We start from the raw sequence: 85,203 nt of genomic DNA on the forward strand, positions 1-85,203 counted from the left end.
GGCGATGAGGGCGGCAACAAGAGCGATCAGCAGGCTCGCGCCCGCGGTCGCGAGCGCCGCGAGCGGCGGCAGGAGGTGAAGCGCCATCCAGCTGTAGAAGGCGAGCGCCAGGAAAAACAGCGCGATAAATGACAGCACGCCGATCACTGCTGCGAGGGCCATGCAAATTGCACTCCGCCGCACGATCTCGGTTGTTCGTGGCAGCAGGTTATCGGAGACGACCTGTTGCAAAATCTGCAGGATGGAATTCACCGCTTAGCCTCTGTGGTTGCGAAGCAGCAAACTCGCAAGGAACCCGGCGGCGAACGCAATCGCGACGCTCTGACCCGGCTTCTGGCGGATGTGATCCTCGATGTGGTAAAGCCCTTCCTGACCGCGGCCTTTCAGCTCGTCCAGCTTCTCGCGCGCCTTCGCGCTCAACCGGTCCGCCTCGTCGATGCTGTCGCGTTTGAGCATGGCCGCAAGTTCCGAGACATGAGTTTTCAAAGACGCGAGGTCTTCCTTCAGCTCATTAATTTCGGGGTAGGATTCAGAAAATTTGCTCATTTTATAAAACTCCGTGTTGGTCGTCCGCATACACCAACAAACAAAGCCAAAAAGAGTTCCAAGATTATTTGTAAAGAAGACGCGTGACGGTTTCTTTTCTTGTTCTCGCCTTAAGAACGCCATGATGCGCGCCTTTAATATCTTCCGTAACGACAGTTCAGTCAGATCATCTATCCGCGCCCTTGCAAGGCATCTGACGTATCCGGATCGCACCTTTCGCGCCGATGCCAATCACCGGCGGCGATGGGATCCGGCATATAACCCGAGCCGGCCCGCAACAAGACCGGCGGCTAATAGAACTGTCTCGCCATGCCGATTTTCATGGCCGCGTCGCTTATTTCCAATCCGCTGCCGGCACCCCGGCCCGCACGTCGCAAGTTCAGTTACGCAACAGCAACAAGGGAGACAGAAATGTTCAATAATCAGGAACTGACAACTGAAATGCCCGGCTTGAGGAGTTTTGCGCGACGGCTGACGAGAAATTACCACGAGGCGGACGATCTTCTGCAATACACGCTGCTCCGCGCGATTGAAAAGAAGCATCTGTTCAAGGAAAATACGGATCTTTTCAAATGGACGGCGAAGATCATGTATAACCGCTTCGCCTCCGACCATCGCCGAAAAATACGGTTCGAGACGAAATTCGATCCCGACAGCTATCTGGAAGAAGGCGCCATCGACGCCTCGCAGGAAAGCCAGCTTGAACTCAGCGCCGTCAACGAGGCGATGCGGAAGCTGTCCTTCTCCCATCAGGAGGTGCTGATAATGACCTGTGTTTTCGGCATGAGTTACCAGGAAGTCGCCGACTGCCTGGAGATTGCCGTCGGCACCGTCCGCTCCCGCCTGTCGCGGGCGCGCGAGCAGTTGCAGGAGCTTATCGAACCCGCATAATTATGCGATCTCATCCTCCGCGACAAAGGCGAGACGGACCTTGCCGATGCTGCGCTTTTCAAGGGACAGAACCTTGCAGGTGAGCCCATCGACAGTCATGCTCTCGCCCACCGACGGGAGATGGCCGAGATAGGTCAGGATATATCCGCCGAGCGTCGAGTAGCGGTTCGTATCATCGACAAGATTGCGCCCGATCGCGCCGCTCAGCTGCCAGATGTCGATAAAGCCGTCCACGAGCCACGAGCCGTCCTCCTGCCGTTCGAGCTTTGCCGCCTCCTCATTCATGTCCGGAAATTCGCCGGCGATCGCCTCCAGCACGTCGGTCGGCGTCGCGATCCCTTCGAGCGCGCCATATTCATCGACGATCATCGCCATCTGGACCGGCGACTTGCGCAGCCTTTCGATGATGCTGAGCACATCGGTATTCTCATGCACTACGACGGGCTGGCGCGTCACGCGCGGCCAGTCGATCGGCTTACCCTCGATGATCAGGTTGAGGAGCTCTTTGGTGACGGCAACGCCGACGAAATCATCAATCCGATCGCGCGCCAGAATGACGCGCGTATGCGTCAGCTTGCGAAGCGCATCGCGGAGCTTTTCGGGCGGGTCGTTAAGGTCCAGCCACTCCACCTCGTTGCGCGGCGACATGATCGAACTGACCCGCCGCTCGCCAAGATCGAGCACGCCGCGGATCATCTCTTTCTCCTCCGACTTGAAGAGATCGGTCTGCGCCGCATGCTCGGCGATCACGTCCGCCGCTTCGCCAAGCGGCTCCTCGCCAACCTTGCCGCCGAGGAGGCGCAGCACCGCATTTGATGTCCGCTCGCGCAGATCGCCCGTGGTGATGCGCTTCTCCCGGTTGTGGCGGCCGAGCTGGTTGGCCGCCTCGATAAGGATGGAAAAGCCGATCGCGGCATAGAGATAGCCTTTGGGAACATGGAAGCCAAATCCCTCAACGATCAGGCTGAAACCGATCATCAGGAGGAAGCCGAGGCAGAGGATAACCACGGTCGGATGCTTGGAGACAAAGGTCATCAGGGGCTTTGACGCCGCAAGCATGATCGCCATGGCGACACACACCGCAGCGATCATCACCCAGAGTTCATTCACCATGCCAACGGCGGTGATAACACTGTCGAGAGAGAAAACGGCATCCAGCACGAGGATCTGGACAATCACCTGCCAGAACACCGCATGCACGATCTTGCGCCCCTTGGGCTTGTCCGCGCCTTCCAGCCGCTCATGCAGCTCCATCGTGCCCTTGGCGAGCAGGAAGATACCGCCGCCAACCAGGATCAGATCACGGCCCGAGAAGGCGAACTCACTGATGCTGAACAACGGCTGGGTGAGCGAGACAACCCACGAGATCGAGAAAAGCAGCCCGATCCGCATCACCAGCGCGAGCGAAAGACCGACCACGCGCGCCTTGTTGCGCTCATGCGGTGGCAGCTTGTCCGCGAGGATCGCAATAAAGACGAGGTTGTCGATGCCGAGAACGACCTCAAGGACGATAAGGGTCCCAAGACCGACCCAGATATTCGGATCCGCAAGAAATTCCATGACGATTCCTATAAATTCAGCAGGGCGGCGGAACGCAAAAGACCCCGGGCGGAAAGCCCGAGGCCATCAAGATGCGCACTCGTTATCGGGAGGGGGCTTCGCTGACACCGAAAGACAGATGCCAGCCCGCGTTGGTATCGATCATCGTCAGGACTGTCGCCCTCGTCGGGCATGGAATTTCCGTCTTTCCGGGAGCTCACTATCATCAACCGTTATTACCATATGGCGCCGCGCCGGAAAAGCATATACCGCGCCCGAAGCGGGAAGACGCCTGCTAGCTTATCTCAGTGTTCCCAATACGGACGGCCGTTTCGGGGTCGAGAAAGCAGTCGACCGTGGCATCGGTTTCCAGCTTCATCGCGTCCGCGAGTGATAACTGAAAGCTGCGGTTCAGCACTTTCTTGACATTCCGCCGCGCCAGTTTCGGCAGCCCGGCAATCCTCGCTGCCGTTGCAACCGCTTCCTCATAGACCCTGTCGTCAGGCGCCACCCGATAGACCAGCCCCATGTCAAGCGCCTCTTTGGCCGTAATCTGCTCGCCGAACAGGATCATCGCTTTCGCCTTTTGAAGGCCGACCGCATTGGGGAGGAGGGCGCTTATGCCACCGGTAACAAAAAGGCCAAGGTTGATTTCCGGAAGAAAGCAGCGGCAGCCCTCGGCCATGATCGCGAGATCACAATTCAGAACCCATTCGAACCCGCCGCCAACCGCCCAGCCGTGAATGGCGCCGACAACAATTTTCTCACCGTTCACGATAAGCTCGGTAATTCGCTGGATGTCTTCGATAAATCGCCGGGTTTCCGCTTTTCCCGACGATTGCTGATGGAATTCCTTGAGATCATCCCCGGCGCAGAAGGCGCGCCCTTCCCCGCAGATGAGAATAACCTCAACGCCGGGATCTTTTTCCGCCCTTTCAAGCGCCGCCGCAAAGCCGGAAAGGAGATCCGGATTTATCGCGTTCAGTCGCTCGGGCCTGTTCAGACGGATCTCGGCGATTCCGTCCGAGACGGTCATTTTCACTGCGTCGCTAATTTTACTTCTCCTTAATAACGCGCCTGGATTTCCCCGACGTCCGCGGCAAACTACCCGGGGCCACGAGAGTGACCTCCGCCGTCACGCCCAGCGCTTCCTTGATGGATTTCGCCACCTCCGCCGCCAAATGGTCCGAGAGCGGTATGCCCGGCACCGGCTCAACCTCGATTGGCAAAGACGCATAGGGCCCCTCTCCCCGCAGCCGGATCCGATACTCGCCGCCGAGCTGGTCGTTGCCGTTGATGAGAGCGGCAACCATCGTCGGAAAGACATTAATGCCGCGCACCACCACCATATCGTCACTGCGTCCGACGACCTGAAAGCGAAACCCGGTTCGGCCGCAGACACAAGGCCCGGTCCCCGTAATGCGAATGACGTCGCCCGTGCGAAACCTCACCAGCGGCTGGCACAGCTTGTCGAGGTGGGTCAGCACAAGCTCGCCCGTGACGTCCGACGATATGGGAAGAGGCTCCGCCGTATCGGGATCGATCAGTTCCGGATAGAGAACATCATTCGCCATGAAATGAAGGTCGGTGTTGTGAACGCACTGGCCCGCGAAATTGCAGAAAACATCCGAGACGCCATAGTTCGAATTCCGGGGCTCCAGCCCCCAGACAGATTTCAGCCGCCGCCTGAGATCCGGGCTGTCGAGTCCCGCCTCACCGCCGAACAAGCCGAGCTTCAGGCCAAGATCGGCAGGACGTACCCCCGGGAAATGCTCGGCAATGACGCCCTCCAGAACCGCGGGATAGGACGGCGTGCAGGAGATTGCCGTCACGTTGAGATCCATGATCGTCTTGATGAGAAGTTTCGTGCTGCCAACGCCAAACGGAATGACGAGCGCCCCTGTCGCTTCAAGCGTCATGTGATCGCTGAGGCCGCCCATCCACATCTGGTAGTTGAGGCAATGGATCACGCGGTGGCCGGGACCAAGCCCCGCAGCGCGCTGACTGCGCCCGCCAACGACCGCCGTAATGTGGCTGTCCCGCTGTGACAGGGCGAGATTCATGGCCTGTCCGGTCGTGCCGGACGTCCGGTGCAGCCGGCTTACCGCTGTATCTTCGGTCGCGAGATAATTTCCAAACGGCGGGTTGGCGGCCTGGCTCTCGCGCAGCATGCTCTTGTCGCAGAGCGGCAGTTCGGCAAGATCCTCCAACCGTTCCGGCACCTCTCTCGCACCCCACAATGCCTTGAAAAATGGGGAATTTTTCGCGACGTGAAGGCGCTGCCGCTCCCATCCTTCCTGCTGGAGAGCCGCGACCTCATGCTCGTTTCGATACTCCGCATCCTCGACTAACGGCATCTTCCCCCTGCGCATTGACATTTATAAAACATGACGTCACATTCAGTTATAATACAGCCACGGCTTGGGACGCAAGTCCTGTTACAACGGCTTTTCATTTTCAGAATCTGCGACATAGACTACTTGTCGAGAGGTATCGAGACGACGAGAGCATGAAAAAAGATATTCCGTTCAACAAGGTTCTGGAACAGCAGGCAAAGAACGATCCCACCCTCAAAAAAGGGGATCGCACGCGCTATCGGCTTATGGTGGCCACCGCCAAACTGCTGCAGGATACCTTTTTTCATGACCTTCGCATCGTCGATATCTGCAAGCATTCCGGTGTATCGCAGGGCACCTTCTATCTCTATTTCGACGACAAGATGAGTGTCACGACGACCACGCTGTCGCAATTTGTGCACCATATATTCCAGTCATTGAAAGACGCGGGAACCGATCAGAAAAATCTCGCCGACGCGATCCATGCGACAACCCTTGCCTATGTCAAACAGTTTTACCTGAACAGAGGGCTGCTCCGCTGCCTGATGCAGATGACGGAAGAATCCGCCGAGTTCGAGAAGCTGTATCACTCGCTGAACAGCTCCTGGAACAAGCGGACTGCGCAGGCGATTGCGCTCCGGCTTGGCAAACGCCCGGCGGACGACCCGGAGGCGATCCTCACGGTCTATGCCGCGGGCGGGATGGTGGATGAATATCTCGCCAATCTCTATGTCAGAAAAGATCCGGTCCTGACCGAACAATCCGGATCGCCCGAGGATGTCGCCCGCCTCCTTTCGACACTCTGGATGCGCGTCGTGCTTGGCGAGGCGGCGATTACTGATATGAAGGGCTAGCTGAACTTCGCCATGATCTCCCGGGTGAGCCGCTGCTGAAGCGCCGGGGGGTGATAGAGCTTCTTTTTCAGCTTGCGGGCGAGAACGTCCTTGATGGAAAACTGACGCGCCGATTGAAGGCCGTCCAGCTCCTCCCACGCGAGCGGCACCGCAACCGGAGCGCCGGGGCGGGCGCGGACGCAATAATCCATGACGGCGGTTGAAGCGAAATCATTGCGCAGGTAATCGATGAAAATCTTCCCCTGCCGCTTCTTTTTCGACATGTTGATCGTGTAGGCGTCCGGCACATCGTCGACCATGGCCTTGGCGAAACTCCGCGTGAATGTCTTAATATTGTCCCATTCATGATCACGCCGAAGCGGAATTGTCACATGCAGCCCCTTGCCGCCGGTGCATTTGAGAAACGACGCAAGGCCGAGATCCTCCATCCGCCTGCGAACATCCATCGCCGCGAGCTTGACGGCCTCAAAGGGAATATCCTCATCCGGATCCAGATCGAAAATGATCCGGTCCGGCTTTTCCGTCTGATCGATCCGCACTCCCCACGGGTGCAGCTCGATGCCGCCCATCTGCACCAGCTCGATCAGGCCGGCGAGATTTTTTACATAGAAATAATCATGCGTCTTGCCGCCATGGCTGATATCGATGCCGTGGATGTGACCGGGCAGGCTCTTGCCTTTCGAGCGCTGGAAAAAGCACTGGCTGTCAATGCCGGCGGGGCAGCGGACAACGCTGACCGGCCGCTTATCGAGCAGCGGCATGATCTCCTCCGCCATCTCCGCATAAAAGGCCGCAAGCTCGCCCTTGCTGATGTCGGCTTCGGGAAAGATGCGCCGCTCTGCATTGCTGATTTTAACGCCCGCAACCCGCATCTCCTCATCCCGGCGCGTTCGCGCGGCGCGCCTCGGTGTCCTCATCGGCGTTTCCTTTCCGATCGCCTCCGGCGGCTTGTCTTCACGCAGCCCCTGATAGGAGGCGTGGCGCACCTTGCCGGTCTCCGTCCACATGGCGAATTTCACTTCGCAAAGTAGTTTCGGCGCGACCCAAATCGTCCTGTCGAAACGCCCCTCCGGCTGCTCTGCAAAGGGCGCGCTCTTTCTCGCAAGCGGCGTCAGCTTTTTATAAAGATCCCGTGCCGTCTTCTGGTCAAACCCTGTGCCGACCTTGCCGGCGTAAGTGAGTTTCTTTCCCTTGTAGATGCCAAGATGCAGCGCGCCGACGGCGTTCGCCATATCGCTCGCCGGGACGAGGCCGCAGATAATGAACTCCTGGCGCTTGACGCATTTGCTTTTCAGCCAGCTTTTGCTGCGCCTCTGGGTATAGGCCGCGCTTTTCTTCTTGGAGATGATCCCTTCAAGGCCAAAATCGCAAGCCTTCTCAATAATGAGGCCTGCCTCCCCGTCCAGCGTCTCGCTCACGTACAGCGGGCCGTCCGGAAAAGCATCGAACAGCTTCTCAAGCGCCTGCCGCCTCTCCGAGAAGGGCTTTTTCGCATAGTCGCGCCCGTCCCAGTAAAGCAGATCGAAAAAATAGGCCTGCATGTCGCCCGCGCGCTCCGACAGCATATTCTGCAACGCCTTGAAGCTGCTAAGCCCCTTCTCATCGATCGCGACGGCCTCTCCGTCGATGACGAACGCGCCGGCGCCGGCGTGCCGCAGCGCATCCCGGAGGGTGGGGAATTTGTCGCTCCAGTCATGGCCGCCGCGCGTCTGGACACGCACCTCGCCGCCCGAGACATAGGCGAGGATACGATAGCCGTCATATTTCACCTCGTGAACCCAATCAGCGCCGCCCGGCGGCGCCTCGACAAGCGTCGCGAGCTGCGGCGATTTGTATTTTTTGCGAAGGTTGTCAATGGAAACGTCATTTTTCGTCGATTTTGCGCCCCGCCCCGTCCCCGCCTTTGCGATTTCCTCGAAGCGGCGGCCCGTCTTGACGCTGTAGTCGGTCTTTTCGAGAAAATTCTTCCCGGGCGCGTCCGCCGCCGCAGCATCGGCGCTTTTGACGAGCAGCCAGTTCTCGCGCCCCTTTTCCTTCGTTCTCATGCGGACAAGCGCCCATTCGCCGCGCAGCTTCTCGCCCTCAAGGCAAAAGGTCAGCTTGCCATCCTCCAGGGCTTTCGCGGGATCCGGGCCAAGCGGCATCCATGTTCCCGTATCCCACAGCATGACAGGCCCCGCGCCATACTGGTTCGCCGGGATGATGCCTTCATAGTCATGGTAGGAAATCGGATGGTCCTCCGTGCGAACGGCAAGACGCTTGTCCTCAGGCAAATAGCTCGGCCCCTTCGGCACGGCCCAGCTCCAGAGGACGCCGTCCCATTCAAGGCGGAAATCATAATGCAGCCGGGTTGCGTCATGCTTCTGGACGGTGAAGAGCAAATTCTTCTTGCGGCGGCGCGCCGCCTTGCCGCGCGGCTCCGAGGTCGCCTTGAAGTCGCGTTTTTCGTTATATTTTTCAAGCGTCGTACGGGGCATAACTCCTCCGGCCCACGGCTAGCCGGCCTTCTTTTCCTGCCGTTTCGATGTCTTCTTCGGGGACCGTTTGCCGCCACTCTGCTCGAGGCTTTTTTTGAGCGCATCGACAATGTTGATGACATTTTCCGGCCGCGCCCGCTTCCCCGTCCCCTTGATCTTCTTACCCTTGAGCTTCGCCTCGATAATTTCGAGAAGTCCTTCCTGATAATGATCCTTGAACGCTTTCGGATCAAACGCCTTGCTCTTCTGCTCAATCAGCTGCTTTGCAAGCTCAAGCTGATCCTTGTTGATGTCGGCCTTGGCGGGAATGTCTTCGAAATATTGTTCGGCTTCGCGCACTTCATAGGAATAGCGGAGCGTATCCATCACGAGCCCGTTGCCGCAGGGGCGAATGGAGACGATGCGCTCCTTGCGGCTTAAAATCACCTGCCCGATGGCGGCCTTTTTTGTGCTTTTCAGGGCCTCGCGAATGGTGAGAAACGCCTCTTCGGCGATCGCACCCTCCGGCGCGATGTAATAGGATTTATCGAAATAGATCGGATCGACGTCATCGATATCGACGAACTGCACGAGGTCGATGGTGTGCTTGCTCTCAAGGCGCAGCTTTTCCATATCCTCATCATCGATCGGGACATAGCTGCCCTTTTCATATTCATAGCCCTTGACGATGTCCTCATCAGGCACCTCGTCGCCTTCGTCATTGACCTTCTGATAGTGGATGCGATCGCCCGTTTCCTTGTCATACTGATGCAGCGAAATCGTCTCGCTCTGCGTCACGGCCGCGTAGAGCCGAACGGGGAACGAAACCAGCGACAGTCGGATATGACCCTTCCAGTATGCGCGCGGCGCCATGGGTTCTCTCCTTTGCGGCCCTTTGGCTGGCGCCGTGGCGCCTGAAGAAGGGCGGCATGTTGCGTGTGAACGGCCGATCGGCCCGGCTTGCGAAGACGCCGCATCCCCGCCCGCGAAGCGGGCCGGATGCGCCAAAGCGCCTCGTTCACCTCATGGAAGCTAGTCCACGCCCGCCGCTAATCAAGAATTTTCCGATATATCACGCATGGCCTGCCCTTTGCGAATTGAGGGGAGCGCAAAAAAATCGGCCCCGAACGCCACGCGTCGGGGCCGGGCCGGATCGTCAGGAAGATGCCCCTTTACGTGTCGTAGACACGCTGATCGTCGATCACCTTGCCATCGTTCGGCAGGGAGCCCGGCGGGGTGACGCTCACTGTCGCATTGAGTTTGAGGACGGCCGAAACGCTCTCCCGATAAGCGGAGATATTGTCGCCGGGCGCTTCCAGCAGCACGGATACGTCATCCTTTTCGCCCGCGCGCGTCACGACGACGCGAGCCTTTGTCACCTCCGGGTGTCGCTTGACGAGATCCGCCACCTGCTCGGGCCGGACGAACATGCCCTTGATCTTCGTTGCCTGATCGGCGCGGCCCATCCAGCCCTTGATGCGAATATTTGTCCGCCCGCACGGGCTCTGCCCGGGGAGGATTGCCGAGAGATCCCCAGTCGCGAAGCGGATCAGCGGATAGTCGGGGTTGAGGCAGGTCACGACAATCTCGCCGACCTCGCCGATGTCGACCGGATTTCCGGTGCCGGGCGTCACGATTTCCACGACCACGCCTTCATCGACGACCATGCCATCCAGCGCTTCGGTCTCAAAGGCGACATTGCCGAGATCTGCCGTGGCATAGTTTTGCAGGCAGAGAATACCGCGGTCGCTGTATTCCTGGCGGAGCGAGGCAAAGAGCGCGCCCGCGCCGACGACCGCGCGCTTGAAGTGGAGCCTGGCGCCCAGCTCATCGGCGCGGTCCAGGATAATCTTCAGATAATCCGGCGTTCCCGCATAGACGGAGCATTTTACATCGGCGGCGGCGCGAACCTGCAGGTCCGTCTGCCCGGTGCCCGCCGGAACGACCATCGCACCGAGCGCCCGTGCGGCGCTGTCGAACATGATGCCGGCCGGCGTCAGATGGTAGGAGAAGCAGTTCTGCACGATATCGCCCTTGCGAACGCCTGCGGCATGCAGAAAGCGGCCGACCCGCCCCCAGTCGCGGCCCGCGCTTCCCGGCTCGTAGATCGGCCCGGGCGATTGAAAGACATGCGTCGGGTTCGAGACCAGCATCCCGCCAAACGGCGGCGCCTTGGCCTGAAGACCGGTGAGGCTCGATTTGCGAAAGACCGGCAGCTTCGGAAGATCGTCGATGCTGCGCACCTCGTCCGCGCCCGGCAGCTCCGTTCCTTGCACCCGAAGCTGGGCCAGAATGTCAACCAGCGCGCGGGATTGAGCCGCGGCGCGCTCATCGGAACTGCGAACTTCCAGCTCATCATAAAAGGTCATCTTTCCATCCTCATATCTGCCGGCTGTGGCAGCGATAGCCGGCGTCACATAAATGCGGCAGGAGGGCAGGCTTCGCCGGTCCCTCCTGCACGTATCGCCTGCCCCTCCCGGGAGGCTGCATTCCTCCCGGGATAATCACAGGATTACTCTGACTTGAAGGACTTGGAGCTTTCCCTCACGACTTCCCAGACGCGGTCGTTATAGGCGCTGATCCAGTCTGTCTGCGGAACCCATTTCTCGCCGTCCCACATTTCGATACGGGTCTTGCCGCCGCCGCCATGATCCTGCGCGGTCACGGTCACCGGCGCGAAGAGGCCGTTGGCATCATAATCCTTGATGCTTTCGAGACCTTCTTTCATTGATGCCGCCGTCAGAGGCCAGCCGTTCTTTTCAATCGCAAGACGCGCTCCTTCAAACGCGACGGAGTATATCGCAACGCCGGTGTTGTAATACACGTCGTTCAGGGTCGCCCGATCACCATTGCCCTTGCCCTTGTCATACAGCTCAGCAATGATTTCCTTGATGATCGGAACTTCCTGACCGCCGGCGACGTTCGTGCCGCGCTTCAGGCCCTTGGCCTCCGCCGGGCCGATATTCGCGATATCGGTTTCGTTCAGCCAGTTGACGGCAATATATTTTTCCATCGGAATGCCGTTGCGCTTCATTTCACGGGACGCCACCACATGCATCTTGGAGAGCGACCAGCTGATGATCGCATCGGGCTGGAAGCGACGCAGCTGTGTCCAGGCGGACGACTGATCGCTACCCGGCAGCGGATAGGGGAAGAGGCCAAGCTCAAAGCCTTCCTTCTCGGCCAGCGATTGCAGAATTTCAATCGGTTCCTGCCCGAACGGATAATCGACATAAACGAACGCCACCTTCACACCCTTCAGCGAGCCGTTGTTCTGCTGACGGATATATTCGATATCGTTGACAGCCTGCCCCCAGTAGGTCGGCCCGATCGGGAAAATCTGCGTGAAGACATCGCCGTCAATCGCATCGCCGCGACCGACGAGAGACTGCAGAAGAATATTCTTGTCATTCATGACGCGCGGCAGCACGGCAAGCGATACCGGTGTCGAGAGCATATCAAAGATGAAGACGCCTTCGCGCTTCAGCTTCTCATAGCATTCGATCCCGCGCTGCGGCTCGTTGCCATGATCCTGAACGATCAGCTCGATCGGATGGCCGTCAATGCCGCCCTTCATGTTCATCAGGGTCGCGAGATCGCGGGCCCCCTGAACGACCTGCGGGGTGACGAATGTGTACGCTTTACTAAGGTCGTAGCAAACGCCGAATTTAATCGGGTCGGCGGCCTGCGCCGTACCGGTGGACAGCGTTGCAACCGCCAGTACAGCCCCCGCCGCCAATCCCTTTGCATATTTTGTTATCGAAACCATTATCTCCTCCATTGATTTAACTGCTAGGCGCGAGTGATCACGTCAACCAGCGTTTGCGCCTTCTGTAATGCTTGATGTCGTGGAAATTCTTTGCTTCACCTCCTCCCAGGTAAAACTCCTGAATATCTGAATTGGCCGTGAGCGCGGCCGCTGTGTCATGCATCACCACCCGACCGTTCTCGATCAGGTAGCCGTGGCTGACGATTTTTAGCGCCGCAACCGCATTCTGCTCGACCAGCAGAACCGAGAGGCCCTGCTCGCGGTTGATTTTCTGAATGATGTCGAAGATCTCGACCACCAGGAAGGGCGCAAGACCAAGGCTTGGCTCGTCCAGCATAAGCAAGCGCGGCTGCGTCATCAGCGCCCGGCCGATCGCGAGCATCTGCTGCTCGCCGCCCGAAAGATACCCCGCCTCCGATGATTTTCGTTCGGCAAGGCGCGGGAAATATTCATAGATCCGCTCCTTCTCCGATTTGACTTTCTGCCGCGACATCGACATTGGCGCCGCCGCTTCAAGATTTTCATCGGGCGTCAGATGCTCGAACACCCGCCGGCCCTCGATGACGTGACAGATACCGAGTGCAACGCGGTCCTGCGGTGGGCTGTCGCCGATTACCTTGCCGTCGAACCTGATCTCGCCGCGGCTGACCTTGCCGCGTTCCGATTTCAAAAGGCCGCTGATCGCTTTCAGCGTCGTGCTTTTCCCGGCGCCGTTGGAGCCCAGAAGCGCAACCATGCCGCCGCGCGGGACTTCCAGCGACACCCCCTTGATCGCCAGCAGGACCGAGTCATAGAGAACCTCAATATTGTTGAGGGTCAGGATCGGATCCGCGGCTGTCTCTCTTTCGTTTGTGCTGTTCATGGCAGACCCTATTTTTTCATCTGGTCAAACGGCCAGACCAGGAAATAATCACGGATATTGTTGTAAATCTTGCCGAGGCCCAGCGGTTCCACCAGCAGGAACAGGATGATCAGCGCGCCGTAAACCGCGGTCGGGATATGGGCAAGCGTTTCCGGATTGAGCTTCAGCCCGAGGAAGTCCGCAAACATCGCAAACAGGCTGTTGGTGATGCCCGGCATCAGCAGGATGAGCGCGACGCCCAGATAGCTGCCGATAACACTGGCAAGCCCGCCGACGATAACCATCGCGAGAACCTGGATGGAGACGTTGACGGAGAACTGCTCCGGTGTCGCCAGGAAGAAGAAGGTGGCGACCAGCAGCGCGCCGCTGATACCGGCGATAAAGGACGAGGCCGCGAAGGCGACAATCTTGTAATAGAAGCTGTTCACCCCGAGGATCGCCGCGGCGTAGTCTTTCTCGCGCACCGCCACCAGCGCCCGCCCGAGCCCGGTGCGGCGCATGTTGAGGATGAAAACCGTCACGATCACGCACCAGCCGAAAGCGACATAGTAAAGCCCGGCGTCGGACGTGATCGGCTGGCCAAGCAGCTTGAAGGTCGGTGACTGCAAGGAGGCGTGGGAGCCGCCCGTCACCGCCGGCACGTGCGAGAGCACCCAGTCCATGACGAACTGCATGGCGAGCGTGGTGAGCGCAAGATAAAGCCCTTTCACCCGCATCGCGGCAAAGGAGAAGACCGTGCCGATTGCCGTCGCGGCCAGCCCCGCGATCAGAAGGGCGATTTCCCACGGGATGCCAAAGCGCGCGGCATGAACGGCGGAGTAGGCGCCGACCGCCATGATGGCGGCATAGCCGAGATGGAGCTGCCCCGCCCACCCGGTCACAAGGTTGAGCCCGAGCGCCGCCGCCGTCCAGATCAGCCATGGCAGGATGTAGCTGTTCAGATACAGGCTGCTGACGATAAACGGGGCGATGACACCGAGGAAGAACAGAAACCAGACGAGGTTCCTGTCTGTCGGAATGGGGAAAAGCTTGCTGTCAGAAACATAACTGCGATGATGAATACCGGCCTGACGATAGAACATAGCCTTATACCCTCTCGATATCGTGACGGCCGAACAGGCCGTGCGGCCGCACCATCACGGTGAGAACCAGAACAATCGCCACCACCAGCTCGCGGCTGCCGCCGCCAACCAGCGGATCGAGATAGGCCGCGCCGACATTCTCGAGAATACCGAGAAGGATGCCGGCGAGAACGGCGCCGAACAGGCTGTCAAGCCCCCCCAGAACAGCGACCGCCAGCCCCTTCAGCAGCAGCAGCGCGAGCGACTGATCGACACTCTGGATCTCGCCCCAGATAACGCCGGTGATGACGGCAACGACGGAGGCGAGGGCCCAGGACAGGCCGACGCCGCGCTCGACCGAGATGCCGACGGACCAGGAGGCCATGTAATCATCGGAAATCGCGCGCAGGCGAATGCCGAGACGGCTGCGGAAGAAGAGAACGATGAGGACGAAAAGCGCAATCGAAACCGCCGCGCCGATCATATGAACCCGGCTGAGCAGCAACGGCCCGAGGAAGAAGGGATCGTAGCTGACGCCAAGTTCCACGGGCCGCGAGGTGCCGCCCCAGACGGCCATCGTCGTCCCGCGGATAAAAATGTCGAGCCCGAGCGTCATCATCAGGATCATCACGATCGGCCGCCCGGCGAGGCGGCGCAGCGCCACCTTTTCGATCCCGAGACCGACGAAGAACATGATGACGATTGAGAGCGGGATGGCGACCCAGAGCGGCAGGCCAAGGTTCAGCGAGAAAGCGAGCACGATATAGGCGCCAAGCATCGTCAGCGCCCCTTGCGCCAGATTCGGCACCGAGGAGGACTTGTAGACAAGCACAAGCCCGATCGCGAACAGGGAGTATAATAGCCCCGTCAGCGCGCCGTTGACTGCAAGTTCAGCCAGGAAAATCCAGTCCATTCAAACCTCCCATACCAGCAAGGTGCGTTCCACTTTGCTTGTCTCGCCTGTTTCGTAAGTCACAATCGCTGTCATATGCACTTCCCGCGATCCGTCATAGAGCGCGGTGATGACCGGCGCATAGCGTTCCTCAACCACCGAGCGCCGCAGCTTTCGGGTGCGGGTAATTTCCCCGTCATCGGGGTCGAACTCCTTGTGCAGGCTGACAAAGCGATGCAGTCTCAAAGTTTCCGGAAGCGCCGTATTGACACGCACAAACGCGTCTTTCAAAAGCGCAGCAACTTCATTGCGCTGCGAGAGATCCGCGTAAGAAACGTAGGGAACGCCGTTGACCTCCGCCCAGTGACCAACCGCCTCGAAATCGATACAGACCATCGCGGTCAGCTGATCGCGGCCCGCGCCGACCACCGCCGCATCCCGGATGTAGGGGCTGAATTTCAGCCGGTTTTCGATATAGTTGGGAACGAAGCGCTCGCCCGCCGCGGTGCGGACGACTTCGGAGACGCGGCCGAGCACAACCAGATGACCGTTATCCTCAATATAGCCCGCATCGCCCGAATGCAGCCAGCCATCGCGGATCGTCTCGGCTGTCGCCTCGGGGTTGTTGAAATAGCCATCGAAGACGCTGGCGGCCCGGATCAGGATTTCGCCATCTTCCTGGATCTTCACCTCTATCCCCGGCAACGGGCGTCCGACGGTGTGCAGGCGCACTTCGTCCGCCGCCTGGATCGCATTGAAGGCGCTGTTCTCGGTCTGGCCGTAAAGCTGGCGCAGTTTGATCCCGAGCGCACGGTAGAAGATGAAGGTATCCTCCCCCATCGCCTCGCCGCCGGTAAAGGCATGGGCAACGCGGGTCAGGCCGAACTGGTCCTTGATCGGCCCGAAGATGATCCATTCGCCGAGCCGGCGCCACAGCCATTCAAAGCTGCCGCCCTCGCCCTTGCCTTCGAGCTTGTTGCGCTCCGACGCGATCGCGCGGTCCATGAACATGTGGTAGAGGCGTTTTTTCAGCCAGGTGGAGTTTTCGATCCCGACCTGGATCGTCGTCAGCATATTGTCCCAGCTACGCGGCGCGGCGAGATAGAATGTCGGGGCAATCTCCCGCATGTCGCGAAGAACTGTTTCCTGCCGCTCCGGGATATTGACGCGGAAGCGATAGGTAACGGCCGCCGCGACCGTCAGCGCATAGTCGCCGACCCAGGCAAGCGGCAGATAGGCGAGCACCTCCTCCTCCTCGGCAAAGGCGCCGCCGTCATGTGCACTCCGCGCGGCCGCGATAACGTTTCGCTGGTTCAGCACAATGCCTTTCGGCTTGCCTGTCGTGCCGGAAGAATGCATGAAAACTGCCGGATCCTCGGGCGTCGACTGGTTGATCAGCTGATCCCGCAGGCCGGGGTTCGCCGCGAGATTTTCTTCGCCTCGTTGGCGAAGTTCTTCCCACGACATCAGGCCGGGCACCTGATAGTCGTTCAGCCCGCGCTCATCATCATAGATGATATACGGGATGTCGCTGCCCGCCGCCCGCAGGTCGAGCACCTTGTCGACATGCTCCTGATCCTCGGCGAGCGCCGCGGCCATCGTCGTTTCATTGGCGAAATGCTTGAGCTCATCGAGCGTCGCGCCGGAATAGGTCGGCATCGCATATCCGCGCAGCATCGACATGCTGAGCATGCCTGCATAAAGGCGGATCCGATTGTCGCCGAGGATCAGCATTGCTTTGCCAGGCCCGACCCCGAGAGCATGCAGCCCGGCGGCACATTTGATCACCTCATCGGCATATTCCGCCCAGCTCATTTCCTGCCAGATGCCGCGATCCTTTTCGCGCATGGCGACTTTCGATCCGAATTCGGTCGCGTTGCGCATCAGCAGTTGCGGCAGGGTCTTGCCCGCAAGCGGCGTCTGATCGAACGACAAAGCGGGAGAGGTCATGCTTTTATTCCCCATGGCCGTCTCCAATATAAGCGCGGATCACCCGCGGGTCCTTGATGACCTCTTTCGGAATGCCGCTTGCGATCATCTCCCCGTAGTTGAGTGCCAGCATCCGGTCGCATATCCCGACGATCACATCCATATGATGCTCGATCAGCAAAACGCTCACTCCCCGTTCGGCGCGCGCATCGAGAATGAAGCGCGCCATATATTCCTTCTCTTCCTGATTCATGCCCGCCATCGGCTCATCGAGAATGAGCAGATCGGGCTGCGCCACGAGCGCGCGCGCCAGCTCCACCCGCTTCTTCAAGCCGATCGGAATGCCGTCGACAAGCTCGTGACGGATGCTTTCAAGCTGCAGAAATTCGATGATTTCCTCGACGATCTCGCGATTGGCCATCTCCTCGGGCCGCGCCAGCCACCAGTACATAACCGTGCGGAAAACGCCGGAGTGCATATGGATGTGGCGGCCGAGCAGAATGTTATCGAGAACACTCATGCCGTTGAAAAGCGCAAGATTCTGGAACGTCCGCGCGATGCCAAGGCGGGCGACTTTATGCGGCGAGGTTCCCGTGATATCCTTGCCGTTCAGCTTGATGCTGCCGGTGTTCGGCGGGTAAAAGCCGGTGATTGCGTTGGTCAGCGTCGTCTTGCCGCTGCCGTTTGGCCCGACCAGGCCAAAGATTTCCCCCCGCCGTATTTCCAGATCCACACCTGTCACCGCAACCAGCCCGCCGAAACGGCGTTCGATCGCGCGGCACTCAAGTAACGGCTCCCTCTCCCTGTCAGAACTCATATTACTCATTTTCCCTGTCAAAAGTCATATTCGCTCCTCCCCTCGAACCGACTATTCCTCCGGCTTTGCGTCTCGTGGATTTGCGAGATCAAAATACGTCGGACGGCCTGTCGGCCAGGGGTCCCCCCATAATTGCTGACCGCCATCGACGGTCAGAACTTCACCGGTAATAAATTTGCCGGACGGCGCCGACATATAAACAACCGCTTCTGCGATATCCCATTCGTCGCCCGCGCGTCGCATCGGGTTTGATTCATGGAATGTCGCCGATCCCTCCGGCGGATAGTTGGCGAAACCGCTGCTCTCGCAGCAGCCCGGCGCAACGCAATTCACCCGGATCTCGTAGGGCGCCCATTCCACCGCGACCGTTTTGGAAAGATAAATCACCCCGGCGCGCGCCGCCGTGGTATGGGCAATTCCCGGCATGCCGCGCCAGATATCAGCGGTGATGTTGACGATGACGCCGGGATTTTTCTTCTCAACCCACTTGCGGGCCGCCGCCTGCATCATCCACCAGGTTCCGTTGAGGTTGGTATCGATCACAGCGTTCCACCCCTTCGGGGTGAAATCGAGAGCCGCCTGCGGAAACTGGCCGCCGGCGTTATTGACCAGCACATCAAGCCGCCCGAAACGCTCATGCACGCCGTCGATAAAGGCATTTACCTGATCGGTGTCGCGGATGCTGAGCTGCCGGGTCATGACCTCGCCGCCGAAGTCCGCGAAAAATGTCGCGGCAGCCTCAAGCTTCTCCGGATTTCGCCCGCAGATGGCGAGATTGGCGCCAAGGCGTGCGAACAACGTCGCGATGGCGCGGCCGAGACCGCTGCCTGCACCGGACACGATAACCGTTTTGCCCGCGAACAGATCCGATTTGTAAACTGTCGGAATTTCTTTAAGCCGCGCTTCCGAAAATCCGAACGCGCGGGTCGATGACTCTCCCATAGTTCTCCCTTCAGACGATGTTATCCCGCCTTTGGTAAAAAACTAACACATGTTAGATTCGTCTTCAAGCCATATATGTTGTTATTCTAATAAATTTAGATACAATCCCTGACAGCCTTGATGGCGCAACGTTTTCCTCCCTGAGCGCACCGAGCTTTTCATGATTCCTCCCAATCACTGAAGCTTCATATGACAACTAACTGATCCTTTTCCGTGGCAACTGTCAATAGAATCGTGGCAGGCAATCTTGTTATGATCAACTTCACTGCCATCGCAACTGCTGCTTAAACGTGGCGGGACCTATCCTCGCAGCCCTTGTTGTGCGGGCCGTTGCGCGGGCCGGCATGGTCGCGATGAGGCAGCGTTTCCGGCCGCCATACGCGCCCGTCCCGCTGCGGCATAAATCACATAATTAGGAAAAGACGATAATACCCACTTGTCATATTTTCTAACGCCTGTAAGATTTACAAAAGACGGATTCACCGTCTGCGGCAGGGAGGCCATAGATGAACTTTTTACCGACCGATGACCAGCTCGCATTCCGTGATGCGGCCGCGCGCTTTGCCCGCGAGCGACTTGCGCCGACCTATCTCGAGCGCGCCAGGGTCCATCGCCTCGACAGGCAACTGGTACGCGAAATGGGCGCGCTCGGCCTGATCGGGCCTGATCTGCCCGAAGAGTTTGGCGGCATGGGCCTCGAGCATACGACGGCCGGTCTGGTGACCGAGGAAATCGCCTATGGCGACTTCAACATGAGCTATATCCAGCTTCTCGCGTCCCTGATGGGCGGGATGGTCGCCGAGCATGCGGCGCGGGATATCGCGATGGAATGGCTGCCGCATGTGATCGCGGGCGAAAGGATCATCGGCCTTGGCCTTACCGAGCCGCGCGGCGGCTCCGATGCGGCAGGGCTGCAGCTGAAAGCCGAGAAAACGAGCCACGGCTGGCGGCTGAATGGCGAGAAAACCTCGATGAGCGCCGCCGATCAGGCGGATGCCGCCGTCATCTTCGCCCGCACCGGGGAGGGCACGACGGGTTCCAACGGCGTCAGCGCGTTTTTTGTCGACCTCAATGAAAAAGGCGTGAGCCGCACCCATTTCGACGATATCGGCACCAAGCCGGTCGGGCGCGGCTCGGTGTTCTTCGATGATGTCGTCATTCCGTCCGAATGCCTGATGGCGACGGAAGGTCGCGCGTTCGGGACGATCATGGCGGGATTCGATTTCAGCCGGGCGATGATCGGGCTGGAATGCATCGCCCCGGCGCAGGCCTCGGTGGATGAAACCTGGGCCTATATTCAGGAACGCGATGCCTTTGGCGCGCCTCTCGCCCAGTATCAGGGCGTCACCTTTCCGCTGGCGGAGGCCGAAACCCAGCTTACCATGATGCGCCAGCTTTGCTACTACACGCTCAGCCTTCGCGACAAAGGCAGGCCGCACACCGCCGAGGCGGCCATGTGCAAATGGTATGTGCCGAAAACCGCCTGCGAGATCATCCATCAGTGCCTGATCCTGCATGGCCATTATGGTTACACCACGGACCTGCCGTTTCATCAGCGCTACAACGATGTTCTCGGCCTGCAGATCGGCGATGGCACGGCGCAGATCCAGAAGCTGGTCATCGCCCGCGAGAAGGTCGGCCGCATTGCCCTGCAATATGACAAGCGCGGCAAAGGCGGCGCCAAATGATGGCCCCGGTCACCATCTCGACCGAGGGAGCCGTCGGCATCATCGAGCTCAGCCGCCCGGAAAAGCTCAACTGCCTGTCGCTCGAAGTGCATGAGCTGATCGACAGGGCACGGGAGGACTTTGAGAAAAACCCCGCGATCCGCGCCCTTCTCATCCGCTCGCGCGGCAAGCATTTCTGCACCGGCGCCGATCTTGGCGAAGTGAAAACCTGCCGCGCGGAAGAGGCGAAGCTCGATCATTTCGTGAGATTCGGGATGGACGTTCTGATGCGGCTCGAGGCGAGCCCGCTGCCCGTCATCGTCGCGGTGCAGGGCCTCTGCCTCGCCGGCGGGCTGGAGCTGGTGCTCGCTGCCGATGTCTGCTTCGCAGGCGAAGGGGCGAAGTTCGGCGATCAGCATGCGCAGTTCGGCCTCATTCCCGGCTGGGGCGGCAGTCAGCGGCTGACGCGGCTCTTGGGCGCGCGCCGGGCGCTCGATCTGATGTTCTCGGCGCGCTGGATAACCGCCGACGAGGCGCAAGCGATGGGTCTCGTCAATTACGTTGTCGCCGATGAGGCGTTGCAGGCGCACGCGCTTGAGTATGCCGCGAAGCTCGGGACGCGTTCGCGCGCCGGGCTTGCCGAGATGAAGCGGCTCGCACGCACCGGCATTGAAATGCCCCTCGAGGCCGCGATGGATCTTGAGCGCGCGGCCATCCTTGAGCACTTTCAAAGCGCCGATGTGGCGGAAGGGCTGGACGCCTTTGAGAGCCGCCGCACCCCCGATTTCACCTCATAAAATACCGCGACATCAGTTCGCAGAAGGACAAGAAAAATGGATTTTAGACTGAATGACGAGCAGCGGCAGATCTATGACTATGGCGGACAGCTTGCCCAGCAGTTCGATAACAATTATTGGCTGGAGCACGCCCGCCGCAAGGCGTTCCCGAAGGAGATGTTCGAAAAGATCGCCGAAGACGGCTTTCTCGGGCTGATGGTGCCTGAGGAATATGGCGGCGCGGGTCTTGGGCTCACGGAAATGGCGCTCTTTATGGAGGGAACCTCCGATCACGGTATTCCGCTTCTCAGCGTCGTCGTCGGGCCCTGCATGTCGCTTTCGCATCTTGCCAAATACGGCACGGAATTCCAGCGGCGCGAGCTCCTGCCCGCCGCCTGCCGCGGTGATATCAAATTCTGCTTCGCGATCACGGAAGCGGGCGCTGGCTCCAACTCAATGAAAATGACGACACTTGCCAAGCGCAAGGGCAATCGCTTCTCCCTCTCTGGCGAGAAGACATTCATCACCAGCGCCGATGTGTCCGACTATTGCCTTGTCGTCGCCCGCACCACGCCGCATGACCAGGTCGCGAAAAAGACCGACGGTTTCACACTTTTCGCCGTCGATCTCAAGAAGAAGGGCGTCGATATGCAGCGCGTCCGTATCTCTATTCCGCTGCCGGAAGAGCAGTGGACGCTGTTCTTTGATGAGGTTGATCTCGGGCCTGAGGATGTGGTCGGCGAGGTTGACGACGGCTTTTCCATCCTCTTTGACAGCCTCAACCCCGAGCGCGTTCTTGTCGCCGCCATCTGCTGCGGCATCGGCCGCTTCGCGCTTCAAAAGGCCGTCGGCTATGCGTCGGAGCGGAACGTGTTCGGCCAGCCGATCGGCGGCCATCAGGGCGTCCAGCACCCGCTCGCAAAGGCCTATGCGAATGTTGAGATGGCGAGCCTGATGGCGCGCCGGGCGGCGTGGGAGTTTGACAATGGCCTGCCCGCCGGCGGCTCCTCCAACATGGCGAAATATGCCGCGGCGGAAGCGGGCGTCGAAGCCGTGGATGCCGCCCTGCAGGCCCACGGCGGCTCCGGCTTTACGGAGGATACGGGCATTTACGAGATGTATCCGCTGGTCCGGCTGCTCAGAACCGCGCCCGTCAACCGCGAACTCTGCCTCAGCTTCATCGGCGAGAAGGTGATGGGCCTGCCGCGCTCCTACTAGACGAAAACCCGATTTTTCAAAGGTGTCGGCGCCTTCGGAAGAGGCGCTGCCCTCAATCACGAGACGTAAAACGTATCATGACGATTTTAAAAACGACCCTCAATACCGCGGCGGAAGAGTTCACTGAAAATGACGCCCATTATCGCCAGAGAATAGCGGAGCTTCACGCGCTCCGTCGCACGCAGCGCATCGGCGGGCCGGAGAAGGTCCGCGCCCGTCATACCGAGAAGGGCAAGATGCTGCCGCGCGAGCGGGTCGAGCAGCTGATCGATCCCGGCACTCCCTTTCTTGAACTTGGCGAGCTGGCCGGCCTTGGCAAATATAAGGATGTGCCGCCCGGCGCCGGGATCATCACCGGCATCGGCGTCGTCTCCGGCCGCCATGTCATGATCATCGCCAATGACGCGACCATCAAGGGCGGCACCTATTTCGGCATGACGACGAAAAAGCATGTCCGGGCGCAGCGCATCGCCTGGAACAATCGCCTGCCCGTCATCACGCTGGTCGACAGCGGCGGCGCGTTCCTGCCCGATCAGGCGAATATCTTCCCCGATGAGGGGCAGTTCGGCTCGATCTTTCACAATCAGGTCGGCATGTCGGGCGATGGCATCCCGCAAATCGCCGTCGTCATGGGGCCCTGCACGGCGGGCGGCGCCTATATCCCCGCCCTTTGCGATGAGGTGGTTATCGTGCGGGGGCAGGGCTTCATGTATCTCGGCGGGCCGGAGCTGACCTTCGCTGCAACCGGCGAGGTTGTCGATGCGGAAACCCTTGGCGGCGGGAAAATGCATTCCTCCATCTCGGGCGTAACCGATCATCTCGCGGAAAATGACGCCCATGCCCTCGCGATTACGCGGGAGATCGTCAAGCATCTTGGCGAGCCGCCGGCCCCTCGCAAGACGCCGGCGAAGCCCAGGCCACCCGCCTACCCGGTCGAGGAAATTTACGGCATCGTCAGCCGCGATGCGAAAGTGCCGACCGACAACCGCGAGGTTCTGGCGCGGCTGCTCGATGGCAGCGAGTTTCACGAGTTCAAGCCGCTTTACGGCGACACGCTGATGACCGGCTGGGGCTATATTCACGGCCATGAGGTCGGCGTGCTCGCAAATAACGGCGTTCTTTTCGTTGAATCGGCGCTGAAGGCGGCGCATTTCATCAATCTCTGCGTCCAGCGCGATATCCCGCTCCTCTTCCTCGCCGACGTCAATGGCTTCATGGTAGGGCGCGAGGCGGAACAGGCCGGCATCGCCAAGGCGGGCGCGAAGATGATCACCGCCATGTCCTCCGCGCGGGTGCCGAAATTCACCGTGATTACCGGCGGCTCCTACGGGGCGGGCTATCTCGCCATGCTCGGCCGGCCCTTTCAGCCGGACGCCATGTTCATCTGGCCAAGCGGCCGGGCGGCGATCATGGGCCCGGAACAGGCCGCGAGCGTCCTGGCCCAGGTGCGCGCCCAGATCAACGAGCGCGAAGGCAAAAGCTGGACACCGGAGGAGGAGGAGGCCTTTAAAGCGCCGATCCGGAAAGAATATGAAACCTTTCAGGACCCGTATAACTTCGCCGCCAACCTCTGGGCCGATTCCGTGATCGACCCGCGGGAGACCCGCGACGTTCTGGCCCTGATGCTCGATGTCGCCGCCCGCCGACCAAAGGCGGACACCAATTTCGGCGTCTTCCGTTTCTGAGGGGAAGAAAAATGAACATCAAAACCCTGCTCATTGCCAACCGCGGTGAAATCGCCTGCCGGATCGCGCGAACGGCGCGGAACTTGGGCATCACACCGGTCGGCGTTCACTCGGCGGCCGATGCGGCGGCCCGCCATGTCCGCGAGATCGGACGCTCCCTGCTGATCGGTGACGGGCCGGCAAGCGAGAGCTATCTCAATATCAACGCGGTCTTGAATGCCGCGAAGCGCTGCGGCGCCGATGCCATTCATCCGGGCTACGGGTTTCTCTCGGAAAATCCCGACTTCGCCCGCGCGGTCGAGGCGGCGGGCATGATTTTCGTCGGGCCGACCGCCGAGACGCTGGAGCGGTTTGGCGACAAGGCGCGCGCGAAAGCGGCGGCGGTGGCGGCAAACATCCCCGTTATAAAAGGGAGCGACGGCGCGCTGTCCGACCCCAGGGCTATCCGCACGGAAGTGCTGAAGATGGGCCTTCCCGTGCTGTTGAAGGCCGTTGGCGGCGGCGGCGGGCGGGGTCAACGGCTCGTGACGAGCGAGGCGACGCTTGCCGCCGATATCGAGGCGGCGCTCCGCGAAGCGCGCTCGACCTTCGGATCGGAAGGCGTGATTCTGGAGCGGTTCCTGAATAACGCCCGCCATGTCGAGATCCAGATCATCGGCGATGGCGCGGGCAAGGTCCTGCATCTTTTCGAGCGGGACTGCACGCTGCAGCGCCGCCACCAGAAAGTCATCGAGGAAGCACCGGCCCCCAGCCTGCCGCGAACCTTGGTCGAAAAAATGGCCGCCGATGCGGTGCGGCTTGGGGAGAGCCTTAGTTACCGCGGGCTCGGGACGGTCGAATTCCTCGTCGCGGGGGATGAGTATTTTTTCCTTGAAGTCAATCCCCGCCTGCAGGTCGAACATCCGGTGACCGAGGCGGTGACCGGCCTTGATCTCGTCGCGCTGCATCTCGAGATTGTCGCCGGCGGCGGCCTCCCCCTCACGCAAGGGGATATCACCTGCACCGGCCATGCGATCGAGGCGCGGCTCTATGCCGAGGACCCGGCGGAGAATTTCGCGCCGTCAACGGGGCGGGTCAGCCACCTCTCGCTTCCCGATGATATTCGCATCGACAGCGGCGTTGCGGCGGGTGACGAGATCAGCCCCTTTTATGATCCGATGATCGCCAAGCTGATCATCCATGCCCCGGACCGGGAAAGCGCGCTATCCGACCTCTCCCGCGCGCTTCGCCGATCGAGCGTGACGGGCGTCGAGACGAACCGCGCCTTTCTCGCAGCGCTCGTCACCCATGCGGATTTTGCTGCAATGGCGGTTCATACCCGCTGGATCGATGCCAATCTCGATCACCTCACCCGCCCCGCCATGGATCCCAACGCCGCGCTCTATGCCGCGATGGCGGCGGTCTTTTATGTGATGCAGGGCCGCGAGGACGAAAGTGGTGCCGTCTGGCAAAACCGTGATGTTTTCACCGGCTGGCGGCTTGGGCTTGGCGATGATCTCCTCGATGCTTGCCAGCGCGTCAGCCTTAAACAGCCGGGAGACGCCGAGCGTGAGTTCCGCGTGACGCCCATTCGCCCGGACGGCAGGTTCATTGTTTTCGATGCGGAGGAGCAGCCGCTCTCGCTCGCTATCGAGAAGATCGCAGACGGACGCGCGCGCGTTACCCATGCCGGGGAGAGCCTGATCGTGGAAAGCCATATCATTGACACGCTGATCGAGATCAGGACGGCGGATGCCACCCATCTTTTCGAGGCGGTCTCTCCCCTCGCTTTTGCGAGCGGGGACGCCGTGGCCGAGCGGGTTCTCACCTCGCCGCTCACTGGTCTTATTGTCAAACTGCTTGTCTCCGAGGGGGACGAGGTCCAGATTGGCGATACGGTCGCCATTCTTGAATCCATGAAGCTTGAAATTCCCATCAAGGCGGCGACAACGGGCGTTGCCCGGAACATCTCCGTGACCGAAGGCGCCATGATCGACCGCGGGGCGGCGATCGTTGAAATTGCAGAAAAAGAAGAGGCCAGGGTATGAGCGACTATCCGAAATTCGTCGAATTCCACGAGGAAGGCCCGCGCGAAGGCTTTCAGATCGAAAAGACCATCTACCCCATCGAGCAGCGCATCGAACTGATCGACTTGCTCAGCGAAACCGGCCTTAAATATATCCAGGTCGGCTCCTTCGTCAGCCCGCGCTATGTGCCCCAGATGCAGGACACGGGGGAGCTGTTCAAGCGCATCAAGCGCAAAGATGGCGTCAAATACACCGCGCTCTGGCTGAATGAGCAGGGCTTTCGCAAAGCCCAGAGCGCCCATAAGGTTGATATGAAGGCGCAGCTTCTTTTCTATGCCTCCGACAGCTTCAGCCGCAAAAACAACAACCTCTCCGCGCTTGAGATGCGCGAGAAGCAGCGCGAGTGGGCGCGGCTCTACAAGCAGGAGGGCCTGCCAATCGAGCGCGCCTATGTCATGGCGGCGTTCGGCTGCAATTTCGAGGGCAATATCCCGACGGAACGCGTTCTCGATGACTTCCGCTTCATTCTCGACCTTGCGAAGGAGGAGGAGATTCCCGTCCCCGACCTGATGCTCGCCGACACCATGGGCTGGGGCAACCCCGAAAGCGTGAAGCGGCTCGTCGGCGCGCTCCGCGATCTGGCGCCGGAGGCGCGCATCGGCATGCATATTCATGACACCCGCGGCCTTGGCATCGCCAATCTCCACGCCGCGCTTTCCATGGGGGTGGATCTTTTCGACAGCTCCGTCGCGGGGCTTGGCGGCTGCCCCTTCGCCGCCCATGGCAGCAGCCGCGCAGCCGGCAATGTCTGCACCGAGGATGCGGTCTTTCTCTGCCACGAGCTCGGCATCGAAACCGGCGTTGACCTTGACAAGCTGATAGCCGCCGCGCGCCATGCCGAGGCGATTATCGGCGCGCCGCTGATGGGCCGCGTCATGCATTCGGGCGGCCTCGACAAGTATCGCTAAAAGGAGTGAAGGACGAATGGCGCGCAAGTATTGGCATCTTGCATCATCCCCGGAACGGCGGAGCGGAACGCAACCCATGCATTGATATACTGTTGCAATTGGGTTGCATTATAGCGCGTTCTGTTAGAAAGTCCTCTGAATAGTCTGGGGGAGGGAACTGATGCGATTGATCGCAATCATTGTTGATATTATCAGTCTGATCAATCTGTGGGTCGGGCGTATTTTTTCGTGGCTTTCGCTGGCAATCGTCGTGGTTTGTTTCACCGTGGTGGTGCAACGTTATCTTTTTGCGACCAGCTACGTCTGGATGCAGGATCTCTATATCTGGCTGAACGGGGCGATGTTTACGGCGGTGGCGGGCTTTGCGCTGCTGCGCGATGACCATGTGCGTGTCGATATCTACTATCGTCCGGCCACGTTGCGTCGCAAGGCGCTGGTCGATCTGTTCGGCGTTATCTTTTTTCTATTACCTTTTACCGCGGTGGTCTACGCCTATTCGATGCCGTTCGTGCAGCGTGCATGGACCTACCACGAGGCTTCGGCGAATGTCGGCGGCATGCCCGGGCTTTTCATCCTTAAATCCTTTATCATCGGCTTTGTTACACTTCTCGCAATTCAGGGCATAGCAATGGCATTGCGATCCGTGCTGGTGCTCGCGGGAAGACCGGAGTTGGTTCCCATACGAATGCGATATCCCATACAGCCCGGAGCTCCCACCGGAGCAGTGAGCTGATGGAGACGATACTGATCGGGGAGATTCTCGCCGGCCTGATGTTCTTTGGCATCATCGGCTTTCTGCTCCTGGGATTTCCGGTCGCGTTCACGCTGGCCGGTGTCTCCCTCGCGTTCGGGCTCGTCGGGCTGAGTCTCGGCGTTTTCGACATCTCCAACTTCGGCGCGCTGCCGAACCGCTATATCGGCTTCATGACCAACGAGGTTCTGGTCGCGGTGCCACTCTTCATATTCATGGGCGTGATGCTGGAGCGATCGAATATCGCCGAACAGCTGCTGATGACCATGGGCAAGCTGTTTGGCACCCTGCGCGGCGGTCTTGGTATTTCCGTCATTGTCGTCGGCGCCCTGCTCGCTGCCTCGACCGGGGTTGTCGGCGCGACGGTCGTTACTATGGGACTAATCTCGCTACCTGCAATGTTGCGGGCGGGCTACAATCCCAAAGTGGCAACCGGCGTCATCTGCGCGAGCGGCACGCTCGGTCAGATCGTTCCGCCATCGACGGTCCTGATCTTTCTTGGCGACATGCTGTCGGGGATCAATGCTCAGGTGCAGATGACCAAGGGCAACTTCGCGCCGGTCCCCGTTTCCGTCGGCGATCTGTTCGCCGGCGCGCTTCTGCCTGGACTGCTGCTGGTCGGCCTTTATCTCTCCTTCATGATTTTCAAGGCGGTCACTGATCCTTCTTCGTGCCCGGCGGTGGAGGTCCCGGCTGACGAGAAAGGCAGCCTTCTGCGCGAGGTCTGCGTGGCGCTGTTGCCGCCTCTCATCCTGATTCTGCTTGTTCTCGGCTCGATTCTCGGCGGCGTCGCCACCCCGACCGAAGCGGCATCGGTGGGGGCAGTGGGAGCGACGATCCTTGCCGCGCTGAGATGGCGTCTGTCCCTGACCGTCTTGCGCGAGACGGCTATCGCGACCGCGACGATTACCAGCATGGTCTTTATCATCCTGCTGGGCGCATCCGTGTTTTCGATCGTTTTCCGGTTGATGGGCGGGGACAATCTCGTTCATGAATTCCTCGGCAATCTGCCCGGCGGGCCGCTTGCGGCAGTCGCCGTCGTCATGGCGATCATGTTCGTTCTTGGCTTTATCCTTGATACATTCGAGATCATTTTTATTGTCATCCCGATCACCGCGCCGATCCTTTTGGCGCTCGACATTGACCCGATCTGGCTCGGCGTGATCGTGGGCGTCAACCTGCAAACCTCGTTCCTGACGCCGCCGTTCGGCTTCTCGCTCTTTTATCTTCGCGGGGTGGCGCCGCCGGATCTGCCGACCTCGGCAATCTATCGCGGCATTATTCCGTTTGTCGGGTTGCAGGTTGCGGCGATCTCCACTCTTTTTATCTTTCCCGAAATCGTCACCTGGCTTCCGACGGTGCTGGGCGGCTGATCGGCGCAACGCACTGCCGCGTGAGACAAACAGAAAAGGCCCGGTCAATGACCGGGCCTTTCGCTTTCTCCCTCTAATCTATCAGATAGAGAAAAAGTTCTTCCGCGCCTGAATGAAGGAGCCGTCGGTTCCTTCGGTGCGGGTGCGGAGAATGTTGAGCGCTTCAATGAAGCTGTCCGCGGTCTTCTTGACGAGCGGATCGCTTGACTGATGCAGCTCGCTCATCACTTCCTTGGCAGCCTCTGCCCCGGCTTTCAGAATGTCGTCCGGGAACTGATGCACCTTCACGCCGTGATCATTGACCAGTGTTTGCAGCGCGCGCGGGTCATTGGCGTAGAAGTCCGAGGCGACCTGGTCGTATTCGGCCTGGGAGGCATCGCGGATCAAAGCCTGCAGATCGGCGGGAAGCGCCTGATACTTCTTCTTGTCAACCACGAGCTCGGTCGCGAGGCCGGGCTCGACGAAGCTCGGCAGATAGTAGTTCTTGGCCACCTGATAGAAGCCGAGCGCGAGATCGTTGTAGGGGCCGACAAATTCGGCGGCATCGAGCGTGCCCGACTGCAGCGCCTGGAAAATCTCGCCGGCCGCAAGGTTGGTGACGGTAACGCCGAGCTTCTCCCACACGCGCCCGCCGAGACCGGGGGTGCGGAAGCGGAGTCCCTTCACCGAGTCAAGGCCGGTCAGTTCATTCTTGAACCAGCCGCCCGCCTGCGTTCCCGTATCGCCGGAGAGGAAGCCCTGCACACCGAACTGGTCATAGATCTCGTCCCAGATTTCCTGACCGCCCATATAGCGGACCCATGCCGCCAGCTCACGCGAGGTCATGCCGTAGGGAACGCCAGTGAAGAAGGAAAGTGCGGGCGATTTATTCTGCCAGTAGTAGGCGGCGCCATGGCTCATCTCGGCCGTGCCGTCGATCACCGCGTCCAACGACTGCAGCGGCGGAACAAGCTCACCCGCCGAATATACCTGAATGGTCAGGCGTCCGCCCGACGCTGCGGTAATCCGGTCGGCAAGACGTTGCGCGCCGACACCGAGACCCGGAAAATTCTTAGGCCAGGTTGTGACCATACGCCATGTGATATTTCCCTGGGCAATTGCCGGCGCGGCAAATCCCGCGGCGGCGGCACCAACGCCAACAACACCCGCCTTGGTAATAAACGAACGTCTATCCATCTGATTTCTCCCCCTATTAGAGATTTACAATTATACCCTGTCATGCCCGATAATAGGATCGAGCATCATTACTCGATAAAACTCTACAACCATCTTTGGAAATTACCAGCCAAAAACGAGCAATTAAACGGATAGGATCATGTATTTGTTGAAGTGAGAAAGACACGCAATTCCCGCGCGTGAAGGTCAGTCCGCGCCCGCGGCCCGTCTAAAGCAGGGTCTGGGGGAGAGGGTCAATGCCCCGACCGCAGGCGAAACGGCGGCCGTAAACCGGCGGGCGGGATGAGGATTCCCGGCAACACCAGGGCGTTGACCGGGGGAGAAATACTAGATATCCAGCCAGGCTTCTTCGCGGGCCTGCTTCTGCTCAAACGCTTTGATATCGGCGTCATAGCCGAGTGTGAGACCGATCTCGTCGACGCCCTTCAACAGGCATTCCTTGCGGAACGGATCGATGTCAAAGCGGTCTTCCCGCCCGTCGGGGCTCCGCACGGACTGCGCTTCCAAATCAATGAAGAGTTCGGCGCCGGGCGAGGCATGAAGCTGGGCGCGGATTTCCGCCACACGCTCATCGGGGAGGCAGATCGGCAGGGCGCCATTCTGAAAGCAGTTATTAAAGAAGATGTCACCGAAGCTCGGCGCGATAAACGCCCTGAAGCCATTGTCGACAAGGCTCGAAACCGCTGTCTCGCGCGATGAGCCGCAGCCGAAATTCTTATTTCCGACAAGAATGCGCGCGCCGTTATAGGCGGGAATGTTCATCGGGAAGTCGGGGACCGGCTTTCCGTTCGCATCATAGCGCAGATCCCGAAAGACATTTTCCGCCTGAACCGGCCGGGGCTTCGCCAGAAACCGTGCCGGCGTGATCTGGTCCGTATCGACATTGACCTGATCAAACGGCATGGCGACAGCATGCAATGTGGTGAAAGCTTCCATTTCTCCCTCCTCAGGCCGTGAGTGTGCGAACGTCCGTGAAATGCCCCGAAACGGCCGCCGCGGCGGCCATCGCGGGACTGACTAGATGGGTACGGACGCCCGGGCCCTGCCGGCCTCTGAAGTTGCGGTTGGAGGTTGAGGCGATCCGCTCGCCCGGCTTGCCGGTATCGCCGTTCATGCCGACACACATTGAGCATCCGGGCTGGCGCCATTCAAACCCGGCCGCCTTGAAAATCTCATCGAGCCCTTCCGCCTCCGCCTGGCTTTTGACGAGACCGGAACCCGGTACAACCCATGACGGGACGACCGCCTTTCGCCCGCGAACAATGGCCGCCGCGGCGCGCAGATCTTCGATCCGGCTGTTGGTGCAGGAGCCGATAAAGACCCGATCGACGGGTATCTCGTCTACCCGCATCCCGGGGCGCAGGCCCATATAGTCGAGAATATTCAGGATCTTCTCCTTAACCATGCCGTCCCCGATATCGGCCGGATCGGGGATGCTCCCGGTGATGGGAAGCGCGTCTTCCGGGCTGTTGCCCCACGTCACCATCGGCACAATTTCGCTCGCATCAAGATGCACTTCCTTATCGAAATGCGCGCCGTCATCGCTGACAAGCTGCCGCCACGCGGCAACCGCCTGATCCCACGCCTCGTCTTTCGGCGCAAACGGCCGGCCCTTGAGATAGGCGAAGGTTGTCTCATCGGGGGCAATCATCCCGGCCCGGGCGCCCGCCTCGATCGACATGTTGCAGACGGTGAGCCGTCCTTCAATGGAAAGGCTGCGGATCGCGCTCCCGGCATATTCAACGACATGCCCGACAGCCCCGGCCGCCCCGATTTTTGCGATAATGGCGAGGATCACATCCTTCGCGGTGACGGAGGGATCGAGAGCGCCATCCACCGTCACGCGCATGGATTTCGGCTTTTTCTGCCACAGGCACTGCGTCGCCATGACATGCATCACTTCGGAATGGCCGATGCCGAAGGCGAGCGCGCCGAGTGCGCCGTGGGTGGAGGTGTGCGAATCCCCGCAAACCAGCGTCAGCCCGGGCTGGGTAATTCCCTGTTCCGGCCCGACGACATGCGCGATGCCCTGACGCTCATCGCCAAGTTCAAAGATTGTGATCCCTGCCTCGCGGGCATATTTATGCATATCGCTAATCCAGGGGAGATTCTGGACATCCTCGGATTTGTTCCAGAGGCTCGGAACGAAATGATCGGGCGTACCGAAGGAACGGTCGGGGCGGCGGAGTTTCAACCCCCGCTCCCGCAGACGGGCAAAGCAGGAAGCGGAGCCGTCATGCATGAGATGGCGGTCAATATAGAGAAGGGAGAAGCCGTCATCGCGCTCAAGGACGAGATGCTTCTTCCAGATTTTATCGAACATCGACTGCTTGTTTTGCATCACCTGCCTCACACCCTGCTGTCAAACCGCTTTATGAAACTTACCGGGGGCCCGATCTCAATCCCGGTAGGCCGTCCGGCGTTTATCCCATTCCTCCGCGCCAAAGCGGTTGAATGTCGCGGCGGGCGATCCGGCGGTGGCCGGCTGAATTCCCTTTTTCAGATCGGCGAGCAGGCGATCACAGGACTCGATGATCCCCCGGAGCAGGATGCCCGGAACGATGGCGATGGCATAACCCAGCCGCTCCGCATCGGCGATCTCCATGCGCGGCGATTTGCCGCCATTGACGACGTTCAGAAGGCACGGCCCGTTGATCAGCGTCGGGATCTTGGAGATTTCTTCCATCGTCTGCGGCGCTTCGAGGAAGATGACGTCCGCCCCGGCTTTCAGCGCGTCATTGCCCCGCGCGACCGCTTCATCAAATCCGGCGACGGCGCGCGAATCCGTGCGGGCGATGATGCAGAAGTCGGGCGACTTGCGGGCCGCGACCGCGGCGCGGATCTTGGCAAGATAATCTTCCCGGCTCAGGATTTCCTTGTTGTCGAGATGCCCGCATTTCTTCGGGAATACCTGGTCTTCGATATGGATGGCCGCAACGCCGGCGCGCTCGAACTCCTGAACCGTCCGATAGACGTTGAGCTCGTTGCCATAGCCGGTGTCCGCATCGCTGATCAGCGGAATATCGATGGAATTGGCGATACGGCCCGCATTGGCGACCATCTCCGTCATGGTGATCAGCCCATAGTCGGGATATCCATGCGTCATCGAGGTTCCGGCGCCGGTCATATAGGCAACCTTGAAGCCCGCATCGGCGATTGCGCGACCGGTAATCCCGTCAATCGCGCCCGGCGCGACGATCATCTCATTGCTATTGAGGAGAGAACGAAAAGTTGAGGCCTTCGTCATCGCACTATTCCTATTCCTTGTTGTTCTATGATTTTGAATTGCTTTTCTTTACGGGTTCGAGATCGTAGCGGAGGACGATCTTCTCGGGCGAGGCGAGAAACTCGATATACTCGACCGCCCGTCCCTGCCGGTCGACCATCAGACAGCGCAGATCAATCAGCGGCGAGCCGATCTTGATATTCAGCCGCGAGGCGACAAGCGGATCGGCAAGGGCCGCCGAGATGCGCTGGCGCGTGCCCACCACTTCGGCCCCGGCCCGCGCCAGCAATTCCTGAAGCGGAGAGCTGCTGAGCTCATCGGCGGTATAGGTCCGCGCAAGGGATTCCGGAACATAGCTTGTCAGGTGGGCGACCGGATACTCGTCCTTGTATCTCACCCTGACGGCCCGCTGAACGAGCCCGTTCTCCGCGTCCCAGAGCTTCTCCCGGACGAAGCCTTGCGCCTCGACATAGTCGAATTCCATGACCTTCGCGGTCGTGTTCGTCCCGAACACCATGATGTTGTTGACAATCGAGGCGGTCGAGGCGCGAATTGGCTCCATTACGGGACGGCGGACAACGCTTCTCCGCCCCGCCCCGCTTTCAATGAGCCCGGCATCGCGCAGACTTTCCATGGCGCGGCGTATGGTTATCCGCGACACGCCGAAGAGATGCGTCAGCTCCTCTTCGGTCGAGAGCTGCTCACCATCGCGATATCGTCCCGAGCGGATGGCGTCCGACAGCACCAGAAATATCTGGTGACTGAGCGGCAGCCCGCTTTTGCGATCAACGCTTATTTTAGTGATGCCCATCTGCCTTGTGACCCTTATGTCGTGCTGACAGCCGCCCCGCGCCGCAAATAGCGATCAATCGCGAGGAGCGCCCCGCTCGATAGTACAGCAAACACGGATACAAATACAGCTATGGACAGAATGGTTTTCACCTCATGCAATTCAATTGCGGTCATGAGGAGGAAGCCAAGCCCCCTTTGCGAGGCAAAGAGTTCACCAAGCATGGTCCCCAGCAGCGTCAGCGAAAAGCCGATGCGAAGGCCCGTAAAAATCTCCGGCAATGTCGCCGGAAGCAGGATATGGCGCACCTGCTGCCACGGGTTCAGGCGAAGCACCTGACCCGTCCGGATATAGGTCCGATTGACGTTCTTCACCGCGTTCATGGTGAAAAGCGCCACGGGAATAATGCCATGAAACGCGCCGAAGGCGACTTTGGCATCCATCCCCAGACCAAACAGCAGGAGGATGACCGGGTAGAGGGTGATTTTCGGGATCGAATAGAGGGCGACCAGAAGCGGTTCAGCTACCCTTCCGGCAAACTTGTAGCCCCCAAGCGTAATTCCGATAAGGAGACCCAGCCCCCAGGCAATCATAACGGCAAAGAGAAAGGCGAGTGATGTCTCGTAGAGGTTCGGCAGGAACCGCGGGTTGCTCACCATCTTGACCATATGCTCAAGCGTCGGGAGCGGAGCCGTGATCGCGACGTCGCCGGCGATGAGATGCAGGACCTGCCAAAGAGCCAGAAGCCCGACCGTAAACAGCAGCAGATCACGCGTGTGACGGAAAATGGTCATAGGCCCCTCCGGGAGAGCAGACGACGCTCGAACGCGAACACTGCCATATTGACCGACGTGACGAGAGCAAGGACGATCAGGATCAGGGAGTACATCCGCTGATTGTTGAAATTGTCATAGGAGAAGGCAATTTCGTGGCCAATGCCGCTGGTTGACATAATGAACTCTCCGGCAATAACGCCGATGAAGGAATAGGCGATCGCGAGCTTCAGACCGGACAGGATATGCGGCAGGGCCGCCGGCAGCCGGATATTCAAAATCTCGTCGACCTTCGACATCCGGTAGACTTTCGCCGTTTTCTGCAGCACCGACGAAATGCGGTCAAGCCCGGTCATCGTTGCCATGATCATCGCGACCATCGCAAACAGCGTGGCGAGAAAAATGAGCGGTGCCCGCCCAAGCCCGAAAATCACGATCAGCAACGGATAGAACGCGATATGCGGAATTGAATAATAGGCAGCCAGAAATGGCGCCGTCGCCCGGCGGAGAAACTGCACCTGGGTCAGGATGAAGCCAATGATAAAACCGATTGTGATCGACAATACCAGAGCAATCCCGACGGCGACGAGCGACTGCTTCAGATGAAACCAGAACCCTTCCCGCCCGAACTCCTGCACAACGCCAACGACCATATTGGACGGCGCCACCACCATCGTTGGCGGAATCACGCCCGTCCGGCAGGCCAGCTCCAGCCCGCCGACGGCGAGGACGATGACGGCGCTACGTACCCAGCCCTCCGGTTTCATTTGACCCACGCCTCCTGCCCCATCGCCTGCATGGATTCTTCGCGCAGGTAAGACCAGAGCCGCGACGTGACCGCGCCGAAGTCCGGATTACTCGCAAGGCTGGAATCGCGATCCTGCGGCCACCCCGTCTCGACGATATCGATAAACCGGCCGGGACGCATCGACATCACGCCAATGCGGTCGGACAAGAGGTTGGCCTCGTCAAGCGAATGGGTAATCAGCAGGATGGTTGCCGAAGTCTCCCGCCAAAGCCGCAGGAGTTCATCCGCCATCAGCAATCGCGTCTGCTGATCGAGCGCCCCGAAGGGCTCATCCAGCAGAATCAGCCGCGGCTGCATTACCAGTGTCCGCGCAATGCAGACGCGCTGGCGCATGCCGCCGGAAAGCTGGCTGGGATACGCCCGGCGGAAATCCCGAAGACCCATAAAGCCAAGCGCGAACTCCACCCGCCGCTTCTGCTCGGCGCCATCGACCCCCGTCCGCTTGAGACCGAAGGCGATGTTGTCCTCGACAGTCAGCCAGGGGAAGCTGGCGTCTTCCTGAAAGACGACGCCAATTCCGTCCGGCACCTTGCCATCGACAGGCTTTCCCTCAAACTCGATCGTTCCGGCGCTCGGCTTTGCAAGCCCTGCGAGGACGTCGAGAAAGGTGGATTTCCCGCAACCCGACGGACCAACGATGCTGAAAAACTCACCTTCCCGCAAATCGAGGGAAACCGGCCCCAGCGCATGGACCTCGCCACTCTCGCCACGCCCGGGATAAACGCGCGTGACATCCTTGAGGCTCGCATGGACAGGCCGCACGGCCTCCCTCGTAACGGCTTTCATAACACCAGTCACCAACTCAGTTCCCGGCCAGGAAGCGATCGTCGATGAAAGCTTTCCATTCAGGCATCTCGGCCAGAGTGCCGGTCGAAATCATAATGCCGGCCATCGCATCCATCTTGTCATACTGAAGCGGGCCCGGGTTCCACCAGGTCGGCGTCATTTTCTTGATGTTGCCGATTGCGCTCTTGGCGGTATCGACATCCATGTTGTACGCCTTGGCGACAATTTCAGCCGTTTCATCCGGATTGCTGTCCATGAACGCAATGGCTTTTGCGCGGGCGGCGATAACGGCCCGGATCTTGTCCTCATTTGCCGCGATTGCCTCGCTCGTCGCAACACCAACCGTTCCCGTGTAGAGCGGGAGTTTGCTGTCGAGCCAGCTGATCATCTGGTAGGCGGCGCCGGCCTTGACTTTCTTCGAGAAGATCGGCTCGGGCATGATTGCGATATCAACTTCGTTATGCTCAAGCGCAGTGAGGCCCGCCCCGAAGTCACCGATGGCGATCATCGTTACGTCGTCGCGCGTATAGCCATGCGATTCCAGAACAGCGAGGATCATCGCCTCACTCACTGACTTCGGACGGCTGTAGACGAAACGCTTGCCCTTCAGGTCTTCCGGCGTTTCGATTTTTTCACCGACGCGCGTTACCCAGACTGAAGAACGGCCATCCGTTCCACCATTGATGATCTTGATGTCAAAGCCCTCGTTGATCGCGGCGATAGCCGAGGTCAGCGCGACTTCCGCATAAAGCGTATCACCGGCGAGCATGTTGCGGATCGAGGTGCCGCCGCCCTTGGACGTCATGATGCCGTCAACGTCGAGACCCACCTCTTTAAAATACCCGTTTTCAAGCGCGATCGTGTACGGAACCCCGTACATAAGGCTGCCGTAATGGGTAACGACGATATCTTCAGCCGCTTTTGCCGGCGCAATGGCTGCGAGGCCCAAAAGCATAACACCAAAGGCACGGCTCAATAACTTAAGAGATTTCATTCTTCCTCCCCTTTCAGGCTCAAATTCCAGAGAATGTACCTGCATTGTTATATTGTTATAATAACATAACAATAGGCCATATAATTTGCCCCGTCAACGCGCTCAGAGTAAATTTTGTGACAGGGTGCGGACCGGCGCGGAAGCTGGCTGGACAACCTTATATATTCTATAGAATGCTGATGCCGGCGCCTTCGACATACCCGCAAAGGGGGAGGGTGCGCCGGGACTTTCGCAGCGGCTGGCCTGCGATGGAAAAATTCGTGAAGTTCATTGAAAGAAAATGGGGCGGCAAGACCCCGCCCCTTACAGAATTTTTGAACGGGTTCCGGCCCGTTGAGATTGCGGTGGAGTTCACTCACCGCCCGTAGGCGCTCAAGCGCGGCAGCTTTGTGTTTCGACGTAGTTTTTGAAGTTGTCGAGGATCGCCTGCCAGCCATTTCGCTGCATTTCGACCGGATTGACGCCTTCCGCATCGAAAACGGTCGTCACCTTGACGCCGCCTTGCAGCGGCTCGAATGTCGTGCGTGCCTTGCGGCCGTCGGCCAAAGCGAGCGTAACCGCGCTCTCGGGCGTCACCTCCTCATAAATGGCGGCAAAGTCAAAGCCGAAACTGCCATCTTTCGCTTCCATCCGCGCATTATAGATACCGCCCACCCTGAGATCGGCCTCGGCATGCGGACAGCACCAGTCGTCGGAAGCGTAGTTCCATTGGGTGATCGCGGCCGGTGTTGTAAAGGCCTCCCAGACATCCGCGAGAGGCGCGGCAACTGTGGCGTCGATTGCGATCTTTTGATTTGGCATCGTCAGTCTCCCTCTTCTCCGGCGTCGTGCCGGCTCAATTCCGTTAATGGGTTATTTCCGGCTCGACCAGCCTCAAAAGCTTGCGAAGAGATTCCTGCCAGCCGAGATAACAGGCCTCCCGCGGGATCTGGTCGGGTATCCCTTCCTGAACAATCGTCACTTCCGTGCCGACCGAGACAGTATCCAGCGTAACGGTGACCGTCATTTCGCCGGGCAGGCTCGGATCATCGAACGCATCGGTGTAGACGAGCGCCTTGTTCGGGACGAGCTTCAGATAGGTGCCGCCGAAGGAATGGCTCTCGCCGGTTGTGAAGTTGCGAAAGCTCATCCGGTGACGCCCGCCTTCGCGTGCGTCAAGCTCATGGACCGTGCAGGTAAAGCCGAACGGCGGCAGCCAGCTCGCCACGGCATCCGGCTCAAGAAAAGCGCGATAGACCTTTTCCGGTGCGGCCGCGAAGACGCGGTGCAGCTTTACCGTGCCCGGCATCGTTACCCGCCTTTCCGGCGCGTTCCGCCGAGTTCGACGAGTGGCTGGAAGCCACCATAGATCATCCGCTTTCCATCAAACGGCATGGGATTTTTTTCAGGGTCCATGCGCGGATCGGCTTTCTCCGGGTTTTCCATCCACTCGGTCATTTTTTGCATGGCCTTGTCCCGCGTCTCCCTGTCGGGCCATTCGACCCAGGAGAAAACGACGGCCTCATCGTCATTGGCCTGCACGGCGCGGCGAAAATCCGTGACCTTGCCGCTCGGCACATCGTCGCCCCAGCATTCAACGACACGCGTCGCGCCCAGATCCATAAAGACACTGTCGCCCATCTCCGCGTGGCTTTGGAACTTTTCCTTGTTCGCGGTCGGCACCGCGATAACGAACCCATCCATGTAAGTCATTCGCCTCTCCTCTCTCCTTCAGTTTTCCCTGATTGCGGCTTCGAGCGCGGCAATGTCGATTTTCGTCATTGTCATCATCGCATCGAAGGCGCGTTTTGCTTTTTCCCGGTCCGGACTGGTCGTCAGATCGAGCAGCAGTTGCGGCGTGATCTGCCATGAATATCCCCACCGATCCTTGCACCAGCCGCACGCGCTCTCCGTTCCGCCGTTCGCCAGAATTGCGTTCCAATAGCGATCGGTTTCCGCCTGGCTGTCCGTAATCATCATGAAGCTGACCGATTCATTGGGCGTAAAGGTCGGGCCGCCATTCAGCCCGATAAACTTGCGCCCCATCACGGTGAACTCGACCGTCAGCTCGGCGCCTTCCTTCCCGCCGGGGAAATCGCCAGGGGCCTTGTTTATCCGCCCGACGCGGCTGTCTGGAAATGTCGCCGCATAGAATTCCGCGGCCTTTCGCGCTTCGCCATGATCGAACCAGAGGCATGTGATAAAATCCGCCATATCGTCTCTCCGCTAGTTTTGCGCTTTATTCCCCTCGAAATTCAGCATCCAGGGGGTGCCGTATCTGTCGGTAAACATGGCGAAACGCTCGGCCCAAAAGGTCTCTTCCGGCGCCATTTCAACGACTTGCGCATTCTCCGCGAGCGCACCATAAATGCGGTCGAACTCGGCGCGCGAGGGCGGCGACAGAGTGATGCGAAAGCCTTGCGGCCTCTCATACATTTCCGTGCTGCTGTCCGATGCCATCAAGGTGGCGCCGCCAAGCTTCATGGCCATGTTCATGACCATATCATCGCCGCCTGGCATGCGGCTTTCCGGATCGGGCGCATCGCCATTGCGAAAGACGCCGCCTATTTCCCCGCCAAGGATATCGGCATAGCGGGTCATTGCCTCGAGACAGTTGCCTTTGAAGAACAGGTAGATCATCGGTTCCATATGCGCTTTCTCCCTGAAAGATTTGGTCTCCCGTACGCGCTGAACGCCGGGTGGCAATGGATGGCAAAAAGAATGCCGGAAAAAGAAGACAATTTTGCGGCCCTCTCACAGCTTCCAGCGCGCCGCGAAGCGAAGATGAACAGTTCCCGTGCGCAACGATTTTCTCCGGTCGGCTGTCGAGTTATTGCGCGGGTCATATGGGCGTCTCCGGCGGAAGGTCAGCTGGCTGATCGCACGGCGGGTGCCCGCGCAAACAGAAGTTCGATGTAGCGGCGCAGATGATCGACGCTCTCCTCGGCAATTTCGGGCCCGCCTTTTGCCTTGGCGAGGATAAAGGCGCCCTGAAGCACGGCCTGCGTATGAAGCGCGAGGCTTTTCGCGCTCCAGGATGCTTCGACGCCATAGAGCTCAATCGCCGCCGCGATATCGCCTTCCAGAGTTTCGGCATGCGAAGAGATGCTCGCCTCGCACGCGGCGCGGATCGCCGGCTCGGTCGCAAATGCCTCCTGGACCATGGTGCCGACGAGGCAGGTAAACTCCTCAATCTCGCCTTGCAGGAGCGATTTTCGAAAATCGACATAGGCGAGAATGCGATCGAGCGGATCGGCATGCGCGTGATAGGCCGCGCCCGCAAACAGCGCACCCGTCGTCACCGACCAATAGTCCGCCGCCGCAAGGGCAAGATCGTCCTTGCTCTTGAAATGATGGAAGAAGCTCCCCTTGGTCACGCCGGCCACCGCACAGACATCCTCGATCCGCGTCGCCGAATATCCCTTGGCGCGGATGACCCGCAACGCGGCGTCCAGCAGCTTTTTCTTGGATGGATGTAAAGTCTCGCTCATTTGCACCATACCTACTAGTTGGTTTTATATATACCGACCAGTTGGTATTGTGTCAAACGAAAATTTTTTCACGTCAGCTTCGCAGCGTATGTGGGGATACTACGCCGTTCCGTCGCTCCCCTTCGCACGCGCCGTCCCCCGTCTCTTACCAGCCGCCGAAAGAAAGGCCACCGTTCACGCTGATGGTCTGGCCGGTAATCTGTGCGGCGCGCGATGAGGCGAGGAATATGACGGCATCCGCAACTTCCGTCGCCGCCGGCGGGCGGCCATTCGGAAAGCGGGCGACGGCTTTCGAGAAAAGCTTGTTCTGAAAGCTCGCGGAGCCGAAGGCCCTCTCCCAGGACGGCGTATCAGAGGTGATCGTCATGGCAACGGAATTGACGCGGATCTTGCTTTTCGAGAGTTCCTTGGCGAGCGCCTTGGTGATGATGATGACCCCTGCCCCGACGGCGCCGACAATCGCTTCCCCCGGCGTCGGATGGCGCGCCGCGTCTGTCGTCAGCATCACGACCGATGCGCCGTTCGCTTTGCGAAGCGTCGGGATCGCCGCATGAATCGGGAAAATCCGCGGAAAGAGGCGCGTCATGACGCCCTGCTGAAGCTGCTCCGGCGTCATGTCGGCAAATGGCATGGGGCCCGGCGTTCCCGGCGCGCCCGCGCTGACGAGGATATCGATCCGCCCGAATTCCGCGTCAAGCTGATCGATCACGGCCTTGATGCTGCCATAGTCGGAAACATCGCCCGCCATGAACCGCACATCCGGCGAAATCGGCAGGAGCTGCTTGAGCGCGGCTTCGCCCCCCGCTTCCGTTCGGCCGTTCACGATGACGAAAGCGCCGGCCGCCGCCAGCTGCTCCGCCACGCGAAGCCCGACACCCGCCGTGCCTGCGGTGATAAGGGCAACTTTTCCAGCCAGTTCATCTTTTTGCATGATGCGCTCCTTTTCCCGCCGCGCGGTGACGCGGCGTCACGTCTTACTGGTGATTTCAATGGCGCCCTGATCGGCAAGGGCCTCAAGATCTTCACCTGAATAGCCCAACTCCCGCAAGACCTCGTCTGTATGTTCGCCAAGCAGGGGCGGCGGTCGCAGGGCGGATCGCGAGACACCCTTGAAGGTGACAGGATGCCCGACCGCACGCATCCGGCCGCCGATGGCATGATCGAAATCGATCACGAGCTCCCGGGCGGCAAGCTGCGGATGGGCAAGGACGGTTGGCAGGTCATTGACCGGCGCGAAGGGGATGCGGTGCTGGGTGAAGATTTCCGTCCATTCGGCAATCGTCTTTTCCGCGATGCGATCCTGCACCAGCTTGTTGACCTCACCGACGAGGGCGACGCGGCCGGCGTTATGAGCAAAACGCGGATCCTCTCCTGCAGCACCGAGCTCCGCCGCGATGCAGAATTTCCGCCAGAGATTGTCGCTGCCAACGGCGAGAAGAATGTCACCATCCCTGGCGCGGAAACTGCCGTAGGGAACAAGCGTCGCGTGACCCGAACCAGAGCGCTTCGGCGGCACGCCGTCTATCCAGTAGCCTTGCGCATGCCACCCGAGCAGCGCGACCGCCGTTTCGAACAGCGAAACCTCGACGAGCGTGCCGCGCCCCGTCAGATCCCGCTGGCGGAGGGCGGCAAGGACGCCGGTCAGCGCATGCAGGCCCGTTGTCTGGTCGAGCGGCGAGAAGGCAATGCGAAGCGGGGCTGAATCCGTCTCGCCCGTGACCGACATCAACCCGCCGAAAGCCTGCATCATGACCTCATAGCCCGGCTGGTCGCCAAGCGGCCCGTTGCGCCCGAAGCCGGAGATCGAGCAGTAGATGAGCCGCGGGTTGATCGCCATCAGGGCCTCGGGGCCGATGCCGAGGCGCTCGGCAGCGCCGGGCGCGAGGCTTTCGACGACGATATCCATTTCGGGCACCATCTTCAGAACGATATCGAGCGCGGCCTTTGATTTCAGGTTGAGCGCGACGCTGCGCTTGTTGGCGTTCATCGCGAGAAAGGTCGCGCCGTCGCTGCCGACAAAGGGCGGGATGGAGCGCGCGCCGTCGCCGCCCTCGGGATCCTCAACCTTGATGATATCGGCGCCCATCGCCCCGAGATACTGCGTGCAGATCGGCCCGGCGATGAATTTCGAGAAATCCAGCACCTTGATCCCGCTAAGAGGCCTCACCTCGTCCTGATCCATGGTATTAGCCCTCCTGAAAGATTACGTTATCTCTGACAATATATCGGTACCGTGTTCGCCAAGCTGCGGCGCCACCGCGGGGCGCTCGCGACGCCCAAGTCCGCCGGGAAGCGGCATGGACGGACCGTCAAACAGCCCGCGCGCCCTGAAATGCGGGTTTCGCGCGACCTCCCTGGGCCCATCCACCGCGGCGTAAGGGACATCAGCTTTGGCGAGGATCGCCTCCCACTCTTCAAGCGATCGCGTCCGAAAAAGTTCCTTGAGTTCCGCTTTCAGCGCCGCCGCAGCGGCGCGATCCGCCGTAATATGCTCGATGGACGGAAAGCGCGCGCGCAAGTCACCGCGCCCGATCGCCGCGCAGAAATTGCCGAAGAACTTGTCCTCGACGAGGGCGACGGATATCTCCCTTTCGCCCTTCGTCTCGAACACATCATTCGCGGGGTGAATATGATGCCAGTCCGGCGCATCGGGCGAGACACCCGCAAACCGCACTTCCGCCCAGTGGAGCGCCGCCTCGGCAATCGCAAGATCGATGCGGCTTCCCTTGCCGCTCCGGTCGCGCTTGCGAACGGCCGCCGCGATATTCAGCGCGGCGTAAAGGGACGCGGTGAGATCGGCAACCGGCAGGCCGCTTCTTCGCGGCTTCTCGTCCCACGATGCCGGGACCGAGAGCGCTCCCGCCATGGCGAGATAGTTGACATCATGGCCAGGGAGATCCTTAAAGGGGCCGCTCTGCCCGTAGCCCGAGATCGAGACATAGATGAGGCCGGGGCGGACAGCCGACAGGGCACCATAGCCGATGCCGATGCGATCGGCGACGCCGGGGCGAAACCCCTCAACCACGACATCCGCCGTTGCCACCAGCTTCAGGAGACTGGCGCGGTCGGCTTCCCTTTTCAGGTCAAGTGCGATGCTGCGCTTTCCCCGGTTGATATGCTCGAACATCTCGGGGTGAATGTCGCGCAGGTAGTCACCACTCCCGGGCCGTTCGATCTTGATGACGTCCGCCCCAAGATCGGCGAGGAGAAATGTCGCAAACGGCCCGGGAAGCAACCAGGTAAAGTCGAGTATCCTGAGCCCGGCGAGTGGCAGATCGGACGAATGATCGATCCCTTCATCCCTGTCAGCAGTCATGTCGTATACCCTCAATACCCTGCTCCTGTGATGAGTGCCGAAGGCGCATGGCGCCTTCAGCGGTGTTGCGTGCGGCGGTTATTTGCCGCGCTTCGGCCGCGGGAAGACGGGTGCGCGTTTCTCGCGATGCGAGGCGACGCCTTCGCGCGCTTCGGGACCGGTGAAGGCCAGCATCTCCAGCGCCGTTGAGGTGTCGTAGATGGGGCCTGCCATCCGCAGCCAGTTGTTGAGGGAGTATTTCGTCCAGCGGATCGCGTTGGTCGCGCCGCCCACGAGACGGGTCGCGATTTCGATCGACTTTTTCTCAAGCTCTTCTTCCGACACGCAGAGCGAGACCAGCCCCATGTCGGCGGCCTGCTGGCCGGTCATCGGCTCACAGAGGAGAAGATGATATTTCGCCCGCGCGATCCCGCAGAGCAGAGGCCAGATAATTGCCGCATGATCACCCGCCGCGACGCCAAGCCGCGTGTGTCCGTCGATGATCTTTGCGGTAGGCGTGACGATGGAGATGTCAGAGAGGAGCCCCGCCACGAGACCCGCGCCAACCGCCGGGCCATGCATCGCGGAGACGATGGGCTTGCTGCAGTTGATGATGTTATAGACAAGATCCTTGGCTTCCCGCCAGACACGAACGCGCGCATCGAAATCGGCGATGATTTCCTCGATCATCGAGAAATCACCGCCGGCGGAGAACGCCTTACCCGCGCCCCTCAGGATGACGGCGCTGACGTCGGGGTCGGCATCGACATCCCGCCAGACTTCCGTGATCTCCGCATGCCCCACGGCATCCAGCGAATTCAGGCTTTCCGGGCGATTGAGGGTAATCCGCAAAATGCCCTCGGCCGGCCGGTCAAACGAAAGCTGTGTGTACGCGCTGTAGTCTACTTTCATTGGTTGCTCCCTTATTAGACTGTTACCTCAAACCTATGACGCCTGTTTCGCTTCGCGGATCACCTCTTCGGCAAGGAGCGCGCTGATCTCCGCCTCACTCATGTCGATACAGACGGGCCCGGCGAGAACCTTCGAAACGTCGATCACCCTGACGCCCGCAAGGGGGCTGAACTGCCTGATCATCCGCCTTGCCCGCCGATCTCTTGCGTCAGCCCGGCGCGCCGGACCGCATCCCTTATCTCGTCCACCGCTTCCGGATTGATGAGCGAGGAGGTATCGCCCGGGCTCTCCCCAAGGCAGGCGGCCCGGACCATCCGGCGCATGACCTTCATGTTGCGCGTCTTCGGCAGATCCGAGACCGGCAGGATAAAGGTCGGACGATAGGGCGTGCCGAGCCCATCGACAACCGCACGCTCCAATGTACGATGAACCTCATCGTTCCACGGGCAGCCCGGCATGAGAACCACGACGCAGCCGACGCCCTGCCCCTTCACGGGGTGTGGGATGCCGATCACCGCCGCTTCGGCGACCTTGCCCGTCGCCGCGAGCAGCCCCTCGATTTCCGATGGCCCGGTTCGTTTGCCGGCGATTTTCAGCGTGTCGTCCGAACGGCCGAGAATGAACCAGAAGCCGTCGCCATCGCGCACCGCCCAGTCGCCCTGACGCCAGACGCCCGGAATATCCCGCCAGTAACTCTCGAGATAGCGCTGATCGTCATTCCAGAGGCTCCGGCTGAGACCGATGGATGCGCCGCGGAGAACGAGCTCACCGACAACGCCGTCGGGGACGGATTTACCGCTCTCATCGACAATATCGGCCTGCATCCCCGGAATCGCCGTGGTGAAAGAGCAGGGCTTCATCGGATGGAGAACGGTGCCGGTGAGGATCCCGCCGCCCACCTCGGTTCCGCCCGAATAGTTGAGAATGGGAATGCGGCGGCGGCAGACCTTCTCGAATACCCAGTTCCACGCATCCGGAGTCCAGGCCTCGCCAGTCGAGACGAGAAGCCGGAGGGACGAGAGCTTCCGCTCCTCAATGCCGGCGCCGCCGACTTTCATGAAGGAGCGGGCAATCGTCGGCGCGAGGCCGAGAAATGAGATCTGATGCTCATCTATCAGGCGCCACATGCGCCCGGCATCCGGATAGTCCGGCCCGCCTTCGACGACAAGCGCCGTCGCGCCGATAAAGGTGACGCCGACGGCAATCATCGGTCCGACCAGCCAGCCCATGTCGCTGATCCAGAGCAACCTGTCGGAAGGCTTGAGATCGAGCATCAGGCCGAAATCGAGATTGAGCTTGGCGAGCAGTCCGACGTGGCTGTGAACGGTCCCCTTCGGCTTTCCCGTGGTGCCGGAGGTATACATCAGCATCAGCGGATCGTCCGCATTCGTCATCTCGACGGGGCTGTCACTCTGCTTCCCTCGACTGATCAGCGCGTCATAGTCATGGTCACGGTCGAAACGCGCGTCATCCGCACATCCGGCCCGCCGGATGGCGATCACGCGCTCGAGTTTTGGCAAGTCCGGCGCCACGCTGTCGACGACGGATTTCATCTCGACAAGCCGCCCGCGCCGGCTCGTACCATCGACGGTGATGATGGCGCTCGCGCCCGCATCCTCGAGCCGCGCGGCAAGCGCTGTCGCGCCGAAACCGGAGAAGAGCGGCAGCACAATGGCGCCGATCTTTGCGATCGCGAGAAATGCCGCGAAGGCCTCTGGCATATTGGGAAGATAAAGGCCGATGACGTCGCCCCGCTTGCAGCCTATCGCGCGAAGGCCGTTTGCCAGCGCATCCACTTCCTCGGCGAGGCGCTGGTAGGTCCATGCCTGCGTGCTGCCGTCTTCCTTTTCATAGAGGATGGCGTTGGCGTGCCAGATGGGCGTACCCTTGTGCCGGTCGAGGCAGTTGCGGGCGATATTGACCTTTCCGCCGACGCACCAGGATGTAAACTCGACCCCTCGCGCAGCATCCCGGAGCCGGTCGTAGGGCGCCTCGAAACGGATGTTTTCGAGGATTGTCTCCCAGAACCAGTCCGGATTTCGCGCTGCCTTCTCTTCCAGCTCCGCGTAGCTGCCGATGCCGTGACGCTGCATATAGGCGACGAGATTACTCTTCGCGATAATGTCAGCGTCCGGACGCCAGACGACATCGGAGGTCATGCGGCATCCTTCGGCATCTTTTTCATGTAGGCCTTGCGGCGCGCAATGACGACGACCTCGTCCCGCTGGTTGTAGCCTCGGGTCTCAAACTCGACGATGCCGGCATCGGGGCGCGATTTCGATTCCCGCTTGTCAACGACGGTGGTCTCGGAGCGCAAGGTATCGCCGATGAAGACCGGTTTCGGAAAATCGATCTGCCCGAAGCCGAGATTGCCAAGCGTGGTGCCGAGCGTCAGTTCCGTCACGCCGACGCCGACCGCGAAGCCGAGCGTGTAGATGCTGTTGACAAGGCGCCTGCCGAACATTTCGCCCTTGGCGAATTCCTCATCCAGATGAAGCGGCTGGGTATTGTGGGTCAGCGTGCTGAAGAGCAAGTTGTCGGTTTCGGTTACCGTTCGATGGATCGCGTGCGGATAAACATCACCAATGTTGAGCTCTTCGAAATATCTGCCCCTCTGGTTCGTGTATGACATGGTCCCCTCCCTCACTTCTTGTTCATTTCCTGGTAGAGTGCGATGATGCTGCGGGCCGTTTCGACATGGGCCAGATCGACATGATCCCCCTCGAAGATCAGGGCGCCGCGCCCTTCTTTTTCCGCCTCTTCGAAGGCGGCGATCATTCTCGAGTAATAGGCATACTCTTCGTCCGAGGGCGTGTAGACTTTATTGATGACAGCGACATTCGAGGGATGCAGGGCGAGCTCGCCATGGAAGCCGAGCTGGCGGTTCCCTTTTGCCCATGTTTCGAGACCGGCTATGTCATGGACATCCTGCCACAGGCCGCCAATCGCCAGCTTGCCGGCCGCGCGCGCCGCGGCGACGGAGCTTGAGCGCATGTAAATCGTCTCAAGGCCCTCCTGCGTCCATTGAAAGCCGAGGGATCTTGCAACGTCGCCATTCTTCGCGCTTGCCGCGACGAGTGATGCGACGCGCGGGTGGGAGGCGATGTCATAGGCCTTGACGACACCCCCGGCTGTCTCGAGCACAGGCGCGAGCACGACGGAGCCCGGCGCGAGACCATGCCGGAACTCGGCTTCACCAACAAGCGCATCAGCGAGCTGGATATCTTCCAGGCTGCTGACTTTCGGCAGCATGATGCCTTCGGTTCCGGAGATTGTTACCGCGAGAATGTCGTCGAAGTCATAGATGTGCTTCAGGCGGTTGATGCGGATGTAGACGCGCTGGCCCGCATTGGCGAGCGAGGCGATCATCGAGGCGGCATTTTTACGCGCAACCTCCTTGTCATGTACCGGGACACTGTCTTCGAGATCGAGAATGATCGCATCCGCCCCGAAGGTCGGGGAGCGTTCAATCCAGCTCGCGCGGTTGGCCGGGATAAAAAGCATTGATCTGATCGGACGCATGTCGGGCACCTTCAGTAAGATTTCGGCAGACCGAGTTTCTTCTCGGCAATGCTGCAAAGGATCAGTTGCGGGCTTATGGGCGCGACGCGGAAAATCATAATCTCGCGCAGCAGCCGTTCGATGTGAAATTCCTTGGCATAGCCGAAGCCGCCATGGGTGAAGAAGGCGTTTTCGCAGGCCCGAAAAGCGGATTCAGAAGCGAAATATTTCGCCGCATTCGCTTCGGGGCCGCACGGGAGGCCGCTGTCATAGAGATGCGCCGCGCGAAACGCCATCAGGTTGGCCGCTTCAAGCTCGATCCATGATTTGGCGAGCGGATGCTGGACACCCTGATTCTGCCCGATCTGCCGATCAAAGACGATGCGCTCGCGGGCATATTTCGCGGCCCTTGCAAGGGCCGAGCGGCCGACACCGACGGCTTCGGCCGAGACGAGGATCCGCTCCGGGTTCATGCCGTGCAGGATGCACTCAAACCCCTTCCCCTCTTCGCCGATCATATCCTCCGCCGGCACGGGAAGCTCGTTTATGAACAGCTCGTTCGAATCGACCGCCTTGCGGCCCATCTTCGGAATTTCCCGGACATCGACGTACCGTCGGTCGAGCTTCGTGTAGAAGAGCGACAGCCCGTCGGTCGGCTTCTTCACATCCTCGATCGGCGTCGTGCGCGCAATGATCAGCATGTGATCGGCGACCTGCGCGGTCGAGATCCACACTTTCTGGCCCGAGATATAGTAGGTATCGCCGCGACGGATGGCCTTGGTCTTCAGCTTCGTCGTATTGAGGCCAGTCGTCGGCTCCGTCACCGCAAAGCAGGCCTTCGTCTCGCCCTTGATCAGCGGCGTCAGCATGCGCGATTTCTGCTCCTCGGTACCGAAAACGACAACGGGATGCAGCCCGAAGATGTTCATATGGATCGCCGAGGTCGCGCTTATCCCGCCCCTCTCCGCCGCCACCTGAACAATTGCCGCGGCCTCCGATATCCCAAGGCCGGCACCGCCATAGGCCTCCGGCATTGCGATGCCGAGCCATCCGGCGTCCGCCACCGCCCGGTAAAATTCCTCCGGGAAGCGGCCATCATTATCGCGATCCAGCCAGTACTGGTCGTCGAACCGCTGACAAAGCGCGTACATCTGGCGCTGGATATCGCCAAACCGTTCTTCAAACTGAAAGTCCATTCTTTCCTCCGCTATTCTATAAAATGAATACAGTTCTAAAATTTGAACGTCAATAGTCAAAAATTTGCATATCCCCGAAAATCTGCGACTGATGGCAGAGAACGGCGCATTTCCCAAAAAATGTACTAATATACCGCGGATTTCATGGCGTTAGAGCTACTTTATGGGGTTTTCAATGCCGGATTGCCGGCCTTTGAGCCACAGCCGACGTGACGCGGAACAGTGCCGCCGATTCTGGGCGTCGAGGCATGAATAATCAGCCCTTCAAGCCCCCGCATATTGCGACGACTCATCGAACACATTCTCTTTTCAAAAGAGACGGAATTTACATAAACTATTACATATCAATAGATTATAATAGATTTTCCATAGATGACGCCGTAAAAGGCGAATCAGAAAAAGTACAAAAATGGCGCGCATTATCCTCCGCTGACCTTGAAAAATTGTTCCGGATTTTGGAAATATCAGGAAACTCTTTGACAAGAAAAATTTTTCTGAATAACGTTCACTTTAAGGAACGACATAACAAGGGAGGATCTAATGATACAAAATTCTCGGTTTTCCAGCATTGCCAAGGCATGCAAGGCGGCCGCCCTGTCGGTGGCGTGCGTGGCTTTGTCCAGCACGGCGATGGCGGCGGAGAAACAGACCCTGAAATACGCCTATGTGCTTCCGGCATCCCATTATCTCTGGACGGAAGGCGCGCGCGTCTTCACCGAGAAGGTGACGGCGGATACCAATGGCGACATTACGTTCGAAGTCTATCCGGCCGCGCAGCTCGGCAAGGACAATCTGGCGGTTCTTCAGTCCGGCCTTGCTGATCTCGCCCTCATCATCCCGTCCTATTCGTCGGACAAGCTGCCGCTCTCGACGGTCTCTGAACTTCCGGGGATGTATGATAATTCCTGCCAGGGGACGTCCAAATTCTGGGAGATCGTCCAGCCTGGCGGGATCCTCTATGAGCAGGAGCTAAAGCCCCTTGGCCTCTATCCTGTGTTTGCCGCCGTACTTATCCCCTACCGCATTTTCACGTCGAAGAAAGAAGTCGCCACGATGGACGATCTGTCGGGGCTGAAAATCCGCGCCAATGGCAGCGCCATGAACAAGACGATGATCACCCTTGGCGCCGTTCCCGTGCGCGCGTCCTCGCCCGAGCTTTATGATGCGGTGTCACGCGGAACCGTTGACGGCGCCCTGTTCACCATGAACGCGCTTGAGCAGTACAGCCTTGAGCAGGTGTTTAACTACATGGTCGAGGGGCCGCAGCTTGGCTCCGCCGGCATCATTATCGCCATGAATGAAAAGAACTGGAATTCGCTTTCGCCCGAGACACAAAAAATCATGATGGACGCCGGTGAGATGACGCGAAAGCAGCTTTGCAAATGGATGGATGACGATGACCAGAGCGTTCGTGACAAGCTGGTTTCGGAAGGCAAACTGAAACCGACGACACTCACCGCCGATCAGGTCGCTGAATGGGGCAAAGAGGTAAGCAGCGTTGCCGACGGCTGGGCGAGCGAGCTTGACGCGGTCGGATTGAAGGCGACGGCAGTTCTTGACGCCTTCCGCAAAGCGGACGCGACCCAATAAAATCCGCTCCAGTAGACCGGAGCGTTGGCCCGGCCCAATTCGGCCGGAAGGACGCGCAGCCCGGTCAAAGGGCTCATCACCCCTGCCACCTTCTGCGGAAGGTGGCAGAAATCGGGTTCCGTATATTTCGAAGGAACACAAAACAAAAAGACATGTGCTTCACAGTCGCTTAGCGTTTCTTTGCGGGTAACAGGGGGAAAAAACACATGGAAGCAATCATCCGGCGTCTGGAATATATAGCTTTGGCGATCACCGTCATTGCGATGATAGTCCTGATGATTATCATCAGCTTTGACGCCATACTCCGATACAGCCTGAATTCCCCAATTCAGTGGGCCGCCGATCTCGCCACATACTATATCATGAGCACGCTGATTTATCTCGCGCTGTCCGCGACCTATCGCTCAGGTGATCACATCCGCATAACGCTTATCAGCACTCACCTCCCCCAAAGGGTAAAGGCCATTTCCGAATTCATCGGAACGGCCCTTGCCGCCATAGCCTTTCTGATCATCGCCTATGGCGCCTTTTCAAGTGGCATGGAGGGATTTCATCGCAACGAATTCCTGCCGGGATACATCATGTGGCCGGGCTGGCTCTCCTATCTGCCCATCGCAATCGGCGCCGGAATACTGGTCCTGCGGCTCCTTCATCATCTGTACATGTTAGTTAGATTCAGACGGGACGAACATGTCTGTCTGGAGGAAGGGTCAGTCGAATGATTGCCACCGTAATTTCGCTTCTCCTGTTAGCTTTGCTTGTTTTCGGCGCGCCCATCGGTTTTGCGCTGATCGTTTCCGGCATGATCGGTCTCTACTGGGTCGGCGGCTCTTCGGCGGCTGTTGCGATCCTCTCCAGCATGCCGCGAGATACGGCGATGACGTTCGAATTCATCACGATTCCGATGTTTCTCCTGATGGCGGAGTTCGTGCTGCGCTCAGGCATTGCAGATGATCTCTTCAACTCCGCGGCCGCCTGGTTCGGTCGTTTGCGCGGCGGCCTCGGCATGGCAACCGCGCTCGCCGGTGCGGGCTTCGGCGCCATCTGCGGATCGTCAACGGCGGCCGCTGCGACGCTTTCGGCAACGTCTCTGCCGGCCATGAGCAAACGCGGCTATGAGCCCCGCATGGCCTCCGGCGTCGTCGCGATTTCCGGCACGCTCGCCATGGTGATCCCGCCAAGCATCGCGATGGTCGTCTATGGGCTTCTCGCCAACGTCAATATCGCAAAATTGCTGATCGCCGGTGTCGGCCCAGGCATCCTGATCATGCTGACGATCATGGTGACGACCTATTTCCTCGCCTGGCAGGATCCGAAACGCGCCCCGCTTGGCGAGAAGGTCGCGCTCCGGGACAAGCTGGCGACGCTTCGCTCCGTCGGCCCGGTTCTCCTCCTCTTCTTCTCGGTGACGGGAGTGATCTATACCGGCATCGCGACCCCGACGGAAGCCTCGGCACTCGGCGCCCTGTTCGCGGGGATCATCTATTTCGCAAGAGGAAAGCGCAGCGCGCAGGAAGTCTTTCTGCTCATTTCCCGATCCGTAAAAACCACCTGCATGCTCGCCATCATCATGTTCGGCGCGCATGTTTTCTCCGTCTTCTTTGCGCTCACGCAGACCACCCAGAGCCTGGTCGCCTGGGTCGGGGGTCTGCCGCTTGATCCGTGGATGATCCTCGCTATTCTGGTCTGTATCTATATCGCGCTTGGCTGCTTTCTGGATCAGATGGCAATCCTCGTCCTGACCGTGCCGATCGTCGCGCCGCTTGCGGCATCCCTCGGGTTCGATCTCGTCTGGCTCGGCGTTATCATCATCATCTGCGCCGAAATCGGCATGGTCACGCCGCCGTTTGGCCTGAATTGCTTTGTCGTGGCAAAATATTCGGGCACGCCATTGTGGGACGTGTTCATGGGCGCATTCCCCCATGTCATTACGCATATTATCGCCATCGTGATTCTGCTGCTGATCCCTGCGCTCACTCTCTGGTTGCCAAATCAGATGTATTAGGGGATGAGGCGGGACAGCGCGCCGCACGGGCCCCGCTGAAATCTTCTAGGTATCCTTGTTTATATTGATCGAGCCCAGACGGAGCGAAAGCTTCTCTGCGGCCGTTCTGACGGCATCGATATAGAGGGGCGCATTTTTTCGCCCGCGCTCTATCGGCGCCCCGATATTCAGGGCAAAGGCGATTTCAAGATCAATGTCAAATACCGCGGCGGAGAAACCGGCAACATCGTCGGATGTTTCGCCAAAAGTTGTCGCGTAGCCATCTTTCTTCACGCGCATGATGATGGATCTGAGCTCCTCGACATCGGTAACGGTATTGTCCGTCAGTTTCGCAAAGGGCGCGGTGGAAAGATAATTCAAAATCCATTGCGGCGACTGGAAAGCCAGCAGGATACGCCCGGCGGCACTGCAGTAAAGCGGTCGGCTTGTTCCGATCGGCACGGTGTAGCGTATGGCGCTTGCGCTTTCCGCCTTGTCGACATAGACGACGCGCCGGAGTTCAGCATCCAGCACCGAAAGAACGACCGTCTCGCCCGTCTCGACCGCAAGATCGCGCATGATGGGTCTTGCAACCTGCGGAAGCGACAAGTTCGGGATGATTGCCATTGCCAGCCGGTGCGCCGAAGGCCCCAACGCATAGTTGTTGGATTCATGCTGCAGGTATTTGTTCTGGGTGAGCGCGCGCAGCAGGCCGAGCAGGCTGCTCTTCGGCATTTCCAGATCCTGACTGAGCTGGGCAAGCGTGGTGGCCTCCGGCTGGGCGGCAATCCTTTCGATTAACTGTAACGTCCGAAGCGTGGAGCGTGGCCCCTGGTACGTGGAAGACGATTTCGCCGCCTTGGATTTTGACTTAGAAGATGCAGCCACAAATATGCTCTTTCCTGTTGCGGTTTCGAACGAGTCTATCCTATCAGGATGTCGCTGTTTTGTCAGATAAATTGCGCTTTTCCGTGCTGTTCTGACGGCAAAAGTGCAGCCGTTTTCCGTTTCCCGACTTTTTCCAGGACAGCCCCTCTCTTTTCCGCTCGCGGTATCTCATAATCAGACGCAGGAGGCTCTTCCGCAGGATCCATTCCGCACGACAAGCGATGTCGTCTCACCCCTGATTCAAGGCTACTCCAGCCCCGTGCGCTTCCTCTTAAGAGCGAGTTCCCGTTCGGGGGCCGCTCTATTTAAACAGGATTGTGAGCAGAAGCGACGAATCCTCAAGTCCTGTCACGGAATGCGCCTCGCCGCCATCAAGGTAGATCCAGTCTCCCACTGATAATTCAACCTCCGCGTCCGTCAACCCCAGCACAACCCGCCCTTCAAGGCAGTGCAGGGTGATATTGCCAGCCACCTGATGGGGCGGAATTACCTGGCCGGCCCGAACGATCAGTCTGACCGTCTCGAAGCTCTCTTCCTTGATAATCGCCGTGGTTTTTGCAGCTTTCAACTGACTTCCGAGGGGCCGTAAATCCACCACCTCTCCCGCTTTCGCGCGCTTCAATGCCATATCCGCTTTCCTCCCTCGCGTGAATCCCGTCTGTCTCACCGTCACCTGAAGGAGACTATATCACAGAAATTTGCTTACACACCGAAAGCCGCATTTTTAAGCGCTTACAAGCCGCCGCCGTTTGTCCTTCAGGAATCAGATTGACTCTGATTTGAAATAGGAACAAACAGGGAACATACTAGCGAGCCACATGAAACGGCAACCCTCGGGATGAAAACTGGCGTATGAATAAGCACGACTGCAATCCGACCATCAGGGCCCTGCGCGAGCGGATCGCGCGGCTTGAGGGACATCTTGTGCCGGGGCGGAAAATGCTGCCCTTCGGCATTCCGCCGCTCGATCACAGGCTGCCGGGAGGCGGGCTTGCGCTTGGCTGCCTGCATGAGGTGGCGGACGGCGGCAATGGCACGGTGGATGGCGCGGCGGCAGCCTGCTTCGTCGCCGGGATCGCGGCGCGGATCCCCGGCAAGGTCTTGTGGTGCGTCACGCAGCAGGATCTATTCGCCCCCGGGCTTGAGCAGGCCGGGCTGTCGCCGGACCGAGTCATCCATGTCGAGGCGGGGGATGAAAAATCCATTCTCGCCTGCATGGAGGAGGGTCTGCGCCATGGCGGGCTTGGTGTGGTCGTTGCCGATATTGCCCGCCTGCCGATGACGGCCTCGCGCCGGCTGCATCTTGCCGCCAAGGAAAGCGGCACCACGGCCCTTGCGCTCCGGCGCTGGCGACGGCCTGCCGATGCCAGCGACTTCGGGCAGCCGACGGCGGCCATGACGCGCTGGCGCGTTACTGCCTTACCATCCCGCCCCCTGCCGGTGCCGGGGGTGGGGCGGGCGCACTGGCGGGTCGAGCTAGTCCGCGCCCGGGCCGGCGAATCTTTCGAAATTGAACTGGAGGCATGCGATGAGACGGGTCATCTCGGTCTTCCTGCCGAACTGGCCGGTGGATCGGTTGCGCCGGACAGCTGGCGCCATGGCGCCACCGCTTGAGGCGCCGCTGATCCTTACCGCAAGACAGGGAAACCGCCGGATTGTGACGGCGGTGGATGAGACGGCATCCGCGCTCGGCCTGCGGGTCGGGATGCCGGTCAGCCAGGCCGAAGCGCTGGTGTCGGGGCTCACTATTATGCCGGCCGATCCCGCGGCCGATGCGGCCGCGCTGGAGCGTCTCGCGCTCTGGATTTTGCAGCGTTTCAGCCCGATTGTCGCCGTTGATCCACCGGACGGTATCGTCATCGATTCAACCGGTGCGGACCATCTCCATGGCGGAGAGGCGGCCATGTTGGATGCGCTGATCGGCCGGCTTGCCCTCTCAGGGATAACCGCCCGCGCCGCCATTGCCGACAGCTGGGGTGCGGCGCATGCGCTCGCGCGTTACCGGGCCGATCCGGTGCTGATTGGCCCGGCCGGAAAAACAGCCGAGCTGCTCTCGCCCCTGCCGCTTGAGGCGCTGCGGCTGCAGGCGACAACCGCCGCGGCCTTGCGCGACCTTGGCCTTGTCTCCATCGGCGATATCGCAAGCGCGCCGCGCGCGCCGCTCACCCGCCGCTTCGGGCCGGAAGTCTGCCGCCGCCTCGATCAGGCGTTTGGCGCCATCGCGGAGCCCATCACCCTCTACCGTCCGGCGGAGATGATCGAGACGCGACGGAGCTTCGCCGAGCCCATTGCCGCGGCCGAGACCATTGCCCGCTACATCGGCAAGCTGGTCGAAGCGCTGTGCGTCAGGCTGGAGGAACAGGGCGTCGGCGCGCGGCGGCTCGATCTCCTTTGCCGGCGGGTCGATGACAACGTTGAGCCGGTGCGCATCGGCCTCGCCCGCCCGGTGCGCGATGCGAAGCGGCTCACCCGCCTGCTCCGCGACAAAATCGAAAGCATCGATCCCGGCTTCGGCATCGAGGTGATGTCGCTCATCGCAACCGTGACGGAGCCGCTTCCCGCCCGGCAGACGGCAAGCGCGCTAGTCGAGACGCCCGAGCCCGACCTCTCCGGCCTGATTGATACCCTCGTCAACCGGGTCGGCGCTCGGGCGGTCTATCGCTTCGCCCCGGTTGCGAGCGATGTGCCGGAGCGTTCGGTCTGCCGCGTGCCGGCGTTGTCGGAAGATACCGGAGCCGGCTGGCCCGATCACTGGCCGCGCCCCTCGCGCCTGCTGCCCCGGCCCGAGCCGATCGAGACCATGGCGCTGCTGCCTGACCATGCGCCGGTCTGGATATCCTGGCGCGGGGTGCGCCGCCGGGTTGTCCGGGCCGACGGGCCGGAGCGCGTCTTTGGCGAATGGTGGAAGCGCGATGCGGAACTGGTGGCGGTACGCGACTATTTCCGCATCGAGGACGAGACCGGCGAGCGTTACTGGATCTTCCACGCGGGCGACGGGGAGGATCCGGCGACGGGCTCGCAGCGCTGGTTTCTGCACGGGGTCTTCGGATGAGCGGCCCGCGCTATGCCGAACTGCAGGTAACGACGCATTTCTCCTTTCTCCGCGGCGCGTCGTCAGCGGAGGAGCTGTTCACCACCGCCGCCGCCCTCGGGATCGAGGCGCTGGCGGTGACCGATCGCAACTCGCTTGCCGGGATCGTGCGCGCGCATGAGGCCGCGAAGGCGACCGGCGTCCGTCTGATCGTCGGCTGCCGTCTCGATCTTGCCTGCGGCATGTCGGTGCTGGTCTATCCGACGGATCGCGCCGCCTGGTCCCGACTCTGCCGCCTGCTGACTCTTGGCAAAGGCCGGGCCGGCAAGGGAAAATGCCATCTCGAATGGGCGGATCTCGTGGCTTATGGCGAGGGGCTGATCGCAGTGCTGGTGCCGGATCTTGCCGATGATACCACGGCCCTGCGGCTTCGCCGCCTGCGCGATGCGTTTCAGGACCGCGCCTATCTCGCGCTCAGCCTGCGGCGGCGACCCAACGATCAGATGCGGCTTTGGGAACTCTCACAGCTTGCGCTGAAGGTCCGCGTGCCGACCGTAGTCACCAATGACGTGCTCTATCATGAGTCCCGCCGTCGCCTGCTGCAGGATGTGGTGACCGCGATCCGCCACAACACCGCCGTCGAGGCCCTCGGCTACCGGCGCGAGCGCCATGCCGACCGCTATCTCAAGCCACCTGCCGAGATGCACCGGCTGTTCGCCCGCTGGCCCGAGGCGCTGGCCCGGACGCAGGAGATTGCCGATCGCTGCCGGTTTTCGCTCGACGAGCTGCGCTACCAGTATCCGGAAGAGCGTACCGATCCCTCACTAACGCCGCAGGAGACGCTGACCCGCCTGACATGGGAGGGCGCCGCGATACGCTACCCGGAAGGCGTGCCGGATGAGGTGAAAACCACCTTGCGCCATGAACTCGCCCTGATCGAGAAGCTCGATTACGCGCCCTATTTCCTCACCGTCCATAACATTGTCCGCTACGCCCGCGCGCAAGGGATTCTCTGCCAAGGGCGAGGATCGGCCGCCAACTCCGCCGTCTGCTACGTGCTTGGCATCACCGCCATCGATCCCGGCCGCAACGACCTGCTGTTCGAGCGCTTCATTTCCGAGGAGCGGCGGGAGCCGCCCGATATCGACGTCGATTTCGAGCATGAGCGGCGCGAAGAGGTGATCCAGTGGGTCTATGAGCATTACGGCCGCGACCACGCCGCGCTGACCGCGACGGTCATCCGCTATCGCTCAAAGGGCGCGCTCCGGGATGTCGGCAAGGCGATGGGCCTGCCGGAAGATCTGATAGAGACCCTGTCCGGCCAGCTTTCAGGCTGGACGGCCGGCGTCTCCGACGAGCAGCTTCGCGAGATCAACCTCAACCCCGCGGACCGGCGCCTCCGGCTCACGCTGGAACTGGCGGCGGAGCTTCGCGGGGCGCCGCGGCATCTCTCGCAGCATCCGGGTGGGTTCGTCCTCACCCATGACCGGCTCGATGATCTCGTCCCCATCGAGCCCGCCGCCATGGCAAACCGGCAGGTCATCGAATGGGACAAGGACGATATCGACGCGCTCCGCTTCATGAAGGTGGACATTCTCGGACTCGGGATGCTGAGCTGCATGCGCCGGGGCTTCGACCTCCTCGCCGAGCATAAGGGCATATCCCTTGATCTTGCGCGTATCCCGGCCGAAGATCCGGCAACCTACGCGATGATCTGCAAGGCCGACACGCTCGGCACCTTCCAGATCGAGAGCCGGGCGCAAATGTCGATGCTGCCGCGCCTGAAGCCGAGAACCTTCTACGACCTCGTCATTCAGGTGGCGATCGTCCGGCCGGGCCCGATCCAGGGCGACATGGTGCATCCCTATCTCCGCCGCCGGGCAGGGCTGGAGAAAATCGACTATCCGACGCCGGAACTCCGGAGAGTGCTTGGCAAGACGCTGGGCGTGCCGCTTTTTCAGGAGCAGGCGATGCGGGTTGCCATCGAATGCGCCGGCTTCACCCCGGGCGAGGCCGACATGCTGCGGAAAAGCATGGCCACCTTCAAGCACACCGGCGGGGTCTCAAAATTCCGCGACAAGCTGATCTCCGGCATGGTGGCGCGCGGCTATGAAAGAGAATTTGCCGAGCGCACCGTCCGCCAGCTGGAAGGCTTCGGCTCCTACGGCTTCCCGGAGAGCCACGCCGCAAGCTTTGCGCTGATCGCCTATGCCTCGGCCTGGCTCAAATGCTGGCACCCCGATGTTTTCTGCGCGGCGCTGCTGAATTCCCAGCCGATGGGCTTTTATGCCCCCGCCCAGATCGTCCGCGATGCCCGCAATCACGGGGTCGAGGTGCGGCCAGTCTGCGTCAATGCCTCGCGCTGGGATTGCACGCTGGAGACGACGGCAACGGAAGGGCGCTTTGCCGTCCGGCTCGGCCTTCGCATGGTGAAGGGGCTTGCCAATGCCCATGCTGCCGCCATCATCGCTGCCCGCGAGGCGCGGCCCTTTACCTCCATCGAGGATCTCTGGCGTCGGGCCGGCGTGCCCGTCGCCGCCCTTGTCCATATTGCCGAAGCGGATGCCTTCCGCCCCGCCTTCGGCCTTGCCCGACGGGAGGCGCTCTGGGAGATCCGCGCCCTGCGGGATGAGGAACTGCCGCTCTTTGCGGCCGCCTCGGCGCGAGCCGGCGTGACCGTCGCGGAGAATGACGAACCGCCCGTTGTCCTTCGCCCCATGACGGCGGGAAGCGAGGTGGTCAAGGACTACAGCCGTATCGGCCTCACGCTGCGGGAGCATCCAGTCGCCTTTTTGCGCACCGATCTTGCCGCGCGCCGCATCGTCTCTTGCACTGAGGCCATGCGCGCCCGCGATGGGCAAAAGCTTACGGCGGCGGGCATCGTGCTCGTCCGCCAAAGGCCGGGATCGGCGAAAGGCGTCCTCTTTATCACGATCGAGGATGAAACGGGGATCGCCAATGCCGTCATCTGGACAGGGACGTTCGAAAAGTTCCGCCGGACCATCCTTTCCGCCAGCATGCTCGCCATCCGGGGACGCATCCAGCGCGAGGGCGAGGTGGTGCATCTTGTCGCCGACCACATCGACGATCTCTCCCGCGACCTTGCCAGCATCGGGGAGCGGGATGCGGTCTTCCCCTGTCTCCACAGCCGGGGCGATGAGTTCCGCCACGGCATGCCGCCGCCGGATTCGCGAAGTGAAAAACGGAAACAGCGGCAAGCCGCCCCGCTGCCGCCCCTCGCGCCATCCGCCACCGCTATACGGGTGAAGACCCGCGACTTCAGGTAAGGGCAGCGCACGGGAGGGGGCGCCCGAGCGACGAGCGCTCCCTCCCAGAGCTTGTTATCGCCTGAAAGCGCGGGCGCCGTTCACTGCGACATCTTGCTTGGCAGCCATGTAATGATCTCAGGAAAGACAAAGAACAGGATCAGCAAAAGAAATTCGATGACCAGAAAGGGCAGAACGCCCCCGAACGCATCACCGAGCTTCCCTTTGGCCGACGACGCCGCCACAAAGACATTCATGCCGAGCGGCGGCGTCACAAGTCCGATCTCGACCGTCTTCGTAACGATAATGCCGAACCATATAGGGTCGTATCCGAGCGATATAACAAGCGGGAATGACATCGGAAGGGTCAGAAACAGGATCGCCAGCTGATCGAGAAAGCAGCCCAGGATAAGATATACAACTACAATGAAAATTATAATGTAGATCCCAGCGCTCTGCTGATTGTTCGCCAGAGCAATCAAAGCATCCGTGATCTGCGTTGCCGACAGATAAACGCCGAATATCATCGCCGCCACGACAATGATGAAGAGCATTGCAGTTGTTTTAGCGGTTTGCCGAAGCGCCGCCTGGATCCGCGGGACGTTCAAGCGCCGATGGAGAATGCCGATGATGAAGGCGCCCGCCGAGCCCAATGCCGCCACCTCCGTCGCCGTCACTACCCCCGAATAGAGACCGCCGAGGATGATGGCCATCAGCACCACCATGGGGGATACTTCCCAGGTCAGCTTTAGCTTGCTCGCCAGATTCACCCGCTCGCTTCCTGACGTGTGCAGCACCGCCTGCGTCCGCCGTCCCCATATGAGGCACACCATGCAATACAGCGTGGCAGTAAGAACCCCGGGGATAATTCCGGCAACAAGCAGCTTGCCGATCGAGGTGCTGGTTATAACGCCGTAGATAACGAGCGGGATACTTGGCGGGATAAGCACGGCCAAGGTCCCAGCCATAGACACCGACCCGAGCGCGAGTTTTTCACTGTAGCCAAACCGTCTCATTTCCGGAACGCTGACGCGCGCCATCAGCGCAGTTGCCGCGAGGCTGGAACCGGACATTGTCCCGAGCAAAGCGCCTGCGAGGACCGTCGCGACCGCGAGACTACCCTTGACCCGCCCCACGACAGCAAACAGGAGCTTGAATACGCTTTCCGAGAATTTGCTTTCGGAGACAAATTCCGCCATCAAGATAAACATCGGGATAGTGGCGAGGACGTAATGTGTTGTCGAATTATACGGGGTTGTCTGCAAAACAGACAATGCCGCGTTCGGTCCCAGCGCAATCAGAAGTCCGATTCCGCCGCAGATCGCCAATGCAAACGCGATCGGCGCCCCGGAAATAAGAAAATACCCCAACATCACCGCGGGAATGCCAATCTCCATCAATTCCGACCTCCCGTTTCGGCGGCGACATTCCTCCCTTCACGCGGGGTGAAAAAGGGCAGCTTCTCCAGCGTTTTGACGATTATCCGCAGGCATAGCGCGCCACTCCCTATTCCGGCGATCGCCCATCCCCACCAAATCGGCAGCATGATGAGGCCCGATGTTTCCCGATCATCAATAAAATTCTGTAGTGACATCTGCGTACTTTTGAAACAGATCACGCCAAACACGATCAGCGCCATGACAGAATTGAATAGATCGAAAACCAGCTTCACGCCCGGCGAGAACCTGGCCTGGAACGACGCAATGGCGACATGCTCATCATGATTGTACAAGCTCGCGAGCGGGAAAAATGCGAGGACGCCGAGGAGATACATCTCCGTTACTTCGATCGTTCCCAGAATGGGATGCGCGAAGAGGTACCGTCCCAGCGCGTCACACACCATGAGCCACATCATGATGAAAAGCGTCATCGATGAAATGGCGATCAGCACCCGCTCGACGCCCGTCAAATAGCGACTGATGGTTCCAAGAACAGAACCATCAGACATATCCGCTACGGAACTTCTATTCCGCCACATATTTGGACCACGCATCCAGCACTTCCTGTGCGTTTAAGTTTCTGGCCTCCATGCGCTTGACCCAGTCCGAACCCGTAGCCGCAAACTTCGGCGCCCATGCGGACTGAACATTTTCTGGAATTTCATAGAGAGTGACGCCTTTGGCTTTCCAGTCCGCGACAAGACTGTCTTCCGAGTCCTTCGCCCATTCGAGATATCCGTTGACGGCTTCCGAGGCAGCATCGCTCAGCAGTTTTTGCTGTTCCGCTCCAAGTCCGGACCAAAGTTTTTCATTTATAACGTAGGCAATTGAAACAAAGCCGAACTGCCCATTGGTGGTGACTGACTTCCCGATATCCTGAAGGCTATACTGACTGAGAGTATCCAAAGATGCCGAGACACCGTCGATGGTTCCCCGCTGCAGCGCCGTGTAGATATCGGTGGCGGGCATGCTGACTGGAACGGAACCGATGGCGTCCACCACAACCTCCTGCACACCTCCCGGCGAGCGGATTTTCAATCCCTTGGTATCTTCCGGCGTTTCGACGGGACCTTTTGTCGTCATAAGCTGATAGGGCGACGTGCACACAACAAACAAGGGATGGACACCGACTTTTCGGTATTCGGCTTCAAGGAGTTCAGTCGTGATTTTGCTGATCGCGCGCGTACAGCTCCCGACATCGCCCAGAAAGCCCGGAAGTCCGATAACCCCGGACAAGGGAAGCTGGTCGGAAGAGTAAAGCGGAACCACCGAGGTAATATCTGCGAGCCCGTTCCGATTGGCGTCTATTGCCTCTTTGGACTTGACCAACTGACCCGCGGGATAGTGCCTGAAGCCGAGCGCCTCGTCAGAAAGGCGCGCCGCGCTTTCCATGAACGGCTTCGCGAGATGCTGCGTGATATAGTGGTTCTCCGGAAAGATATCCGCAAATCTCAGCGTTTTCTCCGCAGCAACACTATTGCCAGCCATACCGAACACCGCCAGCATACCCGCGCCCGCCAGGGCGGCCCTCCCAGCCTTTGTCCTTAAAAGGCCTTTCCAGTGAATTAACATGCTCTTCTCCCTGATTTTGTATTTATTAGGTTTCACCCTGCCCGATCCGGGCGCGGTATCTATCTAGACCGGTACAGTTCCCTGCAATACCGTCCGATGCAGCACGCGCGCCTGCTTTGACATATCGTAATCTTCCGACGCTTTATGCAGGAGGCAACGATTGTCCCACATCACAAGGTCGCCCGAGCGCCATTTGTGCGTGTAAACAAACTGCGGCTGGGTCGCGTGCTCCACAAGTTCCGCCAGCAGCTTCCTGCCCTCGTCCTTATCCATCCCCTCAATATGAGAGGTGTGATTGCCTATATAGAGGCCCTTGCGCCCCGTCTCGGGATGCGTGCGCACAATGGGATGCGACGTTGATGGCGCCTTCTTCTCCTCCTCCTGGGTTGCCGGACGGCTCCCGGAATTGATGCGCGATTGTGCCCAGTCATGCACGGCCCGCAGTCCAGCGAGCCTCTGTTTCATTCCCTCATCAAGCGCGTCATAGGCAGCATACATATTTGCAAACTTGGTATCACCGCCGCTATCGGGCACTTCCAGTGCATAAAGCATCGTTATCGACGACGGCCGCTGCATGTAGGATGCGTCCGTATGCCAGAAGTAGTTACCCCGCGTTTCCATCGCCTTCGCGGAGGCCAGATTACCTTCGCTGTCGCGGTTGGAAACGACATGAAGCTGCTGAAAATCGGGGCTCCAGTAGTCTTTGTTGACGGGGATTTCGAACTCTCCGAACCTTTCGCCGAATTTCACCTGGTCCTTCTTCTCAAGCTTCTGGTTGCGGAAGAAAATAAGCTGGTAGTTCAGGACGCCCTGCCAGATTTTCTGCCGCCTTTCAGAGTTGAGCTCATGCGCAAGATTCACATTGATACATTCCGCCCCGAAGCCGGAGGAAGTCGGCACGAACGCAATAGCCGCGGAGCCTCCATCCCTGGCTGAAGCGTTGATTTGATCTCCCACTGAATTGTTCATTTCTCCTCCAATCGATTGCTCTCTAGATCACCTTATGCTTTCGCAGTTCAGCGAGTTCGTCCGTGCCGAGGCCCAGAAAGCCTTCATAAACTTCTTTGTTGTGCTCCCCAAGACGCGGTCCCAGCGTCCGCAACTGACCTGGCGTTCCAGACATTTTCGGAATGACGTTAGGCACATAGAAGTCGCCAACGCGTTCGTCATTTATGGATGTGTAGTTTTCCCGTGCTTTGTATTGAGGGTCGTCGAAGATATCCTTGATATTGTAGAGGATGCTGATCGCCATCTCGTTCCGTTCGCAGATATCCACCAGTTCGTCGGCCGTCTTGCTTTTTGTCCATGCCGTGACCAGCGCATTGACCTCATCGCGATGCGCGTCTCTCTGGCGAATTGTCTGATACCGCGGGTCATCCGCGAGTTCCGGCTGCTCCATCGCTCTGGCGAGGCGGACGAACATGCTGTCACTTGAACAGGCGATGGCGACCCAACGCCCGTCCGCCGTTTCGTAGTGGCTATGCGGAACGATGTTGATGATGTCGGCACCCATCGGTTCACGCACGAAACCGCTTCCCGCGAATGACGGAACCATCTCGTCCATCATTCTGAAAATGGATTCATATAGCGCGATATCGATATACTGCCCCTCCCCTGCCTGGTCCCGCTGACGAAGCGCAAGCAGAACTCCGACAACCCCGTACAGGCCGGTGACGTAGTCCGCAAGCGTCGTAGAACCGGGGATGACCGGCTTCGCGCCCGGCTCCCGCGCAAGGTAGGCCAGCCCGCTGAAGGCATGCGCAATGCGGGCGTAGCCGACGCGGCGCCTGTATGGACCCGTCTGCCCATAGGCGCTTACACGAAGCATGACGAGCTTCGGATTGACTTCGCGTAAGTCCTCATAGCCTATTCCCCAGGCTTCGAGGGTTCCGGGGCGGAAGTTTTCAATGACGACGTCGGATTTGGCGACAAGCTGCTTGAATACTTCGGCGCCCTCTTTTTTTTCGCAAATCCAGTGTGATCGACTTCTTGTTTCGCGCCTCGCTGAGCCAAAGCAACGAGTCGCCGCACTCCGAGATCGTTCCCCACTGCCGGAGCGGATCGCCTTTTCCGGGGAGTTCGATCTTAATGACGTCCGCGCCAAACTCGCTCAATGTAGCACCGCAGAAGGGCGCGGCGATGAACGTCGCAATCTCCAGAACACGGACCCCTTTAAGCGGCAGATTTTCAGTCTCGTTTTTCATTTTACTCTATTCCTTATCCAACTCTGGCGATGTCTTCGTATCGGCGCTTTTATGTGTGATCGCGGTGACTTTCCGCATGATATTTTCGGCAATTTTCAGGTGCGCGAGATCGAACAGCTCTCCGTCCACGCCAACCGCGCCGTCACCTTCGGCAATTGCGGCATTGACGAGGGAAACGGCGCGCTTCGCCCAATCGACCTGTTGCGGAAGAGGGGAGAAAACTTCGTTGGCAATCGTGATCTGTGACGGATGGATCGCCCATTTCCCATCGAATCCCAGCGCCCGCGCGCGCTGCGCGGCCGCCCGATATCCTTCCGCATCCTTGAAATCCGCGTACGGCCCGTCAATGGGTCTGATGCCATAGGCGCGGCACACGGTGGCAACCCGCATCATCGCGTAGTGCCATTTATCATTGTAATATCTGTGCCGGGCGCCGGTCGCGTCGGGGTTGGTCAGAACTGCATACTCCGGGCTGAATGATCCAACCGTAAGATCCGGCGTTTGCATGCTCGCCACGAAATCGCCAATGCCGAAAATCAACGCCTCGAGACGGTCGGATGCAGTGGCAATTTCGCGAATATTCACCATGCCGAGGGCCGTTTCGATCAATGCCGAAACACCGATGCGTCGCTTGCGCTGTTTCGCGGATTCGATGCCACTCAGCAGGGTATCGACGAATTCAATGTCGCGCGCACCACCGGCCTTCGGAAGCATAATCAGGTCAAGTCTCAGGCACCGCTCCGCCACATCGACGATATCCCTGTACCCCCATGGCGTATCGAGACCGTTGACGCGGACGACCATCGTTTTGGCGCCCCACTCAATGTCATTGAGCGCGTCAATCACATTTTGTCTCGCCTCATCCTTGCTGGCCGGAATAACGGCGTCCTCCAAGTCCAGAAAGATGACGTCCGCGCCACTCGTCGCCGCTTTTGCGAAGAAATGCGGCGAGGTTGCGGGAACAGCCAGTTCGGACCGGTGGAGCTTAAACTGACGAGATTGAATGTTGATGGATGTCATCCTGCGACCTTCCGAAAAGTTTACTGCGGTACGCCGACTGGCCAGCGCTGTTATTCATTGCAGCAAATTATTTTATTCAATACAATCGGAATTATTCGATCAATAGTTCTGAAAATATGATCAATTTAAATCTACGGCGCATACAGACGTTTCTTGCCTTGGCGGAACACGGCAGCTTTCGACGGGTGGCGGAGCGCCTGAACAGGTCTCAATCCGTCGTCAGCAGCCATATAAAACAGCTTGAGGAGGAAGTTGGCGTCCCGCTTGTGAACCGAACAACGCGGCAGGTCAGCCTGACCCCCGAAGGGCTTCGTCTTGCCGCCCGTTGCAAAATTGCACTCGTGGAGCTCGACACGGCGATCAAGGAGCTTCAGGACGAGGTTCAGTTAAGTAAGGGTATTGTGTCGATAAGCTGCTCTCCGTCGGTATCGACGCATTTCATGCCGCCGATAATTTCGGAATTTCAGAATAACTACCCCGGGATCAGCTTCTACCTGAATGAAGATTTTCCGGACATCATGTACGGGCGATTGCGTCGCATGGAGGCCGATTTTGCGATTGGACCCAAGCCCGAGCATCAGGGGGATATGGTATTCGAGGAAATCCTGTCGGACCCGATTGTCGCCATCGTTCCAAAAAACCTGCCTATCGGGGATCAGACGGAAGTAACCCTGAAAGAACTCGCCTCCTATCCTTATCTCGCCATGCCGAGCGGCACAATCATTCGAAAAATGATCGAGGTCGCATTCTATTCGCAAGGGCTTCAGATGGTACCGCGACTGGAAGTCATTCACCAGCAAACAATTTTTAGCATGGTCGAGGCTGGACTCGGGGTGACGATTATGCCCCAACTGAGCGTCCCCAAAACCCGTGGCGACTATCGCGTTCTGCGGCTTATTGAGCCGACGATTACGCGGCAAGTCGGTCTTATATTCCTGCGCGGCCGGAATATGAGCCCGGCGGCGCAATGCTGTATCGACCTCGTGCAGGCGCGGTTGAAGTCGCATTTGAATAGCTAGGACGTGCAGAATAGCTATTGGCGGTTAGCCTATGCGGATGATAAAGTAGAGAAGTGTCATAATAATCGCAGCGTGGTAGAACGACATGTCTCTCGATGAATATAACAAGCACGCCACCCTTGGGCCGATGGCAGGCCCCGCGACCTCAGCCGCCGCATCGGCGGGGCAGTCTGCCTATGAGGCGGCCAATGCGCGCCCGACCTACCATGCGGCGCCATCGGGCGGAGCCGCGCCAAGCGCGCCCCGTCGACCGCGCTGGATGCGGCGGCACCCGCTTGCCCGCGGCGTTGCGCTCCTGGTGATTTCGCAAATCGCCTTCGGCATCATCGCCGCCGTGACGCGGCCCGGCTCCCCCGTCGCTGACCTGCTTTCATTGTCTCTAGTCATTACATCGCTGCTCGGCATCGCGGGAATTCTCGTCGGGATAAGGGATCGCATGACCCGGAGCAAAGCCGTAACACCGGCCGATAGTGAAGGCCAAGCGACCTAGACTATTTTCCTATGACAGCGCGGCCGCGGCGATAGACGCGAGTGTATAACATGCCGGCAAAGGTCGCGGTCCATGCCGCGAGCGCAATGTAAAAGAAAGCGTGTGTCAGCTGGGTCAGGAAGCCGAACTCCATCGCCTGATCAAGCTGCCAGGTGCAGGCGGCATACATGCCGAGGGGAAACACCGCGCCCCAGTAAAGCGGGTCATAATTCAGCGGAAAGCGCTTGTAGACATAGCGCCAGATCGCCAGCAGCAACAGCATCGGGATCCACCACGTCCCGGTTGCCCAGTAGAAAATGGTAAAGCCCTTCAGAAACGGAAGCAGCGAGGCAAGATAGGACGCTTGCGGCGCGTTGAGGATGAGCAGCGAGCCGGCCAGCGTTGAAATGGCCATCGCCCCCATATTGATCCAATAGGGAGGCGCGAGGTCGGCGGGCGAAAAATTGAAGAAGATGTAGCGATAGAAAATCAGCGCCATCATCCAGATATACAGCATGCCGCCCCATAGCCACATCGACAGCGCGAAGAAATTCAGCTCCAGCCGGTAGGGCTGGTCAATCCCGGCGGCAAGCACCGCACTCGAGACCGACAGGGACTGCGTCGCGACCACAGCCAGGAGCCATCCTCCGTTGATACCCCTGTCGAGGCTCGGCTTGCGCGGCGTGATGGTGAAGGTGACGAAAATGGTATAGGTCAGGAGCAGCCACAGCACGAGCGCGAACACCCATAACACTCCGCCGCCGACAAGGTCGCCGCGTATAATCATAAACTGGCTGGCAAGGATGCCGGTGCCCGCAACCGCGGTAAAATAACCGGGCCCGGTCAGATGGGTGAACATATCACCAAAGAACCGCGCCGGATATCGCCAGGCCCGGAGAAAATAGAGAACGCAGAGCAGGCCATACTGACTGACATTGAGGTAGAACATCCCCGTTGCCAGCGTTTCAAATTTCATCATGAACGCGGCGAGGGAAATAATGCCCGTGGCCATCACCAGCCCGAAATTGGCGGGCGACATATCGGCGAGACCGGTTTCGAGGCGCGCCGCCTCCGGATTGTTGCTTGCGTTTGTCATCGCCTCGCCCCTTGTTGGTCCGTTGCCTTTATAAAACCTGAGGGCGCGCTGTCAAACGAATGCTTTTTAGCGGTTGTGAGAATGTGAGGCAGAGACGCCCCCTGTTGCATCACACACCACTTCCTCAAATCATACGGGTGGACAATAGCGCGCGCGGTCAGCTAGCATCCCTCAAGGACGAGGAACAAGCAGGGAGGCATAATCATGACCATGATCATGAACGAAGCCGACGTCATTGACCGGATTTTCGCCCATATGGATGCGAAGACCACCGATGCGGGAGAGCGCGTCTGGCGCGAGCCTGTGGAGAATTACCGCTCAATCGAGCGCTTCAACGCGGAGATCGAGCTGCTGCGCCGCCTGCCGGTGCCCTTCTGCCCGTCCGCCGCGCTGCCCGAGGCGGGATCCTTTATTGCCCGCACGGCGGCCCAGACGCCGATCGTCGCGGTGCGCGGGGATGACGGCGTTGTCCGCGCCTTTCGCAACGCCTGCCGTCACCGCGGCATGGCGGTGGCCTCGGGGAGCGGCTGCGCCCGCGCCTTCGTCTGCCCCTATCATGCCTGGACCTATGGCCTCGATGGCAATCTGAAGCATATTCCGGGGCGCGAGGGATTTCCCGATATCGACATGAAAGCCCACGGGCTCGTTCCGGTCACCGCCGAGGAGCGCGGCGGCCTCGTCTTCATCACGCAGGAGACGCCGGTTTCAAACGGCGCGCTTGATGCGATGCCCGAGATCCTGAGCCCCCTTCAGGATATGTTCGCGACCGATGAATATAGCGATGCGGCGAACTGGAAGCTGATCGCTGAGACCTCCATGGAGGGCTATCACATCAAGAGCCTGCATAACCGGAGCTTCTATCCATATGGCCTCGACAACACCAATATCGTCGAGATTTCCGGTCTGAACTCGCGCATTATTTTCCCGTTCCGCCGCATCAACAAGCTGCGCGACATTCCGCGCGAGAAACGCCGCATGAACGGGACGACGGCAGATGTCTATTTGCTCTTTCCCAATGCGAACGTGGCGGTGCTCTCAAACCACACGCAGCTCACCATTATGGAACCGATCTCGCCATCCGAGACGCACTCGATCGTCTATCGGGTCCGCAATCTCGATGCGCACGGTGAGCCGGTCGATCTTGAGGCAGCGAAGCGGGACGCCCTCTTCGTCAAGGACTTCGGCATCGAGGAAGACCGGGAAGCGGCGCGGACCATTCAGGCCGGGATCAGCTCCAAAGCCAACAGCCATTTCACCTTTGGCCATTATGAGAAAGCAATCGTTCATTTTCATCAGAATCTTACCGGGCAACTTGAGAAACGAAGCTAGGCAAGTGCGCCCCGGCTTCACGACCGCCCGCTGACACGTCCGCCCGATTGCAGAGGTCGGCCGCAGACGATCGATTTCGAAATTCTGCGTGCGAACATTTGCGCGCGATTGCGAAATCGCCACCCAGCCGATAACATCGCGGTATTTAAGAAATACAGACGGACTTGCTATGAGAAGACTTCCGCCGCTGAAGGCGCTACTGGCTTTTGAAGCTGCCGCCCGGCATGAAAGCGTGACGAGAGCCGCGGTGGAACTCAATGTCAGCCACAGCGCGGTAAGCCAGCAAATCAAGGTGCTTGAACATTATTTTAACCAGAAGCTGTTCCGCAAGAAGGGGAACGGTCTGGAGCTGATGCCGAAGGCGCGAAATTACCTGAAAGATATCAAACATAGCCTCGATCTCATCGCCGTTGCGTCAGAAAATCTTTCAACATCCGGGGCGCTGAAGCGGGTGCGGGTGAATGCGACACCGACATTTGCAACGCAATGGCTGATCCCCCGCATCGCAGAATTCCAGCGCACCTATCCGAAAATTGAAGTGCGCATCGAAACATCCATGACCGATGAACTTCGCAGTGAAATGGAAAATAATGACCTTATCATCCGGCGCTATCCGATGAAGCAACCGGGAATGATTTGCGTGCGCCTCCTCGAAGATGAAACGATCGCGGTCGCCTCTCCCGGACTTTTGCAGGGGAATGTCATCACCCACCCCCTGGACCTCCTTAAATATGATCTCCTTCATATCCGAAGCAGGATATCGGCCTGGCCGACGTGGCTCCGCAATGCCGGTATCGACTCGAGCCAAACGCTGAAAGGCCAGGTTTTCGATCATATTTTCCTGAGTATTGCAGCGGCAAAGAATGGCGTCGGGATCTGCCTCACGCCCCGCGTGTTTGTCGAGAAGGAGCTTCAGGAAGGCAGTCTCGTTGCCCTCTGTCCCGACGTCAGGGTTGTCGGCTCCGGCTTTTTCGCGCTTTTCGACAAGCAGAACCGGAGCATTCGAAACATTGAAGGGCTGCTCGACTGGCTCACGCAGACAACGCCCGGCAACCCGCCCGAGGAAAGCGACGTGGAGTGGGAACTTTACTCCTAGGCGCCGCTAGAAATAGTTTGATGTTAGGTGTACTTACGGTAATGTAAGTTTGATGCGCTTTCTTTATTAACCCGGTTCCCCTAAACGGAAATTAGGGCCGGACACGGCAGAGTCTGGTAAAACAGGGCTTCGGATGTGACAGAACTCAACTTACGCAATATCAAAAAATCCTATAATAACGTCGAGGTCTTAAAAGGCATTGACCATCACATTGCGGACGGAACTTTTTTCACGCTACTTGGCCCGAGCGGATGCGGCAAAACAACCCTGCTGCGGGTCGTCGCGGGTTTCGTATCACCCAGCGCCGGATCGGTGCATTTCGATACCGAGGACGTAACGCGTATTCCGCCCCACCGGCGTAACGTCGGCATGGTGTTTCAGGACTATGCGCTCTTCCCTGACAAGACCGTATTCGACAATGTCGCCTATGGCCTGCGCGCCCGCAAAACGCCGCGCGAGGAAATTACCCGGAAAGTACCGGAGTATCTGGAGCGGGTGGGTCTCGGCGGCCTGAGTGAAAGACTGCCGGCAGCACTGAGCGGCGGCCAGCGTCAGCGCGTCGCCCTTGCCCGCGCGCTCGTAATTGAGCCCCGGGTACTCTTGATGGATGAGCCGCTCTCAAATCTGGATGCGTCCTTGCGTGTCCAGATGCGGGATGTCATCCGATCCCTGCAGCTTGAAACCAGAACGACGACAATATTCGTGACCCATGACCAGGAAGAAGCTCTGGCCATGTCCGATCAGATCGCCATCATGAAAGATGGCCGCATCGACCAGTGCGGCGCCCCCGATGAAGTCTATAGAAACCCGCTGACTGCCTATGTGGCGAGCTTTGTCGGATCTGCAAATTTGATGGACGCGACGCCGCTTGGCGAACAGCGTGTCGGACCCGGAACTTTTGAGGTGAGCGGGACCCGGGTGAGCGGCCGGACGATGGCCGTTGCGGAAGACGGGAAATACCTGATGGTTGCGCGCCCGGAAAATCTGAATATCCGCAAAGAGACGGACGGGCGGGGCGAGGGCGAGCTTGCCGGTTACATAAGGTCAACCCAGTTCCAGGGATACCGCACAAGCTACCGTGTAGTTCTGGAAAGCGAACAAGAGGTCAATGTCGAGACCTTCGGCGAGGCGGCGGCGTCACCGCTCAATCGCGGCGACAGGGTCATCATCTCGTTTAACGACAATTGCCTGTTTGTTCCCAAGGGATCAAGATGAGCAGGTTTTTTCCCTGGGGTTTACTGAGCCTTTTGGCCCTTCTGTTCCTCGGCCTGTTTATCGCCTATCCGATTGCCGGGATATTGCTGCGCAGCTTCATTGGAGAAAGCGGCGCCTTCTCCCTGAACGGATTTGTCATCTTCCTGACGCAGGGACGCTATCTCGAGGCGTTGCTGAATTCGATTATCCTTGGGCTATCCGTGACGCTCTGTTGCACGATTGTCGGCGTTTTCCTTGCCTTTATCGTGGCGCGATACGAGATCCCCTTTTCCAATATCGTCTTTCTTCTGCCGCTCTCCGTCCTGATTGTTCCGGAGCTGATCTCGGCCCAGTCGTGGATCATGGTGTTCGGCAATAACGGTCTGGTCACCCATCTCTTTGATGCGATCGGTATCCCGTTCCCGCGCTTTTACGGATGGTTCGGCCTGATCTTCGTGATGACGCTGACCTACTATGTGCATATCTTCCTCGCCGCGCTTGCCGCGCTGCGCGGGTTTGACGTCAGTCTGGAAGAAGCCGGTCAGAGTCTCGGTACGACACCCCTCAGCACCTATTTCAAGGTTGTTTTCCCGACGGTTATTCCGGCTGTGCTGTCGGCCGCGCTGATCGTCTTCACGCTCGTTGTCGGCAATTTCGCGATCGCCATTACGCTTGGTCAACGTGTGCCGCTGTTGTCCGTGCTGACCTATCGCAGCTTCATCAGCGAAATGGGCGGCAACCCCACGATGCAGTCAACGCTGGCGACCGTCTCGATCCTGCTGGTCGCATCCGTTCTGTTCCTGCAGCGGTGGTATATCAGCAAGCGCGACTATCAGATGGTCGCCGGCAGGACGCCGCCGCGCTTCAAACCCAAAGGCGCCAAGGCGTGGCTTGCGACGGGGTCCGCAGGCCTGATTATCGTCCTGTCGCTGCTGCCTGTTCTGGTAGTTCTGATCGGGTCATTCACCTTCTCCCGCGGGCCGGTGATGTATTGGGGGCAGTTTACGTTTGACAACTACGCCCGTATCTTCGACTTCAACCTGGAAATTATTGGCAACTCGCTCAGATTTGCCTCCCTTGCGACCCTGCTCGGCGTGATGTTTGCGACGCTGGTTTCCTACCTGCTCGTGAAGAAGCGGACGGCGCTGAGCTCCGCGCTCGACTATCTGCTGCTGCTGCCGCTGACCATTTCGGGAACCGTGCTCGGTATCGCGCTCGCCCAGTCGTTCAGCACTGGCCCGCTGGTCCTCACCGGGACCGCCGCGATCATGGTGCTCGCAATGATGCTGCGGCGACTGCCCTTTGGCGTGCGCAATGCATCCTCCAATCTGCATAATATTTCAAATTCGCTGGAAGAAGCGTCCGTCAGCCTTGGCGTCTCACCGGTGCGGACATTTCTCAATGTGATTTTGCCCTTGATGACGCCGGGAATTGCTGCCGCCGCGATCCTCACATGGGTCACCACCGTCTCCGAGCTCAGCGCGAGCGTGGTGATCTATCACGCCGGACAGGAAACGCTGCCCATCCAGATTTTCCGGTTGATTAACAGCGACCTGATGGCGCGCGCATCAGCTTTCGGCGTAATCAATATGATCATTATTATGGTCCCTGTGTTCGTCGGGATCAAGTTGACGAAAGTAAAGCTCTTCTCATCATAACAACCAGGAGGCTATAAATGAAAACTACATTCCTAAGCGTTACCGCAGCCGCGTTATTCGCAATCTCAAGCGTGACGGGGGCATCGGCGGGCGATGTCAATCTTTACACCTCGAACAGCGAAGACTCCGTCGCCCTGGCGCTCGACGTCATCCGGAAAGAGGCGCCGGATATTAAAGTAAATATTATTGCCGGTAGCTCCGGAACCCTGCTGCGCCGTATTGAAGCGGAAAAAGCGTCGAATGTTGCGGACCTCTTCTGGAGCAGCGGTTTCTCAACCCTCGCCGAATACTCTGATCTCCTGCAGAAATATGAAAGCCCGCAGGTCGACAATCTGCTGCCTGCACTTCAGGCCAAGGACGATCCGTGGACCGGAACAAACACCCACGTCATGGTGCTGATGGTCAATGAATCCGTTCTGAAGGACGATCTCCCCAAGTCATGGGACGATATTATGAACGCAAGCTGGAAAGGTAAGGTCACGATGGCCGACCCGGTCAACTCCAGCTCCGCCTACGCGCAGCTTTACGGCATCTACACGCTCTACGGCGAAGAGGGCGTCCAAAGGCTCGCCGACGTCGTCGAGCTTCAGGGATCGACCAGCGGCGTCTACAGCTCCGTTGCACAGGGTGAGTTTCCTGTCGGCATGACGATGGAATATGCCGCGCAGCGCTATGTTGCGGGCGGCCAGAAGGAGATCAAACTCGTCTACCCGACCGACGGCACGTTCCTATCGCCTGAAGGCCTCGCCCTGATTGCGAATGCGCCAAACCCGGAAGACGCAAAACGCGTCTATGATATCCTGCTGTCAAAAGAGCTGCAGGCGGGACTGGTCGCGCTCACTTTCCGCCGTCCCTCTCGAGCGGATCTCGACGAAGCGCTCCAGGCGAGCGGTTTGCCGCTTATGAACGATATCAAGGTTATTGACATCGATCAGAACAAGGCCGCCGAAGAGCGCCAGATGCTGTTGGAGCTTTGGGCCAAAGCACGCGGCTGATTACCGCAACATCTCTCAATATTGGGAGGCCAGTCACGGCTGGCCTCCGCCCTTCCATTTGTTAAAGGAATAGATCATGGGCATCCTGTCTGCCAAACTGTCGGCGGTGAAGCCTTCGCAAACTAAAGCCATGACCGCGCTCGCGACAAGCCTGAAGGAACAGGGCAAGTCGATCATCACTCTCAGCCAGGGCGAGCCGGACTTCGCAACACCCGAAAATATTTCCAGGGCCGCCGTTGCGGCGATCCACGCCGGGCATACCAAATACACGGCCGTTGCCGGAATTCCGGCGCTCCGCGAAGCCGTCGTCAAGAAATTTCAGCGCGAGAACAACCTCACCTTCACGGCCGACCAGATCACCGTCGGCTGCGGCGCAAAGCAATTGCTGTTCAACGCGCTGATGGCGAGCCTTGACGAGGGGGACGAAGTGGTCTTTCCGACCCCCTGCTGGGTGTCCTATCCGGAGATTGTGAAGCTTGCCGGGGGCACGCCGGTTGCGGTGGAAACCCGCGCTAGGGATGGCTTCATCATGCAGCCCGCCGATCTCCGCGCGGCAATTACGCCGCGAACCAAATGGCTGATGCTCAATTCGCCGTCCAATCCGACCGGCGCCGTCTATTCACGCAAAAATCTCGAAGAGCTTGCGGCGGTGCTGCGCGAGTTTCCGGATGTCTGGGTGCTGGCGGACGATATCTATGAGCATCTGGTCTATGGCGACGTTAAATTCTGCACCATGGCGGAGGTTGCCCCTGATCTTGCAAACCGCACGGTGACGGTAAACGGCGTTTCAAAATCCTACGCCATGACGGGCTGGCGTGTCGGCTATGCCGGCGGGCCCCTTGAGATCATCAAGGCAATGAACACCGTGCAGGGACAATCGACATCTCACACCTGCTCGATCTCGCAATATGCGGCGGTGGAAGCGCTGAACGGCGACCAGAGCTTTATCGGCAAGTTTCGCCGCGCATTCGAGCAGCGCCGAAACATCGTTGTGAAAATGCTCAACGAGATTCCCGGTCTCGAATGTAATACGCCTGACGGCGCCTTCTATGTTTTCGTCGGATGTGAGGCGCTGTTGGGAATGACGACGCCCAAGGGCCAGAAATTGGCAACCGACATGGATTTCGCCATGTACCTCATGGAGGAGGCAGGCGTCGCCGTCGTCCCCGGATCGGGCTTTATGGCGGATGGGTTTATTCGTATTTCCTACGCCTCATCGGAAGACGACCTGAAAAATGCCTGCGCCGCGATCGGCGACGCTGTCTCCAAACTGACGCGCGCTTAAGACGCGATCAATAGCCATTGGAAAGTGGAACAATGAGAAAAACTAGCAAAGATTTGCGCGAAATCGTTATGAGCGGCGGCATGGCCCGCGTGATGGCGGCGCATGACCCGCTCTCGGCCATGCTGGTGGAGGAAGCCGAGTTTGACGGCATCTGGGCCAGCGGATTTGAAATCTCGGCGGCGATGGGGCTGGCTGACGTGTCGCTCGTCTCCATGACGGAGCATCTGAACAACATGCGCAATATGGCGAACCGGACGTCACTGCCGATCATCGCGGACGTCGATACCGGTTACGGCAACGCGATCAATGTCATTTATACCGTCAGAGAGTTCGAAGCGGCGGGCGCCGCCGCCGTCGTGATCGAAGACAAAATGTTCCCCAAGGTCACGTCACTTATCGACGGCGGCCGGCAGGATCTCCTCTCCATCGCGGAGTTTCAGGGGAAGATCGAAGCCGCTTTGAGCGCGCGCAAGGATCCCAACTTCCTGATCATCGCCCGCACGGAAGCTTTGATCGCGGGGCTCGGTGAACGCGAAGCACTTGAGCGCGCCCGCGCCTATGAGGCGGCCGGCGCCGATATGATTTTGATCCACTCAAAACAGAAAACGCCTGACGAGATCGAAAGTTTCATTAACGCCTGGGACGGCAAAGCCCGGATTGTGATCGTGCCGACCGCCTATCCGCAAATGACCGAAGCGCGCGCCCGGGCGCTGAACAAGGTCGGCGTTCTTATCTACGGCAACCATGCAATCCGCGCCGCGGTGACCGGGATGCAAAAGATATTTGCCCAGATCATTCAGGATGGCGGCATCCAGAATGCCGACGCGGACATCGTCCCCGTCTCGGAAATCTTCCGCCTGCAGAAAATGGATGAAGTGAAAGAGAACGAGAAGCGCTTTCTGCGCTGATTGAGACGTTGATCCAGGAGAGCGATGCCGCCCGATACGGCGGCACCGCCACTCGCCCCGCCTTCCCCTGATTGCACTCCTGAAGGATGATGCGGCGCGGCCTACCCGCAACCCTCCTCGCGCATCGTCCCGCGGCCATCCAATCGCTCCCACAGCCTGTCCATCATTGATTGCTGCCTCTCCGCAGGTTCATGCGAATCCCCCTGCGGAACTTATTTCGCTTTGATGCGTTTGTCGTGGCGTAACCACAAGCGGAGCAGAACAATGAACGGAATTATTTACCTCATCGGACTTATCGTCGTCATTATGTTCATATTGTCATTCCTTGGGCTGCGGTGACGGCCATGGCACATGAAAATAGAATGGCCCCGCCTGTCACGCCGATCGACGCGGGCCGGTCCTATCTGGAGTGGGGTGCAAGTACCGGCGGCATTGCGGTTTCCTGTGCCCTGGCGATTGTCCTGTTGCAGTTCGGAGCCGGGGTCGGTCTTTCTTTGGGAGAGCCGCTGCTGGAGGATGGCAGCGCGTCGTGGAACGTCATCGTCGCCGGCCTCTGGACCGTCGTCGTGGCGGCGGCAAGCGGCTCTGCCGGCGGATATATCGCGGGACGCATGAGAGCGCGGCACGGCGACGCTGCGGCCTCCGAGGTTGAATTTCGCGACGGCACGCATGGCCTTGTTGTGTGGGCAGGTTCAACCCTGATCGTGGCGGTACTGATGGCTCTGCTCGCGGCGCTCGCAGCCGTTGGCGCAGCGGCGAGCCCTGCCGCGCCGGATGTCATGACAGACAGTATCCTCGTTCGCCTTACTCAAAGCAACGCGATCATCATGGCGTTTGCCATCGGCGCCGGCGCCGCACTTGGCGCGGGCGCCGCGTGGTTCGCCGCGATTATGGGCGGCGAGCACCGGGACAACGGTCTGTCCGTACACACGCTTGTCCCCGGCCCTTTCAGACGCAAATCGGTCAGATAGTCATTGGCGTTGTGGGCTGCTGACCAACTACGGGCTACCGCATCTGGAACAGTTCCTGATGGAAGCGGCTTGCTATCGGCACCCCATGCGCGGCCATATCCTTGCGGATCGCGTGACCAAATCCCTCGGGGCCGCAGAACCAGATGCTCGCCGCGCGCCAATCCGGCACGGCCGCGCGGATCCGCTCGCCGGTCAGTCGCCCATCCCGCGCGTCGATCATGAGGTGCAGCTGTACTCCGGCCGCCGTCGCATCAGCCTGCAGCCGGTCGAATGCCATCTCGTCGACCTCGGCCGTTGTGTGAAACAGATGGATGACCTTATCCGCCGTAGCCCCTTGCCAGGCCCGCGCCTGCATGGCCCCGATGAATGGCGTAACGCCGATGCCGCCGCCGATCCAGATTTGCACCGGGCAGTCGTCATCAAAGGTGAAGCATCCGTAAGGCCCTTCGACGGTCACAGACTGGCCGACCTCCAGCCGATCGCCAAGCTTTGATGTGTAATCGCCAAGCGCCTTGGTGATGAACTTGATGCGTCGGCTGGCCGGATCCCATGCCGAGGCGATCGTATAGGGATGCGGCCCTTCGCCCGGATCCGAGGTGACAAAGGCAAATTGCCCCGGCTGGTGTCCCGGCCAGCCCGGCCCGAGCTTGATCAGCTTTTCCAGGGAGTGAACGCCGGGGAAGCGGGTCAGCTCGATGATCTCGCCGGCAACCCGACGGCCCGCGCCGATCCGGCCGAGGATCGAGATCACGGCCGCGTAAGTGCCCCCCACCAGCAGTACCGCGAGAACGATCCCGACCGGCTGGGTCCAGTAGCTAAATTCGGTCAGGACGATCGCGTGGAACACCAGCACGAGATAAACCGGCGCCATCATGCGATGCAGCCGGCGGAATACGCTATAGGGCACCAGCTTCACGAGCGCGACGACGATCAGCGCAACAACAGCGTAAAACGCCCACTCCCCCACGTCCTCAGCTGTGCCGCGATAGCCGGCAAGGAAGGCGGCGATTGGATCCTCAATCGGCGACCGCGGGCCGCGCGGGGGGCGTTCGATAAGGCCCCAGCCAACGGCCCATTTCGGCCCCTCGACCCACAGCCAGTGCGTGATCGACAGGACAAGACCGCCAATGCCGAGCCATTTATGCAGGCGGTAAAGCTTGTCCAGCCCGCCAAGCCTGCGTTCCGGCCAGCGCGGGCGGAGCGACAGGATCATTGCGACGCTCATCATCGAAAAGGCCAGAAGTCCGCTGTATTGCAGCATGAATGTCCGCAGCGGAAATAATCCGTCAGCCGCGAAGACACCGGGTGCGGCCGCAAGCCACAGCCCCGTCAGCAGGGCAAGGCCAATCCAGAACACCAATTTGATCCGCAACATTCGTCTCCCCCCGAAAACAGTGGACCAACCCGGACGCGCCCCTGCGTTCATTCCCCGCTGGGCAAAACGGTGTCCGTCGTCAAACGGTATATCACGAAAACCTCGGCGCAAAGAGGATCGAAAACCTGATCGCCTTGCATTTTGCTGAAAATGCAGTGCAGCAACATCACGGCCCGCGCTGGCGTGCGGCCGTCACACCAGTGACATGCCACCGTCCGCGTGCAAATTCATCCCATTGATGAAGCTGCTTGAGTCGGACGCAAGAAACAACGCAGCCTGCGCCAGTTCTTCTGCCTCGCCGAAGCGACCTGCCGGGATCAGGGTCCGCATCATCTCCTCGAACCCGGGTCGTTCATCTTCGGAAATACCGAGCTTGGCCAGAATGGACGTGTCGACTGGCCCGGGGCTCAAGACATTGACCCGGATCCGCCGGGCTTTTAATTCCAATGCCCAGTAACGGGCAAAGGAATTAATCGCCGCTTTGGTTGCGGCATAGACCGCGTGATTTTCCAGCACCTTGCTCGCGGCGAGGGAGCTGACCAGGATAATGCGACCTGCATCTCGCATCAGGGGAAGCATTGTCTGAACACCGAAAAAAGTGCCGCGTGTGTTCACATCGAACTGGTGATCATAATCGGCAATGGTCACCTCCGCCGCCGAAGAGAGATGAATGACACCCGCGTTGGCGACATAGATATCAAGGCCGCCAAATCTGTGTTTAACTTCATTCGCAAGGCTGCCCTGATGAGCAAGGTCAGAAATATCGCCCGCGATACCGACAGCGCCGCAGCCAATCTCTGCAACGGCGCTCTCCAGCACATCCTTTCTCCGGCCTGTAATAATCACTTGCGCGCCCTCTTGCGCAAACAGCCGGGCCGTTTCCTTGCCAATGCCGCTGTTACCGCCCGTTACAAGGGCGACTTGTCCTTTCAACGATTTCATAAGTCGATATCTCCTATTTCACTTGCCAAGCTGCGATGATGGCGTGCAAATCGCGGTTAATCACATCAGGATGCGTTCCGCACATACCATGCGGGAGCCCGCTGTAAGTTTTGAGGGTGGCGTTCTTTAGGAGATTGGCCGCCAGGGGCGCGGAATTGGCATAAGGAACGATCTGGTCATCATCCCCATGCATGACCAGGGTTGGGACGTTAACGGCTTTCAGGTCGTCCGTGAAGTTTGTTTCCGAAAACGCCTTGACACAGTCATACTGGGCTTTGGCGCTTCCTGCCATAGCCTGGCGCCACCAGTTCTGGATCAGCCCCTGAACCGGCTTCGCACCGGTACGGTTAAATCCGTAAAATGGCCCCGACGCCAGATCGATGTAGAATTGTGATCGGTTCGCCGCGAGCCCGGCCCGGATTTCATCAAATACCTCAATCGGCAATCCACCGGGATTTGCAGATGTTTTTACCATGATGGGAGTAACGGCGCCGATGAGAACCAGTCCCGCTACGCGTTCGGGCCTGGATCTCGCCACATAATGAACGGCTTCGCCGCCGCCGGTTGAATGGCCGATATGAACAGCGCCCTTCAGATCAAGCGCCTCCGCCAATGCGGCCACATCGGCCGCATAGGTATCCATCTCATTTCCCTGATCCGTCTGGGTAGAGCGGCCATGCCCCCGGCGATCATGGGCGATCACCCGATAGCCTTTGGCGAGAAAATAGAGGAGCTGGTTATCCCATTCGTCCGATGTGAGCGGCCAGCCATGATGAAACATGAGGGGTTGGGCATTCTGCGGTCCCCAGTCTTTGTAAAAAAGCCGGACACCGTCCGTTACAGTTATGAAATTTGTCATCATTTGTCCTTTTTCTGTTGGAGTTGGCAAAGTCGAGGAAAGCACCTCGCTCGCGCAGGTGGTAAGAAGGGCAGCGCAAGCGCTGGCGGAGAGAAAGTTGCGGCGACTTATAATCGTCGATTGGTTGTGAGCCATTGTGCAATCCTCTGAGGCGTTACAGTCGTCGGTCTGGAGACTAGAGATCCACGACCGAACTCGGTTTCGCATAGGCGAGCGCCGTCGCCCGATCTGCCTTGGGCGGATAGATCCAGATGGTGTTGACCTCCTGCTTTATCGCTTTGGCGTCAGCACCGGTCGCCTCTACCTTTCGATCCCAACCCCGCGTGAAAAGAGCGCCGGGTTCGCCGAGATCAAGACAGGTGACATAGGTGCGCTGCTGATACGGCTCCGGATCGACGTTCAACAAACTGGCCGCCGCATTGTTGCCCGCATAGGCGCCCATACGTTTGGCGTGCTGGCAGGACATCAGGGTATGGTTGCCAAGATCATCACTTGCCGCTTTCGCCGCGTCCCCGGTCGCCCAGACATTCGCAACGCCCGGAACTGCGAGGTAGGCATCGACCAGAAGACGACCAAAATTGTCACGTTCTGCGTTGATACATGCGGTAAGCGGTGTCGCGCGCATTCCCGCCGCCCAGATTACTGTGGATGCATCGATCCTCTCACCATTTGAGAGGGTGACGCCGTCAGCATCGACACCCGTGATCGCTGTAGCTGTAATCGCCCTGATCCCGAGTTGCCGGAGTGCCTGAGTGATATGCGGCCGCGCCTCATCGCCCATATCCGGCGCAATGTTCGATGACCGGTCGACGATGATCACCCGGACATCACCGCCCGGACCGAGGATATTCCGACGGCGAGTTGCCATCTCGGTCGCAACTTCGATGCCGGTAAATCCGCCGCCTGCGACGACTATCGTATTCCTTTTTGGACTATCGGGGCGCTTTGTGAGACCATTCAAATGCAAATCAAGAGAAACGGCCTCCGGAATGCTGTCAACGCTGAAGGTATGCTGATCGACGCCGGGCACAGGAGGACGGAACAAGCTGCTGCCCGCGGCAAGCACCAGCCGGTCGTAACGCAATTTTTGCGCCTCATTCCCGCGGTTCTCAAACGTAATCGATTGATCGTCCGTATCTATCCCGGTGACTGTTCCGGAAACGAAATTCACATCGACAGCGCTGAAGAGATCGAGAAGCGGCACTTTCATTTTTTCCGGGTTTGGCTCATACAGTCTCGGACGGACGGTTAGAACCGGATCAGGCGCGATTACCGTGATTTCCAGTTCATCGCTTGAGACTTTCTGCAAGGCGCGAAGACGCGCGGCGGAGAGAGCAGCATCAGTGGCCGCGAAACCGGCACCAATGATCAAGATGCGTTTAGCCATTATCTTTCCTTCCTTGTTGTGCAAGAAAGGCCGGCAGACTGGTCCAGGGGAGTAGAGGACCTTCAGGGAGTGGGAGGGGGGTGCCTGACGGCCTGGTTTGTAGTGCCCGGCAACTCTGCGACACCAACTCGGATATGAAAGATATAGCCGACGATATCGAGACTAGTACGCTCTTGTTTCGCAAATTCAGGGGCATTTCTTTCTGTCCTGTTTTGGTGACGAATGTTTACCGAACAAGACAAAACCTATGCTTCCTGACCCCTCCTGACGATTGCACTCTAGTCGAGAAAGGCTATTGCATAAGTATAGAATAGCCACACCAAAACGGTGATCGATGCGCGAAAAAGAGGATATCCAGCCAGCGGACAGCTATACCGACAGCACCCGAGATATCACCATTGATGATGGTATGCTGGACATAGGGAGTTACGGTCGCGTTACTTGCGGTGTCACCGATGACGCCCCATCAGTTTCTGCACGCCCTTGAAGGCCATAACCAACGGCGCGGCCACCAGGAACAACAAAACAAGTGAAAAGAAGGCTTCGTTGAACGACAGCACCGCCGCCTGTAACAGGATATTTTTCTGAATGACAGCCAGGGCGCCTTGCATCGCGCTCTCCGGCTCTATCCCGCGACCTGTCAACGCTGTAGACAATGTTTCCTGATACTGCTGAAACGGCAGACTGGCGAGATCCATATTCTCAATCAGCACCCGCCTGTTGAGCGCGGTCTGACGGTCGAGGTAGGTACTCAGGAAAGAAATGCCGATGACACCCCCCATTTGCCGCCCGAAATTGAAAAGGCCGACACCCGACGCAACATGATCGACGTCAAGGCGCGTAAGTGTAAAAATGGTGATCGAGATGAAGAGGAAACCAAGGCCAAGTCCGCGCACCAAAAGGCTCGGCCATAGATCCTCGGCGCCGCTTTCCGAGGTGGACCCCGACAACATCCACATGGCGGTCATGACAAGAACAATTCCGAGCGGGGTAAATAGCAAAGGATTGAGCTTTTTCCATGTAATCAATGTACCGGCGATCACTAATCCTGCCCCGACCGCCGCGCTTGATGGAAGGAGCAGTAACCCGGCATCCATTGCGGGCAGCGCAAGAACCTTGAGCGCGAAGGCCGGAATGAGAAAGGCGCTGCCGGAAAGCACGAATCCCGCGACAAAGCTCACCACGAAACCGAAAGTGAATTGCGGATCGGTGAATATTTTTCGCTCTATCAATCGGGAGCGAGTATCAATGACCCGCCATGCAACGAAGGCAATTCCCGCGCCGACCCCGACAACGCTAAAAAGAGGGTGCTGTCAGACGAATGCGACATAGTCTCTGTTTGGCGTAAAATGGCACAAAGG

At 59.3% G+C, this 85,203-nt stretch carries 78 protein-coding genes and 1 pseudogene (1 of these 79 cut by a window edge); 26 read left to right on the forward strand and 53 right to left on the reverse strand.

Annotation, left to right across the window (positions count from 1 at the left end):
* Positions 1–252, reverse strand: the 5' portion of a protein-coding gene (locus tag V7Z56_RS11890) for a hypothetical protein (RefSeq protein WP_334129700.1). 195 nt of this gene lie to the left of the window's left edge; 252 of the gene's 447 nt are visible here — the first part of the coding sequence; its start codon is at positions 250–252; its stop codon lies beyond the left edge, outside the window.
* 3 nt (positions 253–255) lie between these two features.
* Entirely contained in the window at positions 256–546 is a 291-nt protein-coding gene (locus tag V7Z56_RS11895; protein ID WP_334129701.1) for a DUF883 family protein, read from the reverse strand.
* A gap of 411 nt (positions 547–957) precedes the next feature.
* On the opposite strand from V7Z56_RS11895, the gene V7Z56_RS11900 reads away from it, so the two are divergent.
* Positions 958–1,437 (forward strand): sigma-70 family RNA polymerase sigma factor, encoded by a 480-nt coding sequence (locus V7Z56_RS11900; RefSeq protein WP_334129702.1) that lies wholly within the window; start codon positions 958–960, stop codon positions 1,435–1,437.
* Here V7Z56_RS11900 and V7Z56_RS11905 read toward each other — a convergent pair whose 3' ends face one another.
* From V7Z56_RS11905 to V7Z56_RS11915, 3 genes are all read right to left on the reverse strand, one after another.
* Entirely contained in the window at positions 1,438–2,997 is a 1,560-nt protein-coding gene (locus V7Z56_RS11905) for a TerC family protein (RefSeq protein WP_334129703.1), read from the reverse strand. It abuts the gene before it with no gap.
* A gap of 274 nt (positions 2,998–3,271) precedes the next feature.
* Positions 3,272–4,012 carry an enoyl-CoA hydratase/isomerase family protein gene (locus V7Z56_RS11910; protein WP_334129704.1) on the reverse strand — a complete coding sequence of 247 codons (741 nt, stop codon included), beginning with the start codon at positions 4,010–4,012 and terminating at the stop codon, positions 3,272–3,274.
* 19 nt (positions 4,013–4,031) lie between these two features.
* A complete protein-coding gene (locus V7Z56_RS11915) occupies positions 4,032–5,333 on the reverse strand; it encodes a phenylacetate--CoA ligase family protein (RefSeq protein WP_334129706.1) in 1,302 nt (433 codons plus the stop codon).
* 152 nt (positions 5,334–5,485) lie between these two features.
* On the opposite strand from V7Z56_RS11915, the gene V7Z56_RS11920 reads away from it, so the two are divergent.
* A complete protein-coding gene (locus V7Z56_RS11920; RefSeq protein ID WP_334129707.1) occupies positions 5,486–6,166 on the forward strand; it encodes a TetR/AcrR family transcriptional regulator in 681 nt (226 codons plus the stop codon).
* Here V7Z56_RS11920 and ligD read toward each other — a convergent pair.
* The 10 genes from ligD to V7Z56_RS11970 form a co-directional block, all read right to left on the reverse strand.
* Positions 6,163–8,643: a DNA ligase D gene (gene ligD, locus V7Z56_RS11925; protein WP_334129708.1), complete on the reverse strand. Its 2,481-nt coding sequence runs from the start codon at positions 8,641–8,643 to the stop codon at positions 6,163–6,165. The two genes, V7Z56_RS11920 and ligD, sit on opposite strands and share 4 nt — an antisense overlap.
* 18 nt (positions 8,644–8,661) lie before the next feature.
* Positions 8,662–9,495 carry a non-homologous end joining protein Ku gene (ku, locus tag V7Z56_RS11930; protein ID WP_334129709.1) on the reverse strand — a complete coding sequence of 278 codons (834 nt, stop codon included), beginning with the start codon at positions 9,493–9,495 and terminating at the stop codon, positions 8,662–8,664.
* A gap of 299 nt (positions 9,496–9,794) precedes the next feature.
* The gene (locus tag V7Z56_RS11935) at positions 9,795–10,991 is read right to left on the reverse strand and encodes a phenylacetate--CoA ligase family protein (RefSeq protein ID WP_334129711.1); all 1,197 of its coding nucleotides are present in this window, start codon (positions 10,989–10,991) and stop codon (positions 9,795–9,797) included.
* Between the two features lie 143 nt (positions 10,992–11,134).
* Positions 11,135–12,391, reverse strand: a complete 1,257-nt coding sequence (locus V7Z56_RS11940) for an ABC transporter substrate-binding protein (RefSeq protein ID WP_334129712.1) — start codon at positions 12,389–12,391, stop codon at positions 11,135–11,137.
* Between the two features lie 37 nt (positions 12,392–12,428).
* Entirely contained in the window at positions 12,429–13,253 is an 825-nt protein-coding gene (locus tag V7Z56_RS11945; protein WP_334129714.1) for an ABC transporter ATP-binding protein, read from the reverse strand.
* An 8-nt stretch (positions 13,254–13,261) separates the two neighbouring features.
* Complete coding sequence (locus V7Z56_RS11950) at positions 13,262–14,335, reverse strand: branched-chain amino acid ABC transporter permease (protein WP_334129715.1); 1,074 nt, start codon at positions 14,333–14,335, stop codon at positions 13,262–13,264.
* 4 nt (positions 14,336–14,339) lie between these two features.
* Entirely contained in the window at positions 14,340–15,227 is an 888-nt protein-coding gene (locus tag V7Z56_RS11955; RefSeq protein ID WP_334129716.1) for a branched-chain amino acid ABC transporter permease, read from the reverse strand.
* A complete protein-coding gene (locus V7Z56_RS11960) occupies positions 15,228–17,171 on the reverse strand; it encodes an AMP-dependent synthetase/ligase (protein WP_334129717.1) in 1,944 nt (647 codons plus the stop codon).
* On the reverse strand, positions 17,161–17,952 hold the full coding sequence (locus V7Z56_RS11965) for an ABC transporter ATP-binding protein (RefSeq protein ID WP_334129719.1): 792 nt from the start codon (positions 17,950–17,952) through the stop codon (positions 17,161–17,163). The genes V7Z56_RS11960 and V7Z56_RS11965 overlap by 11 nt, the downstream gene beginning before the upstream one ends.
* Positions 17,953–18,003: 51 nt before the next feature.
* Positions 18,004–18,894 (reverse strand): SDR family oxidoreductase, encoded by an 891-nt coding sequence (locus V7Z56_RS11970; protein ID WP_334129721.1) that lies wholly within the window; start codon positions 18,892–18,894, stop codon positions 18,004–18,006.
* 506 nt (positions 18,895–19,400) lie between these two features.
* Between V7Z56_RS11970 and V7Z56_RS11975 the strand changes: the two genes are divergently transcribed.
* From V7Z56_RS11975 to V7Z56_RS12010, 8 genes are all read left to right on the forward strand, one after another.
* The gene (locus V7Z56_RS11975) at positions 19,401–20,582 is read left to right on the forward strand and encodes an acyl-CoA dehydrogenase family protein (RefSeq protein ID WP_334129723.1); all 1,182 of its coding nucleotides are present in this window, start codon (positions 19,401–19,403) and stop codon (positions 20,580–20,582) included.
* Positions 20,579–21,358 carry an enoyl-CoA hydratase/isomerase family protein gene (locus V7Z56_RS11980; RefSeq protein ID WP_334129724.1) on the forward strand — a complete coding sequence of 260 codons (780 nt, stop codon included), beginning with the start codon at positions 20,579–20,581 and terminating at the stop codon, positions 21,356–21,358. Before V7Z56_RS11975 ends, V7Z56_RS11980 begins: the two co-directional genes overlap by 4 nt.
* 36 nt (positions 21,359–21,394) lie before the next feature.
* Entirely contained in the window at positions 21,395–22,555 is a 1,161-nt protein-coding gene (locus V7Z56_RS11985; RefSeq protein WP_334129725.1) for an acyl-CoA dehydrogenase family protein, read from the forward strand.
* A gap of 77 nt (positions 22,556–22,632) precedes the next feature.
* Positions 22,633–24,240, forward strand: coding sequence for an acyl-CoA carboxylase subunit beta (locus V7Z56_RS11990; RefSeq protein ID WP_334129726.1), 1,608 nt, complete (start codon positions 22,633–22,635; stop codon positions 24,238–24,240).
* A gap of 11 nt (positions 24,241–24,251) precedes the next feature.
* Positions 24,252–26,267 (forward strand): ATP-binding protein, encoded by a 2,016-nt coding sequence (locus V7Z56_RS11995; RefSeq protein ID WP_334129727.1) that lies wholly within the window; start codon positions 24,252–24,254, stop codon positions 26,265–26,267.
* A complete protein-coding gene (locus V7Z56_RS12000) occupies positions 26,264–27,214 on the forward strand; it encodes a hydroxymethylglutaryl-CoA lyase (RefSeq protein ID WP_334129728.1) in 951 nt (316 codons plus the stop codon). Before V7Z56_RS11995 ends, V7Z56_RS12000 begins: the two co-directional genes overlap by 4 nt.
* Positions 27,215–27,374: 160 nt before the next feature.
* The gene (locus V7Z56_RS12005; RefSeq protein ID WP_334129729.1) at positions 27,375–27,947 is read left to right on the forward strand and encodes a TRAP transporter small permease subunit; all 573 of its coding nucleotides are present in this window, start codon (positions 27,375–27,377) and stop codon (positions 27,945–27,947) included.
* Positions 27,947–29,338 (forward strand): TRAP transporter large permease, encoded by a 1,392-nt coding sequence (locus tag V7Z56_RS12010; protein WP_334129730.1) that lies wholly within the window; start codon positions 27,947–27,949, stop codon positions 29,336–29,338. Before V7Z56_RS12005 ends, V7Z56_RS12010 begins: the two co-directional genes overlap by 1 nt.
* An 81-nt stretch (positions 29,339–29,419) precedes the next feature.
* On the opposite strand, the gene V7Z56_RS12015 is transcribed toward V7Z56_RS12010, so the two are convergent.
* The 24 genes from V7Z56_RS12015 to V7Z56_RS12130 all read right to left on the reverse strand — a co-directional run bounded on the left by V7Z56_RS12015 (position 29,420) and on the right by V7Z56_RS12130 (position 50,265).
* On the reverse strand, positions 29,420–30,514 hold the full coding sequence (locus V7Z56_RS12015; protein WP_334129731.1) for a TRAP transporter substrate-binding protein: 1,095 nt from the start codon (positions 30,512–30,514) through the stop codon (positions 29,420–29,422).
* A gap of 327 nt (positions 30,515–30,841) precedes the next feature.
* Positions 30,842–31,450 carry a 3-isopropylmalate dehydratase small subunit gene (gene leuD / locus V7Z56_RS12020; RefSeq protein ID WP_334129732.1) on the reverse strand — a complete coding sequence of 203 codons (609 nt, stop codon included), beginning with the start codon at positions 31,448–31,450 and terminating at the stop codon, positions 30,842–30,844.
* Positions 31,451–31,460: 10 nt separating this feature from the next.
* Positions 31,461–32,855 (reverse strand): 3-isopropylmalate dehydratase large subunit, encoded by a 1,395-nt coding sequence (gene leuC / locus V7Z56_RS12025; RefSeq protein ID WP_334129733.1) that lies wholly within the window; start codon positions 32,853–32,855, stop codon positions 31,461–31,463.
* A 57-nt stretch (positions 32,856–32,912) separates the two neighbouring features.
* Complete coding sequence (locus tag V7Z56_RS12030; RefSeq protein ID WP_334129734.1) at positions 32,913–33,761, reverse strand: isocitrate lyase/PEP mutase family protein; 849 nt, start codon at positions 33,759–33,761, stop codon at positions 32,913–32,915.
* A gap of 25 nt (positions 33,762–33,786) precedes the next feature.
* Positions 33,787–34,551, reverse strand: coding sequence for a GntR family transcriptional regulator (locus tag V7Z56_RS12035; protein WP_334129735.1), 765 nt, complete (start codon positions 34,549–34,551; stop codon positions 33,787–33,789).
* 14 nt (positions 34,552–34,565) lie between these two features.
* Positions 34,566–35,324 (reverse strand): ABC transporter permease, encoded by a 759-nt coding sequence (locus V7Z56_RS12040; RefSeq protein ID WP_334129737.1) that lies wholly within the window; start codon positions 35,322–35,324, stop codon positions 34,566–34,568.
* Positions 35,321–36,070 carry an ABC transporter permease gene (locus V7Z56_RS12045; protein WP_334129738.1) on the reverse strand — a complete coding sequence of 250 codons (750 nt, stop codon included), beginning with the start codon at positions 36,068–36,070 and terminating at the stop codon, positions 35,321–35,323. Before V7Z56_RS12045 ends, V7Z56_RS12040 begins: the two co-directional genes overlap by 4 nt.
* Positions 36,067–36,897, reverse strand: a complete 831-nt coding sequence (locus V7Z56_RS12050) for an ABC transporter ATP-binding protein (RefSeq protein WP_334129740.1) — start codon at positions 36,895–36,897, stop codon at positions 36,067–36,069. The genes V7Z56_RS12045 and V7Z56_RS12050 overlap by 4 nt, the downstream gene beginning before the upstream one ends.
* 16 nt (positions 36,898–36,913) lie before the next feature.
* A complete protein-coding gene (locus V7Z56_RS12055) occupies positions 36,914–37,891 on the reverse strand; it encodes an ABC transporter substrate-binding protein (protein WP_334129742.1) in 978 nt (325 codons plus the stop codon).
* Positions 37,892–38,263: 372 nt separating this feature from the next.
* Positions 38,264–38,692 (reverse strand): SRPBCC family protein, encoded by a 429-nt coding sequence (locus V7Z56_RS12060; protein WP_334129743.1) that lies wholly within the window; start codon positions 38,690–38,692, stop codon positions 38,264–38,266.
* Positions 38,693–38,735: 43 nt separating this feature from the next.
* Positions 38,736–39,179, reverse strand: coding sequence for an SRPBCC family protein (locus V7Z56_RS12065; RefSeq protein ID WP_334129744.1), 444 nt, complete (start codon positions 39,177–39,179; stop codon positions 38,736–38,738).
* A 2-nt stretch (positions 39,180–39,181) separates the two neighbouring features.
* Complete coding sequence (locus tag V7Z56_RS12070) at positions 39,182–39,583, reverse strand: DUF1428 domain-containing protein (RefSeq protein WP_334129746.1); 402 nt, start codon at positions 39,581–39,583, stop codon at positions 39,182–39,184.
* Between the two features lie 18 nt (positions 39,584–39,601).
* The gene (locus tag V7Z56_RS12075; RefSeq protein ID WP_334129748.1) at positions 39,602–40,084 is read right to left on the reverse strand and encodes a VOC family protein; all 483 of its coding nucleotides are present in this window, start codon (positions 40,082–40,084) and stop codon (positions 39,602–39,604) included.
* Positions 40,085–40,096: 12 nt separating this feature from the next.
* Positions 40,097–40,519, reverse strand: coding sequence for a VOC family protein (locus V7Z56_RS12080; RefSeq protein WP_334129749.1), 423 nt, complete (start codon positions 40,517–40,519; stop codon positions 40,097–40,099).
* A 218-nt stretch (positions 40,520–40,737) separates the two neighbouring features.
* Positions 40,738–41,361 carry a TetR/AcrR family transcriptional regulator gene (locus tag V7Z56_RS12085; protein WP_334129750.1) on the reverse strand — a complete coding sequence of 208 codons (624 nt, stop codon included), beginning with the start codon at positions 41,359–41,361 and terminating at the stop codon, positions 40,738–40,740.
* A 145-nt stretch (positions 41,362–41,506) separates the two neighbouring features.
* Complete coding sequence (locus tag V7Z56_RS12090; protein ID WP_334129752.1) at positions 41,507–42,292, reverse strand: SDR family NAD(P)-dependent oxidoreductase; 786 nt, start codon at positions 42,290–42,292, stop codon at positions 41,507–41,509.
* 36 nt (positions 42,293–42,328) lie between these two features.
* Positions 42,329–43,543 carry a CaiB/BaiF CoA transferase family protein gene (locus tag V7Z56_RS12095; RefSeq protein ID WP_334129754.1) on the reverse strand — a complete coding sequence of 405 codons (1,215 nt, stop codon included), beginning with the start codon at positions 43,541–43,543 and terminating at the stop codon, positions 42,329–42,331.
* Positions 43,544–43,564: 21 nt separating this feature from the next.
* Positions 43,565–44,677 (reverse strand): CaiB/BaiF CoA transferase family protein, encoded by a 1,113-nt coding sequence (locus V7Z56_RS12100; protein WP_334129756.1) that lies wholly within the window; start codon positions 44,675–44,677, stop codon positions 43,565–43,567.
* Between the two features lie 78 nt (positions 44,678–44,755).
* Complete coding sequence (locus V7Z56_RS12105; RefSeq protein ID WP_334129758.1) at positions 44,756–45,568, reverse strand: enoyl-CoA hydratase/isomerase family protein; 813 nt, start codon at positions 45,566–45,568, stop codon at positions 44,756–44,758.
* 33 nt (positions 45,569–45,601) lie between these two features.
* The gene (locus V7Z56_RS12110; protein ID WP_334129759.1) at positions 45,602–45,751 is read right to left on the reverse strand and encodes a hypothetical protein; all 150 of its coding nucleotides are present in this window, start codon (positions 45,749–45,751) and stop codon (positions 45,602–45,604) included.
* Positions 45,748–47,727: an AMP-binding protein gene (locus tag V7Z56_RS12115; protein ID WP_334129760.1), complete on the reverse strand. Its 1,980-nt coding sequence runs from the start codon at positions 47,725–47,727 to the stop codon at positions 45,748–45,750. Before V7Z56_RS12115 ends, V7Z56_RS12110 begins: the two co-directional genes overlap by 4 nt.
* Complete coding sequence (locus V7Z56_RS12120; RefSeq protein WP_334129761.1) at positions 47,724–48,200, reverse strand: MaoC family dehydratase; 477 nt, start codon at positions 48,198–48,200, stop codon at positions 47,724–47,726. The genes V7Z56_RS12115 and V7Z56_RS12120 overlap by 4 nt, the downstream gene beginning before the upstream one ends.
* An 11-nt stretch (positions 48,201–48,211) precedes the next feature.
* Positions 48,212–49,072 carry an HpcH/HpaI aldolase/citrate lyase family protein gene (locus V7Z56_RS12125; RefSeq protein WP_334129762.1) on the reverse strand — a complete coding sequence of 287 codons (861 nt, stop codon included), beginning with the start codon at positions 49,070–49,072 and terminating at the stop codon, positions 48,212–48,214.
* Positions 49,073–49,101: 29 nt separating this feature from the next.
* Positions 49,102–50,265 carry an acyl-CoA dehydrogenase family protein gene (locus V7Z56_RS12130; RefSeq protein ID WP_334129763.1) on the reverse strand — a complete coding sequence of 388 codons (1,164 nt, stop codon included), beginning with the start codon at positions 50,263–50,265 and terminating at the stop codon, positions 49,102–49,104.
* Between the two features lie 540 nt (positions 50,266–50,805).
* On the opposite strand from V7Z56_RS12130, the gene V7Z56_RS12135 reads away from it, so the two are divergent.
* The 3 genes from V7Z56_RS12135 to V7Z56_RS12145 all read left to right on the forward strand — a co-directional run bounded on the left by V7Z56_RS12135 (position 50,806) and on the right by V7Z56_RS12145 (position 53,860).
* Positions 50,806–51,855 carry a TRAP transporter substrate-binding protein gene (locus tag V7Z56_RS12135; RefSeq protein ID WP_334129764.1) on the forward strand — a complete coding sequence of 350 codons (1,050 nt, stop codon included), beginning with the start codon at positions 50,806–50,808 and terminating at the stop codon, positions 51,853–51,855.
* A 206-nt stretch (positions 51,856–52,061) separates the two neighbouring features.
* Positions 52,062–52,577, forward strand: a complete 516-nt coding sequence (locus tag V7Z56_RS12140) for a TRAP transporter small permease (protein WP_334129765.1) — start codon at positions 52,062–52,064, stop codon at positions 52,575–52,577.
* Complete coding sequence (locus tag V7Z56_RS12145) at positions 52,574–53,860, forward strand: TRAP transporter large permease (protein WP_334129766.1); 1,287 nt, start codon at positions 52,574–52,576, stop codon at positions 53,858–53,860. The genes V7Z56_RS12140 and V7Z56_RS12145 overlap by 4 nt, the downstream gene beginning before the upstream one ends.
* Before the next feature lie 45 nt (positions 53,861–53,905).
* Here V7Z56_RS12145 and V7Z56_RS12150 read toward each other — a convergent pair whose 3' ends face one another.
* Together V7Z56_RS12150 and V7Z56_RS12155 are read right to left on the reverse strand one after the other, a co-directional pair.
* Positions 53,906–54,727: an IclR family transcriptional regulator gene (locus tag V7Z56_RS12150; protein WP_334129767.1), complete on the reverse strand. Its 822-nt coding sequence runs from the start codon at positions 54,725–54,727 to the stop codon at positions 53,906–53,908.
* A gap of 301 nt (positions 54,728–55,028) precedes the next feature.
* Positions 55,029–55,355 (reverse strand): cupin domain-containing protein, encoded by a 327-nt coding sequence (locus V7Z56_RS12155; protein WP_334129768.1) that lies wholly within the window; start codon positions 55,353–55,355, stop codon positions 55,029–55,031.
* A 224-nt stretch (positions 55,356–55,579) separates the two neighbouring features.
* Here V7Z56_RS12155 and V7Z56_RS12160 point away from each other — a divergent pair, with 224 nt between their 5' ends.
* From V7Z56_RS12160 to V7Z56_RS12170, 3 genes are read left to right on the forward strand one after another with little or no spacing between them, the layout of a single operon-like run.
* Positions 55,580–56,341 (forward strand): ImuA family protein, encoded by a 762-nt coding sequence (locus tag V7Z56_RS12160; protein ID WP_334129769.1) that lies wholly within the window; start codon positions 55,580–55,582, stop codon positions 56,339–56,341.
* Complete coding sequence (locus tag V7Z56_RS12165; RefSeq protein WP_334129770.1) at positions 56,256–57,779, forward strand: Y-family DNA polymerase; 1,524 nt, start codon at positions 56,256–56,258, stop codon at positions 57,777–57,779. The genes V7Z56_RS12160 and V7Z56_RS12165 overlap by 86 nt, the downstream gene beginning before the upstream one ends.
* Positions 57,776–61,045: an error-prone DNA polymerase gene (locus V7Z56_RS12170; protein WP_334129771.1), complete on the forward strand. Its 3,270-nt coding sequence runs from the start codon at positions 57,776–57,778 to the stop codon at positions 61,043–61,045. The genes V7Z56_RS12165 and V7Z56_RS12170 overlap by 4 nt, the downstream gene beginning before the upstream one ends.
* Positions 61,046–61,125: 80 nt before the next feature.
* Here the strand turns inward: V7Z56_RS12170 and V7Z56_RS12175 are convergent, their stop codons facing one another.
* The 6 genes and pseudogenes from V7Z56_RS12175 to V7Z56_RS12205 form a co-directional block, all read right to left on the reverse strand.
* Positions 61,126–62,421 carry a TRAP transporter large permease gene (locus V7Z56_RS12175; protein WP_334129793.1) on the reverse strand — a complete coding sequence of 432 codons (1,296 nt, stop codon included), beginning with the start codon at positions 62,419–62,421 and terminating at the stop codon, positions 61,126–61,128.
* Complete coding sequence (locus V7Z56_RS12180; protein ID WP_334129772.1) at positions 62,421–63,017, reverse strand: TRAP transporter small permease; 597 nt, start codon at positions 63,015–63,017, stop codon at positions 62,421–62,423. Before V7Z56_RS12180 ends, V7Z56_RS12175 begins: the two co-directional genes overlap by 1 nt.
* Positions 62,989–64,035, reverse strand: a complete 1,047-nt coding sequence (locus tag V7Z56_RS12185; RefSeq protein WP_334129773.1) for a TRAP transporter substrate-binding protein — start codon at positions 64,033–64,035, stop codon at positions 62,989–62,991. The genes V7Z56_RS12180 and V7Z56_RS12185 overlap by 29 nt, the downstream gene beginning before the upstream one ends.
* A gap of 63 nt (positions 64,036–64,098) precedes the next feature.
* Positions 64,099–65,004 carry a TauD/TfdA dioxygenase family protein gene (locus tag V7Z56_RS12190; protein WP_334129774.1) on the reverse strand — a complete coding sequence of 302 codons (906 nt, stop codon included), beginning with the start codon at positions 65,002–65,004 and terminating at the stop codon, positions 64,099–64,101.
* A 22-nt stretch (positions 65,005–65,026) separates the two neighbouring features.
* Positions 65,027–66,239, reverse strand: a pseudogene (locus tag V7Z56_RS12195) (CaiB/BaiF CoA transferase family protein).
* 6 nt (positions 66,240–66,245) lie between these two features.
* Positions 66,246–67,259, reverse strand: coding sequence for an HpcH/HpaI aldolase/citrate lyase family protein (locus V7Z56_RS12205; RefSeq protein ID WP_334129776.1), 1,014 nt, complete (start codon positions 67,257–67,259; stop codon positions 66,246–66,248).
* Between V7Z56_RS12205 and V7Z56_RS12210 the strand changes: the two genes are divergently transcribed.
* Together V7Z56_RS12210 and V7Z56_RS12215 are read left to right on the forward strand one after the other, a co-directional pair.
* Positions 67,253–68,278: a LysR family transcriptional regulator gene (locus V7Z56_RS12210; RefSeq protein WP_334129777.1), complete on the forward strand. Its 1,026-nt coding sequence runs from the start codon at positions 67,253–67,255 to the stop codon at positions 68,276–68,278. The genes V7Z56_RS12205 and V7Z56_RS12210 overlap by 7 nt on opposite strands.
* Positions 68,279–68,363: 85 nt before the next feature.
* Positions 68,364–68,768 carry a hypothetical protein gene (locus V7Z56_RS12215; RefSeq protein WP_334129778.1) on the forward strand — a complete coding sequence of 135 codons (405 nt, stop codon included), beginning with the start codon at positions 68,364–68,366 and terminating at the stop codon, positions 68,766–68,768.
* A 1-nt stretch (position 68,769) separates the two neighbouring features.
* On the opposite strand, the gene V7Z56_RS12220 is transcribed toward V7Z56_RS12215, so the two are convergent.
* Positions 68,770–69,843, reverse strand: coding sequence for a tellurite resistance/C4-dicarboxylate transporter family protein (locus V7Z56_RS12220; protein WP_334129779.1), 1,074 nt, complete (start codon positions 69,841–69,843; stop codon positions 68,770–68,772).
* Positions 69,844–70,047: 204 nt separating this feature from the next.
* Here V7Z56_RS12220 and V7Z56_RS12225 point away from each other — a divergent pair, with 204 nt between their 5' ends.
* From V7Z56_RS12225 to V7Z56_RS12260, 8 genes are all read left to right on the forward strand, one after another.
* Positions 70,048–71,172: an aromatic ring-hydroxylating oxygenase subunit alpha gene (locus tag V7Z56_RS12225; RefSeq protein ID WP_334129780.1), complete on the forward strand. Its 1,125-nt coding sequence runs from the start codon at positions 70,048–70,050 to the stop codon at positions 71,170–71,172.
* A gap of 169 nt (positions 71,173–71,341) precedes the next feature.
* Positions 71,342–72,268, forward strand: coding sequence for a LysR substrate-binding domain-containing protein (locus tag V7Z56_RS12230; RefSeq protein ID WP_334129781.1), 927 nt, complete (start codon positions 71,342–71,344; stop codon positions 72,266–72,268).
* A 135-nt stretch (positions 72,269–72,403) separates the two neighbouring features.
* Positions 72,404–73,483 carry an ABC transporter ATP-binding protein gene (locus V7Z56_RS12235; protein WP_334129782.1) on the forward strand — a complete coding sequence of 360 codons (1,080 nt, stop codon included), beginning with the start codon at positions 72,404–72,406 and terminating at the stop codon, positions 73,481–73,483.
* A complete protein-coding gene (locus V7Z56_RS12240) occupies positions 73,480–75,120 on the forward strand; it encodes an ABC transporter permease (protein ID WP_334129783.1) in 1,641 nt (546 codons plus the stop codon). The genes V7Z56_RS12235 and V7Z56_RS12240 overlap by 4 nt, the downstream gene beginning before the upstream one ends.
* A 17-nt stretch (positions 75,121–75,137) precedes the next feature.
* Complete coding sequence (locus V7Z56_RS12245; RefSeq protein WP_334129784.1) at positions 75,138–76,115, forward strand: extracellular solute-binding protein; 978 nt, start codon at positions 75,138–75,140, stop codon at positions 76,113–76,115.
* Positions 76,116–76,191: 76 nt separating this feature from the next.
* Positions 76,192–77,400: a pyridoxal phosphate-dependent aminotransferase gene (locus V7Z56_RS12250; RefSeq protein ID WP_334129785.1), complete on the forward strand. Its 1,209-nt coding sequence runs from the start codon at positions 76,192–76,194 to the stop codon at positions 77,398–77,400.
* A gap of 32 nt (positions 77,401–77,432) precedes the next feature.
* On the forward strand, positions 77,433–78,308 hold the full coding sequence (locus V7Z56_RS12255; RefSeq protein WP_334129786.1) for an isocitrate lyase/phosphoenolpyruvate mutase family protein: 876 nt from the start codon (positions 77,433–77,435) through the stop codon (positions 78,306–78,308).
* Between the two features lie 362 nt (positions 78,309–78,670).
* Entirely contained in the window at positions 78,671–79,279 is a 609-nt protein-coding gene (locus V7Z56_RS12260; RefSeq protein ID WP_334129787.1) for a hypothetical protein, read from the forward strand.
* A 34-nt stretch (positions 79,280–79,313) separates the two neighbouring features.
* Here the strand turns inward: V7Z56_RS12260 and V7Z56_RS12265 are convergent, their stop codons facing one another.
* From V7Z56_RS12265 to V7Z56_RS12285, 5 genes are all read right to left on the reverse strand, one after another.
* Entirely contained in the window at positions 79,314–80,654 is a 1,341-nt protein-coding gene (locus V7Z56_RS12265) for a ferredoxin reductase family protein (RefSeq protein WP_334129788.1), read from the reverse strand.
* Between the two features lie 192 nt (positions 80,655–80,846).
* Positions 80,847–81,596, reverse strand: coding sequence for an SDR family NAD(P)-dependent oxidoreductase (locus V7Z56_RS12270; RefSeq protein WP_334129789.1), 750 nt, complete (start codon positions 81,594–81,596; stop codon positions 80,847–80,849).
* Positions 81,597–81,609: 13 nt separating this feature from the next.
* On the reverse strand, positions 81,610–82,458 hold the full coding sequence (locus tag V7Z56_RS12275; RefSeq protein WP_443023803.1) for an alpha/beta fold hydrolase: 849 nt from the start codon (positions 82,456–82,458) through the stop codon (positions 81,610–81,612).
* 172 nt (positions 82,459–82,630) lie between these two features.
* Positions 82,631–83,842 (reverse strand): NAD(P)/FAD-dependent oxidoreductase, encoded by a 1,212-nt coding sequence (locus V7Z56_RS12280; RefSeq protein ID WP_443023804.1) that lies wholly within the window; start codon positions 83,840–83,842, stop codon positions 82,631–82,633.
* A 449-nt stretch (positions 83,843–84,291) separates the two neighbouring features.
* Positions 84,292–85,116, reverse strand: a complete 825-nt coding sequence (locus V7Z56_RS12285) for an MFS transporter (RefSeq protein ID WP_334129795.1) — start codon at positions 85,114–85,116, stop codon at positions 84,292–84,294.
* Between the last annotated feature and the right edge of the window lie 87 nt (positions 85,117–85,203).

The sequence above is a fragment of the Sneathiella sp. genome, assembly GCF_036844445.1.
Lineage (GTDB): Bacteria > Pseudomonadota > Alphaproteobacteria > Sneathiellales > Sneathiellaceae > Sneathiella.

What these genes read in the sequence shown, in the direction of transcription:
- V7Z56_RS12065 (WP_334129744.1), bottom strand. Translation starts at nt 39,179, where the DNA reads ATGCCGGGCACGGTAAAGCTGCACCGCGTCTTCGCGGCCGCACCGGAA.
- V7Z56_RS12165 (WP_334129770.1), top strand. Translation starts at nt 56,256, where the DNA reads ATGAGACGGGTCATCTCGGTCTTCCTGCCGAACTGGCCGGTGGATCGG.
- V7Z56_RS12075 (WP_334129748.1), bottom strand. Translation starts at nt 40,084, where the DNA reads ATGGCGGATTTTATCACATGCCTCTGGTTCGATCATGGCGAAGCGCGA.
- V7Z56_RS12220 (WP_334129779.1), bottom strand. Translation starts at nt 69,843, where the DNA reads ATGACAAACGCAAGCAACAATCCGGAGGCGGCGCGCCTCGAAACCGGT.
- V7Z56_RS12130 (WP_334129763.1), bottom strand. Translation starts at nt 50,265, where the DNA reads ATGGACTTTCAGTTTGAAGAACGGTTTGGCGATATCCAGCGCCAGATG.
- V7Z56_RS12105 (WP_334129758.1), bottom strand. Translation starts at nt 45,568, where the DNA reads ATGAAAGTAGACTACAGCGCGTACACACAGCTTTCGTTTGACCGGCCG.
- V7Z56_RS12070 (WP_334129746.1), bottom strand. Translation starts at nt 39,583, where the DNA reads ATGACTTACATGGATGGGTTCGTTATCGCGGTGCCGACCGCGAACAAG.
- V7Z56_RS12080 (WP_334129749.1), bottom strand. Translation starts at nt 40,519, where the DNA reads ATGGAACCGATGATCTACCTGTTCTTCAAAGGCAACTGTCTCGAGGCA.
- V7Z56_RS12085 (WP_334129750.1), bottom strand. Translation starts at nt 41,361, where the DNA reads ATGAGCGAGACTTTACATCCATCCAAGAAAAAGCTGCTGGACGCCGCG.
- V7Z56_RS11935 (WP_334129711.1), bottom strand. Translation starts at nt 10,991, where the DNA reads ATGACCTTTTATGATGAGCTGGAAGTTCGCAGTTCCGATGAGCGCGCC.
- V7Z56_RS12225 (WP_334129780.1), top strand. Translation starts at nt 70,048, where the DNA reads ATGACCATGATCATGAACGAAGCCGACGTCATTGACCGGATTTTCGCC.
- ku (WP_334129709.1), bottom strand. Translation starts at nt 9,495, where the DNA reads ATGGCGCCGCGCGCATACTGGAAGGGTCATATCCGACTGTCGCTGGTT.
- V7Z56_RS11895 (WP_334129701.1), bottom strand. Translation starts at nt 546, where the DNA reads ATGAGCAAATTTTCTGAATCCTACCCCGAAATTAATGAGCTGAAGGAA.
- V7Z56_RS11920 (WP_334129707.1), top strand. Translation starts at nt 5,486, where the DNA reads ATGAAAAAAGATATTCCGTTCAACAAGGTTCTGGAACAGCAGGCAAAG.
- V7Z56_RS12115 (WP_334129760.1), bottom strand. Translation starts at nt 47,727, where the DNA reads ATGACCTCCGATGTCGTCTGGCGTCCGGACGCTGACATTATCGCGAAG.
- V7Z56_RS12045 (WP_334129738.1), bottom strand. Translation starts at nt 36,070, where the DNA reads ATGAAACCGGAGGGCTGGGTACGTAGCGCCGTCATCGTCCTCGCCGTC.
- V7Z56_RS12040 (WP_334129737.1), bottom strand. Translation starts at nt 35,324, where the DNA reads ATGACCATTTTCCGTCACACGCGTGATCTGCTGCTGTTTACGGTCGGG.
- V7Z56_RS12255 (WP_334129786.1), top strand. Translation starts at nt 77,433, where the DNA reads ATGAGAAAAACTAGCAAAGATTTGCGCGAAATCGTTATGAGCGGCGGC.
- leuC (WP_334129733.1), bottom strand. Translation starts at nt 32,855, where the DNA reads ATGCAAAACAAGCAGTCGATGTTCGATAAAATCTGGAAGAAGCATCTC.
- V7Z56_RS12250 (WP_334129785.1), top strand. Translation starts at nt 76,192, where the DNA reads ATGGGCATCCTGTCTGCCAAACTGTCGGCGGTGAAGCCTTCGCAAACT.
- V7Z56_RS12180 (WP_334129772.1), bottom strand. Translation starts at nt 63,017, where the DNA reads ATGCGTGGTCCAAATATGTGGCGGAATAGAAGTTCCGTAGCGGATATG.
- V7Z56_RS12140 (WP_334129765.1), top strand. Translation starts at nt 52,062, where the DNA reads ATGGAAGCAATCATCCGGCGTCTGGAATATATAGCTTTGGCGATCACC.
- V7Z56_RS11955 (WP_334129716.1), bottom strand. Translation starts at nt 15,227, where the DNA reads ATGGACTGGATTTTCCTGGCTGAACTTGCAGTCAACGGCGCGCTGACG.
- V7Z56_RS11910 (WP_334129704.1), bottom strand. Translation starts at nt 4,012, where the DNA reads ATGACCGTCTCGGACGGAATCGCCGAGATCCGTCTGAACAGGCCCGAG.
- V7Z56_RS12060 (WP_334129743.1), bottom strand. Translation starts at nt 38,692, where the DNA reads ATGCCAAATCAAAAGATCGCAATCGACGCCACAGTTGCCGCGCCTCTC.
- V7Z56_RS11960 (WP_334129717.1), bottom strand. Translation starts at nt 17,171, where the DNA reads ATGGGGAATAAAAGCATGACCTCTCCCGCTTTGTCGTTCGATCAGACG.
- V7Z56_RS11970 (WP_334129721.1), bottom strand. Translation starts at nt 18,894, where the DNA reads ATGGGAGAGTCATCGACCCGCGCGTTCGGATTTTCGGAAGCGCGGCTT.
- V7Z56_RS12190 (WP_334129774.1), bottom strand. Translation starts at nt 65,004, where the DNA reads ATGAACAATTCAGTGGGAGATCAAATCAACGCTTCAGCCAGGGATGGA.
- V7Z56_RS11975 (WP_334129723.1), top strand. Translation starts at nt 19,401, where the DNA reads ATGAACTTTTTACCGACCGATGACCAGCTCGCATTCCGTGATGCGGCC.
- V7Z56_RS11940 (WP_334129712.1), bottom strand. Translation starts at nt 12,391, where the DNA reads ATGGTTTCGATAACAAAATATGCAAAGGGATTGGCGGCGGGGGCTGTA.
- V7Z56_RS11915 (WP_334129706.1), bottom strand. Translation starts at nt 5,333, where the DNA reads ATGCCGTTAGTCGAGGATGCGGAGTATCGAAACGAGCATGAGGTCGCG.
- V7Z56_RS12210 (WP_334129777.1), top strand. Translation starts at nt 67,253, where the DNA reads ATGTCATCCTGCGACCTTCCGAAAAGTTTACTGCGGTACGCCGACTGG.
- V7Z56_RS12245 (WP_334129784.1), top strand. Translation starts at nt 75,138, where the DNA reads ATGAAAACTACATTCCTAAGCGTTACCGCAGCCGCGTTATTCGCAATC.
- V7Z56_RS12005 (WP_334129729.1), top strand. Translation starts at nt 27,375, where the DNA reads ATGCGATTGATCGCAATCATTGTTGATATTATCAGTCTGATCAATCTG.
- V7Z56_RS12135 (WP_334129764.1), top strand. Translation starts at nt 50,806, where the DNA reads ATGATACAAAATTCTCGGTTTTCCAGCATTGCCAAGGCATGCAAGGCG.
- V7Z56_RS12275 (WP_443023803.1), bottom strand. Translation starts at nt 82,458, where the DNA reads ATGATGACAAATTTCATAACTGTAACGGACGGTGTCCGGCTTTTTTAC.
- V7Z56_RS12215 (WP_334129778.1), top strand. Translation starts at nt 68,364, where the DNA reads ATGTCTCTCGATGAATATAACAAGCACGCCACCCTTGGGCCGATGGCA.
- V7Z56_RS12120 (WP_334129761.1), bottom strand. Translation starts at nt 48,200, where the DNA reads ATGTCATACACGAACCAGAGGGGCAGATATTTCGAAGAGCTCAACATT.
- V7Z56_RS12095 (WP_334129754.1), bottom strand. Translation starts at nt 43,543, where the DNA reads ATGGATCAGGACGAGGTGAGGCCTCTTAGCGGGATCAAGGTGCTGGAT.
- V7Z56_RS11950 (WP_334129715.1), bottom strand. Translation starts at nt 14,335, where the DNA reads ATGTTCTATCGTCAGGCCGGTATTCATCATCGCAGTTATGTTTCTGAC.
- V7Z56_RS12170 (WP_334129771.1), top strand. Translation starts at nt 57,776, where the DNA reads ATGAGCGGCCCGCGCTATGCCGAACTGCAGGTAACGACGCATTTCTCC.
- V7Z56_RS12280 (WP_443023804.1), bottom strand. Translation starts at nt 83,842, where the DNA reads ATGGCTAAACGCATCTTGATCATTGGTGCCGGTTTCGCGGCCACTGAT.
- V7Z56_RS12035 (WP_334129735.1), bottom strand. Translation starts at nt 34,551, where the DNA reads ATGGGCATCACTAAAATAAGCGTTGATCGCAAAAGCGGGCTGCCGCTC.
- V7Z56_RS11980 (WP_334129724.1), top strand. Translation starts at nt 20,579, where the DNA reads ATGATGGCCCCGGTCACCATCTCGACCGAGGGAGCCGTCGGCATCATC.
- V7Z56_RS11990 (WP_334129726.1), top strand. Translation starts at nt 22,633, where the DNA reads ATGACGATTTTAAAAACGACCCTCAATACCGCGGCGGAAGAGTTCACT.
- V7Z56_RS11965 (WP_334129719.1), bottom strand. Translation starts at nt 17,952, where the DNA reads ATGAGTTCTGACAGGGAGAGGGAGCCGTTACTTGAGTGCCGCGCGATC.
- V7Z56_RS12145 (WP_334129766.1), top strand. Translation starts at nt 52,574, where the DNA reads ATGATTGCCACCGTAATTTCGCTTCTCCTGTTAGCTTTGCTTGTTTTC.
- V7Z56_RS11905 (WP_334129703.1), bottom strand. Translation starts at nt 2,997, where the DNA reads ATGGAATTTCTTGCGGATCCGAATATCTGGGTCGGTCTTGGGACCCTT.
- V7Z56_RS12050 (WP_334129740.1), bottom strand. Translation starts at nt 36,897, where the DNA reads ATGAAAGCCGTTACGAGGGAGGCCGTGCGGCCTGTCCATGCGAGCCTC.
- V7Z56_RS12110 (WP_334129759.1), bottom strand. Translation starts at nt 45,751, where the DNA reads ATGATCAGGCAGTTCAGCCCCCTTGCGGGCGTCAGGGTGATCGACGTT.
- V7Z56_RS12090 (WP_334129752.1), bottom strand. Translation starts at nt 42,292, where the DNA reads ATGCAAAAAGATGAACTGGCTGGAAAAGTTGCCCTTATCACCGCAGGC.
- V7Z56_RS11985 (WP_334129725.1), top strand. Translation starts at nt 21,395, where the DNA reads ATGGATTTTAGACTGAATGACGAGCAGCGGCAGATCTATGACTATGGC.
- V7Z56_RS12000 (WP_334129728.1), top strand. Translation starts at nt 26,264, where the DNA reads ATGAGCGACTATCCGAAATTCGTCGAATTCCACGAGGAAGGCCCGCGC.
- leuD (WP_334129732.1), bottom strand. Translation starts at nt 31,450, where the DNA reads ATGGAAGCTTTCACCACATTGCATGCTGTCGCCATGCCGTTTGATCAG.
- V7Z56_RS12160 (WP_334129769.1), top strand. Translation starts at nt 55,580, where the DNA reads ATGAATAAGCACGACTGCAATCCGACCATCAGGGCCCTGCGCGAGCGG.
- V7Z56_RS12265 (WP_334129788.1), bottom strand. Translation starts at nt 80,654, where the DNA reads ATGTTGCGGATCAAATTGGTGTTCTGGATTGGCCTTGCCCTGCTGACG.
- V7Z56_RS12055 (WP_334129742.1), bottom strand. Translation starts at nt 37,891, where the DNA reads ATGAAATCTCTTAAGTTATTGAGCCGTGCCTTTGGTGTTATGCTTTTG.
- V7Z56_RS12015 (WP_334129731.1), bottom strand. Translation starts at nt 30,514, where the DNA reads ATGGATAGACGTTCGTTTATTACCAAGGCGGGTGTTGTTGGCGTTGGT.
- V7Z56_RS12125 (WP_334129762.1), bottom strand. Translation starts at nt 49,072, where the DNA reads ATGCTTTTTATCCCGGCCAACCGCGCGAGCTGGATTGAACGCTCCCCG.
- V7Z56_RS12010 (WP_334129730.1), top strand. Translation starts at nt 27,947, where the DNA reads ATGGAGACGATACTGATCGGGGAGATTCTCGCCGGCCTGATGTTCTTT.
- V7Z56_RS12100 (WP_334129756.1), bottom strand. Translation starts at nt 44,677, where the DNA reads ATGACTGCTGACAGGGATGAAGGGATCGATCATTCGTCCGATCTGCCA.
- V7Z56_RS11900 (WP_334129702.1), top strand. Translation starts at nt 958, where the DNA reads ATGTTCAATAATCAGGAACTGACAACTGAAATGCCCGGCTTGAGGAGT.
- V7Z56_RS12175 (WP_334129793.1), bottom strand. Translation starts at nt 62,421, where the DNA reads ATGGAGATTGGCATTCCCGCGGTGATGTTGGGGTATTTTCTTATTTCC.
- V7Z56_RS11995 (WP_334129727.1), top strand. Translation starts at nt 24,252, where the DNA reads ATGAACATCAAAACCCTGCTCATTGCCAACCGCGGTGAAATCGCCTGC.
- V7Z56_RS12230 (WP_334129781.1), top strand. Translation starts at nt 71,342, where the DNA reads ATGAGAAGACTTCCGCCGCTGAAGGCGCTACTGGCTTTTGAAGCTGCC.
- V7Z56_RS12155 (WP_334129768.1), bottom strand. Translation starts at nt 55,355, where the DNA reads ATGGCATTGAAGCGCGCGAAAGCGGGAGAGGTGGTGGATTTACGGCCC.
- V7Z56_RS12030 (WP_334129734.1), bottom strand. Translation starts at nt 33,761, where the DNA reads ATGACGAAGGCCTCAACTTTTCGTTCTCTCCTCAATAGCAATGAGATG.
- V7Z56_RS12270 (WP_334129789.1), bottom strand. Translation starts at nt 81,596, where the DNA reads ATGAAATCGTTGAAAGGACAAGTCGCCCTTGTAACGGGCGGTAACAGC.
- V7Z56_RS12240 (WP_334129783.1), top strand. Translation starts at nt 73,480, where the DNA reads ATGAGCAGGTTTTTTCCCTGGGGTTTACTGAGCCTTTTGGCCCTTCTG.
- V7Z56_RS12205 (WP_334129776.1), bottom strand. Translation starts at nt 67,259, where the DNA reads ATGACATCCATCAACATTCAATCTCGTCAGTTTAAGCTCCACCGGTCC.
- V7Z56_RS11945 (WP_334129714.1), bottom strand. Translation starts at nt 13,253, where the DNA reads ATGAACAGCACAAACGAAAGAGAGACAGCCGCGGATCCGATCCTGACC.
- ligD (WP_334129708.1), bottom strand. Translation starts at nt 8,643, where the DNA reads ATGCCCCGTACGACGCTTGAAAAATATAACGAAAAACGCGACTTCAAG.
- V7Z56_RS12260 (WP_334129787.1), top strand. Translation starts at nt 78,671, where the DNA reads ATGGCCCCGCCTGTCACGCCGATCGACGCGGGCCGGTCCTATCTGGAG.
- V7Z56_RS12185 (WP_334129773.1), bottom strand. Translation starts at nt 64,035, where the DNA reads ATGTTAATTCACTGGAAAGGCCTTTTAAGGACAAAGGCTGGGAGGGCC.